Annotated in this window: 103 protein-coding genes, 2 tRNA genes, 1 other RNA gene and 1 riboswitch (1 of these 107 only partly in view); of the genes, 57 read left to right on the top strand and 49 right to left on the bottom strand. The window is 68.4% G+C overall.

The genetic code is table 11. The features are described 5' to 3' along the window. Window positions 1-132 precede the first annotated feature (132 nt). Complete coding sequence (locus H0X95_RS09850; RefSeq protein ID WP_006483766.1) at window positions 133-1,593, bottom strand: aminotransferase-like domain-containing protein; 1,461 nt, start codon at window positions 1,591-1,593, stop codon at window positions 133-135. Between the two features lie 230 nt (window positions 1,594-1,823). On the opposite strand from H0X95_RS09850, the gene H0X95_RS09845 reads away from it, so the two are divergent. The 7 genes from H0X95_RS09845 (at window position 1,824) to H0X95_RS09815 (ending at window position 10,180) form a co-directional block, all read left to right on the top strand. After that, window positions 1,824-2,516 carry a VOC family protein gene (locus H0X95_RS09845; RefSeq protein WP_059721359.1) on the top strand — a complete coding sequence of 231 codons (693 nt, stop codon included), beginning with the start codon at window positions 1,824-1,826 and terminating at the stop codon, window positions 2,514-2,516. A gap of 54 nt (window positions 2,517-2,570) precedes the next feature. Next, window positions 2,571-3,479, top strand: coding sequence for a DMT family transporter (locus tag H0X95_RS09840; protein ID WP_059721360.1), 909 nt, complete (start codon window positions 2,571-2,573; stop codon window positions 3,477-3,479). A 151-nt stretch (window positions 3,480-3,630) separates the two neighbouring features. Continuing rightward, the gene (locus tag H0X95_RS09835) at window positions 3,631-4,812 is read left to right on the top strand and encodes an aminotransferase-like domain-containing protein (protein WP_006497073.1); all 1,182 of its coding nucleotides are present in this window, start codon (window positions 3,631-3,633) and stop codon (window positions 4,810-4,812) included. Between the two features lie 42 nt (window positions 4,813-4,854). Further along, window positions 4,855-5,313, top strand: coding sequence for a RidA family protein (locus H0X95_RS09830; RefSeq protein ID WP_006478174.1), 459 nt, complete (start codon window positions 4,855-4,857; stop codon window positions 5,311-5,313). Between the two features lie 13 nt (window positions 5,314-5,326). After that, window positions 5,327-6,211: a PhzF family phenazine biosynthesis protein gene (locus H0X95_RS09825; protein ID WP_048984612.1), complete on the top strand. Its 885-nt coding sequence runs from the start codon at window positions 5,327-5,329 to the stop codon at window positions 6,209-6,211. 216 nt (window positions 6,212-6,427) lie between these two features. After that, on the top strand, window positions 6,428-8,767 hold the full coding sequence (locus H0X95_RS09820; RefSeq protein WP_006487653.1) for a bifunctional diguanylate cyclase/phosphodiesterase: 2,340 nt from the start codon (window positions 6,428-6,430) through the stop codon (window positions 8,765-8,767). A gap of 204 nt (window positions 8,768-8,971) precedes the next feature. Then, window positions 8,972-10,180: a chromate transporter gene (locus H0X95_RS09815; protein WP_006487623.1), complete on the top strand. Its 1,209-nt coding sequence runs from the start codon at window positions 8,972-8,974 to the stop codon at window positions 10,178-10,180. Between the two features lie 45 nt (window positions 10,181-10,225). On the opposite strand, the gene H0X95_RS09810 is transcribed toward H0X95_RS09815, so the two are convergent. Beyond that, complete coding sequence (locus H0X95_RS09810) at window positions 10,226-10,672, bottom strand: multidrug/biocide efflux PACE transporter (RefSeq protein ID WP_034201481.1); 447 nt, start codon at window positions 10,670-10,672, stop codon at window positions 10,226-10,228. 112 nt (window positions 10,673-10,784) lie between these two features. On the opposite strand from H0X95_RS09810, the gene H0X95_RS09805 reads away from it, so the two are divergent. After that, window positions 10,785-11,669: a LysR family transcriptional regulator gene (locus tag H0X95_RS09805; protein WP_059721361.1), complete on the top strand. Its 885-nt coding sequence runs from the start codon at window positions 10,785-10,787 to the stop codon at window positions 11,667-11,669. Window positions 11,670-11,722: 53 nt separating this feature from the next. Here the strand turns inward: H0X95_RS09805 and H0X95_RS09800 are convergent, their stop codons facing one another. From H0X95_RS09800 to H0X95_RS09780, 5 genes are all read right to left on the bottom strand, one after another. Then, window positions 11,723-12,181, bottom strand: coding sequence for a CopD family protein (locus tag H0X95_RS09800; protein ID WP_006487629.1), 459 nt, complete (start codon window positions 12,179-12,181; stop codon window positions 11,723-11,725). A gap of 264 nt (window positions 12,182-12,445) precedes the next feature. Next, window positions 12,446-14,767, bottom strand: coding sequence for a DNA topoisomerase IV subunit A (gene parC / locus H0X95_RS09795; protein ID WP_006487625.1), 2,322 nt, complete (start codon window positions 14,765-14,767; stop codon window positions 12,446-12,448). A 69-nt stretch (window positions 14,768-14,836) separates the two neighbouring features. Beyond that, window positions 14,837-16,819 (bottom strand): DNA topoisomerase IV subunit B, encoded by a 1,983-nt coding sequence (gene parE / locus H0X95_RS09790; protein WP_006497076.1) that lies wholly within the window; start codon window positions 16,817-16,819, stop codon window positions 14,837-14,839. 220 nt (window positions 16,820-17,039) lie between these two features. Next, the gene (locus H0X95_RS09785) at window positions 17,040-18,989 is read right to left on the bottom strand and encodes an ATP-binding cassette domain-containing protein (protein WP_006487664.1); all 1,950 of its coding nucleotides are present in this window, start codon (window positions 18,987-18,989) and stop codon (window positions 17,040-17,042) included. A gap of 266 nt (window positions 18,990-19,255) precedes the next feature. Beyond that, window positions 19,256-19,660, bottom strand: a complete 405-nt coding sequence (locus H0X95_RS09780) for a DUF4399 domain-containing protein (protein WP_012328968.1) — start codon at window positions 19,658-19,660, stop codon at window positions 19,256-19,258. Between the two features lie 198 nt (window positions 19,661-19,858). On the opposite strand from H0X95_RS09780, the gene H0X95_RS09775 reads away from it, so the two are divergent. Both H0X95_RS09775 and H0X95_RS09770 read left to right on the top strand, forming a co-directional pair. Then, entirely contained in the window at window positions 19,859-20,041 is a 183-nt protein-coding gene (locus H0X95_RS09775) for a rubredoxin (RefSeq protein ID WP_006478164.1), read from the top strand. A 148-nt stretch (window positions 20,042-20,189) separates the two neighbouring features. Next, window positions 20,190-20,264: transfer RNA gene (locus H0X95_RS09770), tRNA-Arg, on the top strand. A gap of 41 nt (window positions 20,265-20,305) precedes the next feature. Here the strand turns inward: H0X95_RS09770 and H0X95_RS09765 are convergent. From H0X95_RS09765 to H0X95_RS09750, 4 genes are read right to left on the bottom strand one after another with little or no spacing between them, the layout of a single operon-like run. Further along, window positions 20,306-21,082 (bottom strand): O-methyltransferase, encoded by a 777-nt coding sequence (locus H0X95_RS09765; RefSeq protein ID WP_369718848.1) that lies wholly within the window; start codon window positions 21,080-21,082, stop codon window positions 20,306-20,308. Window positions 21,083-21,128: 46 nt separating this feature from the next. Then, entirely contained in the window at window positions 21,129-21,425 is a 297-nt protein-coding gene (locus tag H0X95_RS09760) for a 4Fe-4S dicluster domain-containing protein (protein ID WP_006487655.1), read from the bottom strand. A gap of 2 nt (window positions 21,426-21,427) precedes the next feature. Then, complete coding sequence (locus H0X95_RS09755; protein ID WP_006487637.1) at window positions 21,428-21,736, bottom strand: hypothetical protein; 309 nt, start codon at window positions 21,734-21,736, stop codon at window positions 21,428-21,430. Window positions 21,737-21,748: 12 nt separating this feature from the next. Next, window positions 21,749-22,330 carry an RNA polymerase sigma factor gene (locus H0X95_RS09750; RefSeq protein ID WP_006487651.1) on the bottom strand — a complete coding sequence of 194 codons (582 nt, stop codon included), beginning with the start codon at window positions 22,328-22,330 and terminating at the stop codon, window positions 21,749-21,751. A gap of 174 nt (window positions 22,331-22,504) precedes the next feature. Between H0X95_RS09750 and H0X95_RS09745 the strand changes: the two genes are divergently transcribed. Continuing rightward, a tRNA-Met gene (locus tag H0X95_RS09745) sits at window positions 22,505-22,581 on the top strand. A gap of 224 nt (window positions 22,582-22,805) precedes the next feature. After that, entirely contained in the window at window positions 22,806-23,138 is a 333-nt protein-coding gene (locus tag H0X95_RS09740) for a hypothetical protein (RefSeq protein WP_006487649.1), read from the top strand. A gap of 52 nt (window positions 23,139-23,190) precedes the next feature. Here H0X95_RS09740 and H0X95_RS09735 read toward each other — a convergent pair whose 3' ends face one another. Next, window positions 23,191-23,931: an SDR family NAD(P)-dependent oxidoreductase gene (locus H0X95_RS09735; protein WP_006487647.1), complete on the bottom strand. Its 741-nt coding sequence runs from the start codon at window positions 23,929-23,931 to the stop codon at window positions 23,191-23,193. Between the two features lie 115 nt (window positions 23,932-24,046). Here H0X95_RS09735 and H0X95_RS09730 point away from each other — a divergent pair, with 115 nt between their 5' ends. Continuing rightward, window positions 24,047-24,670, top strand: a complete 624-nt coding sequence (locus tag H0X95_RS09730; RefSeq protein WP_059721374.1) for a TetR/AcrR family transcriptional regulator — start codon at window positions 24,047-24,049, stop codon at window positions 24,668-24,670. 21 nt (window positions 24,671-24,691) lie between these two features. Here H0X95_RS09730 and eco read toward each other — a convergent pair whose 3' ends face one another. Beyond that, the gene (gene eco / locus H0X95_RS09725; protein ID WP_006497142.1) at window positions 24,692-25,192 is read right to left on the bottom strand and encodes a serine protease inhibitor ecotin; all 501 of its coding nucleotides are present in this window, start codon (window positions 25,190-25,192) and stop codon (window positions 24,692-24,694) included. Between the two features lie 143 nt (window positions 25,193-25,335). On the opposite strand from eco, the gene H0X95_RS09720 reads away from it, so the two are divergent. Next, window positions 25,336-25,662 (top strand): hypothetical protein, encoded by a 327-nt coding sequence (locus tag H0X95_RS09720; protein WP_006478153.1) that lies wholly within the window; start codon window positions 25,336-25,338, stop codon window positions 25,660-25,662. Between the two features lie 198 nt (window positions 25,663-25,860). Here H0X95_RS09720 and H0X95_RS09715 read toward each other — a convergent pair whose 3' ends face one another. Beyond that, on the bottom strand, window positions 25,861-26,265 hold the full coding sequence (locus H0X95_RS09715) for a hypothetical protein (protein ID WP_059721375.1): 405 nt from the start codon (window positions 26,263-26,265) through the stop codon (window positions 25,861-25,863). 117 nt (window positions 26,266-26,382) lie between these two features. On the opposite strand from H0X95_RS09715, the gene H0X95_RS09710 reads away from it, so the two are divergent. Continuing rightward, the gene (locus H0X95_RS09710) at window positions 26,383-26,763 is read left to right on the top strand and encodes a DUF5594 family protein (RefSeq protein ID WP_006487642.1); all 381 of its coding nucleotides are present in this window, start codon (window positions 26,383-26,385) and stop codon (window positions 26,761-26,763) included. Window positions 26,764-26,948: 185 nt separating this feature from the next. Continuing rightward, entirely contained in the window at window positions 26,949-28,316 is a 1,368-nt protein-coding gene (locus tag H0X95_RS09705) for an MFS transporter (protein ID WP_006497144.1), read from the top strand. A gap of 30 nt (window positions 28,317-28,346) precedes the next feature. On the opposite strand, the gene H0X95_RS09700 is transcribed toward H0X95_RS09705, so the two are convergent. The 3 genes from H0X95_RS09700 to H0X95_RS09690 form a co-directional block, all read right to left on the bottom strand. Further along, the gene (locus tag H0X95_RS09700; RefSeq protein ID WP_034201913.1) at window positions 28,347-28,940 is read right to left on the bottom strand and encodes an AAA family ATPase; all 594 of its coding nucleotides are present in this window, start codon (window positions 28,938-28,940) and stop codon (window positions 28,347-28,349) included. Further along, a complete protein-coding gene (gene otsA / locus H0X95_RS09695) occupies window positions 28,933-30,354 on the bottom strand; it encodes an alpha,alpha-trehalose-phosphate synthase (UDP-forming) (RefSeq protein ID WP_006497145.1) in 1,422 nt (473 codons plus the stop codon). The genes H0X95_RS09700 and otsA overlap by 8 nt, the downstream gene beginning before the upstream one ends. A gap of 138 nt (window positions 30,355-30,492) precedes the next feature. Further along, on the bottom strand, window positions 30,493-30,702 hold the full coding sequence (locus H0X95_RS09690; protein WP_006487640.1) for a hypothetical protein: 210 nt from the start codon (window positions 30,700-30,702) through the stop codon (window positions 30,493-30,495). Between the two features lie 288 nt (window positions 30,703-30,990). Between H0X95_RS09690 and H0X95_RS09685 the strand changes: the two genes are divergently transcribed. Both H0X95_RS09685 and H0X95_RS09680 read left to right on the top strand, forming a co-directional pair. Then, the gene (locus H0X95_RS09685) at window positions 30,991-31,542 is read left to right on the top strand and encodes a hypothetical protein (protein WP_006497146.1); all 552 of its coding nucleotides are present in this window, start codon (window positions 30,991-30,993) and stop codon (window positions 31,540-31,542) included. After that, a complete protein-coding gene (locus tag H0X95_RS09680) occupies window positions 31,539-32,033 on the top strand; it encodes a hypothetical protein (protein ID WP_006497148.1) in 495 nt (164 codons plus the stop codon). The genes H0X95_RS09685 and H0X95_RS09680 overlap by 4 nt, the downstream gene beginning before the upstream one ends. A 64-nt stretch (window positions 32,034-32,097) precedes the next feature. Here the strand turns inward: H0X95_RS09680 and H0X95_RS09675 are convergent, their stop codons facing one another. Continuing rightward, complete coding sequence (locus H0X95_RS09675; protein WP_006497149.1) at window positions 32,098-33,435, bottom strand: ABC transporter ATP-binding protein; 1,338 nt, start codon at window positions 33,433-33,435, stop codon at window positions 32,098-32,100. A 22-nt stretch (window positions 33,436-33,457) separates the two neighbouring features. Then, window positions 33,458-35,215: an ABC transporter permease gene (locus tag H0X95_RS09670; protein WP_006497150.1), complete on the bottom strand. Its 1,758-nt coding sequence runs from the start codon at window positions 35,213-35,215 to the stop codon at window positions 33,458-33,460. Between the two features lie 502 nt (window positions 35,216-35,717). Between H0X95_RS09670 and H0X95_RS09665 the strand changes: the two genes are divergently transcribed. After that, window positions 35,718-35,984 carry a double-stranded DNA-specific endonuclease gene (locus H0X95_RS09665; protein ID WP_011545926.1) on the top strand — a complete coding sequence of 89 codons (267 nt, stop codon included), beginning with the start codon at window positions 35,718-35,720 and terminating at the stop codon, window positions 35,982-35,984. 42 nt (window positions 35,985-36,026) lie between these two features. Here the strand turns inward: H0X95_RS09665 and H0X95_RS09660 are convergent, their stop codons facing one another. Both H0X95_RS09660 and H0X95_RS09655 read right to left on the bottom strand, forming a co-directional pair. After that, window positions 36,027-37,343: an ATP-binding protein gene (locus tag H0X95_RS09660; protein WP_058901692.1), complete on the bottom strand. Its 1,317-nt coding sequence runs from the start codon at window positions 37,341-37,343 to the stop codon at window positions 36,027-36,029. Continuing rightward, window positions 37,327-38,052, bottom strand: a complete 726-nt coding sequence (locus H0X95_RS09655) for a response regulator (protein ID WP_006493394.1) — start codon at window positions 38,050-38,052, stop codon at window positions 37,327-37,329. The genes H0X95_RS09660 and H0X95_RS09655 overlap by 17 nt, the downstream gene beginning before the upstream one ends. A 224-nt stretch (window positions 38,053-38,276) precedes the next feature. Here H0X95_RS09655 and H0X95_RS09650 point away from each other — a divergent pair, with 224 nt between their 5' ends. Continuing rightward, window positions 38,277-38,831 carry a periplasmic heavy metal sensor gene (locus H0X95_RS09650; RefSeq protein WP_006497152.1) on the top strand — a complete coding sequence of 185 codons (555 nt, stop codon included), beginning with the start codon at window positions 38,277-38,279 and terminating at the stop codon, window positions 38,829-38,831. A 69-nt stretch (window positions 38,832-38,900) separates the two neighbouring features. On the opposite strand, the gene H0X95_RS09645 is transcribed toward H0X95_RS09650, so the two are convergent. Then, window positions 38,901-39,605: a pirin family protein gene (locus H0X95_RS09645; RefSeq protein ID WP_006497153.1), complete on the bottom strand. Its 705-nt coding sequence runs from the start codon at window positions 39,603-39,605 to the stop codon at window positions 38,901-38,903. 366 nt (window positions 39,606-39,971) lie between these two features. Here H0X95_RS09645 and H0X95_RS09640 point away from each other — a divergent pair, with 366 nt between their 5' ends. The 4 genes from H0X95_RS09640 to H0X95_RS09625 all read left to right on the top strand — a co-directional run bounded on the left by H0X95_RS09640 (window position 39,972) and on the right by H0X95_RS09625 (window position 43,181). Next, window positions 39,972-40,754, top strand: coding sequence for an ABC transporter substrate-binding protein (locus H0X95_RS09640; RefSeq protein ID WP_059721420.1), 783 nt, complete (start codon window positions 39,972-39,974; stop codon window positions 40,752-40,754). A 229-nt stretch (window positions 40,755-40,983) separates the two neighbouring features. Continuing rightward, window positions 40,984-41,673 carry an ABC transporter permease gene (locus H0X95_RS09635; protein ID WP_034201477.1) on the top strand — a complete coding sequence of 230 codons (690 nt, stop codon included), beginning with the start codon at window positions 40,984-40,986 and terminating at the stop codon, window positions 41,671-41,673. After that, the gene (locus tag H0X95_RS09630) at window positions 41,670-42,383 is read left to right on the top strand and encodes an ABC transporter permease (RefSeq protein WP_006489646.1); all 714 of its coding nucleotides are present in this window, start codon (window positions 41,670-41,672) and stop codon (window positions 42,381-42,383) included. The genes H0X95_RS09635 and H0X95_RS09630 overlap by 4 nt, the downstream gene beginning before the upstream one ends. An 18-nt stretch (window positions 42,384-42,401) precedes the next feature. Then, window positions 42,402-43,181, top strand: coding sequence for an ABC transporter ATP-binding protein (locus H0X95_RS09625; protein WP_006489654.1), 780 nt, complete (start codon window positions 42,402-42,404; stop codon window positions 43,179-43,181). Between the two features lie 66 nt (window positions 43,182-43,247). On the opposite strand, the gene H0X95_RS09620 is transcribed toward H0X95_RS09625, so the two are convergent. Next, window positions 43,248-43,745 (bottom strand): GNAT family N-acetyltransferase, encoded by a 498-nt coding sequence (locus H0X95_RS09620; RefSeq protein ID WP_006489651.1) that lies wholly within the window; start codon window positions 43,743-43,745, stop codon window positions 43,248-43,250. A gap of 134 nt (window positions 43,746-43,879) precedes the next feature. Here H0X95_RS09620 and H0X95_RS09615 point away from each other — a divergent pair, with 134 nt between their 5' ends. Next, window positions 43,880-44,806: a LysR family transcriptional regulator gene (locus H0X95_RS09615; RefSeq protein WP_012492810.1), complete on the top strand. Its 927-nt coding sequence runs from the start codon at window positions 43,880-43,882 to the stop codon at window positions 44,804-44,806. 547 nt (window positions 44,807-45,353) lie between these two features. Continuing rightward, window positions 45,354-46,430: a porin gene (locus H0X95_RS09610; protein ID WP_059721421.1), complete on the top strand. Its 1,077-nt coding sequence runs from the start codon at window positions 45,354-45,356 to the stop codon at window positions 46,428-46,430. 145 nt (window positions 46,431-46,575) lie between these two features. Here the strand turns inward: H0X95_RS09610 and H0X95_RS09605 are convergent, their stop codons facing one another. Together H0X95_RS09605 and H0X95_RS09600 are read right to left on the bottom strand one after the other, a co-directional pair. Then, a complete protein-coding gene (locus tag H0X95_RS09605; RefSeq protein WP_006398637.1) occupies window positions 46,576-46,914 on the bottom strand; it encodes a P-II family nitrogen regulator in 339 nt (112 codons plus the stop codon). Window positions 46,915-46,997: 83 nt separating this feature from the next. Then, complete coding sequence (locus H0X95_RS09600) at window positions 46,998-48,716, bottom strand: NAD+ synthase (RefSeq protein WP_006489649.1); 1,719 nt, start codon at window positions 48,714-48,716, stop codon at window positions 46,998-47,000. Between the two features lie 109 nt (window positions 48,717-48,825). Between H0X95_RS09600 and H0X95_RS09595 the strand changes: the two genes are divergently transcribed. After that, entirely contained in the window at window positions 48,826-50,004 is a 1,179-nt protein-coding gene (locus tag H0X95_RS09595) for a GNAT family N-acetyltransferase (protein WP_006489664.1), read from the top strand. A 71-nt stretch (window positions 50,005-50,075) separates the two neighbouring features. On the opposite strand, the gene H0X95_RS09590 is transcribed toward H0X95_RS09595, so the two are convergent. Next, on the bottom strand, window positions 50,076-52,322 hold the full coding sequence (locus tag H0X95_RS09590; RefSeq protein WP_048985781.1) for a glycoside hydrolase family 3 C-terminal domain-containing protein: 2,247 nt from the start codon (window positions 52,320-52,322) through the stop codon (window positions 50,076-50,078). A 151-nt stretch (window positions 52,323-52,473) separates the two neighbouring features. On the opposite strand from H0X95_RS09590, the gene H0X95_RS09585 reads away from it, so the two are divergent. Both H0X95_RS09585 and H0X95_RS09580 read left to right on the top strand, forming a co-directional pair. Next, a complete protein-coding gene (locus H0X95_RS09585) occupies window positions 52,474-53,508 on the top strand; it encodes a helix-turn-helix transcriptional regulator (RefSeq protein WP_006497160.1) in 1,035 nt (344 codons plus the stop codon). A gap of 49 nt (window positions 53,509-53,557) precedes the next feature. Next, window positions 53,558-54,415, top strand: coding sequence for a GIY-YIG nuclease family protein (locus tag H0X95_RS09580; RefSeq protein ID WP_059721377.1), 858 nt, complete (start codon window positions 53,558-53,560; stop codon window positions 54,413-54,415). A gap of 54 nt (window positions 54,416-54,469) precedes the next feature. Here the strand turns inward: H0X95_RS09580 and ppa are convergent, their stop codons facing one another. Further along, the gene (gene ppa / locus H0X95_RS09575) at window positions 54,470-54,997 is read right to left on the bottom strand and encodes an inorganic diphosphatase (RefSeq protein WP_006489643.1); all 528 of its coding nucleotides are present in this window, start codon (window positions 54,995-54,997) and stop codon (window positions 54,470-54,472) included. A gap of 384 nt (window positions 54,998-55,381) precedes the next feature. On the opposite strand from ppa, the gene H0X95_RS09570 reads away from it, so the two are divergent. From H0X95_RS09570 to H0X95_RS09550, 5 genes are all read left to right on the top strand, one after another. Beyond that, window positions 55,382-56,821, top strand: a complete 1,440-nt coding sequence (locus H0X95_RS09570; RefSeq protein ID WP_006497163.1) for an aldehyde dehydrogenase family protein — start codon at window positions 55,382-55,384, stop codon at window positions 56,819-56,821. Between the two features lie 85 nt (window positions 56,822-56,906). Further along, on the top strand, window positions 56,907-57,665 hold the full coding sequence (locus H0X95_RS09565; RefSeq protein ID WP_058901699.1) for an SDR family oxidoreductase: 759 nt from the start codon (window positions 56,907-56,909) through the stop codon (window positions 57,663-57,665). Window positions 57,666-57,810: 145 nt separating this feature from the next. Next, on the top strand, window positions 57,811-59,115 hold the full coding sequence (locus tag H0X95_RS09560) for an MFS transporter (protein ID WP_006489648.1): 1,305 nt from the start codon (window positions 57,811-57,813) through the stop codon (window positions 59,113-59,115). Between the two features lie 255 nt (window positions 59,116-59,370). Beyond that, window positions 59,371-59,784 carry a helix-turn-helix domain-containing protein gene (locus H0X95_RS09555; RefSeq protein ID WP_006489657.1) on the top strand — a complete coding sequence of 138 codons (414 nt, stop codon included), beginning with the start codon at window positions 59,371-59,373 and terminating at the stop codon, window positions 59,782-59,784. Further along, complete coding sequence (locus H0X95_RS09550) at window positions 59,781-61,007, top strand: alpha/beta fold hydrolase (RefSeq protein ID WP_006497166.1); 1,227 nt, start codon at window positions 59,781-59,783, stop codon at window positions 61,005-61,007. Before H0X95_RS09555 ends, H0X95_RS09550 begins: the two co-directional genes overlap by 4 nt. Window positions 61,008-61,103: 96 nt before the next feature. Here H0X95_RS09550 and H0X95_RS09545 read toward each other — a convergent pair whose 3' ends face one another. The 3 genes from H0X95_RS09545 to hemC are packed head-to-tail and all read right to left on the bottom strand — an operon-like array spanning window position 61,104 to window position 65,268. Continuing rightward, window positions 61,104-62,291, bottom strand: coding sequence for a heme biosynthesis protein HemY (locus H0X95_RS09545; protein ID WP_058901701.1), 1,188 nt, complete (start codon window positions 62,289-62,291; stop codon window positions 61,104-61,106). A gap of 2 nt (window positions 62,292-62,293) precedes the next feature. Then, entirely contained in the window at window positions 62,294-64,264 is a 1,971-nt protein-coding gene (hemDX, locus tag H0X95_RS09540; protein WP_012492812.1) for a fused uroporphyrinogen-III synthase HemD/membrane protein HemX, read from the bottom strand. After that, complete coding sequence (hemC, locus tag H0X95_RS09535) at window positions 64,264-65,268, bottom strand: hydroxymethylbilane synthase (RefSeq protein ID WP_012492813.1); 1,005 nt, start codon at window positions 65,266-65,268, stop codon at window positions 64,264-64,266. The genes hemDX and hemC overlap by 1 nt, the downstream gene beginning before the upstream one ends. Before the next feature lie 208 nt (window positions 65,269-65,476). Here hemC and ppc point away from each other — a divergent pair, with 208 nt between their 5' ends. Beyond that, the gene (ppc, locus tag H0X95_RS09530; RefSeq protein ID WP_059721378.1) at window positions 65,477-68,491 is read left to right on the top strand and encodes a phosphoenolpyruvate carboxylase; all 3,015 of its coding nucleotides are present in this window, start codon (window positions 65,477-65,479) and stop codon (window positions 68,489-68,491) included. 123 nt (window positions 68,492-68,614) lie between these two features. On the opposite strand, the gene H0X95_RS09525 is transcribed toward ppc, so the two are convergent. Beyond that, window positions 68,615-69,367 (bottom strand): class I SAM-dependent methyltransferase, encoded by a 753-nt coding sequence (locus H0X95_RS09525; protein WP_006497169.1) that lies wholly within the window; start codon window positions 69,365-69,367, stop codon window positions 68,615-68,617. Window positions 69,368-69,585: 218 nt separating this feature from the next. Here H0X95_RS09525 and H0X95_RS09520 point away from each other — a divergent pair, with 218 nt between their 5' ends. Then, window positions 69,586-70,395, top strand: coding sequence for a helix-turn-helix transcriptional regulator (locus tag H0X95_RS09520; protein WP_006492931.1), 810 nt, complete (start codon window positions 69,586-69,588; stop codon window positions 70,393-70,395). A gap of 7 nt (window positions 70,396-70,402) precedes the next feature. Here H0X95_RS09520 and H0X95_RS09515 read toward each other — a convergent pair whose 3' ends face one another. Next, window positions 70,403-71,398, bottom strand: coding sequence for a Csu type fimbrial protein (locus H0X95_RS09515; RefSeq protein ID WP_012492815.1), 996 nt, complete (start codon window positions 71,396-71,398; stop codon window positions 70,403-70,405). Between the two features lie 296 nt (window positions 71,399-71,694). On the opposite strand from H0X95_RS09515, the gene H0X95_RS09510 reads away from it, so the two are divergent. The 5 genes from H0X95_RS09510 (at window position 71,695) to H0X95_RS09490 (ending at window position 77,634) form a co-directional block, all read left to right on the top strand. After that, the gene (locus H0X95_RS09510) at window positions 71,695-72,231 is read left to right on the top strand and encodes a Csu type fimbrial protein (RefSeq protein ID WP_006484009.1); all 537 of its coding nucleotides are present in this window, start codon (window positions 71,695-71,697) and stop codon (window positions 72,229-72,231) included. Between the two features lie 6 nt (window positions 72,232-72,237). Next, window positions 72,238-72,948, top strand: a complete 711-nt coding sequence (locus H0X95_RS09505) for a fimbrial biogenesis chaperone (RefSeq protein WP_006484014.1) — start codon at window positions 72,238-72,240, stop codon at window positions 72,946-72,948. Window positions 72,949-73,018: 70 nt separating this feature from the next. Next, window positions 73,019-75,355, top strand: coding sequence for a fimbria/pilus outer membrane usher protein (locus H0X95_RS09500; RefSeq protein ID WP_059721422.1), 2,337 nt, complete (start codon window positions 73,019-73,021; stop codon window positions 75,353-75,355). A gap of 89 nt (window positions 75,356-75,444) precedes the next feature. Next, window positions 75,445-76,854 (top strand): argininosuccinate lyase, encoded by a 1,410-nt coding sequence (gene argH / locus H0X95_RS09495; protein WP_006484010.1) that lies wholly within the window; start codon window positions 75,445-75,447, stop codon window positions 76,852-76,854. 96 nt (window positions 76,855-76,950) lie between these two features. Continuing rightward, on the top strand, window positions 76,951-77,634 hold the full coding sequence (locus H0X95_RS09490; RefSeq protein ID WP_006484015.1) for an HAD family hydrolase: 684 nt from the start codon (window positions 76,951-76,953) through the stop codon (window positions 77,632-77,634). Between the two features lie 78 nt (window positions 77,635-77,712). Here H0X95_RS09490 and H0X95_RS09485 read toward each other — a convergent pair whose 3' ends face one another. The 5 genes from H0X95_RS09485 to apbC form a co-directional block, all read right to left on the bottom strand. Beyond that, a complete protein-coding gene (locus H0X95_RS09485) occupies window positions 77,713-78,534 on the bottom strand; it encodes a lysozyme inhibitor LprI family protein (RefSeq protein ID WP_012492816.1) in 822 nt (273 codons plus the stop codon). Next, a complete protein-coding gene (locus H0X95_RS09480; RefSeq protein ID WP_006497175.1) occupies window positions 78,534-80,813 on the bottom strand; it encodes an arginine/lysine/ornithine decarboxylase in 2,280 nt (759 codons plus the stop codon). Before H0X95_RS09480 ends, H0X95_RS09485 begins: the two co-directional genes overlap by 1 nt. Before the next feature lie 81 nt (window positions 80,814-80,894). After that, window positions 80,895-81,464: a dCTP deaminase gene (dcd, locus tag H0X95_RS09475; protein WP_006398615.1), complete on the bottom strand. Its 570-nt coding sequence runs from the start codon at window positions 81,462-81,464 to the stop codon at window positions 80,895-80,897. Between the two features lie 195 nt (window positions 81,465-81,659). Further along, complete coding sequence (gene sodC / locus H0X95_RS09470) at window positions 81,660-82,196, bottom strand: superoxide dismutase [Cu-Zn] (RefSeq protein ID WP_006493653.1); 537 nt, start codon at window positions 82,194-82,196, stop codon at window positions 81,660-81,662. Window positions 82,197-82,329: 133 nt separating this feature from the next. Next, the gene (gene apbC / locus H0X95_RS09465; RefSeq protein ID WP_058901705.1) at window positions 82,330-83,421 is read right to left on the bottom strand and encodes an iron-sulfur cluster carrier protein ApbC; all 1,092 of its coding nucleotides are present in this window, start codon (window positions 83,419-83,421) and stop codon (window positions 82,330-82,332) included. Between the two features lie 352 nt (window positions 83,422-83,773). Between apbC and H0X95_RS09460 the strand changes: the two genes are divergently transcribed. Both H0X95_RS09460 and metG read left to right on the top strand, forming a co-directional pair. After that, window positions 83,774-84,421: an OmpA family protein gene (locus H0X95_RS09460; protein WP_006485420.1), complete on the top strand. Its 648-nt coding sequence runs from the start codon at window positions 83,774-83,776 to the stop codon at window positions 84,419-84,421. 380 nt (window positions 84,422-84,801) lie between these two features. After that, complete coding sequence (metG, locus tag H0X95_RS09455) at window positions 84,802-86,958, top strand: methionine--tRNA ligase (protein ID WP_059721379.1); 2,157 nt, start codon at window positions 84,802-84,804, stop codon at window positions 86,956-86,958. 92 nt (window positions 86,959-87,050) lie between these two features. Here the strand turns inward: metG and H0X95_RS09450 are convergent, their stop codons facing one another. Beyond that, window positions 87,051-91,094: a translocation/assembly module TamB domain-containing protein gene (locus tag H0X95_RS09450; RefSeq protein ID WP_059721380.1), complete on the bottom strand. Its 4,044-nt coding sequence runs from the start codon at window positions 91,092-91,094 to the stop codon at window positions 87,051-87,053. Between the two features lie 28 nt (window positions 91,095-91,122). Further along, complete coding sequence (locus tag H0X95_RS09445; protein WP_059721381.1) at window positions 91,123-92,937, bottom strand: autotransporter assembly complex protein TamA; 1,815 nt, start codon at window positions 92,935-92,937, stop codon at window positions 91,123-91,125. Between the two features lie 216 nt (window positions 92,938-93,153). On the opposite strand from H0X95_RS09445, the gene H0X95_RS09440 reads away from it, so the two are divergent. The 4 genes from H0X95_RS09440 to panD all read left to right on the top strand — a co-directional run bounded on the left by H0X95_RS09440 (window position 93,154) and on the right by panD (window position 95,759). Continuing rightward, on the top strand, window positions 93,154-93,342 hold the full coding sequence (locus H0X95_RS09440) for a DUF3460 family protein (RefSeq protein WP_006484044.1): 189 nt from the start codon (window positions 93,154-93,156) through the stop codon (window positions 93,340-93,342). Window positions 93,343-93,346: 4 nt separating this feature from the next. Continuing rightward, complete coding sequence (locus H0X95_RS09435; protein WP_006478106.1) at window positions 93,347-94,219, top strand: segregation and condensation protein A; 873 nt, start codon at window positions 93,347-93,349, stop codon at window positions 94,217-94,219. 269 nt (window positions 94,220-94,488) lie between these two features. Next, window positions 94,489-95,328 (top strand): pantoate--beta-alanine ligase, encoded by an 840-nt coding sequence (panC, locus tag H0X95_RS09430; protein ID WP_058901708.1) that lies wholly within the window; start codon window positions 94,489-94,491, stop codon window positions 95,326-95,328. Window positions 95,329-95,372: 44 nt separating this feature from the next. Continuing rightward, window positions 95,373-95,759 (top strand): aspartate 1-decarboxylase, encoded by a 387-nt coding sequence (panD, locus tag H0X95_RS09425; RefSeq protein WP_006484038.1) that lies wholly within the window; start codon window positions 95,373-95,375, stop codon window positions 95,757-95,759. 131 nt (window positions 95,760-95,890) lie between these two features. On the opposite strand, the gene H0X95_RS09420 is transcribed toward panD, so the two are convergent. From H0X95_RS09420 to H0X95_RS09410, 3 genes are all read right to left on the bottom strand, one after another. Continuing rightward, window positions 95,891-96,553, bottom strand: coding sequence for a ParA family protein (locus H0X95_RS09420; RefSeq protein WP_006484037.1), 663 nt, complete (start codon window positions 96,551-96,553; stop codon window positions 95,891-95,893). A 147-nt stretch (window positions 96,554-96,700) separates the two neighbouring features. Then, the gene (locus H0X95_RS09415) at window positions 96,701-97,114 is read right to left on the bottom strand and encodes a DoxX family protein (RefSeq protein ID WP_058901710.1); all 414 of its coding nucleotides are present in this window, start codon (window positions 97,112-97,114) and stop codon (window positions 96,701-96,703) included. A 359-nt stretch (window positions 97,115-97,473) separates the two neighbouring features. Then, the gene (locus tag H0X95_RS09410) at window positions 97,474-98,988 is read right to left on the bottom strand and encodes a cobyric acid synthase (protein WP_058901711.1); all 1,515 of its coding nucleotides are present in this window, start codon (window positions 98,986-98,988) and stop codon (window positions 97,474-97,476) included. Window positions 98,989-99,063: 75 nt separating this feature from the next. Here H0X95_RS09410 and cobU point away from each other — a divergent pair, with 75 nt between their 5' ends. The 4 genes from cobU to H0X95_RS09390 are packed head-to-tail and all read left to right on the top strand — an operon-like array spanning window position 99,064 to window position 102,485. Beyond that, window positions 99,064-99,624 (top strand): bifunctional adenosylcobinamide kinase/adenosylcobinamide-phosphate guanylyltransferase, encoded by a 561-nt coding sequence (cobU, locus tag H0X95_RS09405; RefSeq protein WP_059721382.1) that lies wholly within the window; start codon window positions 99,064-99,066, stop codon window positions 99,622-99,624. Further along, a complete protein-coding gene (cbiB, locus tag H0X95_RS09400; RefSeq protein WP_006496108.1) occupies window positions 99,618-100,562 on the top strand; it encodes an adenosylcobinamide-phosphate synthase CbiB in 945 nt (314 codons plus the stop codon). The genes cobU and cbiB overlap by 7 nt, the downstream gene beginning before the upstream one ends. Next, entirely contained in the window at window positions 100,555-101,571 is a 1,017-nt protein-coding gene (gene cobD, locus H0X95_RS09395; RefSeq protein ID WP_059721383.1) for a threonine-phosphate decarboxylase CobD, read from the top strand. Before cbiB ends, cobD begins: the two co-directional genes overlap by 8 nt. Further along, window positions 101,568-102,485 (top strand): cobalamin-binding protein, encoded by a 918-nt coding sequence (locus H0X95_RS09390; protein WP_059721384.1) that lies wholly within the window; start codon window positions 101,568-101,570, stop codon window positions 102,483-102,485. Before cobD ends, H0X95_RS09390 begins: the two co-directional genes overlap by 4 nt. A 104-nt stretch (window positions 102,486-102,589) precedes the next feature. Here H0X95_RS09390 and cobC read toward each other — a convergent pair whose 3' ends face one another. The 5 genes from cobC to H0X95_RS09365 all read right to left on the bottom strand — a co-directional run bounded on the left by cobC (window position 102,590) and on the right by H0X95_RS09365 (window position 106,969). Further along, entirely contained in the window at window positions 102,590-103,174 is a 585-nt protein-coding gene (gene cobC / locus H0X95_RS09385; protein ID WP_048989042.1) for an alpha-ribazole phosphatase, read from the bottom strand. Next, window positions 103,159-103,911 carry an adenosylcobinamide-GDP ribazoletransferase gene (locus H0X95_RS09380; protein ID WP_048989057.1) on the bottom strand — a complete coding sequence of 251 codons (753 nt, stop codon included), beginning with the start codon at window positions 103,909-103,911 and terminating at the stop codon, window positions 103,159-103,161. The genes cobC and H0X95_RS09380 overlap by 16 nt, the downstream gene beginning before the upstream one ends. Before the next feature lie 13 nt (window positions 103,912-103,924). Next, complete coding sequence (gene cobT, locus H0X95_RS09375; protein ID WP_006496112.1) at window positions 103,925-104,980, bottom strand: nicotinate-nucleotide--dimethylbenzimidazole phosphoribosyltransferase; 1,056 nt, start codon at window positions 104,978-104,980, stop codon at window positions 103,925-103,927. Window positions 104,981-105,041: 61 nt separating this feature from the next. After that, window positions 105,042-105,857, bottom strand: coding sequence for an ABC transporter ATP-binding protein (locus tag H0X95_RS09370; RefSeq protein ID WP_006484439.1), 816 nt, complete (start codon window positions 105,855-105,857; stop codon window positions 105,042-105,044). After that, entirely contained in the window at window positions 105,854-106,969 is a 1,116-nt protein-coding gene (locus H0X95_RS09365) for a FecCD family ABC transporter permease (RefSeq protein WP_048989041.1), read from the bottom strand. Before H0X95_RS09365 ends, H0X95_RS09370 begins: the two co-directional genes overlap by 4 nt. A gap of 42 nt (window positions 106,970-107,011) precedes the next feature. Beyond that, window positions 107,012-107,260, bottom strand: a riboswitch (cobalamin riboswitch). Window positions 107,261-107,414: 154 nt separating this feature from the next. On the opposite strand from H0X95_RS09365, the gene H0X95_RS09360 reads away from it, so the two are divergent. The 5 genes from H0X95_RS09360 (at window position 107,415) to H0X95_RS09340 (ending at window position 110,035) form a co-directional block, all read left to right on the top strand. Next, window positions 107,415-107,765: an ATPase gene (locus tag H0X95_RS09360; RefSeq protein ID WP_006478092.1), complete on the top strand. Its 351-nt coding sequence runs from the start codon at window positions 107,415-107,417 to the stop codon at window positions 107,763-107,765. Next, window positions 107,762-108,076, top strand: coding sequence for a cell division protein ZapA (locus H0X95_RS09355; protein ID WP_006478091.1), 315 nt, complete (start codon window positions 107,762-107,764; stop codon window positions 108,074-108,076). Before H0X95_RS09360 ends, H0X95_RS09355 begins: the two co-directional genes overlap by 4 nt. 81 nt (window positions 108,077-108,157) lie before the next feature. Beyond that, window positions 108,158-108,339, top strand: a non-coding RNA gene (gene ssrS, locus H0X95_RS09350) — 6S RNA. Between the two features lie 311 nt (window positions 108,340-108,650). After that, on the top strand, window positions 108,651-109,112 hold the full coding sequence (locus H0X95_RS09345; protein WP_006478090.1) for an EVE domain-containing protein: 462 nt from the start codon (window positions 108,651-108,653) through the stop codon (window positions 109,110-109,112). Between the two features lie 182 nt (window positions 109,113-109,294). Then, window positions 109,295-110,035, top strand: a complete 741-nt coding sequence (locus H0X95_RS09340; protein ID WP_006484449.1) for an SIMPL domain-containing protein — start codon at window positions 109,295-109,297, stop codon at window positions 110,033-110,035. A 123-nt stretch (window positions 110,036-110,158) separates the two neighbouring features. Here H0X95_RS09340 and lgt read toward each other — a convergent pair whose 3' ends face one another. Beyond that, the gene (gene lgt / locus H0X95_RS09335; RefSeq protein ID WP_006484447.1) at window positions 110,159-111,055 is read right to left on the bottom strand and encodes a prolipoprotein diacylglyceryl transferase; all 897 of its coding nucleotides are present in this window, start codon (window positions 111,053-111,055) and stop codon (window positions 110,159-110,161) included. An 87-nt stretch (window positions 111,056-111,142) separates the two neighbouring features. Continuing rightward, a complete protein-coding gene (locus H0X95_RS09330) occupies window positions 111,143-112,057 on the bottom strand; it encodes a LysR substrate-binding domain-containing protein (protein ID WP_006484440.1) in 915 nt (304 codons plus the stop codon). Window positions 112,058-112,191: 134 nt separating this feature from the next. On the opposite strand from H0X95_RS09330, the gene ilvD reads away from it, so the two are divergent. After that, window positions 112,192-113,266: the 5' portion of a dihydroxy-acid dehydratase gene (gene ilvD, locus H0X95_RS09325; RefSeq protein ID WP_059721385.1), read on the top strand. It continues 599 nt past the right edge of the window; the window shows 1,075 of its 1,674 coding nt (coding positions 1-1,075); its start codon is at window positions 112,192-112,194; its stop codon lies off the right edge, out of view.

Below are 113,266 nucleotides of genomic sequence, written 5' to 3'. Positions count from 1 at the left end.
AAAGACGGCGCGTCCGGGACGGCCCGTGTGGGACGGCCCGTGTGGGACGACCGCCTGGCGCCGGCGGTTTGCGCGCGTATCTGGGGACGGCTCGGACAATTTCAAGAGCCGGCCTTGCCGCGCCGCGCCGCGTCACGACGCGCGCCGCACCGCCGAGTCGATATAGCTCGCCAGCAGCCCCGGCAGCGCCGGATCGCCGCAGTTCGCGACGTTGAAGCGCATCCACGTGGACGGCGACTGCTGCGGCGAGAACAGGCTGCCCGGCGTCAGCAGGAAGCCGGCTTCGTGCGCGACCGCCGCGAGCGCGTCCGAATCGACGCCCGTGTCGGCCCACAGGAACATCCCGGCCGCGGGCATCGTGAAGAGCCCGAGCCCGGTGCGCTCGAGCATCCGCGCGGTCTTGTCGCGCACGCCGTCGAGCCGGGCGCGCAGCCGCTCGACGTGGCGCCGGTAATGCCCTTCGGTCAGGATCTTGTACAACACGCGCTCGTTGAGCTCGGGCGTGGTCATCCCGACCAGCATCTTCTGGTCGGTGATCGCTTTCGCGATCTCCGGCGCGCACGCGACGTAGCCGACCCGCAGGTTCGCCGCGAGCGTCTTCGAATAGCTGCCGAGATAGATCACGCGCTTCAGCTGGTCGAGGCTCGCGAGCCGCGTGGCCGGATAGCTGGGCGGGCACAGGTCGCCGTATATGTCGTCCTCGACGACCAGGAAATCGTAGGCCTCCGCGAGCTTGAGGATCCGGAACGCCTGCGCGGCCGACAGCGACGTGCCGGTCGGGTTCTGCAGCACCGAATTGATCACGAGCATCTTCGGCCGCCACATCTGCACCAGGGTTTCGAGCGCGTCGAGGTCGGGGCCGTCGGGCGTATACGGCATCCCGACGAGCTGCGCGCCCTGCGCCGCGAAACGGCCGAACATCTGGAACCACGCGGGATCGCCGACGATCACCGCATCGCCCGGGCGCATGTAGATCCGCGAGATCAGGTCGATCGCCTGCGTGATGCCCGACACCAGCACGATCTGTTCGGGCTTCGCGCCGATCTCGACTTCGGCGAGACGCGTCTGCAGTTGCTGGCGCAGCGGCAGGAAGCCCTGCGCGGTGCCGAAACCGAGCATCTGCGCGCCCGACTGGCGCCCGAGCGCGCGCAGCGCGCCGGTGATCAGCTCGCCGTCGAGCCAGCGCCCCGGCAGGTAGCCGAGGCCGGGACCCTTCTCCGGGCTGACGGTATGCAGCATGTTGCGCAGCAGCCAGACGACGTCGATCGTGTTGTGCACGGGCGCGGCCTCGGCCACCCGCGCGACGCTGTCGGCCGGCTGCGGGCCGGCGCCCGTGCGCTCGCGCACGTAGAAGCCGGAGCCGCGCCGCGAGTCGAGGTAACCCTGCGCGACGAGGCGCTCGTAGGCCTCGACGACGGTGAAGCGCGACACGCTCTTGTCGAGCGCGAGCTTGCGGATCGACGGCATGCGCATGCCGGGACGGAACACGCGTTCGTCGATACGCCGCCGCGCCCACTGGACCAACTGGTCGACGAGCGTGAGCGTGGCCGTGTCGTGCGGCGCGGGAATCTGGGCGAGTGGGACGGTGGACATGGGCGGCGGCTCCAACTGTACCGAAGGCTATCGCGCCGATTGTACCGTTACTGTGCCGGTAGCGACGATTACAGTTGACCGGAATGGCGATCGTGCGGCCGCCGTTGCGGCCCCGCCGCACCCGGCGCTGCGCCCGCCGGCCCGCTTCGCGGCCGGTGCGCCGGCCGGTCCGGCCCGCACCCGGCCCGCCGTCCGCCTACCATGACACTTTCGCTTCCCGACCGACGCTCATGCCAGCCCGCCCCCTGACACTCGACCATCTCGTGATTGCCGCGCGCACCCTCGACGAAGGCGTGCGCCATGTCGCCGACGCACTCGGCATCGAGCCGGCCGGCGGCGGCCGCCATCCGCTGATGCGGACCCACAATGCGCTGTTCGGCGCGTGGGGCGGGCTCTACCTCGAAGTAATCGCGATCGACCCCGATGCGCCCGCGCCGGACGACGGCACGAAGCCGCCGCGCGCGCGGCTGTTCGGGCTCGACGATCCGGCGCTCCAGGCGCGGCTCGCGCAGGGCCCGTTTCTCGCGCACTGGGTGGCGCGCGTCGACCGCCCGCGCCAGCTTGCGTTGTGGCAGCGCCAGTACCCGGCGCGCATCGCGCCCGTCGTCGCGATGCGGCGCGGCGACCTGAGCTGGGGCCTCACGGTGCCCGACGACGGCAGCTTCCCCGCATGGCAAGGCGCCGGCGACGGCCTCGTGCCGTCGCTGATCCAGTGGGACAGCCCGCGTCATCCGGCCGAATCGCTGCCGGCCGACGGCGTCGCGCTGAAGGCGCTCAAGGGCGTCCACCCGCACGCGGATACGGTCCGCGAGCAACTCGACTGGCTCGGCGCCGCGCACCTGCTCGACCTCGAATCGACCGACGGTCCGCCGGCGCTGGCCGCCGAATTCGACACGCCGCACGGCGCACGCACGCTGCGCTGACCGCCCCGCCGCTTTCCCGACGACAACGACCTGCACGACGGAGACACCCACGACATGAATTCGCGCGAAACCCGGGGCATGCTGCTCGGCCTCATCGGCGTGATGATCTTCAGCCTGACGCTGCCGATGACGCGCATCGTCGTATCCGAGCTCAATCCGCTGCTCAACGGGCTCGGCCGCGCGCTCGCCGCCGCCGTGCCGGCCGGCCTGCTGCTGTGGTGGCGCCGCGAGCCGCTGCCGAGCCGCGCGCAACTGAAAAGCCTCGCGATCACGTCGGCCGGCGTGATCATCGCGTATCCGGTGTTCTCGGCCTGGGCGATGAAATCGGTGCCCGCCTCGCACGGCGCGGTGGTCAACGGCTTGCAGCCGCTGTTCGTCGCGCTGTATGCGGCCTGGCTGTCGCACGAACGGCCGTCGAAGGCGTTCTGGGCCAGCGCGGTGGCCGGCAGCGGGCTCGTGATCGCGTTCGCGCTGCGCGACGGCGGCGGCACCGTGCAGGCCGGCGACGCGCTGATGCTCGTCGCGGTCGGCATCGGCGCGCTCGGCTATGCGGAAGGCGCGCGCCTCGCGCGCCAGATCGGCGGCTGGCAGGTGATCTGCTGGGCGCTCGTCGTGTCGGCACCGCTCCTCGTGCTGCCGGTCGGCTGGCTCGCGTGGATGCAGCACGCCGCGCATCCGGGCCCGCTCGCGCTGCGCACGTGGCTCGCGTTCGGCTACGTGACCCTCTTTTCGCAATTCATCGGCTTTTTCGCGTGGTATGCGGGGCTCGCGATGGGCGGCATCGCGCGGGTCGGCCAGGTGCAACTGCTGCAGATTTTCTTCACGATCGCCTTTTCCGCGCTGCTGTTCGGCGAAACGGTCACGTCGTCGACGTGGCTGTTCGCGGCCGCCGTGATCGCGACCGTGGTGCTCGGGCGCCGCTCGGCGGTCGCCACGGCCCCGCGTCCCGCTCGCGCCGGCTGAACAGCTGCGCCATAATGGACGTTTTGCCTGATCGGTTTGCCCACCCGGCCGCGAAGGCTTCATCGCGTTCGCGCTCGCCCACCCGGCGGCGTCGAAGCGATTCGCCCGAACGACCTTTCTTGACTGACCACGATATCCGAACGAGGAGACTATGAATCCGAGCGACCTGCATCCGCCGCACTGGCAGCTTTCCGAACGCGCCCGCAAGCTGACGAGCTCTGCGATCCGCGAGATCCTGAAGGTCACGGAACGCCCCGAGGTCATCTCGTTCGCCGGCGGCCTGCCCGCCCCCGCGACGTTCCCGGCGGAACGCATGCGCGCCGCCGCCGACCGCGTGCTGCGCGACGCGCCGGCCGCCGCGCTCCAGTACAGCGCGACCGAAGGCTACCTGCCGCTGCGCGAATGGATCGCCGAGCGCTACAGCGTGCGCGTGTCGCAGGTGCTGATCACGACCGGCTCGCAGCAGGCGCTCGACCTGCTCGGCAAGGCGCTGATCGACCCGAACAGCCCGATCCTCGTCGAAACGCCGACCTACCTCGGCGCGCTGCAATCGTTCTCGCTGTACGAGCCGCGCTACGTGCAGGTGCCGACCGACGAGCAGGGCCTGCTGCCGGAAGGCCTCACGCCCGGACTCACGCAAGGCGCGCGCCTGCTGTACGCGCAGCCGAACTTCCAGAACCCGACCGGCCGCCGCCTGCCCGTCGAGCGCCGCCGCGCGCTCGCCGCGTTCGCGCAGACGAGCCCGTTCCCGGTGCTGGAGGACGATCCGTACGGCGCGCTGAACTACCAGGGCGAGCCGCTGCCGACGATGCTGTCGATGGCGCCCGACCACGTCGTGCACCTCGGCACGTTCTCGAAAGTGCTCGCGCCGGGCCTGCGGATCGGCTACATCATCGCGCCCGAGGAACTCCACTTCAAGCTCGTGCAGGCCAAGCAGGCCACCGACCTGCACACGCCGACGCTCACGCAGCGCATCGCGCACGAAGTGATCAAGGACGGCTTCCTCGACGAGCACATCCCGACGATCCGCGCGCTCTACAGCGCGCAGTGCGACGCGATGCTCGGCGCGCTCGCGCGCCACATGCCGGAAGGCGTCACGTGGAACCGCCCGGAAGGCGGGATGTTCATCTGGGTGAACCTGCCCGCGCAGATCGACAGCATGAAGCTGCTCGCCGCGGCCGTCGACAACCACGTCGCCTTCGTGCCGGGCGCGCCGTTCTTCGCGGAGAACGCGCAGCAGAACACGCTGCGCCTGTCGTTCGTGACGGTGCCGCCCGAGAAGATCGAGGAAGGCGTCGCGCGCCTCGGCAAGCTGCTGCGCGAGCGCCTCTGATCCCCTTTTTCCTGTCACGACTCTCTACGAGGAATCGAACACATGGCTAACGTCTACGACAAACTGAAATCGCTCGGCATCGAACTCCCGACCGCCGGCGCCCCGGCTGCCGCCTACGTGATGAGCGCGCAAAGCGGCAATACGGTCTACCTGTCGGGCCACATCGCGAAGAAGGACGGCAAGGTCTGGGCCGGCAAGCTCGGCGCGGATCTGCAAACGGAAGACGGCAAGGCCGCCGCCCGCTCGATCGCGATCGACCTGCTCGCGACGCTGCACGCGCACACCGGCGACCTGAACAAGGTCACGCGCATCGTCAAGCTGATGAGCCTCGTCAACTCGACGCTCGACTTCACCGAACAGCACGTCGTGACGAACGGCGCGTCGGAGCTGATCGCGGAAGTGTTCGGCGACGCGGGCAAGCATGCGCGCTCGGCATTCGGCGTCGCGCAGATCCCGCTCGGCGCGTGCGTCGAGATCGAACTGATCGCCGAAGTCGCGTAACGGGCGCATCGCGATGTCCGGCCGTCTCGTTCGTTTCAAGCAGGTCGACGTGTTCACGTCGGCGCCGTTCAAGGGCAATCCGCTTGCCGTGGTGTTCGACGCCGATTCGCTCGGCGACGACGCCATGCTCGAGATCGCCCGCTGGACGAACCTGTCGGAAACGACGTTTCTCTGCACGCCCACCGATCCGGAAGCCGACTATCGCGTGCGGATCTTCACGACGGGCGGCGAACTGCCGTTCGCCGGCCACCCGACGCTCGGCACCGCGCATGCGTTCCTCGAAAGCGGCGCGCGGCCGCGCACGCCGGGCCGGCTGATCCAGCAGTGCGGAGTCGGCCGGGTCGCGCTGCGCGAGCAGGCCGACGGCTGGGCGTTCGCCGCGCCGCCAGCACGCGTCACGCCGCTCGACCGTTCGGACTACGCGGTACTGGCCGCCGCGCTGCGCAGCGACGCGCTCGACCTCGATGCCGAGCCGTGCGCGGTCGACAACGGCGCGCCGTGGCTGGTCGTGCGGCTGAAGTCGGCCGATGCGTGCATCGGCCTGTCGCCCGATCCGGCCGCGCTGGCCGCGCTCACCCGGCGTTACGGCGTGGACGGCCTCGCCGCCTACGCGCCGCATGCCGAAGGTGGCCCCGCGACGTTCGAGATCCGCTGCCTGATGACGGGCGGCCAGTTCGGCACGCCCGGCGAGGACCCCGTCACCGGCAGCGCGAACGCCGCGCTGGCCGGACTGCTGACGCGCCAGGCACGCCGCCCCGGCCCGTCGTATACGGCCCGCCAGGGCACCGCGATCGGCCGCGACGGCCGCATCTTCGTCAGCTACGACGAAGACGGCACGACCTGGATCGGCGGCCGCGTCGTCACGGTCGTCGACGGCACGTTTCGGTCACCCGACTGACATTTCGCGATGTGCGATGGCGCCGGCTCGTCCGGCGCCCTACGCTTCACCCAACTATCGCAAAAACGTTCCAGCCAGTAATATCGGGCCTAATCCGTTGTTTCGGAGGTCTGTCCATGGTTGCGCGTCCCGCGAACGAACAGACGTCGGGACAATCCGAACCATAGCCGGCCATCCAGACGGATGGCGCACGCGAGCAGGACGCCGCCCTCTTCGATGAGCTCCGCCCGGTCCAACCACACGCCGCCGAACCGGCCGCTGCGCGCGCCGCGCAAATCGCGCCGGCGTGCGCTGTTTGCCATCCCGCTGCTCGGGATGCTGGCGCTCGCGCTGCTGTGGGCCGTGATCATCGCGCGTCTGTCCGTCGAAAAGGACAGCGCGTACAAGGAAGCGGCGGCCTCCGCGGCGATCCTGTCGTCCGCGCTCGAGCAGCATACGGTCAAGGCGATCCACCAGGTCGACCAGATCACCCGCTTCGTCAAGTTCGAATTCGAGAAATCGCCGGCGCGCTTCAATCTCGCGAGCGCCGTCGAGAAAGGCGTCGTGCCGAGCGACACGCTGATCCAGGTGTCGCTCGTCAACGCGAAGGGCATCCTGTTCGCGAACACCGCCGAACTCCATCCGCAGCCGATCAACCTGTCCGACCGCGAGCACTTCAAGGTCCACCTCGCGCACAACGATGATCGCCTGTTCATCAGCAAGCCGGTGCTCGGCCGCGTGTCGAGCCACTGGACGCTGCAGATGACGCGGCGCCTGAACAACCCGGACGGCAGCTTCGCGGGCATCGTCGTGGTGTCGGAAGACCCGAGCTACTTCACGAACGATTTCTACAACAACGCGGCCATCGGCAAGGAAGGCGTGATCGCGGTCGTGTCCGACACGGGCGCGGTGCTCGCGCGGCGCACGGGGTCGGTCAACAACGCGCCGGGCGCGTTTTCGGCCTCGGGCGTCTACCCGATCGCGGAGCGGGTGACCGGCACGATCATCGATCCGATCGACGGCGTGACGCGCATCGTGTCGTACCGCCACCTCGACGGCTACCCGCTCGCCGTGATGGTCGGGCTGTCGCAGACGGAAGAGTTCGCGGACTACACGCACACGCGCAACGTCTACCTGCTGATGACGAGCTTCATCACGCTCGCGATGCTCGCGTTCTTCGGCGTCGCGACGGGCCTGATCGGCAAGCTGCTCGGCCGCGAGCGCGAAATGACGCAGCTCGCCGAATACGACCTGCTCACCGGCCTCGCGAACCGCTATGCGACGCTGCGCGGGCTGCGCAACGACGTGTCGATGCCCGCGAGCCTGTCGCGGCTCGGCCTGCTGTTCATCGATCTCGACAACTTCAAGACCGTCAACGACACGCTCGGCCACAACGCCGGCGACATCGTGCTGCAGATGACCGCATCGCGCCTCGCCGACGCGGTCGACGACGAAGGCTCGCTCGCGCGCATCGGCGGCGACGAGTTCGTGGTCGTGATGAAGGGCGACGACGTCGAGCGGCGCGCGGTGCGGCTCGCGGAAGCGATCATCCGGATGTTCAGCGAGCCGTTCGACGTACGCGGCAGCTCGTTCGTGCTGCATGCGAGCATCGGCATCGCGCTGCACACCGTCGCGAACGAAAGCGAGATCGACCTGCTGAAAAAGGCCGACCTCGCGATGTACAGCGCGAAGGACGCCGGCAAGAACTGCTACCAGTTCTATGCGCCGCACCTGTCGCACCGCGCCGACCACCTGATGCGCTGGGAGCAGCAGTTGCGCGTCGCGCTCGCCGAGGGGCAGCTGTTCCTCGCGTACCAGCCGAAGATCGACCTCACGCACCGTACGATCACCGGCTTCGAGGCGCTGGCACGCTGGGATCACCCCGAGCACGGCGTCATCTCCGCGAACGAATTCATTTCGATCGCCGAATCGACCGGCCTGATCGTGCCGATCGGCGACTTCGTGATCCGCACCGCGTGCGAGCAGATCGCGCGCTGGCGCGACGAAGGCCACGACACGCTGACGCTCGCGGTCAACATCTCGCCCGTGCAGTTCTGGCGCGGCGACCTGATCGAGACGATCTCGCAGGCGCTGCAGGACACCGGCATCGACGCGAACCGGCTCGAGATCGAGATCACCGAAACCGCGATGATGGAATATCCGGAGCTCGTGTCCGAAAAGATCGTCGCGCTGAAAAAGCTCGGCATCCGGATCGCGCTGGACGATTTCGGCACCGGCTATTCGTCGCTGTCGTACCTGCACCGCTTCTCCGTCGACACGCTGAAGGTCGACCGCTCGTTCGTGCAGGCGATCCCGAACGATCGCAGCGTGTGCGTGATGGTGTCGTCGATCGTGCATCTCGCGCGCTCGCTCGGGCTGACCGTCGTCGTCGAGGGCACGGAGACCGAGGAGCAGATCACGTGGCTGTCCGCGCTCGGCGAAATCGAGGCGCAGGGCTTCCTGTTCTCGCGCCCGGTGCCGGCCGACGCGATTCCCGCGCTGATCGCACGCTTCGGCGTGCGCGGCGATCGTCCGAACGTCGTCGCGCATCGCGCGACCGGCAGCACCGGCGCCTGAACAGCCGCACCGCTGCTGCCGCGGCGCGCGTTGCGCACCGCCGCAATTGTTTCGTGTTCCGATCCGATCGTTTAGTTCATTAACTGGTGTTTTCGCGCATGGCAGTGTCATGATGCGCGGCGGACAATCGGGAGGGCCGACGTGTCGGCGGGCCGCCGGCACGGCCCTACGCGAGAGATCCGGCCCTGCGCCAACCACACAATCATGACAACCGTCGAAGTCGAAGCGACCACGCGTGTCGAAGAGGCACCCGCCTCCCTGTGGGCCTTGTTCAAGGTCGTCGCCGGCATTTCGGCCGTCTCGTGGGGCGGGCTTTCGATGATGGCGCAACTCGAACGCCATTACGTGGAGCGGCTGCAGCGCATCGAGCCGCACGTTTTCGGCGATCTCGTCGCGCTCGCGTGGCTCGTACCGGGCCCCGTCGGCTGCAACGTTGCCGTGCAGGTCGGGCAGACGCTGCACGGCCGTGCCGGCGCATGGGTCGCCGGCATGGCGAGCGTGCTGCCGTTCTCGATCCTGATGACGCTGTTCGCGATCTTCTATCAGACGCCGCTCGTGCGCTCGCTTGCCGCGCCGATGCTGATCAATCACTTCGGGATGGTGCTCGCCGCGCTGATCGGCGTCACGTGGGTCAAGCAGTTGCGCTCGCTCGCGCGCACGCGGCTCGAACAGGCGATCGCCGCGCTCTCGACGATTCTGCTCGCTTTCGCGCATAGTCCGGCCGCTTTCGTCGGGATTCTGTTCGCCGCGTTTGCAGCGGGCTGGCTGACGGGGCCGCCGCAACGCGACGCGGTCGATTTCACGCTGTCGAAGCGCGACCGCAGCCTGCTCGTGCTGCTCGGCGTGCTGGTGCTGCTGTTCGCGGTGCCGTTGCCCGGCGATTACCAGGCGCAATTGCTGTGGCCGCGGCTCGCGGGCGCCGGCATGACGCTGTTCGGCGGCGGCTTCTCCGCGCTGCCGGTGCTCAAGACGCTGTTCGTCTCGCCGGCGACCGGCATCTCCGATCACGACTTCACGCTGGCGTTCGCGCTGTCGCCGGTCGCGCCGGGGCCGTTGCTGAACGTGGTGCCGTTTCTCGGCTACCTGACCGACGGCTGGGTCGGCGCGCTGCTCGCCACCGCCGCGCTGTTCATTCCGTCGGGATGCCTCGTCGTGTTCGCGCAGAACCACCTGCTCCGGCTCAAGCGCCATTCGCGCTTCGAGCACGGGATGCGCCTGCTGCGCGCGGCGACGACGGGCTTTCTCGTGGTCGCCGTCGTCAAGATCCTGCATCGCGAACCGGCCGACCCGGTTTACTGGCTGACGGGCGCCTTCGCGACGCTGTGCTTCACGCGCTTCAAGGTGCCCGTTTATGCCGTATACGGCGCGGTCGCCGTGGCCTGCAGCGTGTGGCTGTGGGCCGCCGCGCACTGACGGGCGGCGGCCGTCGCGCTGCCCGGCCGGGTTCGCCTCACCGGCTCAACCGGCCCGCATCGCGACCCGGCGTGCCATCCAGCGGGCGCGCAGCGCGTCGTACGCGAGGTTGAAGCAGAACGTGTAAGGCAGGAAGAACAGCACGATGCCCAGGTCGAGCAGCAGCGCCTCGACGAGGCTCACGTTCAGCCACCATGCGGCCACCGGCACCACCATCGCGACGAGGCCGAGTTCGAACATCACCGCATGCGCGATCCGCATGCCGAGCGTGCGCGACAACCCAGCCCGCCGCTCGAAGCGGTCGAACAGCGCGTTGAAGGTCATGTTCCACGCCATCGCGATCAGCGACACCATCACCGTCAGCACGCCGACGTGCGACACCGGCATGTCGAGCAGCCACGCGCCGATCGGCGCGCACAGCGCGATCGCCACCAGTTCGAACGTCAGCGCGTGCAGCAGGCGCTCCGTCACCGTTTTGTTGATCTGTTTCATGATTCGCTCCAATGCGTTACCTGATCCATGGCGGCCATTTTGATCGGCAATACCGTATGAATCCAGTTTGATATCATCGGCTTTACCGATATATCACCGCCTGGAGCACTGCATGCACCACGCCCCCGAAGCCCTGCTCGCATTCGCCGAAGCGGCGCTGCTCGGCTCGTTCACGGCCGCCGCGCGCAAGCTCGGCAAGCGCCAGTCGACCGTGTCGGAAGCGATTGCGAACCTCGAAATCGATCTGGGCGTGCAGTTGTTCGATCGCTCGACGCGCACGCCGACGCTCACCGACGCCGGCCGCGCGCTGCTGCCGCAGGTACAGCGCGCGCTCGAGGCCAGCGCGGCGATCGACCGCACGGCCGCCCGGCTCGCGCACGGCGAGGAAGCGCGGCTCACGCTCGTCGTCTCCGATACGTACCAGTCGAAGCGCTACGAAGAGACGCTGATGGCGCTCGAACGGCGCTTTCCGGCGCTCGAGCTCGAATGCCAGATCGCCGAGCACGACGACGTGCTCGACCTGATCCAGCAAGGCCGTGCGCAACTCGGGCTGATGGCCGCGCGCGCGGCCTACCCGGCCGATATCGGCGCGGCGACGGTGGCGGAGGAATCGGAGATCGGACTGTTCGTCGGCCGCACGCACGCGCTTGCCGAATACGGCGACGCCGAGGTGCCGCACGCGGCGCTGCGCGACGTGCGCGAACTGCGCCTCAATACCTACGTGAAGACGGAAGGTCGCGGCACCGACGACCGGATCGTCGTCGGCACGCAGCACTGGCTGGCGCCGAGCTACCTGATGCTGCTGGAAATGGCGGTGCTGGGGTTCGGCTGGGCGGAACTGCCGCGCTGGATGGTCGAGCACTTCGCGCGCGACCGCCTGTGCGAGCTGCGCTCGCGCGGCTGGCCGCGCCGCGTGCGGGTGGATGCGGTGTGGTCGCGCAACCGGCCGCTGGGGCCGGCCGGTTCATGGCTGCTCGACGCGATGCTGGCCGCGTAGCGACGCGTGCCGCCAGGCCTGTGGCTACCCGGCAGCGGCCGGACGCCGGCCGGTCAGAAACCGCGCGACAGCACGGCCGCGCCGATCGTGACGACGCCGAGCACGAGATTCACGACGACGAGCAGGCGCACCGCGTTCACCGCGCGCGCGCCGTCCGGCCAGTTCTGCGCCTGCACCGCACGGCGAATGCGCGGGAACAGCGCGAAGCGGATGTGCCCGAAGATCAGCATCATCACGACGCCGAGCCCGGCCATCGCATGCAGCGACCACGTCGCGTGTGCGCCGCCGAAGCTCGTCAGCAGGAAACCGCCGGACAGCAGGATCACGATCACGGCCCCCGACACCCAGTTGAAGAAGCGGCCGAACACGCCTTCGATCAGCGGCAACCGCAACTGCGGCGACAGGTCGGACAGCGCCGGGCGCAGGCAGAAGTGCGCGAAGACCATCCCGCCCACCCACACGGCGACGGCCAGCAGGTGAAGAAACAGCGCGACGGCAACGGCGTGGGACATGGCGACGATCCTGTATGAGGGGGGGGCAGCGAACGGCCGCGTCGCGCGCGGCATCAAGCGACGTTCGACCAGCCAGTCGCGTCGCGGTTCAGACCCTCGGCGCGATTTCACACTATTTTGCAAATTCCGCGTGACAGCGCCACGCTTGCTTACCCGAATCCCCGCGTCAAAAAAAGAAAAAGCCGCACGGCCGCCGAAGCGGACGTGCGGCCTTCGATCGCGGCCGAACCGTCGAACCGGACGATCCGGACGCCCCGCGCGGCGTCAGCCGAGCAGCGGGCGCAGCTCGTTGACGACCTTGAGCTTCGTCTCCGGCGTGCGGCCCTTGCGTGCGCGCTTGCCGATGTGCGGCGCGAGCCCGGCGTACGACAGCGTGTCGTCCTGCGCCTTGCCGCCGCGGCCGGTGCCGATCAGCACGACGCCGGCCGGATCGATCGCCAGCGCCTGCACGAGCGTTTCCTTGTCGTCGAGCGCCATCAGGATCACGCCGCGCCCGCCGCCGGACAGCGTCTTCATCTCGTCCATCCCGAACACCAGCAAGCGCCCGCCGCTCGACAGGCACGCGACCTGCGTCGCGTTCGGCAGTACCGGCATCGGCGCGAGCGGCACCGCGCCCGCATCGATCGTCATGAAGGACTTGCCGGCCTTCACGCGGCTCACCATGTCGCCGACCTTCGCGAGGAAGCCGAAGCCGTTGCTCGACGCGAGCAGCAACTGCTGGTCGGCCGGCGCCGCGTAGTAGTGCATCAGGTGCGAGCCCGATTCGAGCTCGATCAGCGACGTGACCGGCACGCCGTCGCCGCGCCCGCCCGGCAGCACCGACACGTCGACCGAATACACGCGGCCGCTGCTGCCCCATGCGATCAGGCGATCCGGCGTGCGGCACTGGAACGCCGCGTACAGGTGGTCGCCTGCCTTGAACGTGAAGCCGGCCGGGTCGAGCCCGTGGCCCTTCAGCGCGCGCACCCAGCCCTTCTGCGACACGACGACCGTCACCGGCTCGTCGACCACCTTCGCCTCGAACGTCGCGCGCTTTTCCTGCTGGATCAGCGTGCGGCGATCGTCGCCGTACTGCTTCGCGTCGGCCTCGATCTCCTTGATCATCAGCCGCTTCATCGCGCTGTCGTTGGCGAGCAGCTCCTCGAGCTTCGCCTTCTCGTCGCGCAGCGCTTCGAGTTCCTTCTCGATCTTGATCTTCTCGAGCCGCGCGAGCTGGCGCAGGCGGATTTCGAGAATGTCCTCGGCCTGCCGCTCGCTGAGGCCGAACGCGCTCATCAGCGCGGCCTTCGGCTCGTCCGACTCGCGGATGATGCGGATCACCTCGTCGATGTTCAGGAAGACGATCATCCGCCCTTCGAGGATGTGGATGCGGTCGTCGACCTTCGCGAGACGATGGCGGCAACGGCGCGTCATCGTCAGCTGGCGGAACTTCACCCATTCGTCGAGGATCGTCAGCAGGCCCTTCTGGCCCGGCCGGCCATCCGCGCCGATCATCACGAGGTTCAGCGTCGCGTTCGATTCGAGGCTCGTGTACGCGAGCAGCGTGTTCACGAATTCCGTCTGGTCGATCGTGCGCGACTTCGGCTCGAACACGAGCCGCACCGCCGCTTCCTTGCCCGACTCGTCGCGCACCGCGTCGAGCAGGTCGAGCATCGCCTTCTTCGTGTTGAGCTGCTCGGGCGTCAGCGTCTTCTTGCCGAGCTTGAGCTTCGGGTTGGTCAGTTCCTCGATTTCCTCGAGCACCTTCTGGCCCGACGTGTTCGGCGGCAGTTCGGTCACGACGAGCTGCCACTGGCCGCGCGCGAGATCCTCGATCTTCCACTTCGCGCGCACCTTCAGGCTGCCGCGCCCCGTTTCGTACGCCGCCGAGATTTCGGTGTCGCTCGAGATGATCTGGCCGCCGCCGGGGAAATCCGGGCCGGGAATCAAGCTCATCAGCTCCGCGTGCGTGAGCTTCGGATTGCGGATCAGCGCGACCGCCGCGGCCGCGACTTCGCGCAGGTTGTGCGACGGGATTTCGGTCGCGAGGCCGACCGCGATGCCCGACGCGCCGTTCAGCAGCACGAACGGCATGCGGCTCGGCAGCGTCTTCGGCTCCTCGAACGAGCCGTCGTAGTTCGGCATGAAGTCGACCGTGCCCTGGTCGATCTCGTCGAGCAGCAGTTTCGCGATCGGCGTGAGGCGCGCTTCCGTGTAACGCATCGCCGCCGCGCCGTCGCCGTCGCGCGAGCCGAAGTTGCCCTGCCCGTCGATCAGCGGGTAGCGCAGCGAGAAATCCTGCGCGAGCCGCACGAGCGCGTCGTACGCCGACTGGTCGCCGTGCGGGTGGTATTTACCGAGCACGTCGCCGACCACGCGCGCCGACTTCACCGGCTTCGCGTCCGGGCCAAGACCCATTTCGTTCATCGCGAACAGGATCCGGCGCTGCACCGGCTTCTGGCCGTCGCACACGTCGGGCAGCGCGCGACTCTTCACGACGCTGACCGCGTAGCTGAGATACGCCTGCTCCGCGTAATTGCCGAGCGTCAGCGCTTCGGCATCCGGTGCATCGGACCCGGCAAAGAGATCGGAAGTATTGTCGTCCATCTGAATTCCGTATTCGTAAGTGGCGTGAGGCCGGGCCGGGCGTCATGCCCGGCCGCGCGGATGCTCCGCTTAAATGTCCGCTTCGACGTCGTTGCCCTTTTCCTCGAGCCAGCCGCGCCGCGCGGCTGCCTCGCCCTTGCCCATCAGCATCGTCATCCGCGCGACGGTCGCCTCGTAGTCGAGCTCGCCGAGCTTCACCGGCATCAGGCGGCGCGTGTCGGGGTTCATCGTCGTGTCCCACAACTGCTCGGCGCTCATTTCGCCAAGACCCTTGAAGCGGCTGATGCTCCACTGCGTGTCGCGCACGCCGTCCTTGCGCAGCTTGTCGAGGATCGCCTCGAGCTCGCCGTCGTCGAGCGCATAGAGCTTCTGTGCGGGCTTCTTGCCGCGCGCGGGCGCATCGACGCGGAACAGCGGCGGGCGCGCGACGTACACGTGGCCGCGCTCGATCAGCTGCGGGAAATGCTTGAAGAACAGCGTGAGCAGCAGCACCTGGATGTGCGAGCCGTCGACGTCCGCGTCCGACAGGATGCAGATCTTGCCGTAGCGCAGGTTCGACAGGTCGACGCCGTCGTCCGGGCTGTGCGGATCGACGCCGATCGCGACCGAGATGTCGTGCACCTCGTTGTTCGCGAACAGACGGTCGCGCTCGGTTTCCCACGTGTTCAGCACCTTGCCGCGCAGCGGCAGGATCGCCTGGTATTCCTTGTCGCGGCCCATCTTCGCGGAGCCGCCCGCCGAGTCGCCCTCGACGAGGAACAGTTCGTTGCGCGCGATATCTTCGGTCTCGCAGTCGGTCAGCTTGCCGGGCAGCACCGCGACGCCCGAGCTCTTGCGCTTCTCGACCTTCTGGCCCGCGCGCGTGCGCGCCTGCGCCTGCTTGATCACGAGTTCGGCGAGCTTCTTGCCGTGCTCGACGTGCTGGTTCAGCCACAGTTCGAGCGCCGGACGCGAGAACGACGACACGAGCTTCACCGCGTCGCGGCTGTTCAGCCGCTCCTTGATCTGCCCCTGGAACTGCGGATCGAGCACCTTCGCGGACAGCACGAACGACACGCGCGCGAACACGTCTTCCGCGAGCAGCTTCACGCCCTTCGGCTGCAGGTTGTGCAGCTCGACGAAGCTCTTCACCGCCTGGTAGAGACCGTCGCGCAGGCCCGACTCGTGCGTGCCGCCGGCCGGCGTCGGAATCAGGTTCACGTACGACTCGCGCACGAGCGAACCTTCCTCGCTCCATGCGACGACCCACGACGCGCCTTCGCCCTCGGCGAAGGTTTCGTCGGTCGAACGCGAATCGGCGAAACGCTCGCCTTCGAACAGCGGAATCAGCAGCTCGCTGCCGTTCATTTCGTCGAGCAGGTAGCCGCGCAGGCCGTCTTCGTACTTCCACGTCTGGCGCTCGCCCGTCTTTTCGTTGACGAGCACGACCTCGACGCCCGGCAACAGCACCGCCTTCGAGCGCAACAGACGCTGCAGCTCGCCGAGCGGCAGGTTCGGCGAATCGAAGTATTTCGGATTCGGCCACACCTGCACGCGCGTGCCGGATTTCTTCTCGCCGCGCCCCGCCGCCTGCGTCGCGAGCGGCTTGACCACGTCGCCTTCCGCGAAGCCGAGCTCGGCCATCTTGCCGTCGCGCCACACCGTCACGTCGAGTCGCGTCGCGAGTGCGTTCGTCACCGATACGCCGACGCCGTGCAGGCCGCCCGAGAACGTATACGCGCCGCCCGCGGCCTTGTCGAACTTGCCGCCCGCATGCAGGCGCGTGAACACGATCTCGACGACCGGCACGCCTTCTTCGGGGTGCATGCCGAACGGGATGCCGCGGCCGTCGTCCTCGACCGAGACCGACTGGTCGGCGTGCAGCGTGACCGTGATCTGCTTGCCGTAGCCGCCGAGCGCCTCGTCGGACGCGTTGTCGATGACTTCCTGGATGATGTGCAGCGGATTCTCGGTACGGGTGTACATGCCGGGCCGCTGCTTGACCGGCTCGAGACCCTTGAGCACCTTGATCGATGCTTCGCTATAGGCCGCGCTGGGTTTCTTCGTTGACATAGGCGCTGAATTTCGTCATTCATCGGGACGTTGTCCACACCTCGTGTGGATAACGTCGTGGACAAAACGTTGAGTTCCGTAAAAAAGCGAATCGAAACAACGGTGTGCTTGGACTGCTCCGAAAGCGGGCGCGCGGCGTGCGCTGCGCGCCCCTGAACGCGCGGTATTTTACTGGTTCCGCGTGGCGCGCCAATCGCGGGATCGGCGCGCGCCGCACGCGTCACACCGGCTTGCGCTTCGCCTCGAGCGTTTCCCACCGTTCGAGCGCGGCAAGCAATTCGTCGTCGATCGCCGCGAACCGCTCGGTCAGGCGCGTGCCTTCCTGCGGGTCCTTCGCGAAAATGGAGCCGTCCTCGAGTTGTGCATTGATCGTCTTCTGCTCGGCTTCGAGCGCGGCGATCTTCTCCGGAAGGGAATCGAGCTCGCGCTGCTCGTTGAACGACAGCTTCACCGTGCGCTGCGCGTTGCGGCCGGCCGCGCTCTTCGCCGGCTCGTCCTTCGCGGGCGCCGCTTCCTTGACCGCGCGCTTCGCCGCTTCCTGCTGCGCGAGCTGCTCCGAGCGCTCGCTCTGGATCTGCCAGTCGGTGAAGCCGCCGACATATTCGCGCCACTTGCCGTCGCCCTCCGCCGCGATCACCGACGTCACGACGTTGTCGAGGAACGCGCGATCGTGGCTGACGAGCAGCACCGTGCCGTCGTAGTCGGCCAGCAGCTCTTCGAGCAGTTCGAGCGTCGGGATGTCGAGGTCGTTGGTCGGTTCGTCGAGCACCAGCACGTTGGCCGGGCGCGCGAACAGGCGCGCGAGCAGCAGCCGGTTGCGCTCGCCGCCGGACAGCGACTTCACCGGCGAACGCGCGCGTTCCGGCGCGAACAGGAAATCGCCGAGATAGCTCATCACGTGCTTGCGCACGCCGCCGATCTCGACCCATTCGCTGCCGGGGCTGATCGTATCCGCGAGGCTCTTCTCCTGGTCGAGCTGCGCGCGCATCTGGTCGAAATACGCGACCTGCAGGTTCGTGCCGGTGCGCACCGTGCCTTCATCGGGCTTCAGGTCGCCGAGGATCAGTTTCAGCAACGTGGTCTTGCCGGCGCCGTTCGGGCCGACGAAGCCGATCTTGTCGCCGCGCATGACCGTCGTCGAGAAGCGGTCGACCACCGTGCGGCCGCCGTAACGCTTCGTCACGTCGGTCAGCTCCGCGACGATCTTGCCGGACTTCTCGCCCTGCGCGACGTCCAGCTTCACGTTGCCCTGCGCATTGCGGCGCTCTGCGCGCTCGTTGCGCATCTGCACGAGCCGCGCGATGCGGCCCACGCTGCGCGTACGGCGCGCTTCGACGCCCTTGCGGATCCACACTTCTTCCTGCGCGAGCAGCTTGTCGAACTTCTCGTTCTCCACGCGCTCGACTTCGAGCTGCTGCGCCTTGCGCGTCTGGTACGCGGAAAAATTGCCCGGGTACGACAGCAACCGGCCGCGATCGAGCTCGACGATGCGCGTCGCGACGCGGTCGAGGAATGCGCGATCGTGGGTGATGAACAGCAGGCCCGCGCGCTGCGCGACGAGCAGCTCTTCCAGCCAGCGGATGCCGTCGAAGTCGAGGTGGTTGGTCGGCTCGTCGAGCAGCAGCACGTCGGGCTGCAGCACCAGCGCGCGCGCCAGCGCGACGCGCTTCTGCATCCCGCCCGACAGCGCGTCGACGCTTGCGTCGACGTCCTGCAGGCCGATCTGCGCGAGCGTCATCGACACGCGGGTGCGCCAGTTCCACGCGTCGTGCGCGTCCAGCGACGACTGCAGCGCGTTCATCCGCGCGAGCAGCGCATCGTGTTCGGCGCCTTCCGGGATCTCCGCGAGGCGGTGCGCGATCGAATCGTATTCTTCGAGCAGTTCGCGCGTATGCGCGAGCCCTGACGCGACCGCGTCGAACACCGTCGCGCCCGGCTCGAATTCGGGCTCCTGCGGCACGTAGACCGTCACGAGCTCCTGCTGGCGCGTGACCAGCCCGTCGTCGGGCTTCGCGAGATCGGCGACGATCTTCAGCAGCGACGACTTGCCCGCGCCGTTGCGGCCGATCAGGCCGACCCGCTCGCCGGCTTCCAGCGAGAAATCCGCGTGATCGAGCAACGCGACGTGACCGAACGCGAGCTGCGCGCCGGTAATGGAATAGAGCGACATGGGGAGACGGCGAAGAGAGAAATCGGAAGCGCCCATTGTACCGGGCGCGCGGGCCGGGATCGGCTTGGCTGGACGGACGAGCGCCGCGGGATGCGCTTGAAGCGCGTCGGCGCGATGCCGGGAGCGGGTTGCGGACGGTTTTTCGCGTGGATGCCGGCCGTCGTTTACGTGCCCGCGTAAACGGCCGAACGCCGGCCGGATGCCCGCGGCCGGCCGATCGACCGATCCCGTGCGCGGCGCGGCGAGCGCCGGCGCGGGACGTGCGATTATTTCACGTTGACCGTGATCGTCGAGCTCAGTTCGGGACCGTACGAACGGTGCGCGCCGTCACCGAGCTGCAGCGTCAGCGTATGCTGGCCAGGCGGCAGCTTCACGTCGGTTTCGGTCTGGGCCTTGCCGAAATGCAGCGAATGGTCGGTCGCCGGGATCACGTCGCCCTTCGGCACCGGCTTGCCGTCGATCAGCAGATGATGATGACCGGTATCCGGGGTCATGTCGCCGGCCGGCTTGAGCGCCATGCCTTCGAGACCGAACTTCACGTGCACGGGGCTCGACACCGTCGCGCCGTCCTGCGGCTCGACGAAGAACACACGCGCTTCGGCGCGCGCGAGCGTCGATACGGCCAGCGCCGCGACACAGACTGCACCCGCGATCCACTTTCTGTTGAGCATCGTTTCCTCCTTCAGATTGACAGGCTCACGAAGCATACACTGCATGCCCGACCGACGCGACGGCGCCGGTTGTTCGCGATGCGTACGTTTAAAACGACGTTGCGCAGGCGTTCGGCGAAATTCCGGTACCATTGCGCCTTTCGTCCGCCGGCCAGGCTGCGGACGGCATCGCCGAATTTTCATTATCCCGAGCGCAACATGAGCGAAGTAACCGAATACCAGAGCTGGGTCTGCCTGATTTGCGGGTGGGTCTACAACGAAGCGGAAGGGCTCCCCGACGAAGGCATTCCGGCCGGCACGCGTTTCGCCGACATTCCGGCGGACTGGCGCTGCCCGCTGTGCGACGTGGGCAAGGAAGATTTCGTCGTCGTCGATTTCTGATTTTCCGTTTCGATCGCGGTTGATTACGCGATACGCGTGTCGCGGGGGCATTCCGCCCCGCCGACGCGCCGCGCGTTTGCTATACTCTGCGCGCTGTCCACACCGCCGTCCGGTTCGCCTTCTTTTGCGCGAATGCCCGGATATGGCTCTCCCCGTAGTTCAATGGATAGAACAAGCGCCTCCTAAGCGCTAGATACAGGTTCGATTCCTGTCGGGGGGGCCAGTCAAGCTCCATGCCTCCCCGGATTCACAAGAACTCCCCGCTCAAGCAACGACAACCGTAAACTCGACCCCCGACTCAAAATCCAGCGTCGTGGTCGAAAACCGCGGCTCCTCGTCGAGGTATTGCTTGTACGGTCGAACGGCGTCCTCGGCCGTGTACATGTTGTCGGCCAGCACGACCGATCCCGGCCGCAGCAGGCGCTCGATCTGCTTGAACAGCTTCAGATAGGCGTCGGCCCAGACGTCGATAAACACCATGTCGACAGTCCCGTCCAGCCCGGCAACCGTGTCGAACACATCGCCCTCCCGCACGTCGACATAGGCCTCCAGGCCCGCAGTTTCGACGTGGTCGCGCAAACGCGCGCACTTGAGCGCATCGCCTTCGGTCGCGATGACCACGCCACGGCCCAACGTCCGCAGCGCGTCGGCGAAATACAGGGTCGACACACCGCAGGAACTGCCGAGTTCGAGAATTCTGGTCGGCCGTTGCGCGAGCACCATGTTGCGCAAGAACCTTCCCGTTTCCGCCGACACGGCCAACGATAGCGCACTGCCCGCCGACGACTCGAAATCTTCGGTGAACAGGCCGAACGTTTCGAGAAACCGCCCTCGCAACCTCGGGGCGAGTGCTTCGTATTCGTCGACGAGCGTCGGAAACGCCTCGTTCGGCCCCTGGAACTGCGCGCGGGCGCGGGCGATGATTTCGCGCTGGCTCTCTTCATGAAGCCGTTGCAAAAGAGCGTGGGTGGTAGAAACCAAGTGCGTTCCTTGATGAGTTTGATCACGTAGACGGCGTATCCAGCGACTGCTATCCGCCATCAGGCCTGCGGCGCTGCCGCTCCATCATCGGCGAGCACGGGCGACGCTATGCCCTTCTCGCGAGCGTGATCGCGCGCTCGGGACACGCCGTCACGCAAAGCCCGCATGACCGACAGGCTTGCGCATTCGGCGTGTACGCGACTTTCATTCCATGCACGCGCAGCTTCAAGCGATGCATCAGACCGAGGTCGAGATAATCGGCCTCGTCGATGCGCCGGACCTCGAACACGTTTTCGGGGCAAACGGTGACGCAATCGCCCTTGCCTTCGCAACGCTTCAGATCGACGACCGGCGCAATCACGCCCGCCTTCTGCTTGCAGTCGGCCGCTGATTTCTCGCGCATGGTCACTCCTCCGTGGGCCGCTTGCCGCGCGATCGCCATGCGGCCCGGAACTGCTCGCGTTCTTCCGGCGTCATGGCTTCCCACTTGCGCCAGTGGCGCCGGCCGTGCCAGCCGCGGTGTCCGCGGAATCCGCCGAACAGGATGCGGCTCAACACGAGCAGGCCCAGCGCGTGAGCGAAGTCGATCGTCCGGGCGCCAACGAATAGCGCCGGCATCACCCAGTTCCACAACATCATCACGACCCCACCGAGCACCCCGATGGCCACCACCACGAGCAGCGCCTTGCCCGCACATCTGATTCGAAAATTCATCCGTCGACTCCTCTAGATATCCAGTTCGTCGTAAATGGGTTGCAGTCGAGCACGCAGATGCAGGACCGCGTAGCGTTTGCGCGCGAGCAGCGTATTGAGCGTGACACCGCTTTGCGCGGCCATCTCCTTGAAGGACTGTCCTTCCAGCTCGTGCGCGATGAAAACCTCGCGCTGATTCGCCGGCAACTCGTCGAGCGCATCCTGCAACGCCTTAAGCAACAGCGTGCGAGCGTAGAGCGCCTCGGGGCCGGCATCGTGCGCCGGCAGCGCCAGATCCAGGCGATACTCGCTGTCCGCTTCGTCGTCGGCATCGAGCAGATCGGTCAGCGGTTGCTCCTTCTTCTTGCGAAAACGATCGATGATGCGGTTGCGCGCGGTACGGAACAGCCACGCGCTCGCCTGTTCGATTGGCGCGGGAAGTCGATAGGCCTGTACGAATTCGTGAAGCACATCCTGCAGAACGTCCTCGGCATCGTCCGGGTCGCGGATCCGGCGCCGAATGAAATTCCCTAGCCTCGTTCGTTCACGCATCACCGTCGCAGTGATGTCGCGGTCTGGGTCGGTCATCGTTTGCGAAGTGGGTGGCGGTTCCATGCGTCTGAAGACGTTTCAGGCGCGTGAATATTGTGGCGAGCGTGAAAAATTTTCGGTTGTACGCGTCGGCTTCACTGCGCTGCAGTCGTTTCAAGGAACAGGCCCGATATGGCATCAGCCCGTCGTCGCAGGAATCGATTGACTCCCCGCATCAACCCGAAGTACACTTCGCGCCGCGGGGTGGAGCAGTCTGGCAGCTCGTCGGGCTCATAACCCGAAGGTCGTAGGTTCAAATCCTACCCCCGCAACCAAATGCCGAAGCCCGCTTTGCGAAAGCAAGCGGGCTTTTTGCTGTCCGGCGGTCCGGGGATGTGGCTTGCGCGTGCAGCGCAACTAAGGTATGCGAACGGCGATGCAATCGCGCGTTCCCCACGACGTGCGACACGTAATCGCAGCTCGTCCACTCGCCGCCGACATGCAGCGAACATTGCGTAGAATTCCGAACCTTCTTCGGTTCAGCACACGGACTTCTCGAATGATTCGAACGATCGCGGCACTCGTCGTGCTTTCGGCGATGACCGCCGTGGCCAACGCCGCCGACACCGGCACGGCCCCCACCAAGCAACGCTACGTCAGCCCGGGCATCGCCAACGTCACTGCCTCGGCAGCCCCGCGCCCGGAAAGCACCGCCTCCAACGCCCGCTGCCGGGAACTGGCCGCCGGCATCGACGCGGTCACGCACTCACCGGACCGCGGCCAGAAGGTCGTGCGCGGGATGGGCCCGGACGGCAAGCCACGCAACGAACTGCGCGCCTACGACAAACGGGCCGATCTGGAAGCCGAGCACCAGCGCCTCGGCTGCCAGTAACGAACAACGCCGCACACGCCCCCACCCGGCCAATCCGCGCCGGGCAGCGGCCTTACGCGTTCGCGCCGCCGTCGATCGTCAATCCGGTCCCGTTGATCGACCGCCCTTCCGGTCCGACGACGAACGCCACGAGCGCGGCCACGTCGTCGGCCTTGCCGTACTGCTGAATCGCCATCCGCGAACGCTGCGCATCGGCATGCGCGCCATCGGCCGGGTTCATGTCGGTATCGGTCGACCCCGGATGCACGATGTTGACCGTGATGCCGCGCGGGCCGAGATCGCGCGCGAGCCCCTGCGTCCAGCCGATCAGCGCGGCCTTGCTCGCCGCATAGAGGCTCATCCCCGCATCGGGCACGCGCGTCGCGAGGCAACTGCCGGTCGACACGATGCGCCCGCCCTCGCCGAGATGCCGCGCCGCCGCCTGCGACGCGACGATCACCGCGCGCACGTTCACGTTCAGCGTCGCGTCGATGTCGTCGAGCGTGAGGTCGTCGAGCGATCCGGCCCGGAAAATCCCCGCGTTGTTGACGAGGATGTCGAGTCCGCCGAATGCCTCCGCGACACGATCGACCGCGTTCCGCACGGCGACCGGATCGGCGCTGTCGGCCTGGATCGCGATGGCGCGCCGGCCCAGCGCCTCGATGCCGGCAACCACGGCCTGCGCCCGCTCGGCCGATTTTTCATACGTGATCGCCACGTCCGCGCCATCGGCCGCCAGCCGTTTCGCGATCGCCGCGCCGATGCCGCGGCTGCCGCCCGTGACGAGTGCACGCTTGCCCTGAAGTCGGTTCATGTCGATTCCTTTCCTCATTTATGTAACGACCGACACAGAATGTGGCAAGTTGCGTCGCACAGTCAATTGATTTATTTTATCGATCGATACAGATATCGACGAAGGAACGGACGCAATGGCTGAACGAGGCCGACCGAGAAGCTTCGACAAGGAAGCCGCGCTGGATCGCGCGATGGAGGTGTTCTGGCGTCTCGGCTACGAAGGAGCGTCGATGACGGACCTGACGACCGCGATGGGCATCGCGTCGCCGAGCCTGTATGCGGCCTTCGGCAGCAAGGAAGCGTTGTTCCGGCAAGCGCTCGAGCATTACGGCGCAACCGAGGGGCGGGAAATCTGGGGGGGCGTCGAACGGGCAGCCAGTGCGCACGACGCCGTGCAGCGCTACCTGATGGATACCGCGCGCGTGTTCACGCGGCGCTCGAAGCCGGCCGGCTGCCTGATCGTGCTGTCGGCGCTGCATCCGGCCGAACGTTCCGATACGGTCCGGCAAACGTTGATCGCGATGCGCGAGCACACGGTCGACGCGCTGCGGGAGCGGCTCGCGCAAGGCGTCGCGACCGGCGAAATATCCGCGCACGCGAATCTCGACGCGATCGCCCGCTACTACGTGACGGTTCAGCAGGGCATGTCGATTCAGGCGCGCGACGGCGCGAGCCGCCGCGATCTGGAGGCCATCGCGCAGGCCGCGCTGGCCGCCTGGCCGGCGCTCGTCGGCACGCGCGGCGCGGCCGGTGCGTAGCGGCAGGACGCCGCCGAAAGGTTACTGCTTCGCAGCTTGCTGCACGTCCTTCGACGCATGCCACACGCGATAGCGCACGTCGAAGCCGTCCGGCACATAGACGACGAGCGGCAGGCGGCTGTTGTAGCGCAGCAGTTGGCCGTCACCGCGCACCTGCACGAAGCGTTGCTGCGGCGCCTGGCCCGGGCATGCCATCAGCGTCGATGCCGGCCCTTTCACGTCGGTGAGCCGGTAATACGTGTAGCCCCAGCCCTTCACGTCCTCGGCGGTCAGCTCGCCGCCGAACCACTGCTGGTTGCAGTCGGTCTGCAGCGTCTTGCCGATCATCAGCTCGACGCGCGCATCGCCCTCGTTCTCGAGCGCGGGCAGCGCGATCACGACGCGCTGCTGGCCGGCCGCGGCCTGCGGGAACATCTTGATCGACTCCGCCGGCACGGCGGGCGCGGAGGCCGGCGCGGCCACGCAGGCGGCGGCCGTCGTCACGCAGAAAGCGGCCAGCGCGGCCCGGATCGCGAATTTCATCGATGTGCTCCTGAAAAACAAATGAGCCCCGGATGCTAACACTTTCGTCGCAAGACCTTACGAGCCTGTAATTTGGCGACACAATTGCAAACAGCCGGCAATCCCCGGGCGCGGTACTTATAGCGCAACCAACGGAGAACATCATGCTGAAGCTCATTGCTGCCGCCGGCGTCGCCACCCTGCTGGCCGGCTGCGTCGTCGCCCCGGACGCCGGATACGGCTACGGGCAGCCCTACTATTCCGATCCCGGCTACGCGTACGCGCCGTCCCCCGTGTACGGCACGGTCAATATCTGGGGCGGTGGCGGCGGACGCGACTGGGATCGCGGCCGACGCGACTACCATCACTGGGACGGCGATCGCGGCAACCGTGGCAACGGCTGGTGGCGCGGCGGCGGACGCCGCGGCGACTGGAACGAAGGCGGGGGTGGCGGACACGGTCGCGGCGACGGCGGCGGGCATCGCCACTGACGCGCAATTGCAACCGTTTGTATCCACGCACGGCCCGCCGATGGCCGGCGGCGCGCCATGCAGGGGTACGGACGACCACACAAAAGACGAAGGCCCTCGCATCGAGCGAGGGCCTTTCGTCGTTCGGCGCGGCGAAACGATCGTCGGTGGGTGCCGGCCGACCGGCACCCACCCCGCGCGCACGCCGCGCGCCGGCGCTTACCAGCCGGCCGGCTGCACGTAGCCACCCTGCCGCACCGGCGCCCCGCAGACGTACGCACGCTGGTAGCGGTCGTAGCAATAGTTCGGACCGTCGTCCTGGTACTGCGCCTGCTGATAGGTGGGGTAGGCCGGCTGCTGGTACGCGGGCGCCTGGTAGTACGTCGGCGGCTGATAGGCCGGCGCCTGGTACACGGGTGCCTGATAGGCGACGGGCGGATTCATCGCCGACGTCACGATCGCGCCCAGCACCGCGCCGCCGATCAATGCGCCGATGACGGCGCCGCCGTCGCGGCCATGCGCGGACGCCGGCCCCGCCACCGCGAGCGAACCGGCAAGGACACACACTGCGGCAATCTTTTTCATGATGGACTCCCACGCGAAGTGGTACTGGATGCGAAGCATTGTGGCGGTGCGCGGCCGTAATAGATGCAGCAAGTGGTAACGCGCGATTACCGGTATCGCATCCGCCGAAACGCGGCGTCGCCGTGCTACGATTTTCGGCATACAGGAGACGCCTTCATGCAGCCCGAAACCGCCCGCCGTTTCGATACCGAATTCGCGCCGCGCATCGCGCAGGCGATCGCCGCGTTCTTCGCCGATCACGTGCAGACCGACGTCGTCCCCTACGGCGGGCACGGGCACCCGACGCGCGTGCAGATCCGCAGCGCGCCGCACGAGCACGTGAGCGGCTTCGTGCATCCGTTGAATCTCGAACTGACGTGGGACTCCGACGAGATCGAGCGGCTGATGGAACCCGACGGCCCGCAGCGCTTCGAGCACTACCTGGCCGCACTGCCGAGAAAGCTGGGCGCGTGGCAGGGCGCGCGCGACATCGATCTCGCGTCGCGCACGCAGGCCGACCCGCTCGTGCGGCTCGGCGGTCTCGACTTCGAAGGCTGAATGCGCGCGCCAATCGGCGGGCGCGCGGCTCGGCGTCGCGCGATGCGGCCCGGTGATACACTCGACCGGCCCCGTTCCGGTGCCGCCATGCCGGCCGGGCCGTTCATCGCCGCCTCCGCCCCCGCACATGGTTGCGCACGCAACCGGCAAGCGGGCACGCGGACAACCACGCTCTCGCTCCCGTCATGAACGCCGATACCGGCCTGCCGCTTCCGCAACGCTACTGGGCGATCGTCTGCGTCGCCCTGGGCATCACGCTCGCCGTGCTCGACGGCGCCATCGCGAACGTCGCATTGCCGACCATCGCGCGCGACCTGCACGCATCCGACGCCGCGTCGATCTGGATCGTCAACGCATACCAGCTCGCGGTCACGATCACGCTGCTGCCGCTCGCGTCGCTCGGCGAGCGCATCGGCTACCGCCGCATCTACATCGCCGGGCTCGCGCTGTTCACCGCGGCGTCGCTCGGCTGCGCACTGGCCGGCTCGCTGCCGATGCTGGCCGTGATGCGCGTGATCCAGGGGTTCGGCGCGGCCGGCATCATGAGCGTCAACGCGGCGCTCGTGCGGATGATCTACCCGTCGTCGTTGCTCGGGCGCGGGCTGTCGATCAACGCGATGGTGGTCGCGCTGTCGTCGGCGATCGGGCCGACGGTCGCGTCCGCGATCCTGTCGTTCGCGTCATGGCCGTGGCTCTTCGCAGTCAACGTGCCGATCGGCATCGCGGCCGTGCTCGGCAGCCTGCGCGCGCTGCCGGCCAATCCGCTGCACGACGCGCCGTACGACTTCCCGAGCGCGCTGATGAACGCGTGCGTGTTCGGCCTGCTGATCACGGCCGTCGACGGGCTCGGTCACGGCGAAGGTCATGCGTACGTCGCGGCCGAACTGGCCGTCGCATTCGTGGTCGGCTACTTCTTCGTGAAGCGTCAGTTGTCGCAGCCGGCGCCGCTCCTGCCGGTCGACCTGATGCGCATCCCGATGTTCGCGCTGTCGGTCTACACGTCGACGGCGTCGTTCACGTCGCAGATGCTCGCGTTCGTCGCGCTGCCGTTCTGGCTGCAGCATTCGCTCGGTTTCTCGCAGGTCGAAACCGGCCTTTACATGACGCCGTGGCCGCTCGTGATCGTGTTCGCCGCGCCGCTCGCAGGCGTGCTGTCGGACCGCTATTCGGCCGGCATTCTCGGCGGGATCGGGCTTGCACTGTTCGCCGCCGGCCTGCTGTCGCTCGCGACGATCGGCGCGCACCCGGGCACGGTCGACATCGTGTGGCGGATGGCGCTGTGCGGCGCGGGCTTCGGGCTGTTCCAGTCGCCGAACAACCGCGCGATGCTGTCGTCGGCGCCGCGCGAGCGCAGTGGCGGCGCCGGCGGCATGCTGAGCACCGCGCGCCTGACGGGCCAGACGCTCGGCGCGGCGCTCGTCGCGCTGATTTTCGGGCTCGCGCCCGACCGCGGGCCGACGATCGCGCTCTATGTCGCCACGGTGTTCGCGGCGGTGGCCGCGGTCGTCAGCCTGCTGCGCATCGCATCGCCGCGGCCGGACACGGCGGCCTGACACCATCGCGCGCCGTACGCGCAGCGGGCGTCAGGCGGCGTCGAGCGCGTCCATCACGAAGCGCACGCGCGCCTTCACGCTCACACGCGGCAATTCGATCAGCCGATAGCCATACGACGTATAGCAATCGACCATCGCGTCATAGGTCCGCACCGCTTCCGCGAAATCCTGCCGGCGCTCGGTGTCCTGCGCATAGATGTCGGGCCATGGCGGCGCGATGAACACGCGCCGGTGGTAGCGGAACCGCCGCGCCGCGGCTTCCGCGTGCGCGGGCACCGTCAACCCGGTCAGCTTCAGGTAACCGATCACGTCCGGCACGCCGCGATCGAAGAACACCGGTCCGCGCGCCTGCCGCGCGAGATGGTAGGACCGCATCTCCCAGCTCAGCATCAGCTCCGCGAACGCTGCCGGGTCGCGCCACGGCAGCGCTTGGCCATCGACGGCCATCTGGTCGCGGATCACGCCGCGCCCGGCTTCCTGCGAACGTGCGTAGCCGGCACGTTCGAGCGCATCGAGCAGCGTGCTCTTGCCCGAACCCGGCCCGCCCGTCACGACGAAGAAACGGCCGGCGGGATCGTCGGCCACTTCGTCGTCGCTATCGGCGCCGGGCGCGCCCTCACGCATGCGCCACCCGCCGGCCCGCGCGCCGCGTGACCGACGCCGCCGCCGCGACACTGCGCAAATCGGCGACGAACGTGTCGCGCCAGACCGACAGGTCGTTCTCGCGCAGCCGCGCGAGGTTCTCCTCGTGACGCGCCTGCCGCTCCGCGAGCGGCATCGACAGCGCGCGTTCGAGCGCCTCGGCCATCTGCGACAGGTCGTACGGATTGACGAGCAGCGCGCCGGTCAGCTCGGCCGCCGCGCCCGCGAACTCCGACAGCACGAGCACGCCCGGATCGGCCGGATCCTGCGACGCGACGTATTCCTTCGCGACGAGATTCATCCCGTCGCGCAACGGCGTCACGTAGCCGACCTGCGACATCCGGAAGAACGCCATCAGCAGGTTGCGCTCGTACTTGCGGTTCAGGTACTGGATCGGCGTCCAGTCGAGTTGCGAGAAGCGGCCGTTGATGCGGCCGGCCTCGCCTTCGAGCGTTTCGCGGATGTGCTGATAGGTCTGCACGTCGGAACGTGTCGGCGGCGCGATCTGCAGGAGCGACACGCGCCCCTGCCAGCCCGGCGCATTCGCGAGCATCCGCTCGAACGACTGGAAGCGTTCGACGAGCCCCTTCGAGTAATCGAGGCGATCGACGCTCATCACCAGCTTGCGGTCGCCCAGCGCCTCGCGCAGCATCTTCACCGGCTTGCGCGTGCCGTACTGAACGGCCGCCTGCGCGATCGCGTCGGGATGCACGCCGATCGGATAGGCGGCGACCTTCACGACACGGCCATGCGCATGCAGCATCCCGTCGTCGCTCGCCGCGCCGATGCCGCGCCGCTCGATGTAGTCGGTGAAGGCCTGCTTGTCGGCTTCGGTCTGGAAGCCCGCGACGTCGTACGCGCACATGAACTTCACGAGTTCCTCGTGCGGCGGCACGAGGCGCAGCATGTCGGGCGACGGAAACGGGATGTGCAGGAAGAAGCCGATCGGGTTCTTCACGCCGAGCTCGCGCAGGCAGTGCGCGAACGGCAGCAGGTGATAGTCGTGCACCCAGATCAGGTCGTCCGGACGCAGCAGCGCGGCGAGCTGCTTCGCGAGCATCGCGTTCACGCGCAGATAACCGGCGTACTCCTGCCGATCGAAGCGCGCGAGATCGCCGCGGTAGTGGAACACCGGCCACAGCGTCGCGTTCGAGAAGCCGCGGTAGTACTGGTCGTAGTCGCGCCGGGTCAACCCGACCGTCGCATACGTCACGTTGCCGTCCCGCTGGATCGCGGGCTCGGCATCGGGCGCGCCGACGATCTCGCCGTTCCAGCCGAACCAGACGCCGCCCGTTTCCCGCAGCGCGTCCATCACGCCGACAGCCAGGCCGCCCGCGCTCGGGCGCGTATCCTCGCCGGCGGCGACACGATTCGATACCACGATCAATCTGCTCATGCGACTTCCCCTCCTCGATTCGATTGGCTGGCGCGCGACGCACGCCAAAGCAGACGCGGCGGCCCGAAGGCGGCCGCGCGGCGACTCAGTTCCGAGAATTGCAATGAAATACGGCGGTGGAATGCGGCGACGACCGTATCAAGCGTCCTGCTCCTGACCGAGGTCGCGTTGATAGTCGAGCCCTTCCGGGCGAGCACCACCCTGGTTGTGATCGCCGTCCGACGGCGTCTCGTCCGGCGCGCCCGCGGGCGGTGCCGATGGCGCGTCGGTCTGCGGACGCGAGCGGTCTTCCGGATGGCTGGCCGCCGCGTCAGGCGGCCGGTGTGACAACCGTTTCGAACGGCGCATGGCTGGGTGTCTCATGTGCGGCGCGGCTCGAAGCCGTCGTAGAAACATTCCATAGCAAAACAGTCTAGGTCGCTTCGTCGCACCCAAAGGTAACAATTACCTTCAATTTGTAACGTTTCGACCCTGCTCCGATCATCTATCCGACAATAACGCCGCCCGCGCGCACGCGGCCTGCCGCGCGGCGATTTGTCAAAGCTTTGCAGTTTTCCTATGACAATTGCGAAACAATGACGCGGCATCAGGGCGTGCATGCGTCGCCGCTCACCCAGACAGGACTTGCACTCAGGGATGAACATTCGTTTCGAATCGCCGCGCCGGGCCACGCCGGCGCGCGTCGTGCTGGCCGTGATCGCCACGGCCGCACTGCTGTCCGGCTGCAATTCGTTGTACAGCGAAGGCGCGACAGCCGGCGCCGGTATCGCGGGCGCCGCGATCGCTTCCAAGGTCACCAACAACGCCGCCGTCGCGACCGGCATCGGTCTCGGCGCCGTTGCCGGCGCGCGGGCTGGCGTCCAGTACACGCAACGCGTCGCGCACCGCTACACGCAGGAGCAGATCGCGAAGGCAGCCGGCCCGCTCGACGTCGGCGGCGTCGCGCCGTGGTCGACGCACCATTCGTTCCCGATCGAGGACGACGAGCAGGGCCGCGTGACGGTCAGCCGGATGATCAGCATCGGTCCGCTCGACTGCAAGGAAATCGTGTTCGCGGTCGACACGCCGGCGAAGGCCGACAAGGCCGCGCAATCGGCGTTCTACGTCGCCACCATCTGCCGCGACGGGCCCGTATGGAAATGGGCATCGGCCGAACCGGCGACCGAACGCTGGGGCGCGCTGCAATGAGCGTCGCGATCCGTATCGCGGCGATCGGCGCGCTGTGCGCGGCGACGGTCGCGCTGTCGGGCTGCGGGTCGGTCGGCGCGGCGAGCGGCGCGCTGGCCGGCGCGGCGACGGGCCTCGTCACCGCGAACCCGGCAGTGGGCGTCGGCGTCGGGATTGCCGTGCAGGCGGCGACCGACGAAGCCGTCAACCGCACGATGAAGCAGCTCCATCAGAACCAGCAGGACGCGATCGCGAAGACGGCCGGCAGTCTCGCCGTCGGCGAAGTGAAGCCGTGGAAGGTGAAGAACACGTTGCCGCTGGAGAACGGCGAAGGCGAAGTGCGCGTCACGCGCGCGTACGCGTCGGCGCTCGCGCTGTGCAAGGAATTCGCGTTCTCGGTGAAGGACGGCGACAAGGCCGACTGGTATTTCGCGAATGCGTGCCAGCAAGGCACGCACTGGAAGTGGGCGTCGGCGGAACCGGCCGTTGATCGGTGGGGGAGTTTGCAGTAACGGTGCGGTGCGCGGCGCCCGTGGCGTTCTGCGCCGCGCGGTTATACCGAGCGCCCCACCCGCATCAGGACTCGACGTCCTCGAGGCTGAAGATTTCGGTCTGGTCGTTGTACGAGAAGATCTCGCCGTAACGGCCCCAGTCGATCACCGCGTCGAGCGTTTCCTCGGCCGCGCCGTCCGACAGGAAGTCCTCGAGCTCCTGCTCGAAGCGCACGCGCGGCGCGCGGTGCCCCGGACGCTCGTTCAGCACCTTCTTGATCCGCGCGGCGAGCGGCACGTGCTTCAGCAGGTGATCCGCGAACATCAGCTTGCGCTCCTGCGTACCGAATTCCGCGAACACGCGCCCCGGCGGCGTCAGGAACACGTCGCCTTCGCGCACGTCCGCGAAGCCGAGGTACTGCAGCACTTCCGCGATCGGGAACAGGTCGTCGACCTCGAGGTGCAGCGTGCGGGCGATTTCCGGCATGTCGGCGCGACCATGGTACGGCGCCATCGCGAGCGTCTCGATCAGGCCGGCCATCAGGTTGGTCGACACCTGCGGCAGCCAGCTGCCGAGCTCGAGTCCCTTCTTCGTCGCTTCGCCGGTCTGGCGTGCGGTCATCTTCGCGTAGATGTCGTCGACGAGCTTGCGGAACGCGGGGTCCAGACGATTGCGCGGATGCTTGAACGGCACCTTGATTTCGGCGATCACGCGCCCCGGATTCGACGACAGCACGAGAATCCGGTCGCACATGAACACCGCTTCCTCGATGTTGTGCGTGACGATCAGCACCGACTTGATCGGCATCCGGCCTTGCGTCCACAGATCGAGCAGATCGGTACGCAGCGTTTCGGCCGTCAGCACGTCGAGTGCGGAGAACGGCTCGTCCATCAGCAGGATCGTCGGGTCGACGACGAGCGCGCGCGCAAAACCGACGCGCTGGCGCATCCCGCCCGACAGCTCGCGCGGATACGCGTTCTCGAAACCGTCGAGACCGATCAGGTCGATCGCGGCGAGCGCACGCTCGCGCCGCTCGCGCGCGCCGACGCCGAGCGCTTCCAGCCCGGCTTCCACGTTCTGCAACACGGTCAGCCACGGGAACAGCGCGAAGGTCTGGAACACCATCGCGACGCCTTCGGCCGGGCCGCGCAGCGGCTGGCCGAGGTAGGTCACTTCGCCGCCGGTCGGCTCGATCAGGCCGGCGATGATGCGCAACAGCGTCGATTTGCCCGAGCCCGAGCGGCCGAGCAGGCCGACGATCTCGCCTTCGCGCAGCGACAGGTTCGCGTCGTCGAGCACGAGCAGTTCGCCCTGCGTCTTATTGAAGCCGCGGCAGACATGATCGACGCGCAGGATTTCTTCACCGAGGCGCGGGGGCTGGGACGTCTGGACGGGGGCGTTTACAGCATTCGGATTGTGCATCGCGTTTCGCTCTCAATCGGTCTCAGTCGAGCCGCAGCTTCGCTTCGGCGAAGGCATACAGCGGGCGCCACAGCAGGCGGTTGAACAGGGTGACGAACAGGGACATCACGGCGATGCCCAGGATGATCTTCGGAAAATCGCCGGCGGCGGTGGTCTGCGCGATGTAGGCGCCGAGGCCGTGCGCCTCGATCTTGGTGCTGCCCCACTGCACGGCTTCCGACACGATGCTCGCGTTCCACGCGCCGCCCGAGGCGGTGATCGCGCCCGTCACGTAGTACGGGAAGATGCCGGGCAGGATCGCCTGGCGCCACCACTGCCAGCCGCGGATGCGGAAGTTGGTCGCCGCTTCGCGATAGTCGTTCGGGTAGGACGTTGCACCGGCGATCACGTTGAACAGGATATACCACTGCGTGCCGAGCACGATCAGCGGCGACAGCCAGATGTCCGCGTTCAGGTGGAAGCGCGCGATCACGATCACGAACACCGGGAACAGCAGGTTGGCCGGGAACGCGGCGAGGAACTGCGCGAGCGGTTGCAGCTTCTCGGCCAGCTTCGGGCGCAGCCCGACCCACACGCCGATCGGCACCCAGATCACCGACGCGATCGAGATCAGCACGACCACGCGCAACAGCGTGATGAGGCCGAGCACCAGCACGTGGCCCACCTCGGCCATCGTCACGCCGGTCGCGACGAAGCTGACGACGCGCCACACGATGTAGGCCGTGCCGATCAGCACGAGCCCGGCCCATGCGATGTCGACCGTGCGCGACGCCTTCTTCTCGACTTTCGGCAGCGTGAAACGCATCGCGCCCGACAGCGGCAGGCGCAGCGGGATCCGCGCGGCCTTCGCGAAGAACCAGCCGGCCGGCACGAGCAACTGATGGATCAGCCGCGTGCGGCGCACGAGGTCGAGCAGCCACGACTGCGGCGCATCGCCCGACGCGGTGTTCTCCATCCGGAACTTGTCGGCCCACGCGATGAGCGGGCGGAACAGGAACTGGTCATACGCGAGGATCACGACCGTCATCGTCAGGATCACCCAGCCGATCGCGCCGAAGTTCTTGTCGGAGATGGCCTGCGCGAGATACGCGCCGATGCCCGGCAGCGTGATCGTCTGGTTGCCGACGGTGATCGCCTCCGACGCGACGACGAAGAACCAGCCGCCCGACATCGACATCATCATGTTCCAGATCAGGCCCGGCATCGAAAACGGCACTTCGAGCTTCCAGAAGCGCTGCCAGGACGTCAGGTGGAAGCCGCGCGACACTTCGTCCAGGTCGCGCGGCACCGTGCGCAGCGACTGGTAGAAGCTGAACGTCATGTTCCACGCCTGGCTCGTGAAGATCGCGAAGATCGCGGCCAGCTCGGCGCCGAGCACGCGGCTCGGGAACAGCGCGAGGAAGAACGTGACCGTAAACGAGATGAAGCCGAGCACCGGCACCGACTGCAGGATGTCGAGGATCGGGATCAGCACCATGCCCGCGCGGCGGCTCTTGGCCGCGAGCGTGCCGTAGACGAGCGTGAACGCGAGCGATGCGACCATCGCGGCGAGCATCCGCAGCGTGGTGCGCAGCGCGTATTCGGGCAGGTTCGACGGATCGAGCGAGATCTTCTGCGTCTGCAGCACGCCGATCGGCGCCATCGTTTCGTGAAAGCCGACCACCGCCATCGCGATCAGGCAGATGATCAGCGGAAATGCGATGAAGTCCCACCGGTTCGGCAACACGCGCCACGCGGATGCGTTGGCGGTCCGGTTCGGATTGAAGAATCCGACGTTCATCAGGCGCCCTCCCCGGTAAGGCCGAACGAAGCCGGCAGTCGATGTTGATTCATGGCAAAGCGCACGGGCGCGGTAATTCGATTGACTGGCGATCTCGCGCACGCGGCGCGCCGTGCGCGCATGCGCTGCCGCGGCCGGGCGAGTCGGGCCGCGACGGCACGACACTACACCAACCTGTATTTCAGGTACAACCGTCCGGGGACGGCGCAGGCAGCGCATGGATCGTGCCCGGCGCGTGGGCGGATGGCGGGCGCGCGGTACGGAACAGCCCGGCCGCAGTCCTGCGGCCGGCACGCAGGCCCGAATTATGCCGTGATCCGGCCCGGCCGTGAACCCGCCCGCCGCACGCGGGCACAAACCGTGTCCGGCATCAGCAGCCGGATACGACGAAGCAGGTATGATCGGGGCTAGCCCCCGGGTTCGTGTCGGCGGTGCCGCGACCATGCGCACGCGCCCTCTGTATACAGGCCCCGGGGATCGACCGACGAGCGGGAGGAAGGGAATGGCAGGAAACTTGGTGATCGTCTGTCGCGATCAGGATGCCGACGCGTTCTATGAACTCATGCAGGAGTACGGGTCGTTCCAGACGCGGCTGTCGTCTACGGCGTGGTACCTGAACATGAACGTCGTGCCGGAATCGCTGCAGGAGGAAATCCTGGAGCGCCTCGGCCGGTATACGACCGTCTATATCTTCGAGGCCACCACGGTGACCTACAACACGATCGACAGCAACGCGGCCGAGACGCTCGGCACGCTGTTCGGCGAATGACGCCGCGCGGCGTCTGCCCGGCCGGGCGGGCGCCGCGGCCGCTCAGGCGGCCTCGGCGTGGGGTTCGTCCTTCGGCACGGCCTCGAACGGAAACGTCATCGATACCCGCAGGCCACCTTCGGGGCGATTGCCGATGTCGCACGCGCCCCCCAGCCTGAGCACCAGCCGCTCGACGATCGCGAGCCCGAGCCCGCTGTGGCCGTTCCCGCCGCGTGCCGGGTCGAGCCGCACGAACGGCCGCGTGGCGGCCGCGAGGTCGCGCGGTGCGATGCCGCCACCGCTGTCGCTGACCGACAACACGTAGCCCGTCGGCGTGCGGGCCGTCTCGACGACCACCGGCGGCGCGCCGTACGCATGCGCGTTGTCCAGCAGGTTCGACAGGATCCGGTCGAGCGTCGCCGTCGGCAGCCGGAAGCCGGGATCGGCCTCCAGCCGCGTCTGGACCGCCGGCGCGTTCGGCGCGACCGCACGATAGCTGCGCGCGATCCGCTCGCACGCCTGGTCGACCGGCACCGGCTCGCTGCGGTCGGCGCCGCCATGCGCAAACACCAGGAACTGGTCGACGATGTGCGACATCGAGTCGACGTCGCGCACGACGCCGTCGCGCAGCCGTGCGTCGTCCATCATTTCCGCGCGCAGGCGCATCCGCGCAAGCGGCGTGCGCAGGTCGTGCGCGACGCCGGCCAGCATCACCGCGCGATCGCTTTCGGCCTGCGACACCTGTTCCACCATCTGGTTGAAGCCGTGCGTGAGCTGGCGCAGCTCGCGCGGGCCGCGTTCGCGCAGCGGCGGCACCGGCTGCCCGCGGCCGAAACGCGCGACCGCACGTGCGAGCGAGCGCAGCGGTTGCTGCAACTGCCAGGCCGCGAACAGCGCGGCGATCACGCCGGCCGAGAAGATCGTGCCGAGCCACAGCAGCATCCGGTCGAGCGAGCGCGGCGGCCGCAGCGGCTGCACCGGCACCACGATCCAGTTGCGGTCGGCCGGCTCCTTCACCCACAGCACCGGCGGATGGCCGGGCGTACCGATCTCGACCTGCGTGCCGGGCGGCATGCGCTCGCTCACGTCGTCGCGGAACCGCTTCAGCGGCGGCGGCAGTCCCGAATCGCCACCCTTCGGCACATCGGGGCTGTCGGGCGCCACGAGCCGCACGCGCGACGGCAACGGCTGGTCAGGCGTGCGCTCGACGTGCTGGCGCACCGCATCGACGAGGAACGCGGCCTCCTCGACCGCGTAACGCGTCTGCATCTGGTTGCGCTCGAGCCGCATCGCGAAGAACCACGCGAAGTGCGACAGGAGCAGGACACCGACGACGAGCAGCGCCAGCCGCCCGAACAGCGAATCAATGGGTTTGCGCATGAGCCTCGCCGTCGGGCACGAACACGTAGCCGCGCCCGCGGACCGTCTGGATGAAGCGCGGCGTCGACGGATCCGTTTCGAGGATGCGGCGCAGGCGCCACACCTGGACGTCGATGCCGCGGTCGGTGCCGTCGTACTCGGGCCCGTGCAGCAGCTCGAGCAGCCGCTCGCGCGTGAGCGTGCGCAGCGCATGGTTCACGAAGATCTTCAGCAGCGCGAATTCGCTGCTCGACAGCGTGGCCGGCTTGCCGTCGACCGACAGCGTGCGCGCCTGGAAGTCGAGCAGGAAGCGGCCGAACGCGAACGGCTCGCGCTGCTCGGGCGCGGCCGCCGACGGCGTCGCGCGGCGGCGGCGCAGCACGGCCTGCACGCGTGCGAGCAACTCGCGCGGGTTGAACGGCTTGCCGAGGTAGTCGTCCGCACCGAGCTCGAGCCCGACGATGCGGTCGACGTCGTCCGCCCGCGCGGTCAGCATGATCACGGGGATGTCGTCGCCGGCCGCGCGCAACTGGCGCAGCGCGGTCAGGCCGTCCACGCCCGGCATCATCAGGTCCAGCACGATCAGGTCGGGCCGCTCGCGCTCGAGGCGCTTCTCGAGCGTCGCCGCGTCGTGCAGCACGGACACTTCCATCCCCTGGCGCACGAGATAGTCGCGCAGCAGGTCTCGGAGTTCTTGGTCGTCGTCGACGATGAGGATCTGGGTAGTCATGGCTCGAAGTTTACCGCGCGAGGGCGGAGTCGAAGAACGAAACAAAGGGACGAAAGGGTTACTGCGGGTTACCGCGCAAGGGAACTGTAATGCTCGGTAACCGGGCCGCCACCCCGCGTAACACCCGCCGGGGCCTGCATCGCTAACCTGCGTCTTACCGGATGCGGCACCCGACTTTCCCGGCGCCGCATCGCCGGACCCTTTGGATACAAGGAGTTTCTGAAATGTATAAGAAGACTTCCCGCGTGGCCATCGCGGCCGCCACCGTGCTCGCTCTCGCATTCGGCACCGCGCATGCCGCGCCGCCCGACGACATGCCGCCGCCGGGCGGCCCCGGCATGCACCGGATGCACGGCGGGCACGAAGGCGGCCCGTTCGGCGCGATCATGAAACTGCACGACCAGCTGAAGCTCAACGCGTCGCAGGAACAGCAGTGGCAGGCGGCCGTCAACACGATGAAGCAGAACCGTGACGCGATGCGCAAGAGCCACGAGCAGATGCGCGAGCAGTTCAAGGCACAGCAGAACCAGCCGATCCTCGACCTGAGCGCGATGCACTCGGCACGCCAGCAGGCGGAGGCGCAGAACGCGCAACTGCGCGAGCAGACGTCCGCCGCGTGGCTCACGTTCTACAACGGGCTGAACGACTCGCAGAAGACGATGGTCAGCACGGCGCTCAAGCAGCAGTTCGCGAAGATGGAACAGCGCCACGAGAAGATGAAGGAGCGCTGGGAACAGCACCGCGCGGCCGCCAAGGGCGCATCGGCGCCGGCGCAGTAAGCCGGCGGGCCGCTCCCGCAGCGGCCTCGAACGGGGACGCAGGCACCGGCCTGCGTCCCCTTTTTCATTTCAGGCGACGTCGAACAGCAGCACCTCGGCGGTCCGGCCGCGCGCGAACGCCACCGCGTCCACGCCGCCGATCCGCGCGCCGTCGCCGGCGGCCAGCGCGCGGCCGTTGACCTCGACCTCGCCGCGCGCCACGTGCACATAGACGCTGCGCCCGGCCGGCACGTCGAACGCCGCCGTCTCGTCGCCGTCGATCAGCCCCGCGAAGATGCGGGCGTCGGCCCGCATCGACAGCGCGCCGTCGCCGCCGTCGGGCGCCGCGACGAGCCTGAGCCGGCCGCGCTTCTCGTCGTCGGCGAAGCGCCGTTCCTCGTAGCCGGGCCGCCCGCCCGGCTCGGCCGGCTGCAGCCAGATCTGCAGCAGATGCAGCGGCCGGTCGCGCGATGCGTTGGTTTCGCTGTGCTGGAGCCCCGTGCCGGCGCTCATCCGCTGGATGCCGCCGGGCCGGACGATCGCGCCGCAGCCGAGGCTGTCGCGATGCGCGAGCGCGCCATCCAGCACGTACGTGACGATCTCCACGTCGCGGCGCGGCTGCATCCCGAAGCCGCGCGTCGGTGCGATCAGGTCCTCGCTCAACACGCACAGCGCGCCAATGGGCGGACGTACCGGCGCATGCTCGGTGTGGCAGGCGGACGAAAAGCTGTGACTCGATTCGAGCCAGCCGTGGCGCGTGCGGCAGCGGTCTTCGGCGCGCAAGATCTGGAACATTGGGGAGGACGCTCGGGGGCGCAGATGTTCTGTTCGGGTTTACCTCCACTGTAGGGGGAGACCGAAAGCGCCACAATCCGCCGCCGGCGCACCGCATCGTTGCACCCGCGCAAACAATTGCCAAAATATTCGTTGTGAATACCACGATTGCCGCAACAGCCGAATCGAGGAATCGGTCGATCGCGCCGGATTGCCGTTTTCCGGATATCGCGTTCGGGTAAAATACCGCCCTTTTGGCGTTCGCCGTTCCGGCGACCGCCAGCGCCAGAGCGCCGATCGGCGATTTTTGGCCGTCTAGAATACGCCGCGGCGCCCGGTCCGACCGGCCGCGAGCGCCCCCGGAAAGTCAGCAACAGAAGGATGGAAATGAAGAAGGCCGCCCTGTGCGCCGCCCTCGCCCTCGTGGCGGGCAGCGCCTTCGCGAAGGAGTGGAAGACCGTGCGGATCGGCGTCGATGCCAGCTACCCGCCGTTCGAGTCGACCGCACCGAGCGGCGAGATCGTCGGTTTCGACGTGGATCTCACCAAGGAAATCTGCAAGCGGATCAACGTGAAATGCGTGTGGGTGGCGCAGGATCTCGACGGGATCATTCCGGCGCTGAAGGCGAAGAAGTACGACGTCATCGTGTCGTCGCTGACCGTCACGGACAAGCGCCGCGAACAGATCGACTTCTCCGACAAGGTGTACGACGCGCCCGCGCGGATGATCGCGAAGACCGGCTCGCCGCTGCTGCCGACGGTCGCGTCGCTGAAAGGCAAGCGCGTCGGCGTCGAGCAGGGCTCGACGCAGGAGACCTTCGCGAAAGCGTACTGGGAACCGCAGGGCGTGACGATCATTCCTTACCAGAACCAGGACCAGGTCTATGCCGATCTCGGCTCGGGGCGCCTCGACGCGACGCTGCAGGACGAGTTGCAGGCCGAATACGGCTTCCTGCGCACGCCGCGCGGCAAGGGTTTCGCGTTCGCCGGCCCGGAAGTGAAGGATCCGAAGACGATCGGCGACGGCACCGCGATCGGCCTGCGCAAGGAAGATACCGATCTGAAGCTCAAGATCAACCGGGCGCTGGCCGACATGCACAAGGACGGCACGTACGACCGGCTGTCGCACAAGTACTTCTCGTTCAGCGTCTATTCGGCGCCGGCCCGCTGAACGCCGACGACGAGAAGCAGCGGATGCGGGGGCGGCCCCGCGGCCGCGCAGTACAGGCAGTCAACCACGCGCCGCCCACCCCCTTGCCCGCCGCTCGCGCGACGGGCAGGCCCGGCACCGTTGCCGGGGCGGACGGTCATGATACGTACGGGGCGTTCCGCGCAGCTTGGCGGGCGCGTCTTTCGCGGCGCACTGCGTGCGCCCTCAGGGACCACACCAGGGACCACATATGTTTCTACAAGGTTACGGCCCGCTGATCCTCGCTGGCACCTGGCAAACCGTCAAGCTGGCGGTGCTTTCGCTTGCGCTGTCGTTCCTGCTGGGGCTGCTCGGCGCCGGCGCGAAACTGTCGCGCAACCGCGTGACGAACGGCGTCGGCACCATCTACACGACGCTGATCCGGGGCGTCCCCGATCTGGTGCTGATGCTGCTGCTGTTCTACAGCCTGCAGATCTGGCTGAACATGGCGACCGATGCACTCGGCTGGGACCAGATCGACATCGACCCGTTCCTCGCCGGCGTGCTCGTGCTCGGCTTCATCTACGGCGCGTACTTCACCGAGACGTTCCGCGGCGCATTCCTGTCCGTGCCGCGCGGCCAGCTCGAGGCCGGCAGCGCGTACGGGATGACGAACTGGCAGGTGTTCACGCGGATCATGTTCCCGCAGATGATGCGCTTCGCGCTGCCGGGCATCGGCAACAACTGGCAGGTGCTCGTGAAGTCGACCGCACTCGTGTCGATCATCGGCCTGGCGGACGTCGTGAAGGCGTCGCAGGACGCCGGCAAGGGCACGCTGCGGTTCTTCTTCTTCACGCTGATCGCGGGAGCGGTCTACCTCGCCATCACGACGATCTCGAACTTCGTGCTGATGTGGCTCGAAAAGCGCTACTCGACCGGTGTCCGCAAGGCTGACCTATGATCGAACTCATCCAAGAATACTGGCGCAACTATCTCTACACCGACGGTTATCGCATCACCGGTGTCGCGATCACGCTGTGGCTGCTGGTCGTGTCGATCGGCCTCGGCTTCTGCCTGTCGGTGCCGCTCGCCGTCGCGCGCGTGTCGAAGCGGAAGTGGCTGTCGGGCGCGGTGTGGCTGTACACGTACGTGTTCCGCGGCACGCCGCTCTACGTGCAATTGCTGCTCTGCTACACAGGCCTCTACAGCCTGCAGGCCGTGCGCGGCACGCCGATGCTCGACGCGTTCTTCCGCGACGGGATGCACTGCACGCTGCTCGCATTCACGCTGAACACCTGCGCGTACACCACCGAAATCTTCGCGGGCGCGATCAAGGCGACGTCGTACGGCGAGATCGAAGCCGCGCGCGCATACGGAATGTCCACGTTCACGATGTATCGCCGCGTGATCCTGCCGTCGGCGCTGCGCCGCGCGCTGCCGCTCTACAGCAACGAAGTGATCCTGATGCTGCACGCGACGACGGTGGCCTTCACCGCGACCGTGCCGGACATCCTGAAGATCGCGCGCGACGTGAACTCGGCGACCTACATGTCGTTCCACGCGTTCGGCATCGCCGCCCTGCTCTACCTCGTGATCTCGTTCACGCTCGTGTGGCTGTTCCGCCAGGCCGAGCGCCGCTGGCTCGCGTATCTGCGCCCGCAAGGCAAGTAAGTTTTCGCAGGACTATTGATGAATTCCCAGACCCAGAAGCTTTTCGTCGACGATCTCCACAAGCGGTACGGCGACAACGAGGTGCTCAAAGGCGTGTCGCTGAAGGCGAACTCGGGCGACGTGATCAGCGTGATCGGCTCGTCCGGCTCCGGCAAGAGCACGATGCTGCGCTGTATCAACTTCCTCGAGCAACCGAACGCGGGCCGCATCTTCGTCGACGGCGAGGAAGTACGCACCGCGCTCGACAAGACGGGCGCGCTGCGCGCGGCCGACTCGAAGCAACTGCAGCGCGTGCGCACCAAGCTGTCGATGGTGTTCCAGCACTTCAATCTCTGGTCGCACATGAACGTGATCGAGAACGTGATGGAAGCCCCGGTGAACGTGCTCGGCATTCCGAAGAAGGAAGCGGAAGACCGCGCGCGCGAGTATCTCGAGAAGGTCGGCCTCGCGCCGCGCGTCGAGAAGCAGTATCCGTCGCATCTGTCGGGCGGCCAGCAGCAGCGCGTGGCGATCGCGCGGGCGCTCGCGATGCATCCGGACGTGATGCTGTTCGACGAACCGACGTCTGCGCTCGATCCGGAGCTCGTCGGCGAAGTGCTGAAGGTGATGCAGAAGCTGGCCGAGGAAGGCCGCACGATGATCGTCGTCACGCACGAGATGGGCTTCGCGCGCAACGTGTCGAATCACGTGATGTTCCTGCACCAGGGTCGCGTCGAGGAAGAAGGCGTGCCGGCCGAGGTGTTCGCCAATCCGAAGAGCGAACGCCTGCGCGGGTTCCTGTCGGGCAGCCTCAAGTAACGCGTCCGTCACGCACGACGCCCGAACGGGCGCCTCGCGGTTCGCCGCGCGGCGCCCGTTTCGCGTTTACGCGGCGCTCACCGGCGTGCCGTCGGCAAACGCGCGCAGTGCGTCGCCCGCCAGCCGGTAACGCACCCATTCGCTCTGCGGCGCCGCGCCGACGCGCTCGTAGAAGCGGATCGCCGGCTCGTTCCAGTCGAGCACGCTCCATTCGAAACGCCCGCAGCCCGACTCGACCGCGATCCGCGCGAGCGCCTTCAGCAGCCGCAGCCCCGCGCCGGCGCCGCGAAAACGGGGCGACACGTACAGGTCCTCCAGATACAACCCCTGCCGCGCGAGCCACGTCGAATACGAGAAGAAATACACGGCGAAGCCGGCCGGCTCCCCATCGACCTCGCACATCAGCGCACGCGCCGGCGAGCCTTCGCCGAACAGGCTGCGTTCGAGCGATGCGGGCGTCGCGACGACTTCGTGCTCGGCCTTCTCGTAGACGGCCAGTTCGGTGATGAAGCGCAGGATCAGCGGCACGTCGGCGACGGTGGCGGAACGGATATCGATTTGCACGGGTTGAGCCCTCCTCCGGCCCGGATATGAAACGGGAAAGCGGCGCCGCGCACCCGCGCTGGCGCCGTTCGAACCAGCATGCTACGTTCACGTCCTGCCTGCAGGAAGTGCAGTTTCTTCATCCAGACCTGAACATGATGCATCCCGATCTGCGCCGCCTCGACCTGAACCTGCTGCTCGTATTCGACGCGCTGTATCGCCACCGGTCGGTCGCGGCGGCCGCGCACGAGCTCGCGTTGAGCCCGTCGGCGTTGAGCCACGCGCTCGCACGGCTGCGCGACGCGATCGGCGATGCGCTGTTCGTGCGCCTCGGCAACGAGATGCAGCCGACCGTGCGCGCCGACGACATCGCCACGTGGGCCGGCGACGCGCTCGACGCGATGTCGAAGGGGCTCGCCCGCGCACGCCGCTTCGATCCCGCGCAAAGCGACCGGACGTTCGTGTTCGCCGCGACCGACTACACCGCGTTCGCGGTACTGCCGGCGTTCCTGGCCCGCATCCAGCACGTCGCGCCGCGCCTGCGGATCCGCGTCGTGCATTCGGACCGCAAGATTTCCGTCGACGCGCTCGCGGCCGGCCGCATCGACTTCGCGCTCGGCTACCACGAGGAAACGGCCGCCGACGCGCCCGGCATCGAGGATTTCGACTGGTTTTCCGACGACTACGTCGTGATCGCGAGCGCCGCGCATCCGGAGATCCGCCGGCGGCTGACGCTCGACCAGTATCTGGCGGCCCGCCACGTCGTCGTCACGCCGTGGAACGAGTCGCGCGGCGTGGTCGACTACGTGCTCGACCGGCTCGGCCTCGCACGGCACGTGGCCGTGCAGTTGCCGACCGTGCTGGCCGCGCCGTTCGTGATCGCGGAGTCGGCACTCCTGATGACCGTGCCGAACCGCGCCGCGCAGGCGCTGCGGCATGCAGCGCCGATCCGCATCTTCCCCGCACCATTCGAGATCCCGCGCTACACGGTGAAAATCTACTCGCACGCGAAGCATGCGCGCACCGATGCGCACCGCTGGATTCGCGCGCAGCTGCTCGACGCGCGGCCGAGCCCCGACTAAGCGCGGCGCGTGGCGGGACGGGCATCGCCAGCGTCGATCGGCGCTGACGGCAATCGCCCGAATCATTACGAAATACTTACCAATTTCGCGACTTTCGCGCTTACGCCGGCGCCTTTGGAACGTCAATAGTGGCAATCCTTGACCCACGCCCGCGGAATCCATGTCTCCCTTGTGGCACAAGGGTTTTCCGGTAATCGGGAACCCTTGGGTCCGCTGTCGCGCACCGTGTTGCATGGCAATTTGGCGACAGCGGTTAGTCAAACAACGATTTCCATCGCCACAAAATTGTATTTTTGCTAAATTAGTAACCAAAGTAGCAAAACGAAGTTCGTGAAATGTAGTTTAGCTTCACGACACTACAAGGAGACCCGCAGGCCGACCCGGCTGCGCGGGACCGCTCAACGGGTTTTCCGTCCGCTTGCCCGCGTGCCGCGCTTACCGGCCCTGCACGAGGTCTCCCTGGTTATCCCGCTTTTGCCCGGTGCGTGCCGCGCCGGGCATCTCGTGCAGTTCTGGGTTGACTTTTTGACAGGGTATGGAGGAGACGATGAAGAAAGCTTTGGTCGCGGCCGCGCTGATGGCTGCTGGGGTGGTGACGGCGCACGCACAGAGCAGCGTCACGCTGTATGGCCGCCTGGACGCAGGCCTTGAGTACCTGAACGGCCTGCAAAACGGCCACCAAGTGCGCGCGGAAAGCGGCGACTGGGGCACGAGCCTGTGGGGCTTGAAGGGCAGCGAAGACATCGGCGGCGGCAATAAGATCCTGTTCCACCTCGAAGGTGCGTTCAACACGATGAACGGCGGCTTCAGCGGCTCGATCTGGGATCGTTTCGCGACCGTCGGTATCTCGAACGACCGCTACGGTACGCTGCTGTTGGGTCGCGAGCTCGCGATCGCCAACGGCGTGTGGGACTTCGACCCGTTCGGCCAGTCGGCCTGGTCGACGGCCTCGCTGGTACGCGGCCGCAACTGGAACAAGACCAGCAACAACGTGTCGTACCAGTCGCCGTCGCTGTACGGCCTCGACTTCTACGGCCAGTTCTCGTTCTCGAACTCGACCAGCTTCAACGGCAACACCGATCCGACCAAGGACGGCCGTGCCGCCGGCGCCCAAATCACTTATACGAACTCGCTGTTCCAACTGCGCGGTATCTATGACGAAGTGCGAGATGCGAACGGCCGGTTCAACGACGTATTCAATCACTCGCGCGAGTACTTCGCGGGCGTGAACGTGTTCCTCGGCCAATTCAAGCTGCAGGCTGCCTATCAGGCTTCTCACGCGGACGGCACTGGCATCGTCCCGCAGAACAACGGCATTACCAGCACCCAGCAGGTTTGGGGCGGTGTGACGTGGCAGGCCACGCCGGCAGCGGCGCTGATCGCGGCCGTGTATCACGTGAACGCGAACCACGGCGGCGGCAACGCGAACATCTATACGGTCGGTGGCTCGTACAACATCTCGAAGCGCACGCTGTTCGACGTCCAGGTCGCGACGGTGCGCAACAGCGCGACGGCCAACTTCGGCCTGAACGCGAACAATGCAGGCACCGCCGTGTCGACCGGCAACCCGCATCCGGGCGGCAGCCAGACCGGCGTCTACGCCGGTATCCAGCACCTGTTCTGATCAGGCGCCGTCAAAGAACGATTCGACAACACTTTCCACGCTGCTGCGAGAGGCGCGTATCGGTGCGGTACCCAGACGGGTATCCGCACCGTTTTTTCTTGGCGGGCCGGCTCGAGCCTGCCGCGCCAATCGACGAATGCGGCGCTCAGACGGCCGCTTCGTTCTCTTCGCCGGTGCGAATGCGGATCACGCGCTCGACGTCCGACACGAAGATCTTGCCGTCGCCGATCTTGCCGGTGCGCGCCGCACCGATCACCGCGTCGATCACCTGATCGACCTGCGCTTCCGCGACGACCACCTCGATCTTCATCTTCGGCAGGAAGTCGACGACGTATTCGGCGCCGCGATACAGCTCGGTATGGCCCTTCTGGCGGCCGAAGCCCTTCACTTCCGTCACGGTCAGGCCCGTGAGACCCACTTCGGCGAGCGCTTCGCGGACTTCGTCCAGCTTGAACGGCTTGATGATGGCGGTGATGCGTTTCATGATGGTTGTCCCTCAATGCTCGTTTGGATGAAAAATCGCGATCCCGATTGTAAGCCGGCGGGCCGCATCCGGCCCAGCACCGCTCAATCGAGCCGTTCGGTGAAGCGTGACGTGATCGGGTAGCGCCAGTCGCGCCCGAATGCGCGATGCGTGACGCGGATGCCGATCGGCGCCTGGCGGCGCTTGTATTCGTTGATCTTGATGAGCCGCGTCACGCGCTCGACGTCGGCCTGCGCGTAACCGGCCGCGACGATCTCGGCGAGCGGCCGGTCTTCTTCCATGTACATCCGCATGATCGCGTCGAGCACGTCGTACGGCGGCAGGCTGTCCTGGTCGGTCTGGTTCTCGCGCAGCTCGGCCGACGGCGCGCGCGTCAGGATCCGCTCGGGAATCACGTCGCGCAGCCCGTAGTCGGCCGTTGCGTTGCGATAGCGGCACAGCCGGTACACGAGCGTCTTCGCGATGTCCTTGATCACCGCGAAACCGCCGGCCATGTCGCCGTACAGCGTGCAGTAGCCGACCGCCATCTCGCTCTTGTTGCCGGTCGTCAGCACGATCGAGCCGAACTTGTTCGACAGCGCCATCAGCAGCGTGCCGCGGATGCGCGCCTGGATGTTCTCCTCCGTCGCGTCTTCCGCGCGGCCCGCGAATTCGCCGGCGAGCGCGGCGCGGAACGCATCGAACATCGGCGCGATCGCGATCTCGTCGTAGCGCACGCCGACGCGCCGCGCCATCTCCGCCGCGTCCGTCGTCGAGATGTCGGCCGTGAAGCGCGACGGCATCATCACCGCGCGCACGCGCTCGGGCCCGAGCGCATCGCACGCGACGGCCAGCACCAGCGCCGAATCGACGCCGCCCGACAGCCCGATCAGCACGCCGGGAAAACCGTTCTTGCCGATGTAGTCGCGCACGCCGGTCACCAGCGCGCGATACACCTGCGCGTCCGTCGACAGCTCGGGCGCGATCGCGCCGGGCAGCGGCCGCGCGCCATCGAATTCGACGATCGCGTGCCCTTCGTCGAACTGCGGCATCTTCGCGACGAGCGCGCCCGCGCCGTCGAGCACGAACGACCCGCCGTCGAACACGAGCTCGTCCTGGCCGCCGACGAGGTTCACGTACACCATCGGCAAGCCGGTCTCGCGAATCCGCGCGCGCAGGATGTCGATGCGCACCGCCTCCTTGTTCAGGTGATACGGCGAGCCGTTCGGGATCAGCAGCACCTGCGCGCCGGCCGCCTTCGCGATCTGCGCGGCCGACGCATGCCACGCGTCCTCGCAGATGATCACGCCGTATTTCACGCCGTTCAGCTCGAACACGAGCGGCTCGGTGTCGGTCGCGAAGTAGCGCTTCTCGTCGAACACCTCGGCGTTCGGCAGGTCCTGCTTGCGGTAGGTGCCGACGATCTCGCCGCCGACGATCAGCGACACCGCGTTGAAGGTGTCGGTGGGCGGCACGCCGCGCTCGATCGGGCGGTTTGCATTACCATCGACGGCTGACGCGCCCGGACCGCTGCCCGCACCGCTGCCCGCACCGCGCAACGGATGGCCGACCAGCACCGCGAGCCCGTCGAACGCCTTCAGCGCGTCGGCGAGCGCGTCGAGCGCGGCGGCGGCGGCCGCGTAGAACGCGGGCCGCAGCAGCAGGTCTTCGGGCGGATAGCCGGACAGCGCGAGTTCGGGGGCGACCATCAGTTGCGCACCATCGTTGTGCGCGGCGCGTGCGGCCGCGACGATCCGCGCGACGTTGCCGGCGAAATCGCCGACGGTGACGTTGATCTGGGCGAGAGCGAGTCGGGTCTTCATGGCGGGAGCGGCGCAACCCGGCGGCGCGCCTTGAACGGCTGACGAAATCGATCCGGGCGCGGGCCACGGCGGCCCGCATCCGGCAACATCCAACGGTACGGATTCACGCTTGAAACACGAACGCATCGATTATCGCACGGGCATCCTGTCGTCCCCCGCCGAGGTGCCGGCCGACGAATGGAACGCACTGCTCGCGCGCGACGCGCAGCCCACGCCGTTCCTGCGCCACGAATTCCTCGACGCGCTGCACGTCGCGCGTTGCGCGGTGGACGACACCGGCTGGTCGCCGCACTTCGTCACGCTGACCGACGCGGGCACCGGCCGCCTCGCGGCCGCCGCGCCCGTCTACGCGAAACAGCATTCGTACGGCGAATACGTGTTCGACTGGGCGTGGGCCGACGCGTACCAGCGCAACGACCTGCCCTATTACCCGAAGCTGCTGTGCGCGGTGCCGTTCACGCCGGTGCAGGGCACGCGGCTGCTCGCGGCCGACGACGACGCGCGCCGCCGGCTCGCGGCCACGCTGCTCGCGTTCGCCGAGCAGAGCGACGTGTCGTCGTTGCACGTGCTGTTCCCGACCGGCGACGAAGCGCGGCTGCTCGAATCGATGGGGATGATGCTGCGCGAGGGCGTGCAGTTCCACTGGCTCAACGACGGCTACCGGCACTTCGATGATTTCCTCGGCACGCTCGAGCAGAAGAAGCGCAAGAACATCCGCGCGGAGCGGCGCAAGGTGCACGACGCGGGCGTGACCTTCCGGCGGCTCACCGGCGACCGCATCACCGACGCCGACTGGCGCTTCTTCTCGCGCTGCTACCGGCAGACCTACCGCGAGCACTATTCGAGCCCGTACCTGAACCTGGACTTCTTCCGCACGATCGGCGCGACGATGCCCGAGAACCTGCTGCTCGTGATCGCGGAAGCCGACGGCCAGCCGATCGCGAGCGCGCTCGCCGTGTACCGGCGCGGCGAACACGGCGGCGGCACGCTGTACGGACGCTACTGGGGCGCCATCGAGCACGTGCCCTGCCTGCATTTCGAAACGGCCTATTACCAGTTGCTCGAATTCTGCATCGAGGCCGGGCTCGACACGTTCGAAGGCGGCGCGCAGGGCGAGCACAAGCTTGCGCGCGGTTTCCTGCCGACCGTCACGCATTCCGCGCACTGGCTCGCGCATCCGGCGTTTTCCGACGCGGTCGCGCGCTTTCTCGAACGCGAGACCGCGCATATCCACGCATACGTCGACGAACTGCGCGAACACGATCCGTTCCGGCGCAGCACCGGCTAGCGCGATCCGGCGCGCCGGCATGCGGCGAAGCCACGCATGGCCTCGCCGCATACGGCACGATCGTCGCCGGTTCAGTGCGCGGCGAGCGTCACCGTCTGCGACAGCGCCTGCGGGTCACGCGACGACGCGGCCGCCGACAGCCCATACGTGCCCGCGCCGATCCGCCATGCGTGCGCGCTCGCATCCCACACCGCGAAGCGCTGCGCCGGCACCGCGATGCTGACCGTGCGCGCCTCGCCCGGCTGCAGCGCGACCTTGGTCCAGCCGACGAGCCGCTTCGGCGGCTCGCCGAGCGACGCGGGCAGCGCCGCGTAGATCTGCACCGTTTGCGTACCGGCGCGCGCGCCCGTGTTCGTCACCGTCACGCCGACCGTCACGTTGCCCGCTGCGTCGGCCTGCGCGGACATCGCCGACAACGCATACGTCGTGTACGACAGCCCGTAGCCGAACGGGAACAGCGGCTCGATCGCCTTCGCGTCGAACCAGCGATAGCCGTACGCGAGCCCTTCCGCATAGACGTTCCGCAGGTTCGATGGATCGATCGTCGGCTGCGGCAGGTCGGCCTCCTGCTTCGGGAACGTCAGCGGCAGCCGGCCCGACGGGTTCGCGTCGCCGAACAGCAGGTCGGCGATCGCCTGGCCGCCCTGCGCGCCCGGATACCACGCGTCCAGCACGCCGTGCACGTTCGCGAGCCACGGCATCAGCACCGGGCTGCCGTTCTCGAGCACGACGATCACGCGCTTGGCCTTCGCGGCGACCGCGGCGATCAGCGCGTTCTGGTCGTATTGCTGGTTGGACGGGTCCGCCTTCGCATCGGGCAGCGACAGGCTCGCGAGGTCGAGCCCCTCCGTCTGCCACTGCGTGGCGAACACGATCGCGACATCGGCCTGCGCGGCCGCGCTGGCCGCGGCGTTCGCGTCGGTGCCGTCGAGATAGCTGACCGATGCATTCGGCGCCTTCGCGCGGATCGCCGCGAGCGGCGCGGACTTGTACCAGGTCGCGCACCCGCCGAACAGCGTGTCGGCCGGTTGCTGGCAGGTCGTCACCGCGTTGCCGTCGATCGCCGGCACCGCACCCGAGCCGCCGCCCGACAGCACGCCCGCGTCCGCATGCCCGCCGATCACGACGACCGACTTGAGCGTGCCGGCGGCCAGCGGCAGCACCGGCTGCGTGTCGCCCGGCGCGGCCGCGTTCTTCAGCAGCACCGCCGCTTGCCGCGCGATCGCGAGCGCGTCGGCATTGCCGGCGGCCTCGTCGATCGCGCCGCCCGGCTTCGGCGGCGCATCCATCACGCCGATGCGGATCAGCGTGCGCAGCTTGCGCTGCACCATGTCGTTCAGCCGCGCGACCGACACGCTGCCGGCCTGCAGCGCCGCGCGCAGCTTCGAATTGAAATACGAGCCGAGCGGCGCGTTGCCGTCGTCGGCCGCGCCCGGCTGCTCCTCGTCGAGCCCGGCCTGCACGGCCGCGACCGTCGAATGCGTCGCGCCCCAGTCCGACTGCACGACGCCCTTGAAGCCCCACTCGTTCTTCAGCACCGTCGTCAGCAAATACGGGTTCTCGCACGCATACACGCCGTTCAGCTTGTTGTACGCGCACATCACGTTGCCCGGCTGGCCGTCCTTCACGCCGATCTCGAATGCGAGCAGCTCGGCCTCGCGCATGGTCCGCTCGTCGACGACCGAATCGACCGTCATCCGGTTGGTTTCCTGGTCGTTGAACGCGAAATGCTTGATCGTCGCGATCACCTTCTGCGCCTGCGTGGCCTGCGTGCGCGCGGCGCTCAGCGTGCCCGCGAGCACCGGGTCCTCGCCCATGTATTCGAAGGTGCGGCCGTTGCGCGGCTCGCGCGCGAGGTTCACGCCGCCGCCGAGCCCTTCCGCGAAACCGAGCGCGCGCAGTTCGAGCGCGATGCGCGTGCCGTAGGTGCCCGCGAGCGCCGGGTCCCACGTCGCCGCGAGCGCGACGGGCGCGGGCAGCGCGGTCACGCGCGCATTCTTCACGTTCACGCCACCTGCCGAATCGGCGCTGCTGACGGCCGGAATGCCGAGCCGCGGCACGCCCGGGATGTAGCTCGCGCCGTTCAGCGCGTCGGCCGGAAACGGGCCGCCCAGGCTGAGCGCGGGCATGCCGGTGCCATGCACGAGCTGCAGTTTCTCGTCGGTCGTCAGTTGCGCGACGAGCGCGGCCGCGCGCTGGTCGGCTGCCGCGTCGGGGTCGGTCGGCGCATGGATGTCGTCGCCACCGCACGACGCGAGCAGGACCGTGAGCGCGCACGCGGACGCAATCGTCGAACACCGGAACAGCGAAGTTTTCATTGATCCTCCAGAATCGTTCTGTTGTACTTGTCGCCTCACTCCAGCGTCCGAGTCTAAAAATCAACCGGTCACCACGCTTGACCGGCAGGAGCATGCGTTGACCTCTCGCAGCGGGGACAAACCCGAACGGCATGACGACAGGGAGACAGACATGGAGTTGCAACAGAAATCGGTATCGGTCCGGATCTACCGCTGGCTGTGCGAAGACGCGCGTGCGAACGGCATCGATCCCGCACCGCTTTACGAGACGCTCGGCATCGGGCCGGCCGAACTCGCCGACGACACGCGCCGCATCGCGGGCGACCGGCACGTGGCCGCGATGCAGTTGACGAGCGGCTGGCCGCTGTCGTGGCATCGCCCGCCGCCGGAGGTCGTGCCGTGGCTCGTGCCGTTTCCCGAGCTCGCCGGCATCACCTGCAACGCGGCGACGCTGCGCGACGCGTTGCACGGCTACCTGCGCTATCGCGAGCTGATCGGCAACGTCGACTGGGTCTTCGCGCACGAGAACGGCGACGCGATCGCGATCGACTACGTGAACGAAGGAGACGGCCGGCACGCGGGCAGCGCGTTCGCGAACCTCGCGATCCTCGCGGCGCTCGCGCGCCTGTACGACCCGCAGGTGCGCATCGACGACGCCGAATTCGCCGGCCGCGCGTTCGCGCCCGTTGCCGCGCTGCGCGACATGCTCGGTGCGCCGGTCTCGTTCGATGCCGCGCACAACCGCATCGTGCTGCGCTCCGCGCACATCGACACGCCGTTCGAGCGCTACAACGCACCGCTGGCCGGCATCCAGCGCCATGCCGCCGATGCCGCGCGCGAGCGCGTGCGCGCCCGCTCGACGTTCGGCTCGTCGGTCGAGCAATGCGTGCGCGACTGGCTGCGCACCGCCGACGACGCCGACGTGCCGACCGATACGCTGATGCAGCACGTGTGCACGCGCTTCGCGATGTCGCGCTGGACGCTGCGCCGGCGGCTGCATCGCGAAGCCGTCGGCTTCCATGCGCTCGTCGCGCAGGCGCGGCTCGGCGAGGCACGCGACCTGCTGCTCAATACGCGGTTGCCGATCGGCGAGATCGGCGTGCGCGTCGGCTTCCGTTCGACGAGCGCGTTCACGCGCTTCTTCACGCGCGAACTCGGCGCGGCGCCAAGCCGCTTTCGCGACGGGCACGGCGACCGGTGGCGTTGACGCCGGTTTTTTCTGAGACACTGGCGGCTTCGCATCCCGCCGCTCCGCCATGTCCTGGTTTCTGTATCTGATCGAATGCGCCGACGACAGCGTCTACACGGGCATCACGACCGATGTCGCCGCGCGCTTCGACGAACACGCGTCCGGCAAGGGCGCGCGCTACACGCGCTCGCGCAAGCCGCGCGCGGTGCTCGCGTCGTTTCCGCTGCCCGACCGGTCGAGCGCGTCGCGCGCCGAATACTGGGTGAAGCGGCTCACGCCCGCGAAAAAGCGCGAGCTGGCGGCGGGTTTGCGTACGCTGGAATCGGTGTTGCCGGCGGCGGTCGCGCTCGACGAGCGCGGAGATACGGCCGGGACGAAGGCCACGGCGCGCGGGCGGAAGAAAGAGCCGACGGAAAACACCGGCGATGCGGCGAAGGCTGCGGCAACGGAACAGGTCGCCGGGAAAAAGCCGAAGGCCGGGAAAGTTGCCGGGTCTGCAACGGCCGCGAAGACGGCGAAGCCCGCAAAGGGCACACCAGCGTCGAAGTCGAAGTCGAAGTCGACGCAATCAAATCAAGCCGCACCGGACGCGAAACGTGCAAAAGCCGACGGCAACGCTGCTGCAAAAAAGACCTCGTCGCGTGGCGCACCGGTAAAGAAAACCGGCTCGCCCTCTTCCGCGTCGTCGAAAAGGAAGGTACCGGCCACTGCCGGCAAGCCGACCGCGAGCGTACGCGACGAGGCCGCTTCCGCACCGGCCCGGCGCCGTCCAGCGGCCAAGAAAGCCGCCGCTGCGACCGCTCCGTCCGTTGCCCCGCCGCGCGCGAAACGCGCGAAGAATGCACCGGTCACCCCGCCCCTGCCTGCGTCCCCGCCGGCCCGCCGGAAAACCGCACGCGCAAAACAAAACCGCGCGGCCTCCTGAGGAGACGCGCGCGGTTTGCGTTCCGTACGAACCGGCCGTCGGCCGGCACGCCGCTTACTTCTTGTAGTTCGCGGCGCCGTCGGTGATTTCCTTGTGCGCGGCTTCGATGCCGGCCCAACCTTCGACCTTCACCCACTTGCCCTTCTCGAGCGCCTTGTATTGCTCGAAGAAGTGCTTGATCTGGTCCTTCAGGTATTCGGGCACGTCGTCGATCGTCTTCAGGTTCGCCGTCATCGGGCAGATCTTGTCGTGCGGCACCGCGACCAGCTTCGCGTCGACGCCCGACTCGTCGGTCATCTGCAGCATGCCGAGCACGCGCGAACGCACGATCGAGCCGGCCAGCAGCGGGAACGGCGTGATCACCAGCACGTCGACCGGATCGCCGTCGCCCGACAGCGTCTGCGGGATGTAGCCGTAGTTCACCGGGTAGCGCATGCCCGTGCCGATGAAGCGGTCGACGACGAGGAGGCCCAGTTCCTTGTCCGCCTCGTACTTCACCGGATCGCTTTGCGCGGGAATCTCGATGATCACGTTGAAATCTTGCGGCAGGTCCTTGCCGGCCGGAACATGATTGAAGCTCATGAGCACTCTCTGTAGGTCGATGGGAATTCGGGACAGGGCGCCGCGGCCGATGCCGCCGCGGGCGTCCCCCAAAAGGAATGCGCCATTATAGCCAATCGACCGGTGGCGTCCGGATGACGATCGGCGCGATAATCGTTCCGGATGTCCGGGCGTCGGGCCGGCTGCGTTGCACGTCAATCACAAGGTATGGAACCCGAGCAAGCGCTGAAGCGCTAACCTGGGTCGACCGCGATGCATGGGACCCGAGTAACCGCTGAAGCGCTAACTCGGGTCGACAGCGATGCATGGGACCCGAGTAACCGCTGAAGCGCTAACTCGGGTCGACAGCGATGCATGGGACCCGAGTAACCGCTGAAGCGCTAACTCGGGTCGACAGGAGGAGACATGGAAGAAGCGAAGCACTTCATCGCGGGCGAATGGACGTTGCCCGCGCAACTGGAAACCATCCCGGTCGTCGATCCGTCCGACGGCCAGCCGTTCGCGACGATCGCGCGCGGCACCGCGCCCGACATCGAGCGCGCGGTCGCCGCGGCCCGCGACGCATTCGCAGGCCCATGGGGCGCCGCGAGCGCCGCCGAGCGCGGCCGCGTGCTGATGCGGCTGTCGGCGCGCGTGACCGATTCGATCGAGGAACTCGCCGCGATCGAGGCGCGCGATACCGGCAAGCCGCTGAAGCAGGCGCGCGCCGATGCAGCCGCGCTCGCACGCTACTTCGAGTTCTACGCGGGCGCGGCCGACAAGCTGCACGGCGAAACCCTCCCCTACCAGGCCGGCTACACGGTGCTGACGGTGCGCGAACCGCACGGCGTCACGGGCCACATCGTGCCGTGGAACTACCCGATGCAGATCTTCGGGCGCAGCGTCGGCGCGGCGCTCGCGGCCGGCAACGCGTGCGTGGTCAAGCCGGCCGAGGACGCGTGCCTGTCCGTGCTGCGCGTCGCCGAACTCGCCGTCGAGGCCGGGCTGCCGGCCGGCGCGCTCAACATCGTCACCGGCTACGGCCATGAAGCGGGCGCCGCGCTCGCCCGCCATCCGGGCATCGACCACATCTCGTTTACGGGTTCGCCGGCCACCGGCAAGCTGGTCACGCAGATGGCCGCCGAGAACCACGTGCCGGTCACGCTCGAACTCGGTGGCAAGTCGCCGCAAATCGTGTTCGCCGATGCCGACCTCGACGCCGCGCTGCCCGTGCTCGTGTCCGCGATCGTGCAGAACGGCGGGCAGACCTGCTCGGCCGGCAGCCGCGTGCTGATCGAGCGCGCGGTGTACGAGCCGCTCGTCGAGCGTCTCGCCACCGCGTTCAACGGGCTGCGCGTCGGCCCGAGCCGCGCCGATCTCGATTGCGGCCCGCTGATCAACGCGAAGCAGCAGCAACGCGTGTGGGATTTCCTGTCCGACGCGCAGCACGACGGCATTCCGATGGCCGCGCACGGGCAGGTCGTCGCCGATGCGCCCGAAAGCGGCTTCTATCAGGCGCCCGCGCTGTTGCGCGACGTGCCGCCGTCGCACCGGCTCGCGCAGGAGGAAGTGTTCGGCCCGGTGCTCGCGGCGATGCGTTTCGTCGACGAGGACGAAGCCGTCGCGCTCGCGAACGGCACGCCGTACGGCCTCGTCGCGGGCATCTGGACGCGCGACGGCGCGCGCCAGATGCGTCTTGCGCGGCGCCTGCGCGCGGGTCAGGTGTTCATCAACAACTATGGCGCGGGCGGCGGCGTCGAGCTGCCGTTCGGCGGCGTCGGCCATTCGGGCCATGGCCGCGAGAAAGGCTTCGAGGCGCTGTACGGCTTCACCGCGCTGAAGACGATCGCGATCCGGCACGGCTGAACGCACGGCACGCGACGGGCGGCCGCTAGCACCCGGCCGCCCGCCGACACACGACGACTCGCACTACCTGCACAGGAGACACACCATGCGGTTGACCGGCAAGACGGCCATCGTCACGGGCGGCGGCTCGGGGTTCGGCGAAGGCATCGCGAAGACATACGCGCGCGAAGGCGCGAACGTCGTCGTCAACGACCTGAACAGCGCGGCGGCCGAGCGCGTCGCGAGCGAGATCGCGCTCGCGGGCGGCAAGGCGATCGCGGTGGCCGGCGACGTGTCGAAAGAGGACGACTGGCGCACGCTGCTGCAGGCCGCGCTCGACGATTTCCACGCGGTGCAGATCGTCGTGAACAACGCCGGTACCACGCACCGCAACAAGCCCGTGCTCGACGTGACGGAAGCCGAATTCGACCGCGTGTACGCGGTCAACATGAAAAGCCTGTTCTGGTGTGTGCAAACCTTCGTCCCGTATTTCCGCGCCCAGGGCGGCGGCGTGTTCGTGAACGTCGCGTCGACGGCCGGCGTGCGGCCGCGCCCGGGCCTCGTCTGGTACAACAGCACGAAGGGTGCGATGATCACCGCGAGCAAATCGCTCGCGGCCGAGCTCGGCGCCGACCGCATCCGCGTGAACTGCATCAACCCGGTGCTCGGCGAAACCGCGCTGATGACCGAGTTCATGGGCTGCGAGGACACCCCGGACAATCGCCGCCGCTTCCTCGCGACGATCCCGCTCGGCCGCTTCTCGACGCCGCAGGACATCGCGAACGCCGCGCTTTACCTGGCATCCGACGAAGCGGAATTCATCACCGGCGTCTGCCTCGAAGTCGACGGCGGACGCTGCATCTAGTCGTACCCGGCCGCACGATCGCCCCGTATTGCTTCGCACGAAACCGGATCGGGCATCACCGCGCCCGATCCGGCCACTACAAGGACAGCGGTGCATCCGATCCAGGCAATCGCGCAAGCGCTCATCCGGATCGACAGGAGACAACATGGCAACATCGACGCAGTCGCTGCCGGGCTCGTCCGGCGCATTCGAGGAAGCAACCTACCGCAAGGTGTCGTGGCGGCTCGTGCCGCTCCTGCTGCTGTGCTACGTGGTCGCGTATCTCGATCGCGTGAACGTCGGGTTCGCGAAGCTGCAGATGGCGAGCGACCTGCACCTGAGCGATACCGTGTACGGGCTCGGCGCGGGGATCTTCTTCTTCGGCTATTTCCTGTTCGAGGTGCCGAGCAACATCATCCTGCACCGGGTGGGCGCCCGCGTGTGGATCGCCCGCATCATGGCGACGTGGGGCGTGATCTCGATCCTGACGATGTTCGTCACGACGCCCGCGATGTTCTACGTGATGCGCTTCCTGCTCGGCGTCGCCGAAGCGGGCTTCTTCCCCGGCGTGATCCTCTATCTCACCTACTGGTATCCCGCGCACCGGCGCGGCCGGATGACGACGTTCTTCATGACGGCCGTCGCGCTGTCCGGCGTGATCGGCGGGCCGATCTCGGGCTTCATCCTGAAGGCGTTCGACGGCGTCAGCGGCTGGCACGGCTGGCAATGGCTGTTCCTGCTCGAAGGCATCCCGTCGGTGCTCGCCGGCGTGCTCGTGTTCTTCACGCTCGACGAGCGGATCGCGAAGGCGACGTGGCTGACCGACGAAGAAAAGGCGCTGCTCGCCCGCAACGTCGACGCGGAGGAAGCCACCAAGGAGGACCTGCCGCTCGGCGCCGTGATGTCGAGCCCGCGCGTGTGGCTGATGGCGTTGATCTATTTCTCGTTCGTGATGGGGCTGTACGGCGTCGGCTTCTGGTTGCCGACGATCATCAAGGCGACGGGCGTGACCGACACGTTCATGATCGGCCTGCTGTCCGCGATTCCGTATGCGGCCGCGGTGGTCGCGATGATCCTGATCGCGCGCAGCGCGGACAAGCACCGCGAACGCCGCTGGCACCTCGCGATTCCGGCCGCGATCGGCGCGATCGGCCTCGTGCTGTCGGTGATCTGGGCGCACCAGACGGCGCTCGCGATGCTCGGCCTCACGCTCGCGACGATCGGCATCCTGACGACGCTACCGCTGTTCTGGAGCCTGCCGACCGCGTTCCTCGGCGGCGCGGCGGCCGCCGCCGGCATCGCGATGATCAACTCGATCGGCAACCTCGCCGGCTTCCTGAGTCCGTACCTGATGGGCTGGCTCAAGCAGGTGACGGGCGCCAACGATGCGGGCATGTACATGCTGGCCGGGTTCCTCGTGCTCGGCGGGCTGCTGGCGCTGTCGGTGCCGAAACGGCTCGTCGACAAGTGACGACGCGCGGCGCGTAAACGCGCGCCCGGATCGATCGAACACGCCGGCCGATTTCCGGCCCGTTTTTCCCCGATACGCCCCGCCGTCCGGCATTGCCGGTCGCCGGGGCGTTTTCGATTCCGGACAGGCACACCCCGGATCGGCTGAACGTCTCGCCCATCCGGCGACATCCCATTAATGACAAAATTGTTCCCTTATAGTCCTTTTTATATGGAACAATAAAGACAGTCAAAGGAATCTCCTACCCTACAATTCATGTTCCACACCGTCGAAGACACCGCCGCCCGCCTGCGCGTCCATCCGAAGACCGTCCTGCGGTTCATTCGCGACGGCAAGCTGCGCGCGACGCGGGTCGGCCGTGCATACCGCATCCTCGACGCGGACCTCGCCGCGTTCGCCCGGACGGAGCCGGCCTCGCCCGCGCCGCGTGCGGTGCGTGTCACCAGCATCGTCGACATTCCCGATGCGTCGCAGTCGCTGCACCAGTACCTGTCGCGGTCGCTGCACGCAATGGCGTCAGGCCGCGCATCGTACGTCGACCCCGTGCGAATCGACGTCACGTTCGATCCCGCCTCGAGCGTGGTCAAGATCATCGTGACCGCGACACCGGCGGACACGGCCGCGCTGATGTCGTCGCTCGACATGCTGCTCCAGCAAAGCGGGACATGAGCGCAATCTTCAAGTCGCCCCGCCATGCCCGTGCGATTCGCGCCGCGTACGCGGCCGCGCTGTCGCACTGGCCGGCCGGGCATCGGCGCGTCACCGTGCAAACGCGTCATGGCGCGACGCACGTCATCGTCTGCGGCCCCGAACACGCGCCGCCGGTCGTGCTGATCCACGGCGCACAGACGACGGCGGCAAGCTGGCAGCATCACGCGGCCGACTGGTCGACGCACTTCCGGCTCTACGCGATCGACGTGATCGGCGAAGCGGGACCGAGCGCGCCCGCGCGGCCGCCGCTCGCAGGCGACGCCTATGCGCAGTGGCTCGACGACGTGCTCGACGGCCTGCAGGTGTCGCGCGCCGCGTTCGTCGGCATCTCGCTCGGTGCGCGAACGGCGCTCGACTTCGCGTTGCGGCGGCCGCCGCGCGTCACCCGGCTCGCGCTGCTCTGCCCGTCCGGCATCGGCAGGCAGAAGCCGTTTCTGTGGTGGGCGCTGCCGCTGTTGCTGCTCGGCGATGCCGGGCGTGCATGCGTGCGGCGGTGCGTGCTGGGTCGCCTGCCACCCGCATCGACGCCGGCCGAACGGGACGCGCTCGCCCTGATGCGCGCCATCGATCGCGGCTTTCGGCCGCGCATCGAGCCGGTTCCGGTATTCGACGACACCATGCTCCGCACGTTGTCGATGCCCGTGCTGGCGATCGTCGGAGGCCGCGACGTGATGCTCGATTCCCGCGACACGCGGGATCGCCTGACGCGCCTCGTGCCGCACGCGCAGGTGCGGTTTCTTCCCGAACAGCCTCACTTCATCCGCGGGCAACGCGACACCCTGCGCACTTTTCTCTCATCGACGGACACGCTCGACATGCCCCATCGAATCGTTCAGGCCGCCGGCAGCCGCGTGCTGGTCCGCGATCCTTCCGCCGGCCTCGTGCAACGGGAAAGCGACGCGCTCGATCTCGTCGCGCTCGCGCACGAGCATGAAGCCGACTGGATCGCGGTCGCCGCGGACATGCTGCACGACGACTTCTACCGGCTCGACAGCGGGCTGGCCGGCGCCGTGCTGCAAAAGCTGACCAACTACGGCGTCCGGCTCGGCGTGGTCGGCGACATCGACCGCCGGCTCGCGCGCAGCGAAGCGCTGCGCGCGCTCGTTCGCGAGTGCAATCGCGGAAAATCGGTCTGGTTCGTCCCGAGCGAGGACGACCTGCTGCGCAGGCTCGGCGCGTAACGCGCCACGGGCCGCCCGCGCCTCGCTACGGGCAAAAAAAGCCCCGAAGGCCGATCGGCGTTCGGGGCTTTTTAGGCTGCGCGGCGCAGCGCCGCGTCACACCACGGTGATCGCGAGCGCGCTTTCGCGGTAGTGCTTCGCGGCCTTGTCGGTTTCGCCGAGATGCTCGAACAGACGGGCGAGCGCACGATGCGCCCGCACCTTCAGCGCCTCGTTGTCGGCCAGCTTCAGCGCCGATTCGAGGAACGACTGCGCCTTGCCCCACAGCTGCTGCTGCTGGCAGAGGCGGCCGAGCGCGAACAGCAGGTCGGCATCTTCCGGATGATCCTTCTTCCAGCCTTCGGCCTTCTGGATCAGCGGCAGCGCATCGGCGCCGGCCGTGTCCGGGTAACGGCGCAGCAGGCGTGCATCCCAGTTGTGCGCGAGCGCGTCCTCGACGATGCGGCGCGCTTCGTTGCGGCGCTCGAGCGGCACGAGCAGTTCGGCCGCGAGATCGGCGAGACGCGGCGACTGGCGCTCGACCGGCGACAGCGACTGCCACACTTCGAGCAGCGCGTCCGGATCGTGCCGGCGTTCGCGCAGCAGGTTTTCCGCCGCCTGCTGGCGCAGCCGCACCGCCGCGGCCGGATGCAGCGCCTCGCGCTTTTCGAGCGCCTTCGCGAGCTTCAGCACCTCGGCCCAGTTCTTCAGTTGCTGCTGCGCCCGCAGCGCGACCTGCTGCGCATGAATGCGCTTGCCGCCGGCCTGCATGTCGGCCAGCGCGGCGAGCGCGCCGTCGGCGTCGCGGGCGTCCGCGCGCATGTCGGCGGCGGCGAGCAGCCGCGCATCCTGCCATTCGGGCGCGTCGATCTTCGACAGCCAGTCGTCGCGGCGCGTGTACTCGTGCATCCGGTGCGCGGCGGTGGCCGCGACGAGACTCGCGGCGCCCAGGTTCGCGTCGACGGTCAGCGCTTCACGCGCGGCCTTCTCCGCACGCGAGAAGCGGCCCGCGTACAGGTTCGCGATCGCATCGCGCAGCGATGCCTGCGCCTTCTCGTTGCGCGCACGCGCCCGATACGCGGCGACCCGCTGCGGCATGCGCCAGATATTGCGCACGATGCGCAGCAGTGCGTACACGACGATGAACAGCACGACGATGGCGATCACGAACAGGTTCAGCGACACGTCGATCCGGTACGGCGGATAGACGAGCAGCACCTGCCCCGCGTCGAAACGGCCGACGGTGGCGAGCGCCGCGGCGATCGCGAACAGGACCGCGAGCCAGACGATTCCTCGAAGCGTCATCGTTACCCCCGGCTCTTGAACTGCTGAACGGCGTTCAGGCTCGTGTTCAGGTTCGGCACCGCGACCGTCAGCGACGCGCCGTCAACCTGCTTGAGCAGATCCTCGACGGTCTGCGTGTCCTTCGATGCCTGATCGAAATACTTGCCGAGCGATGCCTGTGCGGCGTGCAGGTCGGCCTTCATCGCGCTGTCGTTGCGCGCCAGCAGCGACAGCCGTGCGGTGAGCAGGCGCAGCTTCACGTTCTCGCGCACGAAGTAGCCCTGGTCGGGCGACGCGAGCATCGCGTCCGCGTTGTCGATCCGGCGTACCTGCACGAGCCCCTTCAGTTGCTGGCCGAGGCCGGCCGAGAAGTCGTGCCACCACACCTTCCAGCGCGGCTCGCCGGCGGCGACCGACGACGCGGCGTCGGCCGGCGCGGCCTTCGGCGCCGCGTGCGGCACGATCGCCTCGCCCGACAGCGGCAGCGCGTCGATCTTCGCGATCGCGTCGTCGAGCTTGATCGCGAGGCCCGTGAGATCGGCTGCCGGCGCGGCCTTCAGCTTCTCGATGTCCTGCGCGAGCGCCTTGCGCACCGTGACGGCCTGCGCGCTCTGCGACGTCGCGAGACGCGCGTCGGCGTTCTGCAGCGCGATCAGCGCGAGCTGCGTGTTGCCGGTCAGCTGAAGCTGCTGGCTCGCGCTCGACAGCATCTGGTCGACTTCCTCGAGCATCCACGCATCGCGGTTGCGCGACAGGTCCTGGTATTGCTGCTGCAGCGCCTGCTGCGCGCTCTGCGCATCGGCCAGCTTGCCGTCGAGCTGCGCGAGCTGCGTGTCGACCTGGTGCGTGCTGGCGAGCGCCTGCTCGGTCTTCATCCGCGTTTCGGCCGTCTGCGCGTCGAGCGCCTTCTGGCGCGCGACGAACGTACCGTCGAGCCGGTCGATCTTGCGGTTCAGCGCGTAGCCGCCGACCCCTGCCGCGCAGCCGAGCACGACGACGACGAACCACAGCACCGCGCTGCCGCCGCGGCGTGCGGGCGGCTCGGGCGCGAGATAAGGGGGGCTGGTCGGCGGTGCGGATGCAGCGGCCGGCTGGGAAGCGACGCTTTTGGAATCGTTGGTATCTGTCATGCGTTTAGTCACCGGTGCGGCTGTCGCCGGTTGGACGGCCTCGTCGGCCATCGTTCGAAACGCGCGGACGATGCGCTCATCGCCCGCGCCGGTCAGCGTAATCCTATCAAAACCCAATGCGCGCGCGGACTGCTCGATCCGCGGGTGCGGCGTCACGAGCGGCGCATGCTTCAATGCGTCGATCTCGGCATCGTTCAGGTGGGCCCGCGCGAGCTCGTGCAGGTTGCGCACGCCTTCCGAGCTCGTGACGAGCCACGCGTGCGGCTGGCCGTCGAGCAGCGCGTGCACGCGCTCCCACGCGCCGACACGCGGCTCCGGCACGACGCGCCGGTACGCGGCGACGAGCGTGACGTCGGCCCCGGCCTCGCGCAGCCGCTCGGCGAGCCATTCGCGCCCGCCGTCGCCGCGCACGATCAGCACGCGCTTGCCCGCCAGCGCCGGCGCGCCGCCGAACGCGGCCTCGATGCTCGCGAACAGGCTTTCCGAATCGTAATGAGGCACGCCGCCGTCGGCCGGCGCCTGCGGCGCGATCACGCGATGCGCGGGCGCCGCGATGCCGTGACGCTCGAGCGCCGCGACGCTGCCGGGCCCGACCACGCCGACCGGCAGCGCATTCGGCCAGATCGCGCCGTACCGCGCGAGCGCGCGGTCGATCGCGTTCGGCGACACGAAGATCACCAGCGCGTAGTCGGCCAGCGCCGCGAACGCGGCGTCGAGCGGCGCCGGATCGTCGACCGGCGCGATGTCGATCAGCGGGAATTCGAGCACGTCGCAACCGGCATCGGCCAGTTGCGCCGCAAGCGCGTCGGACTGGCCGTCCGGACGCGTCAGGACAGCGGTGAACGCGCGCGCGCCGCCCGCCATCAGGCGTCGCCCTTGCCGGCGGCCTGCGAGCCCGCGAGCAGCGCCTGGACGATGTCGAGCGCGCCTTGCGCCTCGAGCTCGTCGGACACCGCGCGGCCGAGCGCGAGCGCGTCGGCGACGGTCATGACCGCCCCGCATTCCTCGGCCGTCAGCACGCGCTTGCCGTCGGTGGTCGACACACGGCCCGTCAGGTACAACTCGCCTGCGCGCCACACCGCGTGCGCGGCGAGCGGCACCTCGCAGCTGCCGCCGAGCGCGCGCGACACCATCCGCTCGGCCTCGACCGCGAGCGCGGTCCGCGGGTCGTGCAGCGGCGCGAGCCACGCGGCGACGTCGTCGCGGTGCGCGGCGATCTCGATGCCGAGCGCGCCCTGGCCCGCTGCCGGCGGACTGGCTTCGACGTCGAGCAGCGCGCGGATCCGCGCTTCGAGGCCGAGGCGTTTCAGGCCGGCGGCCGCGAGGATGATCGCCGCGTAGTCGCCGCGGTCGAGCTTGGCGAGCCGCGTATCGAGGTTGCCGCGCAGCGGCAGCACCTCGAGATGCGGGTAACGCGAACGCAGCATCGCTTCGCGGCGCAGGCTCGACGTGCCGACGACCGCGCCGGCCGGCAGCGCGTCGAGCGACGCGTAGTCGTTCGACACGAACGCATCGCGCGGGTCTTCGCGCTCCATGATCGCGGCGAGCGCGAAGCCGTCGGGCAGCGCCATCGGCACGTCCTTCAGCGAATGCACGGCGAGATCGGCCCGACCGTCGGCCAGCGCGGCCTCGAGTTCCTTCACGAACAGGCCCTTGCCGCCGACCTTCGACAGCGTGCGATCGAGAATCTGATCGCCGCGCGTCGTCATCCCGAGGATTTTCACGTCACAAGCTGGATATAATTTGCGCAGCGCATCACGCACATGTTCGGCTTGCCACATCGCCAGGCGGCTCTCGCGCGAAGCAATCGTCAACGTCGCGGGCGGCTGTGCCTGTTGCGGCCCGGCCGCGGGGGTCTCGGAATTCATTGCTGGAACATCGAAGGACGGGATTGAAGATCGAACAATGGTAGCACGCACGCCCCAGCCCGCCCGGGCCCGGAGCCTGCGCCCGGCCTGCCTCCGTGCGGGTCGCGGCGCCGTTGTGCGGATGTGCCGCACGTAGCTGGTTGCTTGACCGCAGTTCCCGCAGTTTCCGCAGTTCCTTTTGACTCGAGCTTTCCCAAGGAAACCCATCGTGAAGTCTTCCGGATCGGCGCGTACGGCGCGCCGCAATGCTGCCTTGCCCTCCCCCGACGCCCCGACGGGCACCCTCGCCACCGTCGCGAACGGCCGTGCGAAAACGGCAACGAAACCGAAAGACCCGATACATCAGACAAAACCCGCGACGAAAGCCGCCGGCGCCCCCGCCCGCAAGGCCGTCGCACCGAAGGCCGGCACCCGCACGCGCGACGACAAGGACGGCCCGCTGTTCGAGGACATCCGCTTCCTCGGCCGCCTGCTCGGCGACGTCGTGCGCGAACAGGAAGGCGATACGGTGTTCGACGTGGTCGAGACGATCCGCCAGACCGCGGTCAAGTTCCGCCGCGAGGACGACAGCGAAGCCGCGCAGACGCTCGAGAAGAAGCTGCGCAAGCTGACGCCGGAGCAGACGGTGAGCGTCGTGCGCGCGTTCAGCTATTTCTCGCATCTCGCGAACATCGCGGAAGACCGCCACCACAACCGCCGCCGCCGCATCCACGCGCTGGCCGGGTCCGCGCCGCAGCCCGGCACGGTCGCGTACGCGCTCGACCAGCTGAAAACCACCGGCAACGCGTCGAAGCGCCTGCTGCAGCGCTTCTTCGACGATGCGCTGATCGTGCCGGTGCTGACCGCGCACCCGACCGAAGTGCAGCGCAAGAGCATCCTCGATGCGCAGCACGACATCGCGCGCCTGCTCGCGGAGCGCGACCAGGAGCTGACCGCGCGCGAACGCCAGTACAACGAAGCGATGCTGCGCGCGCGCGTGACCGCGCTGTGGCAGACGCGGATGCTGCGCGACTCGCGCCTGACGGTCGGCGACGAGATCGAGAACGCGCTGTCGTACTACCGCGCGACGTTCCTCGACGAACTGCCCGCGCTGTACGGCGACATCGAGGCCGCGCTCGCCGAGCATGGCCTGTCGGCCCGCGTGCCCGCGTTCTTCCAGATGGGCAGCTGGATCGGCGGCGATCGCGACGGCAACCCGAACGTGACCGCGGCGACGCTCGACGAGGCGATCAACCGCCAGGCCGCGGTGATCCTCGAACATTATCTGGAACAGGTGCACAAGCTGGGCGCCGAGCTGTCGGTGTCGAACCTGCTGGTCGGCGCGAACGACGCGGTGAAGGCGCTCGCGGCCGCATCGCCCGACCAGTCGCCGCACCGCGTCGACGAACCGTATCGCCGCGCGCTGATCGGCATCTACACGCGGCTCGCCGCGAGCGCGCGCGTACGTCTCGGCGAAGGCACGGTGCCGGTGCGCAGCGCGGGCCGCGGCGCGCCGCCCGTGCGTGCGATTCCATACGAGGACTCCGAAGCGTTCGTCGCCGATCTCAAGGTGCTGACCGCGTCGCTCGACGAGCACCACGGCGCGTCGCTCGCCGCGCCGCGCCTCGCGCCGCTCGTGCGCGCGGCCGAAGTGTTCGGCTTCCATCTCGCGAGCATCGACCTGCGCCAGAGTTCCGACATCCACGAGGCGGTGGTCGCCGAACTGTTCGCGCGCGCCGGCGTCGAGGCCGACTATGCGGCGCTCGCCGAGGAAGACAAGCTGCGCGTGCTGCTCGCCGCGCTCGCCGATCCGCGCCCGCTGCGCTCGCCGTACCTCGAATACTCGGCACTCGCGCAGAGCGAGCTGGGCGTGTTCGAGAAGGCGCGCGAGGTCCGCACGCAGTTCGGTGCGCGCGCGGTGCGCAACTACATCATTTCGCATACGGAAACCGTCAGCGACCTCGTCGAGGTGCTGCTGCTGCAGAAGGAGACGGGCCTGCTCGAAGGCACGCTCGGCGTGCCGGGCCGCGACGCGAAGAACAGCCTGATGGTGATCCCGCTGTTCGAGACGATCCCCGACCTGCGCGACGCGTCGCGCATCATGCGCGACTACTTCGCGCTGCCGGGCATCGACGCGTTGATCGCGCATCAGGGCGCCGAACAGGAAGTGATGCTCGGCTACTCGGACAGCAACAAGGACGGCGGATTCCTCACGTCGAACTGGGAGCTGTATCGCGCGGAACTCGCGCTCGTCGACCTGTTCCGCGAGCGCAAGATCACGCTGCGGCTGTTCCATGGCCGCGGCGGCACGGTCGGCCGCGGGGGCGGCCCGACCTACCAGGCGATCCTGTCGCAGCCGCCGGGCACCGTGAACGGCCAGATCCGCCTGACCGAACAGGGCGAGGTGATCGCGAGCAAGTTCTCGAACCCGTCGATCGGCCGGCGCAACCTCGAGACGGTCGTCGCCGCGACGCTCGAGGCGTCGCTGCTGCCGCAGTCGAACGCACCGGCGCAGTTGCCCGCGTTCGAGGCCGCGATGCAGACGCTGTCCGACTCGGCGATGGCCGCGTACCGCGCGCTCGTCTATGAAACCCCGGGCTTCACCGACTACTTCTTCTCGTCGACGCCGATCACCGAGATCGCCGAGCTGAACATCGGCAGCCGGCCGGCGTCGCGCAAGCTGCAGGACCCGAAGCAGCGCAAGATCGAGGATCTGCGCGCGATTCCGTGGGGCTTCTCGTGGGGCCAGTGCCGGCTGCTGCTGACCGGCTGGTACGGCTTCGGCAGCGCGGTGAGCGCGTATCTCGACGGCGCGCCGGACGCCGCCGAACGCACGAAGCGCGTCACGCTGCTGAAGAAGATGAACAAGACCTGGCCGTTCTTCTCGAACCTGCTGTCGAACATGGACATGGTGCTCGCGAAGACCGATCTCGCGGTCGCGTCGCGTTATGCGCAACTCGTGTCCGATCGCAAGCTGCGCAAGCACGTGTTCGAGCGGATCGTCGCGGAATGGGAACGCACGTCGCAGGCGCTCGCGGAAATCACCGGGCACGAAGGCCGCCTCGCGACCAACCCGCTGCTCGCGCGCTCGATCAAGAACCGCTTCCCGTATCTCGATCCGCTGAATCACCTGCAGGTCGAGCTGATCAAGCGTCACCGCGCGGGCGACACGAACGCGCGGCTGCGCCGCGGGATTCACCTGACGATCAACGGGATCGCGGCCGGCCTGCGCAACACCGGCTGATCCGCGGGCGGCGCGGGCACGCTCCGCGCCGGCCGGGATAACGAAAGCCGCGATACGCGTCGATGCGTATCGCGGCTTTTTTCATGCGACGACAAACGGCGCAGCGTGCGCCGCGCCGCACGCTCAGTGCGCGTCGATCAGCAATGCGTCGTGCTCGAACGAGCCGTCGGCCTGCACCGCGTAGTAGCCGCGCACCTCGTCCGGTGCATGCGCCCACAACGCGCGAATGCCGGCGACGCTGTCGGCCGGCGTGCGAATGCGCGCGACCCACGTGTCGAAATCGATCGGCAGCCGCCAGCGGCTGTGCACCTGCGCGTCGAAACCGGCTGCGCGGAACATCGCGAGCCATTCGTCCGCGCGGTAGTCGCGCACGTGCGACGCGTCGCGCAGCACTTCCGCGGCCTGCAGGTACGTATCGAGGAGCGGATGATCGTTGCCCGCGATGTCGATCATCAGCACGCGGCCGCCCGGCTTCAGCACGCGACGCACCTCGGCCAGCGCCGCATGCATGTCGTGCCAGTGGTGCGCGCTCATCCGGCTCACGACCCAGTCGAACGTCGCGGTGTCGAACGGCAGCCGCTCGGCCGGCCCCTGCTGCGTGCGGACGTTCGCGAGCCCGCGCTCGCGCGCGGCCGCGTCGACGGTCGCGAGCATCGGCGCGGCGAGATCGTACGCGACCACGTCGCGCACGTGCGGCGCGACCGCGAAGCTCGCGTGACCGGCGCCGCAGCCCAGATCGAGCACCGCGGCGTCGGGCGTCGCGCTCACCGCGTCGGCGAGCGTCTGCAGGTCGGCGCCCGTCGCATGAACCGTGCTCGTCAGATAGGCGGCGGCCGTCGTGCCGAAGGCGTCGGCGACCTGGTCGTGGTGTTTCATCGTTCGCTCCTTTCCTTGATGCAGTCGGCCGGCCCCGGCGCTTCAACGCCCGATCCGGCCCCGTGCATCGCATTGTGGGGGACGCCCGCTGCCCTGCCAGCGCGCGAGCCGCTACAATAGGCCTGCGTGTGTACCAGTACAAGTTAAGCAGTTATTCTGGTATTTGATCCACCTGTCTGATCGTTGCCGCGTTTTCGCCTTCACTTCGCCGTTTCCGCATGAACCAGCCGTCCTCCGCCTCCGTCCCGCCACTCGACGCCACGCCCGCCCGCGCGCTCGGCGAATTCATCCGCGCCCACCGCGAGCGGCTGTCGCCGCAGGCCGTCGGCCTGCCTCCCGGCCCGCGCCGCCGCACGCCGGGGCTGCGGCGCGAGGAAGTCGCGCAACTGTGCGGCGTCAGCCCGACCTGGTACACGTGGATCGAACAGGGCCGACCCGTGTCGGCGTCGGCCGACGCGCTCGCGCGGATCGCCGTCGCGCTGCAACTGTCGAAGGCCGAGCGCGCATACCTGTTCGAGCTGGCCGCGCAGCGCGACCCGGCCGAGCCCGACGTCGCGGGCGGCGACCTGCCGCCGACGCTCGCCGCGACCGTCGCGGCGATCGCGACGCCCGCCTACGTGCTCGACCGCCAATGGAACGCGCTCGCATGGAATGCGCCGGCCGCCGCGCTCTTTTCCGGCTGGCTCGATGGCGAGCACGACCGCAACCTGCTGCGCTTCACGTTCATGGCGCCGGCCGCCCGCACGCTGATCGTCGACTGGGAAACCCGCGCGCGGCGGCTCGCGGCCGAATTCCGCGCCGATGCGATCCGCCACCTGACCGACGCGCCGACGCGCGCGCTGATCGACGCGCTGACGGCCGGCAGCGACGCGTTCGCGCAGTACTGGGCGTCGCAGGACGTGTTCGAGCGCGAAGGCGGGCTGCGTGAATTCGACCATCCGGCCGACGGCCGTCTCGTGTACCAGCAGATCACGCTGAAGCCCGCGCACCGCGAGGACCTGAAGCTGGTCGTGCTGGTGCGCGACTGAGCGCGGCTCAGAAGCTGATCGTCGCGGTAATCGTGTCGCTGTAGTTGCCGGGCGCCGGCGTCGCTTGCGCGGGCACGCGGCCGTACACGGTGATTGCCTGCGCGAACCCGCTGCCGGTGCCGGTCGCCATCGACGTGCCGGCGGTGCCGTCGCCCCATGGCTGCGTGAAGCCGCTGTCCTGATAGAGCTGATAGCTGACCGACCCGCCGCCCGCGCGCTGCATCGTGCGAGCGGCGACGTTGCCGCTGCCGCCGCCGTTCAACGCGATCCGGAATGCGTCGCCGTTCGTGCAGCGCGCGCTGATCGAGCCGCTCGCGGTCAGCGCCGACGCCAGCACGCCTGCCGCCGGAAACGCCACGCCGGTCGCGCTGATGATGCAGTTGTTGATGACGGTGGCGGTCGTGGTAACCGTCATCGTGCCAGCCGTCGACTGCGACGCACACGGCGTCGGCAGCACGCCGAGCAGCGAAAAACTGTAGCTGTACGCGGCCTGGTTGCCGCTGAAACTCTGCGTGTAGACGGTGCTGCCGTTGTTCACGGTCGGCACGGTCGGCTGGTTCGGCGCGATGCGACCATAGATGGTCACGTTCGCACTCGCGGACGTGCCGAGCACCGGTTTCGTCAACGTCACCGATATCGGCGTCGTGCCGCTGCTCACGGCGCCCCAGGCTTGCGAGTAGCCCGCGTCCTGATACAGGTCGTACTGCATCTGGTTCGTCCCGTTGCTCAGGTAGCGCGGACTGGTGCCGCCGAGGTTCACGCACACGAGCACGCCGGTGTTCAGGCTCAGCGTGTCCCACGTGCAGTTCACGGTCATCGTCGCGGTCGTCGTATAGGCCTGTTGCGTGATCGGACTGACCGAGCCGAAGCTCGGCACCGGCGGCGTCACCGTGCACGTATCCGCACGCGCCGACATCCACGGCATGCCGAGTACCGCTGCCAGCAGCAGGTACGCGAGCGCGCGCATCCAGCGGCGCGCCAGGTCGAAGCGGTCATCCGCCATGCGCCTCCCCGAAAAAAACCGTCCGCCCGATCGGGTTCGCGGATCGGGCCGCGCCATCATCGTATCGGTCTGCGCATCGATCGTTCGCACTGTTACTTGATCCATGTCAAATAGGCCGATGGAATCCGTCCGCTCCCCGGACAATGCACGCCAGGTCGGCGTTTTCTCCATTGCGCGCGACCGAACCCGTGGAGTAGTCTTCCACCAACGACAGAGCGGTAACGGCGACCGGCGACAGACCACGCGGCAGGCACTCCGCGGCCGGGCGACCCCTTGAACGGCAGGAGACAATCATAATGACAGATTCCCGACGTCGTGTTTTTTCAGCCATGCTCGCAGCCACGTTCGCATTCGCGCCGGTGCTGCAGCCCGTCACCGTTGCCGCAGTCTATTCGAACGGCACGGCCACCGCGCAATTCAACGTCACGCTCACGATCCAGGCGAACTGCACGATCGCCGCGAACCCGCTTGCATTCGGCACGACCGGCGTACTCGCATCGACGGTCAACCGGCAGACGACGGTCTCCGTCACCTGCACGAACTCGACACCCTACAACGTCGGGCTCGACGCCGGAGCGGTAACCGGCTCGACCGTCGCCAGCCGGCTGATGGGAGGTACCACGGCCGGCAATACCGGCACGACGGTCGGCTACCAGCTCTACCAGGACTCGGGCCACTCGACGATCTGGGGCAACACGCAAGGCACCGACACGGTCGGCGGCACCGGCACCGGTTCCGCGCAGGTGCTGAACGTGTACGGCCAGGTGCCCGCGCAGGCGACGCCGAAGCCCGACACCTACGAGGCCTCGGTCACCGCCACCGTCTATTTCTGACGGGCCGTGCGATTGTTCCCGCGCGCCTTTGCCGCGCTGTGCGTCGGGTGGGCGGCGGCCGTCTCGCATGCCGCCACGCTGCAGATCACGCCCGTGACGATCGAACTGCCGCCATCGGCGGCCGCCGCGAGCATGACGCTCAGCAACCCGGGCGGCCGGCCGATCTACGGCCAGGTCCGCACCTATCGCTGGACGCAGGAAAACGGTACCGACGTGATGACGCCGACCGACGCGCTCGCCGCGTCGCCGCCGCTGCTGCAGATCGACGCGAACGCCGAGCAGTTGATCCGGCTCGTGCGCACGAGCCGCGGCTCGCCGGCCGCCGAGGAGAGCTATCGCGTGCTGATCGACGAACTGCCCGCGCCGGGCACGCCGGTCGACAACGGCGTGACGATCCGGCTGCGCTATTCCGTGCCCGTATTCATCGAGCCCGATGCCGCGCAAGCGTCCCCGCGCCTCGACTGGCGCGTCGAACCCGACGGGACCGGCATGCAGCTCACGGTCGACAATCGCGGCGGACGGCGGGCGCAGATTTCCGCGGTCCGGTTGGTCGATGCGCGAGGCGGCGTCCACGAGATCACGCGCGGGCTGCTCGGCTATGCGCTCGCGAGCAGTACGCGACGCTGGCCGCTCAAGCTCGACGCCGGCACGCGCTTCGTCAAGATCCAGGCGACCGTCAACGCGCAGCCGGTCGAAGCCCGGTTGACGCCGCCCTGAGCCCCCCGAGCAGGATCGCACGACGTTGCCCGTGCCGCCGCCGAGCAAGACCCTCCGGACCGACTGCCCCGTGCGACACGCCGGCCCGGCCCGGCCCACCGCCGCGCCGCTCGCGCTGGCGTTGATACTGGCGCTGCGCGCACTCGCCGCATGCGCGCAGCCGGTACCGCCCACCGCCGTGTCCGACGCCGCGGCGCAAGCCGACGGGTTGTATCTCGACGTGTCGCTCAATGGCGAACCGACGCACCGGATCGCCCGGTTCCGGCAGATCGACGGGCGACTGTACGCGGCCTCCGCCGACCTGAACGATCTGGGCATCGCGACCGGCGGCCCCGCGAACGCACCGTCGAACACGCTCGTCGCACTCGATACGCTCGCGGGGCTGCGCTACGCTTACGACGCCGGCCGGCAAACGCTCGACCTGCGCGTGCCCGACGCACTGCGCATTCCGCACACGTTCGATACGCGCGCGCTCGCCGCCGCGCCGCCGGCCACGTCCGGCCGCGGCTTCGTGCTGAACTACGATGCCTACGCGCAAACCATCGCGCGCGCACCGCTCGCGGTCTGGAGCGAGGCGCGCTATTTCGATCCGGCCGGCGTACTCAGCAGCACCGGCATCGCGTACCTGTACGACGACCGTCGGCGCTACGTGCGCTACGACACGTCATGGACCCGTTCGAATCCCCGCACGCTCACGACGACCCAGATCGGCGACACGATTTCGTCGTCGCTGTCCTGGACGCGCTCACTGCGCCTGGGCGGCGTGCAGTGGCGCAGCAATTTCGGCCTGCGCCCCGACCTCGTCACGTTTCCGGTGCCCGCGCTGTCCGGCAGCGCGGTCGTGCCGACGTCGGTCGACCTGTACGTGAACAACGTGCGCCAGTTCAGCGGCGACGTGCCGAGCGGGCCGTTCGTGATCAACAGCGTGCCGGGCATCACCGGCGCGGGCAACGCGACGGTCGTCACGCGCGACGCACTCGGCCGCTCGATCGCGACGTCGATTCCGCTGTACGTCGATACGCGCCTGCTGGCCCCCGGCCTCGTCAGCCATTCGCTCGAAGCCGGTTTCCTGCGCCGCGCGTACGGCACCGATTCGTTCGACTACGCGCGCACGCCGGCGGCGAGCGGCTCGCTGCGCTACGGGATCAGCGAGCGGCTGACCGTCGAAGCGCACGGGGAAGCAACGGCCGGCGTCTACAACGCCGGCGCCGGCGTGCTCGCGCGCCTCGGCGAACGCGGCGTGGCGAACGCGTCGCTGGCGCTCAGCGCGCCGGGCAGGACCGGTGTGCAGGCGGGCGTCGGCTACCAGTACGTGACGTCGCGCTTCTCGATCGACGCACAGACGCTGCGCGCATTCGGCGACTACGTCGACCTGGGCAGCCGCGAAGGCGTGCCCGTCTCGCGCGCCACCGATCGCGTGACGGTATCGTTCCCGTTCCTGCGCGCGCAAACGCTGTCGTTCAGCTATCTGGCCCTCAAGTATCCGGGCATCGCCGCGTCGCGGATCGGCTCGATCGCTTATCTCGTCAATCTCGGCGGGCTGACCTCGATCGCGTTCAGCGGCTTCCAGGACTTCCGGCAACGCGACGCGCGCGGCTTCTTCGCGAGCCTGAGCATCGGGCTCGGCGGCAACACGTCCGTCTCCGCGAACGCCGGGCGGCAGAACGGCGAATCGACCTACACGCTCAATGCATCGCGGCCGCCCGACTACGGCGGCGGCTTCGGCTGGAACGTGCAGGCCGGCACCAACGCGGGCACGCGCTACGGGCAGGGCCAGTTGCAGTATCTCGGCCGCGCCGGCCAGGTCACGCTGCTCGCGCAATCGTTCGACGGGCGCAGCAACGCGGCGGTCGACGTCACGGGCGCGTTCGTGCTGATGGACGGCCGGGTGATGACGGCGCGCCGCGTCGACGACGGCTTCGCGCTCGTCTCGACCGACACGGGGCGCGTGCCCGTGCTGCACCAGAACCGGCTGATCGGCGCGACGGACCGGGCCGGCTACCTGCTGGTGCCCGACCTGAATGCGTACCAGAACAATCGCGTCGCGATCGACGGCAGCGCGCTGCCGGCCGACGCGCGGATCGCCGACACGACGCTCGACGTCGTGCCGCAGGCCCGCTCCGGCGTGCTCGCGCACTTCGCCATCACACGCTACAGCGCCGCGTCGATCGCACTGCGCGCGCCGGACGGCACGCCGCTTCCGCCGGGGCTCGAGGTCCGCCACGTCGAAAGCGGCCAGCGCACGATCGTCGGCTACGACGGCCTGACCTTCGTCGACGGCCTCGTCGCGAACAACCACCTGCAGATCTCCGGCGGCGGCCGCGACTGCACCGTCGAATTCGCGTACCGGCGGCCGGACGACGGCACGCTGCCGCGCATCGGCCCGCTGACCTGCGGCCCGCGGTAGCGCGCGCCGGCCGCCCGCGTCGCGAATGTTAGAATCGCGGGATTCCCTCGGCGGCGCCCAGCCGCCCAACTCCCCTTCGAAGAATCGCCATGACGTCCCAACTGCACAAAAAGGGCGAGGCCTGGTCGGCCCGCTTCTCGGAACCGATGTCGGAGCTGGTCAAGCGCTACACGTCGTCGGTGTTTTTCGACAAGCGCCTCGCGCTCGTCGACATCGCCGGCTCGCTCGCGCACGCGAACATGCTCGCCGCGCAGAAGATCATCAGCGCCGACGACCTGGCCGCGATCGAACGCGGGATGGCGCAGATCAAGGGCGAGATCGAGCGTGGCGAATTCGAATGGCAGCTCGACCTGGAAGACGTCCACCTGAACATCGAGGCGCGCCTGACCGCGCTGATCGGCGATGCCGGCAAGCGCCTGCACACGGGCCGCTCGCGCAACGACCAGGTCGCGACCGACATCCGCCTGTGGCTGCGCGGCGAAATCGACCGCATCGGCGGCCTGCTGAACGACCTGCGCGGCGCGCTGATCGATCTCGCGGAACAGAACGCCGACACGATCATGCCGGGCTTCACGCACCTGCAGGTCGCGCAGCCCGTCACGTTCGGCCACCACCTGCTCGCGTACGTCGAGATGTTCACGCGCGACGCGGAACGCATGCGCGACTGCCGCACCCGCGTGAACCGCCTGCCGCTCGGCGCGGCCGCGCTCGCGGGCACGAGCTACCCGATCGACCGTCACGCGGTCGCGAAGACGCTCGGCTTCGACGGCATCTGCGCGAACTCGCTCGACGCGGTGTCCGATCGCGACTTCGCGATCGAATTCACGGCCGCGTCCGCGCTCGTGATGACGCACGTGTCGCGCTTCTCCGAGGAACTCGTGCTGTGGATGAGCCCGCGCGTCGGCTTCATCGACATCGCCGACCGCTTCTGCACCGGCAGCTCGATCATGCCGCAGAAGAAGAACCCGGACGTGCCCGAGCTCGCGCGCGGCAAGACCGGCCGCGTGAACGGCCACCTGATGGCGCTCCTCACGCTGATGAAGGGCCAGCCGCTCGCGTACAACAAAGACAACCAGGAAGACAAGGAACCGCTGTTCGATACGGTCGACACCGTCGCCGACACGCTGCGGATCTTCGCCGAGATGGTCGCCGGCATCACCGTGAAGCCGGACGCGATGCGCGCGGCCGCGCTGCAGGGCTTCTCGACCGCCACCGACCTCGCCGACTACCTCGTGAAGCGCGGCCTGCCGTTCCGCGACGCGCACGAAGCGGTCGCGCACGCGGTGAAGATCTGCGACGACCGCGGCATCGACCTCGCCGACCTGACGCTCGACGAAATGAAGCAGGAACTGCCGAACGTCGCGCACCTGATCGGCGACGACGTGTTCGGCTACCTGACGCTCGAGGGTTCGGTCGCGAGCCGCAACCATCCGGGCGGCACCGCGCCCGACCAGGTGCGTGCGGCCGTCAAGGCGGCCCGCGCCGCGCTCGGCAAGTAACGGCCTGCGGTTCCGGACGGACGCCTTCGGCGTCCGTTTTTCATTCGGGCGGCCAGCGCGCCGCCCGTCGCCTTCCCCGCTTCACGGACGCCCCCGATGACCTTCTCCGCCGCGCTCTTCGACATGGATGGCCTGCTCGTCGATTCCGAGCGGACCATCATGAACACGTGGATCGACGTGTCGAATGCGCACGGCGTCGTGCTGACCGAGATCGATTACCTGCAGATCGTCGGCCGTTCGTTCGCCGAAGGCCAGGTGATCCTGGCACGGCTGATCGGCGACCCCGCTACGTTCGACGCGGTGCGCGTCCGCGTGCGCGAACAGCTCGCGGCGCCCGAGCCGCATCCGAAGTTTCCGCTGAAACCCGGCGCATTCGCGCTGCTCGACGCGCTCGCGCAGGCCGGCATTCCGTGCGCGGTCGCGTCGTCGTCCGCGGGCGACGTGATCCGCGCGCGGCTCGGCGCGGTCGGCGTGCTGCCGTTCTTCCGCGCGATCGCGGGCGGCGACGAAGTCGCGCGCGGCAAGCCCGACCCGGCCGTCTACCGGCTCGCGGCCGAGCGCCTCGGCGTGCCGGCCCACGCGTGCGTCGCGTTCGAGGACAGCGACTTCGGCGCGCAGTCGGCCGCCGGCGCCGGCGCGGCGGTCGTCACCGTGCCCGACCTGAAGGCGCCGACGCCCGAGATCGTCGCGCTGAGCCTGCACGTGCTCGCGTCGCTCGACGACGCGATCGCGCTCGTGCCGTCGTGGTTCGGGTTGCAGGGCACGTCGCAGCCCGCGTAGGCAGCACACCGCGCCATGCAAAACGGGCACCCGAGGGTGCCCGTTCCGTCGTGTCGCCCACTCGAAAGCGGCGCGCCGTTACCGGTTGCCGGCCGTCTCCGACAGCCGCTTCATCGTCGCGATGCGCGCGCCGATCAGGTCGACGCGGCCATCCTCGCCGACGAGCGGCGCCGTCGCATCGCGGAACGCCACCCACGCGCGCTGCGCGCGCACGAGCGTCCCGGCCGAATGCGCGGGCATCTTGCGGCGCAGCTTCTGGTAATAGCGGTTCAGGTCGAACAGCGCATGCTCGCACGCGGCATCCTGCACGCACGGTCGCACGCGGCGCACCGCCGGCTCGCGCGGCGCGTTCGCCGGCTTCGTACCGGCCGGCGCGGCCGCCGCAGCCGCACCACCCTGCGCACCGCTCGTCGCCGCAACCGGCACGGCGGCCGGCGGCGGCGCATAGCGATCGGCCGCCCCGCGCAACGCCAGCGCGCGATCGCGCACCGGCTGCAGCTGCAGGTCGGCGCTCGACATCGCATACGCGGTGCCGCGCGTCGTGTCGTACACGGCCTTCAGCAGCAGCACTTCGTCCTTGCGCCACGTGAGCCAGCGGCGCTGGCTGTCCTGCCAGCCGCGCTTCGCGTCGGCCGGCGCGTCCTTCAACAGGCGCTGGTACGCGCCGTCCATCACTGTCTGCCACTGCTGCTGCGCTTCGCCCATGCACTGGATCTGGCCGGCCGGCGACGACCGGTCGCGCCGCGCGAGACACTGCCGCATCGCGACGTCGATCGGGTCGGCCGCCGCGACTTCCGCATGGGCGACGCCCGCGCCCGCGAGCCCCGCCAATCCTGCCGTCCAGACGACGAGCGCGGCCAGCGCCGCGCGCATCGCCCGGAGTCGTCCGTGCGTCGCCATCAGTCGCGCACGCAGTCGACGAAGTACTCGACGCGGCCGTTCACCTCTTCCGCGACGAGGCCGTGGATGTCGGTGTGGAAGCCCGGGAAGCGCTCGTTGAAGTCGCGCGCGAACCGCAGGTAGTTCACGATCGTCTTGTTGAAACGCTCGCCCGGAATCAGCAGCGGAATACCCGGCGGGTACGGCGTGAGCAGGATGCTCGTCACGCGGCCTTCGAGCTCGTCGAGCGGCACGCGGTCGATCTTGCGGTGCGCGAGCTTCGCGAACGCGTCCGACGGCTTCATCGCCGGCTCCATGTCCGACAGGTACATCTCCGTCGTCAGGCGGGCGATGTCGTTCGCGCGGTACACGTCGTGGATCTGCGTGCACAGGTCGCGCAGGCCGACACGCTCGTAGCGCGGATGCTGCGCGACGAATTCCGGCAGCACGCGCCACAGCGGCTGGTTGTTGTCGTAGTCGTCCTTGAACTGCTGCAGCTCGGTCACCATCGAGTTCCAGCGGCCCTTCGTGATGCCGATCGTGAACATGATGAAGAACGAGTACAGGCCGGTCTTCTCGACGATGATCCCGTGCTCGGCCAGGTACTTCGTGACGATCGCGGCCGGAATGCCGGTCTCGCCGAACTCGCCGTCGACGTCGAGCCCCGGCGTGATGATCGTCGCCTTGATCGGGTCGAGCATGTTGAAGCCTTCCGCGAGCGGGCCGAAGCCGTGCCAGTGGTCGTTCGGCTTCAGCATCCAGTCCTCGCGCGAACCGATGCCTTCCTCGGACAGGTTGTCCGGGCCCCACACGCTGAAGAACCAGTCGTCGCCGTACTCGGCGTCGACCTTGCGCATCGCGCGACGGAAGTCGATCGCCTCGGCGATCGATTCCTCGACGAGCGCGGTGCCGCCCGGCGGCTCCATCATCGCGGCCGCGACGTCGCACGACGCGATGATCGCGTATTGCGGGCTCGTCGACGTGTGCATCAGGTACGCCTCGTTGAAGCGGTGCTTGTCGAACGTGCGGTTCTCCGAATCCTGCACGACGATCTGCGACGCCTGCGAGATGCCCGCGAGCAGCTTGTGCGTCGAGTGCGTCGCGAACACGAGCGCGCCCGTGCGCGGCCGGCCGTCGCCGATCGCGTGCATGTCGCGGTAGAAATCGTGGAACGTCGCGTGCGGCAGCCACGCTTCGTCGAAGTGCAGCGTGTCGAGCAGGTCGCCGAGCAGGTCCTTGATCATCTCGACGTTGTAGACCACGCCGTCGTACGTGCTTTGCGTGATCGTCAGGATGCGCGGCTTCATGTCCGGGTTCTCGCGCAGCGCCTCGCGCGCGAACGGGTTCGCCTCGATCTTCTTGCGGATGTTCTCCGGCTTGAATTCGTCGCGCGGGATCGGCCCGATGATGCCGAAATGGTTGCGCGTCGGCGTGAGGAACACGGGGATCGCGCCCGTCATCGTGATCGCGTGCAGGATCGACTTGTGGCAGTTGCGGTCGACCAGCACGATGTCGCCGGGCGCGACCGTCGCGTGCCAGACGATCTTGTTCGACGTCGACGTGCCGTTGGTCACGAAGAACAGGTGGTCGGCGCTGAAGATGCGCGCCGCGTTGCGTTCGGACGCCGCCACCGGGCCGGTGTGGTCGAGCAGCTGGCCGAGTTCGTCCACCGCGTTGCAGACGTCCGCGCGCAGCATGTTCTCGCCGAAGAACTGGTGGAACATCTGGCCGAGCGGGTTCTTCAGGAACGCGACGCCGCCCGAGTGGCCCGGGCAGTGCCACGAGTACGAGCCTTCGTCCGCGTACTTGACGAGCTCCTTGAAGAACGGCGGTGCGAGCGAATCGAGATAGACCTTCGCTTCACGGATGATGTGGCGCGCGACGAATTCCGGCGTGTCCTCGAACATGTGGATGAAGCCGTGCAGTTCGCGCAGGATGTCGTTCGGCAGATGGCGCGACGTGCGCGTCTCGCCGTACAGGAAGATCGGGATGTCCGCGTTGCGGCGGCGCACTTCGGTGACGAACGCGCGCAGCTCGATGATCGCGGTCGCGAGCTCGGGCAGCTCGCCGTCCGGGCCGGTTTCGCCGAGCATGAGTTCGTCGTCGTCGATCGACAGGATGAAGCACGACGCGCGGCTCGATTGCTGCGCGAACGACGTCAGATCGCCGTAGCTCGTGAGGCCGAGGACTTCGACGCCCTCCTTCTCGATCGCTTCGGCCAACGCCCGGATGCCGGAGCCCGAGATGTTCTCGGAGCGGAAATCTTCGTCGATGATGACGACGGGGAAACGAAACTTCATGGGCGATTCTCCAAAAAGAACGACCGCGGCGCGTCACGCGCAGCGGTCACCCGGAAACTGGTGAGACGTTATGCAACCAGATCAGGTTTTCGGCAGCGTGACACCGCGCTGCCCCTGATACTTGCCGCCGCGATCGGCGTACGACACGTCGCACACCTCGTCGCTTTCGAAGAAGAGCACCTGCGCGACGCCTTCGTTCGCGTAGATCTTCGCGGGCAACGGCGTGGTGTTCGAGAATTCCAGCGTGACGTAGCCTTCCCACTCGGGTTCGAACGGCGTCACGTTGACGATGATCCCGCAGCGCGCGTAGGTCGACTTGCCGAGGCAGACGGTGAGCACGGTGCGCGGGATGCGGAAATATTCGACGGTGCGGGCCAGCGCGAACGAGTTCGGCGGGATGATGCACACGTCGCCCTTGAAATCGACAAACGAACCCTCGTCGAAGTTCTTCGGATCGACGATCGTCGAGTTGATGTTGGTGAAGATCTTGAATTCGTCCGCGCAGCGGATGTCGTAGCCGTAGCTCGACGTGCCGTAGCTGACGATCCGGCGGCCGTCCTCGGACGCGCGGACCTGATCGGGCACGAACGGCTCGATCATCTTGTGCTCTTCGGCCATGCGCCGAATCCATTTGTCGGACTTGATGCTCATGCCAGCCTCCGCAGGGCCGTCCCGAGGAGGCTGGCCGTCCCCTCGGGGGACAGCGAACGAAGTGAGCGTTGGGGTCGTTTCATATCAGGGCGCCTGGAAACGCTGCGTGACGGTCAGGGAGGGCCGCTCGCGCAAGGCGGCGGCCGGGAAAGGCGGACATTTTACGCGATCATCGGCTCGCGCACGCGGCGGCCGTCAACGGATCACGCCGCAGGCCAGCGCGGGCCCCGCGCCATGCTGCGCAAACGCCGGGTCGCTCGCGTCGCGATGCACCAGCGCCGCACGGTTCATCGCCGAGCGCACGCCATCGAGGGCCAGATCGGGGGCGACGATGAAGCCGGCCGCGACGCCGTTCGCATCCGCATGGATGTTGCCGAGATCGCCGGCGACGCGCGCGCCGGCGCGCAGCCGGTCGGCGGCCGGCGCGAACACCTGGCCGGCGCTCGAGCCGTCGCCCGCATTGCAGTCGCCGCGTTCGTGCACCTGCAGCGCGTGATCGCTGTTCGGCGGCAGGCCGACCAGGTTGTAGGTGACCTGCACGCCGTCCGGGCGCTCGACGAACGTCACCGCACCGCGCGCCTGCGAGCCGACCGTCGGCTGCAGCTGGGCGTCGGCCCGTTTTTCGTGCGACGAGGAAAAGGAGGTACAGCCGGCCAGCAGGCCCAGCGCGGCGGCGGCCAGCAGCGCGCGCTGCGCGCGGCCGGCGCGCACGCCGTGATGTCGTTGTTTCATTCGATCCTCATGCCGGCTGACGGCCGTTTGACACGGCGGCCGCGCCGGGCGGGTAAAGGGACCCGGGAAAAGTCGCCATGATACCGCGCCTCGCGGCGCCGTAAACAGCGTGAGGCCCCGCCCCGCAAGGGTTTTACGTATTTTGAACAACGATCGACGGGAACTTCGACGTCATGTCGCGCGATCGCTCGGCAATCGCCAGCGCCACCCCGCGCGCGATGTCGCGGTAACGACGCGCGAGCGCGCCGTCCGGCTCGGCCGCGACCGTCGGCGTGCCGCTGTCGGCGCGCTCGCGGATCGCGATGTCGAGCGGGAGGCTGCCGAGCACGTCCACGCCGTAATCCTGCGCCATCCGCTCCGCCCCGCCCGCGCCGAAGATGTGCTCTTCGTGGCCGCAGTTCGAGCAGATGTGGATGCTCATGTTCTCGACGATGCCGAGGATCGGAATCCCGACCTTCTCGAACATCTTCAGCCCCTTCTTCGCGTCCAGCAGCGCGATGTCCTGCGGCGTCGTGACGATCACCGCGCCGGTGACGGGCACGCGCTGCGCGAGCGTGAGCTGGATGTCGCCCGTGCCGGGCGGCATGTCGACGATCAGGTAGTCGAGCTCGCGCCAGTTGGTCTGGCGCAGCAGCTGCTCGAGGGCCGACGTCGCCATCGGGCCGCGCCACACCATCGGGTTGTCTTCCTCGATCAGGAAGCCGATCGAGTTCGCCTGCAGCCCGTGGCCCACCAGCGGGTTCATCGACTGGTTGTCGGGCGACTCGGGGCGCTGGCCGTGGATGCCCAGCATCGTCGGCAGCGACGGGCCGTAGATGTCGGCGTCGAGAATGCCGACCGACGCGCCTTCCGCGGCCAGCGCCAGCGCGAGGTTCACGGCCGTCGTGCTCTTGCCGACGCCGCCCTTGCCCGACGCGACCGCGACGATGTTCTTCACATTCGGCAACAGCTTCACGCCGCGCTGCACCGTATGCGCGACGATCTCCTGCGACACGGCGACGCGCGCGTCGCGCACGCCCGGCACGGCCTGGAGCGCCGCGGCGACGCGTGCACGCACGTCGTCGTGCTGGCTGCGCGCCGGATAACCGAGCACCACGTCGAGCGCCACGACATCGCCGTCGATCGCGACGTTGCGCACGCCCTTGTTCGCCGCGTACGGGCGGCCGGTATTGGGGTCGACGACTGCCGCCAGCGCGGCGTCGACTTGTGCCCGGTCAATGCTCATCGAAACTCCGTGAAAACGTTTTTCTCGCGCGCAAACGTCAAAAAATATCAAATTACGCTGCGAAAATCGGGAAAAGTGAAAGAATCTGTTGCACGCCATTGCGCGAACGCGCGACCCGGCGCACTCTTCGCGTGCGGCACGCTATAGGGCCAAATCGGCCACTAACCGCCTATATTGTAGAGGCTGACGCGTCGCGCTGTCCGAACAGCCACGCTGACGGACAGGGCATGCGACCGCCTCGGCGGCTGCCGCGAGCGCAGGCCGGCCTTCCTTTTTCGGACGGCCCGCGCAGGGAGCCGTAACTGTTGTTTGTCGTCGTTGTCGACTCGTTCAACCAAGAGAGGAATCCAAGATGAACATGAAAATCGCGACTCGCCTGTCCGTATTCGCACTCGCCGGCGCACTGCTGGCAGGCTGCGCCACGCAGCAAGGCAACAATACGGCCGTCGGCACCGGCACGGGTGCGGCGCTGGGCGCAGGGATCGGCGCGCTGGCCGGTGGCGGCAAGGGCGCGGCGATCGGCGCGGGCGTCGGCGCACTGGTCGGTGGCGTGACGGGTTACAACTGGCAAGCGATCAAGAACAAGCTCGCACCGTCGGCAGCGCAGACGGGCACGCAGGTGACCGAGCAGCCGGACGGCTCGCTGAAGCTGAACGTGCCGAGCTCGGTCACGTTCGCGACGAACCAGTACGCGATCACGCCGGCGTTCACGCCGCTGCTGAACGACCTCGCGACGACGCTGAACCAGAACCCGCAAGTGACGGCATCGATCGTCGGCTACACGGACAGCACGGGCTCGGCCCAGCTGAACCAGACGCTGTCGCAGAATCGCGCGCAAAGCGTCGTGAACGCGCTCGTGCAGCGCGGCGTGAACGGCGGCCGCCTGTCGGCGCAAGGCATGGGCGCATCGAACCCGATCGCGGACAACGCGACCGAAGCCGGCCGCGCACAGAACCGCCGCGTCGAGATCTACCTGCGCGCACCGCAACAGCATCAGTAAGCGCGACCACGAGAGGAATCGTGCGGGCAGCCTGCCCGCACAGCCCCGCCTGGCAAGGCTTTGGGCGGGGCCGGTAACAAATCGAAAAAATTTTCGAACTTCTGTCGCAGGCCGTGGTCAGTATTTACGGTACGCGGCTGGTGTTGCCGGCGCGTCACCATTCTCCTCTTGTCGTTGTTGCTCCGGGGCCGTATCCGCCCCGGTTTTTTTTTGCCCGGAGAATTCGTGCTGCGCTGCAGCACAACGTCGCCGGGCATGCCGCGTGTGCGGCCTCGCCCCTTCCGCCGCCCGGTCCGCGGCGCCGGCCCGCCGCGCTGGCCCGCGCCCCTGCTAGAATCGCAGTTTCCCGTCGTTTTTCCCGCTGTTCTTCTCCAGACCCTATGTCCGCATCCGACCTCACTTCCGTGCAGGCTGCGGCGCCGCAAGGCAGCCGCCAGATCCTCGTTACGTCCGCACTGCCCTATGCCAACGGGCAGATCCACATCGGCCACCTGGTCGAGTACATCCAGACCGACATCTGGGTGCGGGCGCTGCGAATGCATGGCCATGAGGTCTACTACATCGGCGCCGACGATACGCACGGCACGCCGATCATGCTGCGCGCGGAGAAGGAAGGCCTGACCCCGAAGCAGCTGATCGACCGCGTGTGGACCGAGCACAAGCGCGACTTCGACAGCTTCGGCGTGTCGTTCGACAACTTCTACTCGACCGATTCGGACGAGAACCGCGTGCTGAGCGAGAAGATCTATCTCGCGCTGCAGGAAGCCGGCCTGATCGCCGAGCGCGAAATCGAGCAGGCGTACGATCCGGTCAAGGAAATGTTCCTGCCGGACCGCTTCATCAAGGGCGAGTGTCCGAAGTGCCACGCGAAGGACCAGTACGGCGACAACTGCGAAGTGTGCGGCTCGACCTACCTGCCGACCGAACTGCTGAACCCGTATTCGGTCGTGTCCGGCGCGACGCCGGTGCGCAAGACCTCGAAGCACTACTTCTTCCGCCTGTCCGACCCGCGCTGCGAATCGTTCCTGCGCGAATGGGTGAGCGGCCTCGCGCAGCCCGAAGCGACCAACAAGATGCGCGAATGGCTCGGCGACGCGGGCGAAGCCAAGCTCGCCGACTGGGACATCTCGCGTGACGCGCCGTACTTCGGCTTCGAGATTCCGGGCGCGCCCGGCAAGTATTTCTACGTGTGGCTCGATGCGCCGGTCGGCTACTACGCGAGCTTCAAGAACCTGTGCGACCGCAACGGCATCGATTTCGATGCGTGGATCCGTCCCGGCTCGAAGGCCGAGCAGTACCACTTCATCGGCAAGGACATCCTGTACTTCCACACGCTGTTCTGGCCCGCGATGCTCGAGTTCTCGGGCCACCGCACGCCGACCAACGTGTTCGCGCACGGCTTCCTGACCGTCGACGGCGCGAAGATGTCGAAATCGCGCGGCACGTTCATCACCGCGCAGAGCTACATCGACACCGGCCTGAACCCGGAGTGGCTGCGCTACTACTTCGCCGCGAAGCTGAACGCGACGATGGAAGACATCGACCTGAACCTCGACGACTTCCAGGCGCGCGTGAACAGCGATCTCGTCGGCAAGTATGTGAACATCGCGAGCCGCGCGGCCGGCTTCCTGATCAAGCGTTTCGACGGCCGCGTGCAGGACAGCGCGATGAATCATCCGCTCGTCGCGAAGCTGCGCGATGCGATTCCACAGATCGCCGCGAGCTACGAAGCGCGCGAATACGGCCGCGCGCTGCGCCACACGATGGAGCTCGCGGACGAAGTGAACGCATACGTCGACGGCGCGAAGCCGTGGGATCTCGCGAAGGATCCGGCCAACGCGGTCGCGCTGCACGAAACCTGCAGCGTGAGCCTCGAGGCCTTCCGCCTGCTGTCGCTCGCGCTGAAGCCGGTGATGCCGCGCGTCGCCGCAGCGGTCGAGGCGTTCTTCGGGATCGCGCCGCTCGCGTGGGCCGATGCCGCGAAGCCGCTGTCGTCGGCGCAGCCGATCAAGGCGTACCAGCACCTGATGACGCGCGTCGATGCGAAGCAGATCGAAGCGCTGCTCGCCGCGAACCGCGATTCGCTGCAGGCCGATGCAGCCGGCGCGGCCGCCGGCGGCGCCAATGCTGCGAAGGACGCGAAGAGCAACGCCAAGGCGAACGCGAAGCCGGCCGTCGTGAACGGCGCCGACGACGCGCCGATCTCGATCGACGATTTCGCGAAGATCGACCTGCGCATCGCGAAGATCGTCGCGTGCCAGGCGGTCGAAGGGTCGGACAAGCTGCTGCAGCTCACGCTCGACGTCGGCGAGGAAAAGACCCGCAACGTGTTCTCGGGCATCAAGTCCGCGTACCAGCCCGAGCAGCTCGTCGGCAAGCTGACCGTGATGGTCGCGAATCTCGCGCCGCGCAAGATGAAGTTCGGCCTGTCCGAAGGGATGGTGCTCGCCGCGTCGGCCACCGACGAGAAGGCGGAACCGGGCCTCTACATCCTCGAACCGCACAGCGGCGCGAAGCCCGGCATGCGCGTGAAGTAAGCAGAACGCACTGCTGCCGCCGCAAAAAAGCCCCGCACGATGTCGAATCGTGCGGGGCTTTTTTATCGCTGCCCGGTAAGCCGCATCCGCCGTCACCGCTGCCCGAACCAGCGATCGAAGCGCCGCGTGTAGTTCAGGTCGACGCCCTGGAACGTGCCGCCGTACGCGGACACCGACCAGAAGCGCGTCAGGTTGATCGTCGCCTTGAACGCGTTGCTCGCCGATTGCAGCCCCTGCTCGAAGCCGAGCACGAACCGCTCGTTGATCGCCTTCGACACCAGCACGACCTGCGGATCGGTCAGGCCGACTTCGCTACGGCCGACCGACACCTCGTCGAGGCCGAAGGTCTGCGCGACGCGCTTGCCGGTCACGCTGCCGAGCAGCCCGAGCGCCGCCGTCATCGCGCCCTGCTGGCCGACGTTGTTGCCCTGGTCGGTGCCGTGCCCGAACAGCAGCCACGACAGCTTTTCGTTGTCGGTGACGTTCGGCTCCGACACGAGCTTGACGGTCGGCGACTGGATCGTGCCCGTCACCTGCACGCCGGCCTCGACCTCCTGGTTGCGCCGCATCGCGAGGATGTTGACGCCCGGGTTCGATACCGGGCCGTTGAACGTGAAGAAGCCGTTCTCGATCGCGAGCTTGCGGCCGAACGTCGTGTACGTCGAACCTTCGGTCACACGCACGTTGCCGACCGCGCGCAGCGGCACGCCCGGCGCGCTCATCACGGTGATCGTGCCGCGCAGCCCCAGATCCGCGCCGTGCCCCTTGAAGCGGAAATTGTTGCCGAGCCCGACGTCGATGTTCGCGCGCGGCGCGAGCGATGGCGCCGGCTTGTCCTCGACCGCCTTCGGCTTCGCGACCGCGGTGCCGGTCGGCGTCTCGCCGCGCACCGTGCCGTCCGGCTGCACGATCACGACGTCGTCCGACAGGTGCGGCGCCGATTGCTCGGGCAGGTCGAACAGCGCGCGGTCGACCACGAACTTGCCGTCGATCGACAGCGCGCCGCGCGGCCCGTCGTTCGCGACGGTGGCCTTGCCCGACAGCGACAGCTTGCGATCGGGCGCCGCGAACAGTTCGAGCTTGTCCGCGACGATGCTCGCGGTCAGGTCCGGCGCCTCGCCGTCGAGGCGCACGCGGCCGAGCGCGCGCAGCGTGCCGTCGCCGCCGTGAAATTCGACCTGCTGGAATTCGACGAGGTTGTCCGACAGCTTCACGCGCACGATGCCGTCCTTCAGCTGCACGCCCTGGTCGATCAGCGTCGCGGACAGCTCGTCGCCCGTCAGCGTTCCCGACAGGTTCGGTTTCACCGGCGTGCCGGAAACTGTCAGCTTCAGCGCCGCGCGCCCGCCGAGCAGGTAGCTCGGCCCGAACAGGTTGCCGGTGGTCTTCAGCGCCGGGATGTCGGCATCGATGCGGCCCGACAGCGGACCGTCGTCGACGATGCCGAACACGCCGTCGCGCAACGCGAACGGCACCGTGACGTTCGCGTCGAGCGTGCCGATCCGGCTCGCCTTCGCGAGCGCCGTCACGTTGAGCCGGTTGCCTGGCGCGAAGCTCGCCCGGGCGGACAGATCGGTCAGGCCGAGCGACGCGATGCCGCGCCCGCTCTCGATCGTCACGTCGCCGCCGCGGCGCTTCACCTGCACGTGGCCCGTCGCGTTCGCACCGAGCGAGAAATCCCAATCGGCATCGAGCACGACGTCGGTCCGCACCGGCGGCCGCTGGCCAGTCAGCGCCTGGCGCACCTCGAGGAAACGCGCGACCGATGCACCGGTCACGGTGCCCGCCGAGCGCATCTGGCCGCGATCGAACACGAACGATTTCAGGTCGATCGCCGCGCCTTCGAGCGTGAGCCGCGTCGCGCCGAGCGTCACGCGACCGGCGCCGGCCGATATCGTCAACGGCGCCTGCAGCGCGAGCGCCGGCGTGCCGCGATTCGCGAGACGCGTGACGGTGCCGTCCCAGCGCATGCCGTCGCGGTTCTCGACCACGCCGCCGTTCGCCGCGAGCGTCAGGTCGATCACGCGGCCGCTGGCCATCCCGAGCGCCGATACGTCGAGCGTGTGCTTCGCGCGCGTGCCGTCGAGGTTCGCGCGCAACGACTTCAGCTTGAACGAGCCGAGCGCGATGTCGGCCGCGTCGGCCGTGAACACGAGCGCGCCGTGCGCGCCGTCGCGGATGTCCGCGCGGCCCTGGGCGGTGCCGATCCGGTTCGAGCCGACGACGACGTGCTCGGCCTTGTAGGTCGCCGTCACGTTCGGATGCGCGAAGCTGCCGGTCAGGTCGCCCTGCGCCTGCACGAGCCCTTCGATGCCGAAGCCGAGGCGGTCGAGCTGCGGCGCGTCGACGACGAAGCGCAGCCGGTCGCCGGGTGCGCCGAAGCTGCCGCGCAGGTCGACGTGGTTGCCGGCGATCGACAGGTTCGCGTTGCTCGGCAGGATGCGCGAGCCGGCGAGCTGCACGACGCCGGCGCCGGTCAGCGGCACGCCGTCGTACAGGCTGTCGGCGAGCTTGAAGGTCGCCTTCGTCGAGACCTGCGGCGCGAACGCGCCCGACGCGGTCAGCGTGCCCGACACGCGCGTTTCGCCGCGCTTGGCCGGGGCCCTGGCGGCCTTCGCCGGCGCCTTGCCGCCGCCCGCCTTCGGCGCGCTCATCGCGGCGAGCAGCAGCGGATCGAACGCGGTCAGCGTCGCCTTCGCGTCATAGCTCGAGTGCGCGTCGTGGCGGAACACGCCCGTCAGGTCGATGCGCCCCTTGGCCGCAGTCACGCGCGTATCGGTCAGCACGGTCTGCTGCCGCGTCAGCGCAACCTTGGCGCGCGCGCCCAGCGCGAGCTTCGGATCGTTCAGGTTGAAATCGACGGTCGTCACGTCGCCCGCGAGCGTCACGCCGAGCGGGCCGCCGAGGCGCATCGGCCGCAGTTCGGCGACGAACGCGTTCAGGTCGAGGTTCGCGACCTTCAGGTCGAAGCGGCCCTTGCCGCCCGTGAGCGTGCCGCCGCCCGTCACGCTGCCGTCCCGGATCAGCTTCAGCGCGAGGCCGTCGATCCGCTGCGCGTGCGCGTCGAGATGCACGGTCGCATGCGCGTCGATCACCGGCAGCAGATGGTCGCCGAGCGTACCGGGTTTCGCGTTGACGATCGACACCGGGCCCGTCACCGCGAAGCCCTTCGCGGGCGCCGAGCCTGCCGGCGCGGTCACTGGTGCGAGTTCGGCGCGCACCGCGAGATCGGCTGCCGGCGCGCCGGGCGACAGTGCCTGCGGATTCACGTGGTCGAACGCGAGCGACGCACGCGTGAGCGGCACCGTGCCGAATGGCGCAGCCTCGACGTGCGCGCGCCCGTTCAGCTTCATCCCGCTCGCGTCGACCTCGGCGACGAGCGCCTCCAGCGAGCCCGACACACGGGCCCGCGCGTCGACCGCTTCGTCGGACAGCTTGCCTGCGTAGGTGGCTTCGCCCGTCAGCGCGAACGGCTTCACCCCGTCGAGCTTCGCGCGCGCGGTCAGCGCGCCGTACGGCGTATCGACGCCGTCGAGCACGAGTTCATGGTGACGGCCGTCGCTGCGGCCGTTCAGCGCGAGATGGTCGAGCTGCGTCGTCGAGCCGCCTTCGTGAATCGCGAGGCGATCGACGCGCAGGTCGTCGATCCGCACCTGCAGCGGCAGGCTCAGGTCCTGCGGCGTCGTGCTCGGCGTCGACGGCCCCGGCGCGATCCGCACGTCGATCGTGCCCGCGCGCAGATAGGCGATGGACAGCCGCCACGGCGCGCGGGTCAATGCCCAGCGGCCGTCGAGCCGGTCGATGCGCACCTCGGTGCCGGTGCCGTCGGGGCTCGTCCATGCGAACCCGCGCAAGCGCACGCCGGTCGCGAGCGAACCGCCTTCGAGGGTGCCCGCGAGCCGCGGGCCGAGCACCTTGCCGGCCACCTGCCACGCGAGCCGCGTCCCGCGCTCGGTCGTCACCGCGCCCAGCACGAGCGCCGCCGCCAGCACGACGAGCAGCACGACCGTCGCGAGCGTCCACGCGACGACACGCCACGCGCGGCCGCGACGCGACGCGCGCGGCGGCGTGTCGGGTGCGCCGTCGGGCGAATCCGGATCGTGAGGCGGCGGCGTGTCGTTCGGGTCCTTCGTCATGCGGGTCGTCGTCAATAGGGCGGCGGGTTCAGAAAGCGATGCCGAGCGTCAGGTACGGGCGCACGCTGTGGTTGCGCAAGCCGTACGCGACGTCGACGTTGATCGGGCCGACCGGGCTGCGCCAGCGTGCACCGACGCCCACGCCCGGGTAAAACACGCGCTCGCCCCATGCATCGGTCGCGGTGCCGATGTCGAAGAACGTCGCGGCGCCCCAGTCGCGGTTGAACCAGTGCTGGTATTCGGCCGTCCCGGTCATCAGGTACTTGGTCGGCAAAACGGAGCCGTCGACGCTGTTGCCGATGCTCTGGTAGCCGTAGCCGCGCACCGAGTTCGAGCCGCCGGCGCGGAACAGCAGCGACGCCGGCACACCGGTCGAGCTGCCGCTCGTGAACACGCCGCCGAGTTCCGCGCGGAACACGAACAGGTCGCGCTTGCCGATCGGCAAATACTGCTGCCCGCGCGCGTAGCCGCGAATGAAGCTCTCGTCGGCCAGCACGTGCTTGACCGCGAAGCCGGCCTCCGCATGAATCAGGTTGCCCGAGCGCGGAAACAGCGGATCGTCGACGTTGCGGCGGGTCCACGCCCATTGCGGCACGAGCGCGCGGCTCGTGGTCGGCCCCGCGCCGTTCTGGTCGAGCCGATCCTGGTAGTACATCAGCGAATACGAATAGTCGATGAACTGCCCGGTGCGCGTACGCTGCACGCCGACCCGCGCGCTGTAGATGCGGGTGTCCGACACGTTGGTGTTCGTGTACGACGCGAGCACGCTGTTGGTCCAGCCCTTCTCGCCCGGCGGCATCGACAGCTGGACCTGCCCGTACTGCTGGATCTGGTCGAGCCGGCCCGAGACGGTCAGCGGCCACGCGGCGCCGAACGTGTCGAGATACGTATAGGAGCCTTGTACGTGCGGCCCCGTATCGGTGGCGAAGCCGACGCCGCCGCGGATGTTGTTGTACGGGAATTCGCTGACCTTCACGTGCACGGGCGTGCGCTCGGGCTTCGACGTATCGTCGCCGACGTCGATCGCGACGCTCGCGTAGTACGGCGTGTTCTGCAGCTGCCGCTGCAATTCCGCGATCCGCTGCACGTCGTAGATCTCGCCTTCCGACAACGGATTGACGTTCGTGACGATCTTTTCCGGATAACGACGCACGCCGTCGACATCAACCTTGCCGATCGTGAACGTCGGGCCGCTGTCGAACGTGACCGCGAGCGTCGCACGCTGCGTGCGCGGATCGATGCGCGCCTCGGACGACGCGATCTTCGCGCCGAGATAGCGGCGCGCCTGCAACTGCCGCAGCGCCGCGTCCTTCGCGCTGTCCCAGTCGGACTGCGTGAACGGGTCGCCCGGCTTCATCGAGAACGCGAAACGGGTGGCGGTCTCCTGCTTCGGATCCTCGGTCTCGACCGGCCCCTTGAACGTCAGGTCGACCGTCGACACGACGGTCTGCTTGCCCGGGTCGACGGCGATGCGCACGTCGCGCTTGCCGTCGCGCGTGCGCACGTCGGTGCGCACGACCGGCGAGAAATAGCCGGCCGTCGCGGCCAGGTCGCGCACCTGCTGCGGCGTGGCGGTCACGAGGAAGTCGAACTGGTCGTCGCTGATGTCGTCGCGCTTCGCGAAGCGCGCGATGTCGAGATGGGTCTTGAGGAGCTTGCGGATCGAGCGCGGCGCGTCGATGTCGACGTCGTACTTCGCGTGGGCCGGCACCGCGAAGCACGCGGCCAGGCAACCCGCGAGGGCCGCCCGCGCGACGCGGGCCGCGGCGCCGGCGCGAGCGCGTGCCGCGCGCGGGCCCGCGTCATGCGCCGTGTGTGCTTGCTGGTTCGACTGCCCCGCCAAATATGACCTCGCCGTCCTGGATTGTCACGGTTTCGTGGAAAACCCTGTATTTGACCACAGGGCGCGGGCGTCACAGCCAAACGATTGTGAAAGAGTGCTAGGCGCCGGCCCGCGGTTTCGACGCGCGATTGGCGCCGGCTGTTCCCCGTGATGCGGTAAAATCCCGCCATCGCGAATCCGGCGCGTCGTGCGCCGCCCGAAACGGAAGATCCAGCCATGCCGTACCAGTCCGACGTCACGCAGTTCCTGAACCAGCTCAAGCAGCAGAAGCCGACGCTCGAAGAAGAGCAGCGCAAGGGCCGTTCCCTGCTGTGGGACAAGCAGCCGATCGATCTCGAAGAGCGCGCCGAGCAGCAGGAATCGCGCGTGAAGCAAACGCCGTACGTCTACTACCAGAACTTCTGACGACGTGAGCGCCGCCGACGAGGCCAGCGCCGCCCGGCAGGACGACGCGATCGCCGCGCCCGCGGGCGCCGATTCGACGCCCGACACGGTCGACGGTGTCGCGGCGTTCGCACGCCTGTACGGCGAGCCGCTCTTCAAGCTGCCGCAGGACCTCTACATCCCGCCCGATGCGCTCGAGGTGTTCCTCGAGACGTTCGAAGGCCCGCTCGACCTGCTGCTGTACCTGATCCGCAAGCAGAACTTCAACGTGCTCGACATCCCGATGGCGCAGGTCACCGCGCAATACCTCGGCTACGTCGACCAGATCCGCGCGTCGAACCTCGAGCTCGCGGCCGAGTACCTGCTGATGGCCGCGATGCTGATCGAGATCAAGTCGCGGATGCTGCTGCCGGTCAAGAAGGCCGACACCGGCGAGGAAGCCGAGGATCCGCGCGCCGAACTCGTGCGCCGGCTGCTGGAGTACGAGCAGATGAAGCTCGCCGCGCAGCGGCTCGACCAGCTGCCGCAGCTCGGCCGCGATTTCCTGCGCGCCGAGGTGTACATCGAGCAAAGCGTCACGCCGCGCTTTCCCGACGTGAATTCGGACGACCTGCGCGCCGCGTGGGCTGACGTGCTCAAGCGCGCGAAGCTCGTCCAGCACCACAAGATTTCCCGCGAGGAGCTGTCGGTGCGCGAACACATGAGCCTGATCCTGCGCCGGCTGCAGAACGCGCGCTTCATGGAGTTCGCCGACCTGTTCGACACGTCGCGCGGCGTGCCGGTCGTCGTCGTGAACTTCATCGCGATGCTCGAACTCGCGCGCGAATCGCTGCTCGAGATCACGCAGGCCGAGCCGTTCGCGCCGATCTACGTGCGTCTCGCGTACCTGCCCGCATAAGGGCCGCCCCGTCGCCTCCCGTTCCCGGTTCGCTCCGACGCTCGCCGCTTCGCCGCGGCGGGTGGCCGTCCGGCGCGTATCCGACACGTATCCGGCAAGCCTCGACAAAAAGTGAACGATCGTTCTTTTATCGATGCGTGGCGCGGCCAAATCCTCTACAATCCGCCGACGCCCGATGCGCCGCCCGCGCGCCGGCGTTCTCCGCTTCGACCCCGACGCCGCTGCTGCGGCGCCAACGCGCGCCTGCGCGAGGAACCCGCTACCCGATCATGAAAGTCATCAGCTCGATCCAGGAACTGCGCGACCAGCTGCGCGGACAGAACCGCACGGCGTTCGTGCCGACCATGGGCAACCTGCACGAAGGGCACCTGTCGCTGATGCGCCTCGCGCGCCAGCACGGCGACCCGGTCGTGGCGAGCATCTTCGTCAACCGGCTGCAATTCGGCCCGAACGAGGATTTCGACAAGTACCCGCGCACGCTCCAGGACGATATCGAGAAGCTGCAGCAGGAAAACGTATACGTGCTGTTCGCGCCGACCGAGCGCGACATGTACCCTGAGCCGCAGGAATACCGCGTGCTGCCGCCGGACGATCTCGGCGGGATTCTCGAAGGCGAGTTCCGGCCCGGCTTCTTCGCCGGCGTGTGCACGGTCGTCACGAAACTGATGTCGTGCGTGCAGCCGCGCGTCGCCGTGTTCGGCAAGAAGGATTACCAGCAGTTGATGATCGTGCGCCGCATGTGCCAGCAGCTCGCGCTGCCGGTCGAGATCATCGCGGCCGAGACCGTGCGGGACGAGGACGGCCTCGCGCTGTCGTCGCGCAACCGCTACCTGACGCCCGACGAGCGCAGGGAAGCGCCCGAGCTGGCGAAAACGCTGCAGCGCGTGCGCGACAGCGTGCTCGGCGGCGAGCGCGACCTCGGCAAGCTCGAGCAGCACGCGCACACGCACCTGGCCGAACGCGGCTGGGCGCCCGACTACATCGCGATCCGCCGCCGCGCGAACCTGGTTGCACCGAGCGCCGCCGAACTCGAAGCCGGCGAGCCGCTCGTCGTGCTCGCGGCCGCGAAACTCGGCGCGACGCGCCTCATCGACAACCTGGAAATCTGACGGGCGGCCCGCCCGCGCCTCTCACGACGCATCACGGAGACACCATGCAGCGCCACATGCTCAAATCGAAGATCCACCGCGCGGCGGTCACGCACTGCGAACTGCACTACGAAGGTTCGTGCGCGATCGACGAAGACCTGCTCGAAGCGGCGGGCCTCATCGAAAACGAACGGATCGACATCTGGAACATCAACAACGGCGAGCGTTTCTCGACGTACGCGATCAAGGGCGAGCGCGGCAGCGGGATGATCTCGCTGAACGGCTCGGCCGCGCGCCGCGCGCAGCTCGGCGACCTCGTGATCATCGCGGCGTTCGCGATGGTCGACGAGGCCGAACTGCAGGCCGGCTGGAAGCCGAAGCTCGTGTTCATCGACGAAGGCAACAAGATCAAGGGCCACCGCGATCATGTGCCGACGCAGAACTGGACGTGACCTGAGCGGCATGCCCGCGTGCCGTGGCGCGCGGTGCAGCGATGCCGCTGGCGACCGAAGGGCCGGATACCGCACGCGACGGGATCCGGCCCTTTCTCATTGGAGGTCGCGCCGGCCGGACGGCCGGGCGTTCAGGACGCTGCCTTGGCGGCTTTCTCGGCCTTCGGCGCGCGGCGTTCGGCCCATTCGACGATCGGCCGCCACTGTTCGAGATCCTTCTCGACGCGGCTTTTCGCGACGTCCCACAGCGTCAGGCCGTGCGCGGCGATCTGCACGTAGTTCTGCGTGTCGCGCACGTAGCCGAGCACCGGCAGGCCGAGCCCCTCGACGAACCGGTGCAACTGGTCGGACGAGCGCGTGCGCGCGTCGACCCGCATCCCGACGATCCCGACCTCGACGCTGCCCTTGCGCACGGCCTTCTCGCCGGCGAGGCGCTCCAGAAACTGCTGGGTCGCAAGAATATCGAACATCGACGGCTGCAGCGGCACGATCACCTTGTCGGCCAGTTGCAGCGCGACGTTGAGCCGCGTGCCGTGCAGGCCGGCCGGCGTATCGATCACCGCGTATTCGAGGCCGCGCGGCGGCTTCGATGGCGCCTCCGGATCGAGATCCCACGCCTCGATCGCCGGCAACCCGGCCGGCCGCAGGTCGAGCCACGCATGCGCGGACTGCTGCCGGTCCAGGTCGGCCAGCGCGACCCACGCGCCCTGCGCCGCGAAATAGCCGGCTAGATTGGTGGACAGCGTGCTCTTCCCCACGCCGCCCTTCGGATTCGCCACCACGATGACCGTCATGAATTCCCCCGAAAAAGCCGCGCGGCGCCGGCCGTATGGCAGGCGCCGCTCGATTGCGGATACAGGGAGCGATGATATCGGCAAACGGGGTGTCACCGGAACCGGTCACGCCGAACCGCGTGCCGGTTTCGTCGGCTTTCCGTCAGGTCATGCGCGCTGGAGCGCGGCCTCCCGCGTGCCGAGCGCGAACGCGCCGCCGCCCAGCAGGGCCTGCACGGCCAGCGTGACGGCCCAGAACGCCGGATATTCCCAGCCGCCGTGCGGCGATGCGAAGCTCCAGCCGTTCGGCAGATGCGCGGCGACCGCGCCGAGCATGAACGGCAGCAGCACCAGCGCGGCGATGCGCACGCGGACCCCCGCGAGCAGCGCCAGGCCGCCCGCCAGTTCGACGAACGTGGTCAGGTAGGCGAGCCAGCCCGGCAGGCCGATCGACGCGAAAAACTGCACGGTGCCGGGCAACGTGAAAACAAAGACCTTCTGTGCGACGTGCGCGAGGTACAGCACGCCGAGGGCGACGCGCAGCAGCGTCGCGGCGAAATCGTTCAGGCGGTTGGCGTTCATGACGGATTCCTTCGTGAGTGGATGGGAGTGAATCGCACTCTATTCGAATCGATTCAGCCGATAAACACGCAATCTCGCTTAAATTGATTCCATTTAAGAACGAATTGAATCGCAAAAAAGAGCATGACCGATCATGCCCCGCATCCCGCTCAGTAACCGCTCTTGCCTTGCGTGGCGTCGCCGCCGGACTGGCCACCGCCCGGCGCATACGAATCGCACGCCTGCGCCACCGCCGACACGCCCAGCAGCACCGCGAGCAGGACGCCCCACCACCGTCGAGCCCTCTCGTCGCCCTCCTTCGGGCGGACCTCCGCCCTCCTCTGTTGTACGCGATCGAGCGGAAAAAGCGAGGGCCGGCCTCAACGAAACTCGGCGTACAGCGCGTCGAGGTCGAGGTGCGCGGCGAACGTGTCGGCCAGCCGTTCCAGCGAAGCCTCGCGCAGCGCCGGGTAGTCGATGCGGGCCGCGCCGTCGAGCCCCGCCCACGCGAGCAGCGCCGCGCAGGCGTCGGGCGCGTCGAACAGCCCGTGCACGTAGGTCGCGAGAATCTGGCCGTCGGCCGACAGCGCGCCGTCGGGACGCACGCCCTCCCGCACGCCGTCCCGCGCGGCATCGGCGGCCAGCATCAGCGCGGGCGTCTCGAGCGCCGGCCCGCGCGTGTCGCCCATGTGAATCTCGTAGCCGCGCACGGCGGCCGCGCCCGGCAGCGCGAGTTGCCCGGTCACGTTCTTCAGCGTCTTGTCGGGTTGCAGCGTCGTGTCGAAATCGAGCAGCCCGAGCCCCGGCACGCTGCCGGGTGCGCCTTCGAGGCCGAGCGGATCGTCGAGCGTGCGGCCGAGCATCTGCATGCCGCCGCAGATGCCGATCACCTTGCCGCCGTAGCGCAGATGGCGCCGGATCAGCGCGTCCCAGCCCGCGTCGCGCAGCCACGCGAGGTCGCGCTGCACGCTCTTCGAACCGGGCAGGATCAGCAGGTCGGCGTCGGGCACGGGGCCGCTCTTCCAGTACGTGAATTCGACCTGCGGATGCGCGCGTAGCGGATCGAAATCGGTGTGGTTGCTGATGCGCGGCAGCGCGGGCACCACCACGCGCAGCACGCCGGCATCGCCCCGTGCGGCGGCGCTGCGCGCCTGCGCGGGCAGCATGTCCTCCGCGTCGAGCAGCAGCCCGTGCAGATACGGCAGCACGCCGAACACCGGCTTGCCCGTCCGCGCGCGCAGCCAGTCGAGCCCTGGTTCGAGCAGCTTGAGGTCGCCGCGGAAGCGGTTGATCACGAAGCCGCGCACACGTGCGCGCTCGCTGTCCGACAGACATGCGAGCGTGCCGACCAGATGCGCGAACACGCCGCCGCGATCGATGTCGGCGACGAGCACGACCGGGCAGTCGACCCGCTCGGCAAACCCCATGTTCGCGATGTCGCCATCGCGCAGGTTGATCTCGGCCGGACTGCCGGCGCCTTCGACGATCACCGTGTCGTAACCGGCGCGCAGGCGCGCGTACGATTCGAGCACCGCATCGAACGCGACCGGCTTGTAGTCGTGATACGCCCGCGCGTCGAGGTTCATGCGCGCCTTGCCGTGAATGATCACCTGCGCGCCGCGGTCGCTCGTCGGTTTCAGCAGCACCGGATTGAAATCCGTATGCGGCGCAACGCCGGCGGCCAGCGCCTGCAGCGCCTGCGCACGGCCGATCTCGCCGCCATCGGCCGTCACCGCGCTGTTGAGCGCCATGTTCTGCGGCTTGAACGGGGCCACGCGCGCGCCGCCGCGGCGCGCGAGGCGGCACAGGCCCGCGACGAGCGTGCTCTTGCCCGCGTCGGACGTCGTGCCCTGGATCATCAGCGTGCCGCGCGGCCGCGGCTCGGGTGCATTCATCGTGTCAAAGGTCGTCGCGAAGCAAAGGCGGCATTATCGCCCGCGCCGGGTCGTGCGCGCCGTTACAATCACGCGATGATTCCGCACGACCTCACCTTCGTCCTCGGCGGCGCGCGCTCGGGCAAGAGCGCGCATGCCGAGCGGCTCGCCGCCGACAGCGGCCGCCCCGTTACCTACATCGCGACCGCCACCGCCGCCGATGCCGATGCCGAATTCGCGCAGCGCATCGCGCATCACCGCGCGCGCCGGCCGGCCGAATGGGGGTTCGCCGACGCGCCCATCGATCTCGCGGGCACGCTCGCGCGGCTCGACGATCCGCACGCGTGCCTGCTCGTCGACTGCCTGACGCTGTGGCTCACGAACCTGCTGTGCCCCGCCGACGGCGAACCGCTCGACGATGCGCACTACGCGGCGCAGGTCGAGCGGCTCGAGCACACGTTGCGCGGCGCACGCGCGAAGGTGATCGTCGTCAGCAACGAGATCGGGCTCGGCGTCGTGCCGCTCGGGTCGGTCACGCGCCGCTACGTCGACGAGCTCGGGCGCCTGAACCAGCGCGTCGCCGCGCTCGCGACGCGCGTCACGCTGCTGGTTGCCGGGCTGCCGCTCGACCTCAAGGCGGGAGCGCGGTCATGCTGATGCTGTCGCTGCCGGTCGTCGCGATGCTCGCGGTCGCGGCCGCGATCGTCGACCGCGCCATCGGCGAGCCGGCCGGCTGGCATCCGCTCGTCGCGTTCGGCCGCCTCGCCGCGCGCATCGAAGCCGCGTTGAACACGGGCCGGCGCGGCCGTGTGATCGGCGTCGCCGCGTGGCTCGCGGCGGTCGTGCCGCCGGTGGCCGTCGCGGCATGGCTCGTCGCCGTGCTGCCCTGGCCGTTCGCCGCTGCGCTGCACGTCGCGCTGCTGTGGTTCGCGCTCGGCGCGAAGAGCCTCGCCGAGCACGTCGCGCCGATCGCTGCCGCGCTGCTGCGGCGCGACCTCGACGCGGCACGCGCGCTGACCGCGCGCATCGTGTCGCGCGACACCAGCAACGCGGACGAAGGTGCGCTGTCGCGCGCGGCCGTCGAATCGGCGCTCGAAAACGGCAACGACGCGATCTTCGGCGCGCTCTTCTGGTTCGTCGTCGCGGGCGGCCCCGGCGCATTGCTGTTCCGGCTCGCGAACACGCTCGACGCAATGTGGGGCTACCGCACGCCGCGCTTCCTGACCTTCGGCTGGGCCGCCGCGCGCCTCGACGACGCGCTGAACTGGATGCCCGCGCGGCTCACCGCCGCGAGCTACGCGCTGCTCGGCGACACGGCCGCCGCATGGCGCTGCTGGCGCACGCAGGCGCGCCACTGGGACAGCCCGAACGCGGGCCCCGTGATGGCCGCGGGCGCCGGCAGCCTGAACGTGCAGCTCGGCGGCCCGGCCGTCTATCACGGCGAAATCGAGGATCGCCCGGTGCTCGGCACCGGGGCCACGGCCACCGCCCTTCACATCGTCGCCGCGCTGTCGCTCGTCACGCGCACGCTCGCGCTGTGGCTCGCGCTGCTGGTCGCGAGCGGCGCACTCGTCATGGCCACCCATCATGTCTGATTCATCCATCGCGCACGGCGGCAACCTGCATGAAGCCGCCCGCCGCCACGGCATTCCGTACGACGCGTGGCTCGATCTGTCGACCGGCATCAATCCGATCGGCTACCCGGTGCCCCCCGTGCCGGCCGACGCCTGGCGCCGGCTGCCCGACGACGGCGACGGTCTCGCGGCCTGCGCCGCGCAGTACTACCACGCGCCCGATCCCGCGCACGTGCTGCCGGTCGCCGGCAGCCAGGCCGCGATCCGCGCGTTGCCGGCGTTGCTGCCGGCCGGCGACGCCGGCGTCGCGGCGCTCGCGTACGGCGAATACGCACCCGCGTTCGCGCGCCACGGCCATCGCGTCGTCGCGCTCGACATCCACGCGGATACGCTGCCCGCGACGCTGCGTCACGTCATCGTCGGGAATCCGAACAATCCGACCGCCGAATTCGTGCCGACCGCGCGCCTGCTCGGCTGGCATGCGCAACTGGCGGCACGCGGCGGTACGCTGATCGTCGACGAAGCGTTCGCCGACACGGGCGCCGCGCCATCGCTCGCGCCGCGGGTCGATCGTCCGGGGCTCGTCGTGCTGCGCTCGGTCGGCAAGTTCTTCGGGCTTGCCGGCATTCGCGCGGGCTTCGTGCTCACGCATCCCGCGCTGATCGCCGCGCTGCGCGACACGCTAGGCGCGTGGACGGTCGGCGGCCCCGCGCGCCACGCGGTCGCCGCGGCATTCGCCGATCGCGCGTGGCAAGCTGCCGCCCGCGAGCGGCTCGCGGCCGACGGCGAACGTTTGGCCGCGCTGCTGCGCGCGCACGGCTTCGCGGTCCGCGCGACGCCGCTCTTCAGTTGGACCGACGACCCGCGCGCCGCGGCGCTGCATGCGGCGCTTGCGACGCACGGGATCTGGACGCGGCACTTCCCGGCCCCGTCGAGCGTGCGCGTCGGCTTGCCGGGCAGCGAAGCCGAATGGCAGCGCCTCGGTGACGCGCTCGCGCAATGCGTACCCCTGCTGCAGGCGTCCGCATGAGTCCGCGCATGTTCCGTCGGCTCGCGCCGGCCGCGCTGCTGGCCGCGCTCGTTCATGCGCCGCTCGTCCACGCCGACGTCTCGACGCGCGACGACGCCGGCAATACGGTCACGTTGCCCGCGCCTGCCCAACGCGTGATCAGCCTCGCGCCGCACGCGACCGAACTCGTCTACGCGGCCGGCGGCGGTGCGAAGCTCGTCGGCACCGTCACGTACAGCGACTATCCGCCCGCCGCGCAAGCGGTGCCGCGCGTCGGCGACAACAAGGCGCTCGACCTCGAACGCATCGCCGCGCTAAAGCCCGACCTGATCGTCGTCTGGCGGCACGGCAACGCCGAGCGGCAGACCGACGCGCTGCGCGCGCTGCACATTCCGCTGTTCTTCAGTGAACCGAAGCATCTCGACGACGTATCGTCGTCGCTGCGCCGGCTCGGCACGCTGCTCGGCACCCAATCGACCGCCGATGCCGCCGCGGCCGCCTTCATGCGCGACATCGCGGCCCTGCGCGCACGCTACGCGGCACGCCCGCCCGTCTCGATGTTCTTCCAGGCGTGGGACCGCCCGCTGACGACGCTCAACGGCACGCACCTGATCAACGAAGTGTTCGAACTCTGCGGCGGCCGCAACGTATTTGCGTCGCTCAAGCCGCTCGCGCCGACCGTGACCGACGAAGCCGTGCTCGTGGCGAATCCGGAAGCGATCGTGACAACGAGCGCCGGGGCGACCCGTTCGAACGAACCGCTGCCGAGCCTCGCGCGCTGGCGTGCGTGGCCCGCGCTGACGGCCGTGGCGCGCAACAACCTGTTCGCGATCGACGGCGATCTGCTGACGCGGCCGTCGCCGCGCATCGCGCAGGGCGCGGCCGCGCTGTGCGAGGACCTGGATGCCGCGCGTGCGCGGCGGCCGGCGCGCTGATGTCCGGCGGCGGGCGGGTGCATCGCGCATCGATATCGGATGCGCCGGGCGAGCGCGACGGATCGGTCCTGCGCGGCGTCGGTCATCTGCAGACGCAACCGCGCCTACGCGTCCCAGTGCACGACTTCCGCTGCATGTGCGTCGTCGTCCGCGCGCAGCCAGACGGCCCCGCCCGTCGGCACCGGCCGCGACAGCAGCGTATCGAGCGGCACACGCAATAGATGCGACGCGAACGCGCGGATCACGCCCGCATGCGTGACGACCCATTGCGGGCCGTCGAGCTTCGCCATCGCATCGGCCTGCCGCGCAATCCGCGCGACGAATCGCGCCACGCTTTCGCCGCCGTGCGCGCACGCATGCATCAGGTCGGCCGCCCATGCATCGAGTGCCGCGCGGTCGATATCGTCCCAGCGCTGCATTTCCCACGCGCCGAAATCCATTTCCTGCCAGTCGGCATCGCGCCGCAGCGGCACGTCGAGTGCCCGCGCGAGCCGTTCGGCAATCGACGCGCAACGCGTCAGCGGGCTCGTCCAGACCTGTTCGGGCAACGGCGCACCGAGTGTCGACAGATGCGCACGCACGGCCTGCGCGCCGCCATCGGCCGATTCGGCGAGCGGCACGTCGCTGCGCCCGTAGCAGATGCCCGGCTCGATGCCGACGGCCGGATGGCGGATCAGGACGATGTCCATCCGAGCACCACGAGATAGATCGCCAATTCGCCCAATTGCTGCGCGAAACCGAGACAGTCGCCCGTATAACCGCCGATCCGCTTCACGAAGTAGCGGGCCAGCCACGCGCGCACCAGGACGAGCGCCACGCATGCGGCAACGCCCATGCGCCAGTCCGGCCAGAACAGCCACGGCAGTCCGAACACCGCCGCGACGCACGCCGCGCGTGCGTCCATCCGTTGCGCGACCGGCTTCGCCTTGCCTTCGGGCCGCACGTAGTCGAGCGTCATCAGCAGGCTCACGGCCATCGCGCGGCTCGCCGCATGCGCGGCGATCATCGTCCATGCGGCGCGCAGCGGCAGCATCGACGTCAGCGCCTGCCATTTCAGCCCGAGCGCGATCACGAGCGCGACCGCACCGAACGTGCCGATCCGCGAATCGTGCATGATGCGCAGCACGTCGTCGCGCGTGTAGCCGCCGCCGAACGCGTCGCAACTGTCGGCGAGACCGTCTTCGTGGAAGGCGCCGGTCGCGAGCAGCGTCGCGGCCATCGACAGCCCGACCGCGATCGACGGTGGCAGCGCGCGCAGCGCGACGAGATAGACCAGCGCGCCCCATGCGCCGACGCAAGCGCCGACGAGCGGGAAATAGCGCGCGGCCTGGTCGAGATCGCCGGCCGCATAGCCGATCGAGCGCGGCACGGGCACGCGCGTGAAATAGCCGAGCGCGACGAAGAAGTAGCGCAGTTCGGCTCGCATGCCGCGCGCGCGCTCAGGCGTCACGATTGTCGACACCGGCGGATTCGAAACTCGCCATCTCGCTCAGGAACGCGGCCGCCGCGCGCACCAGCGGCAGCGCGAGCGCGGCGCCCGTGCCTTCGCCGAGCCGCAGGTCGAGCGCGAGCAGCGGCTTCGCGCCGAAATGCTCGAGCATGCGCCGATGGCCGGCCTCGTGCGACGTATGCGAGAACACGCAGTAGTCGCGCACGCCGGGCGCGATGCGCTCGGCGACGAGCAGCGCGGCGGTCGCGATGAAGCCGTCGACGAGGATCGTCATCCGCTCGCTCGCGGCCGCGAGGTACGCGCCCGTCATCATCGCGATCTCGAAGCCGCCGAACGTCGCGAGCACGTCGAGCGGCGCGATCGCATGCGAATGCTTGACGAGCGCGCGGCCGAGCACCGCGCGCTTGTGCGCGAGGCCCTGATCGTCGAGCCCCGTGCCGCGGCCGACGCATGCGTCGATCGGCACGTCGAGCAGACGGCTCATCAGGCACGCGGCCGACGACGTGTTCGCGATCCCCATCTCGCCGAAGCCGATCACGTTCGTGCCGAGCGACGCGTGCAGGCGAACGCGCGCCGCGCCGGCGGCCAGCGCGGCCATCGCCTCGTCGCGCGTCATCGCCGGCTGCGCCGCGAAGTTGCGCGTGCCGCGCGCGACCGGCAGCGACACCAGCCGGTCCGACAGCGGCAGCGGCGACGCGACGCCCGCATCGACGATCTCGAGCGTGCTCTGCGCGACACCCGAAAACGCGTTGATCGCCGCACCGCCGGCCAGGAAGTTCGCGACCATCTGCGCGGTCACCGCCTGCGGATAAGGACTGACGCCCTCGGCCGCGATCCCGTGGTCGCCCGCGAACACGATCGTCGCGGGCCGCTGCACGACCGGCCGTTCGGTATGCTGGATCAGGCCGATCTGCAGCGCGACCGCCTCGAGCTGACCGAGGCTGCCGGGCGGCTTGGTCTTGTGGTCGATCACATGTTGGAGACGCTTGCGCAGTGCGTCGTCGAGCGGCGCGATCGCGGGCGGGAATTGGGTCGGAGTCGTCATCGAGAAGCCGTGTCGTGCGCGCGGCATGCGCCGCGCATCGGAAAAATCGGAACGGGAAACGTCATTGTCGCGCAGGCCATGCGGGCAGCAGCGCATCGCGGCCGTTCTCGCGGATCAGCACGAGCGGATAGCCGAACGCGTCGCTCGCGCGCTCGGGCGTCAGCACGTCGTGCACGCGGCCGGCCCACGCTTGGCCGCGGCCGTCGAGCAGCAGCGCATGCGTCGCGAAACGCCGCGCGAGATTCAGGTCGTGACACGAAAACACCACCGTGCGCGGGCCTGCCGCGAGCCACGCGGCGAGCGCGGTCAGGCAGTCGATCTGGTGATGCAGGTCGAGATGCGCGAGCGGTTCGTCGAGCAGCATCAGCGGCGCATCCTGGCACAGCGTCGCGGCCAGCGCGACCCGCTGCCGCTCGCCGCCCGACAGCGACATCACGTCGCGCGCCGCGAGCGGGCTCAGGTCGAACGTCGCCAGCGCATCGCGCGCGGCCGCGCGGTCGTCGTCGCGCTCCCAGCCCCAGCCGCCGAGATACGGAAAGCGGTTGAGCAGCACCGTGTCGAACACCGTCGCGCTGAACGCATCGTGCAATTGCTGCGGCATCAGCGCGCGGCGCTGCGCGAGGTGCTCGGGACGCCACGCGGCAAGCGGCCGGCCGTCGATCTCGACGTGTCCGCCAGCGGGCGGCTGCAATCCCGCGAGCGTGGCGAGCAGCGTCGTCTTGCCCGCGCCGTTCGGGCCGGCGACGCACCAGATCTCGCCGGGGCGGAACGCGTGCGTGAAGCGATCGAGCAGCGTGCGCGCGCCGGCCTTCAATGTCAGGTCGACGGCCCTGTAGTGCATGTCGCCGGCGGCGGCGTACGATGTGGCGCCCGTCATCGCATCGGCCTCCTCAGCAACATCCACAGGAACACCGGCACGCCGATCAACGCGGTCATCACGCCGACCGGCAGTTGCGCGGGCGCGATCGCGGTGCGCGCGAGCAGGTCGGCCGCCATCACGCCGCCACCGCCCGCGAGCATCGCGGCCGGCAGCAGCATCCGCTGGTCGTTGCCGAACGCGAGCCGCAGCGCATGCGGCACGACGAGCCCGACGAAGCCGATCGTGCCGGCCGTCGTCACGGCAGCGGCGGCGGCCAGCGACGCGACGAGATAGATCCGCACGCGCAGCCGCGCGACCGGCACGCCGAGCGCCTGCGCGGTCGCGTCGCCGCGCAGCAGCACGTTCAGTTGCGACGCGGCCGGCAGCGCGACGCACGCGCTCAGCAACAGCGCGCCCCACGCGAACCACGGCGCCGTCGCGCCGTTCAGGTCGCCCGTCAGCCAGAAGATGATGCCGCGCAGCCGCGCATCGGGCGCGAGCGACAGCAACAGCGTGACGAGCGCGCCCCATCCCGCCGCGATCACGACGCCGGTGAGCAGCAGCCGCGGCGATGCGTCGCGCGATTCGCCGCGCCACAGCTCGCGTCTGGCGAGACCGAGCACGAGCGCGACCGAGACGAGCGAACCGGCGAACGCGGATGCGTCGACGAGCCACCACGCGCCGCCCGCGATCATCGCGACGAGCGCGAAGCCGGCCGCGCCGCCGGACACGCCCAGCACGTACGGCTCCGCGAGCGGATTGCGCAGCAGCACTTGCAACAACGCGCCGGCCAGCGCGAGCAGCGCGCCGCACGCGAAACCCGCGAGCGCGCGCGGCAGGCGCAGCGTGCGGACGATATCGGCAAACAGGGTATCGCCGCCGTGCGGCACGAGCGAAGCGAGTGCCTGCCACGGCGACATCGGCACGCTGCCGATCGACAGCGACGCGACGAACAGCAATGCGACCACGGCGGCCAGCGCGGCCCAGATGACAGTGGCACGTGCGGCGCTCATGCGGCGCACGGCCGCGCGCCCGACGCACGGCGCATCCGCTTGCAGGGGCCGGCCGGGCGCGACGGGGGCGCGTGGCGGACGATTGGGGTCGGCATCGAAGAACGTTCCGTGAAGCATTGCGCGCCCCGCTTCCCCGCAGGCCGCGCGTCATGGAGCCCGTGCGGGCTCCCCGTCTCGGCCGGTATCCGGGCTGGCGGCGGTCCGGCTCGCCTTCCCGCGCGATGACGCGCAGTGGCCCGCGCCCGCGTGCGACCTGCACGCGAAACGCGCCCGAGCCGGCCTGCGTCATGCGACGCGGCCGCTTACCGTTGCGGGGGCAGCGCAGGTTGACGCGCTCGCGGAGCCCGCACCCTGCTTCCCGTTTAACCGCGCGTCCTGCGCGCGAGCACCGAGGCGGCGCCAGTTTAGGAGCCGGTCGCGCGAGCGTCAAGGAAGCGTCCGGAGACACGCGGGACGCGCCTATTCGCGGCAAGAAGCAGGGGTGTTACGACTGGAAACGTTACAGATGTCGGATTGCGCGTTATTCCGCGCTAAAATGCTGGGTCTTTAGAGGACGCAGCAAATGCTCAACGAACTCGAAACCCTATCTCAAAATATTGGCCGTCTGATTTCGCTGAACAAGCGCTATCACTCGGAACGGCTCGCGCTCGAGGAGCAGGTCGCGCAATTGCGCGCGGAAGCGGACACGGTCCGCGCGGAACTCGCGCAGCTGCGCGACGAACGCAATGCGCTCGCGGCCGAGCGCGACACGCTGTCGGCGAAGATCGACGACGCCCAGGTGAAACTGAACGCGATTCTCGAAAAGCTGCCGCGCTCGAAGAGCGCGGAGCAAGCCGACAACCAGCTCGACCTGCTGGATGCGCAGGCGCGCACGGATGGCGATGACGCGGCCAGCCACGGAGAACATGCATGAGCACCAAGCAGATCGAAGTCTCGATTCTCGGTCAGCCCTATCGGCTCGCCTGTTCGGCCGAGACCGAAGCGGCGCTGCTCGAAGCGGTCGCGCGCGTCGACGCCGAAATGTCGAAAATCCGCTCGAACAGCTCGGTACGCGGCACCGATCGCATCGCGGTGATGGCGGCGCTGTCGCTCGCATCGGAATTGCTGCGGCTGCAAACGAGCGTGCGGCATGGTGAAGCATTTCCGGCGGAGGAAATCCGTCGTACAATGCACCAGATGAACGAACAACTCGGTGCGGTGCTCGCACAGCACGAGACGCAGTAACGTTTCAAACGATGCGTCGATTCCCCTTGATCTCGACGGTCAACGGTGGTCAAATTGGCGCATCGAATCACAGTTCAGTCAGCTTCCCTGCCTGGTTCGCCAAGGTCATATATTCCTTGAACCAATGCCATGTGCACGGTTGCGGAAATTTGTAGCACGGGCGCGCGCGTCACTCTGTCTGATGTACCCGAAGTGCTGCTAACTGCGACCAATTCTGAACCTCAGGTTCAGGATGCCGGCCTAGCGGCCAAGGCGGGGGCCTATCCAACGGCATCGGGAACTTCCGATGCCGTTTCCTTTTGAGGGTCTGTTTGCATGCGGAACGCGCATGCGAATGCCCGAAATCGCTCGTCCCCCGAGGGGACGTCCTTGCGGGGCGCAGGCAAGAAGCGAGGAGCGCCGTTTGGCCGAGCCAAACAAGTGACGAGCGACGCCGCCATACGGGCGATTTCGGGCATTCCCGTGGATTGAATTTTTAGTTTGGGTTGCCACGAGAACGGCCGTCCTCGTGGCAACGCATGCGCGTTCCGCATGCAAACAGACCCTCATGCCCATTCTGCGTCGATTACGATCCATGCAATACTGGCTGATGAAGTCCGAACCGGACGAAGCAAGCATCGACGATCTCGCCAACGCACCGCAGCGCTCGCTGCCGTGGACCGGCGTGCGCAACTATCAGGCGCGCAATTTCATGCGCGACACGATGAAGATCGGCGACGGCGTGCTGTTCTATCACTCGAGCTGCCCCGAGCCGGGCATCGCGGGCCTCGCCGAAGTATCGTCGACGCCCTACCCCGATCCCACGCAGTTCGATCCGAAAAGCCCCTATTACGATCCGAAATCGACGCAGGAAGCGCCACGCTGGCTGCTCGTCGACGTGCGCTTCGTGAAGAAGTCGCCGCTCGTGCCGCTCGCCGCGCTGCGCGAGCACGACGAGCTGGCCGACATGCGCGTGCTCGCCCGCGGCAACCGGCTGTCGATCACGCCGGTCACGCGGGCGGAATGGCGCTTCATCACCGAAAAGTTGATGAAGTAGGCCGCGCGCCAAAGGTCAAATCTGGTCAGTACACGCCGCCGCGACGGAACTCGCGGCCGGTTCGCACGGCCTAAGCAACCGCTGTCGGCCGATCGGGCCGGCTGTCGTTTTTTTCGTCGCGCGGTACGCCCGCGTCGTGCACGCGTGATCCGCGTGCGCGCCCTCGCACAAGGAGTCCAACAATGACCAAGAAATCCGCACTCGCGCTGTCGCTCGCCCTTGCCGCCGCCGTTCCCGTCGCGCTGACGCTCGCGTCGCCCGCCGCGCACGCCCAGACGGCGAACCCGCACTTTCCGGAGCCGGCGGGCGTGCTGTCGCTTTCGTCGCAGGCCAGTGCCGACGTGCCGCAGGACATCATTCACATCACGCTGTTCTACGAGCAGCAGGCCAAGGATCCGGGCAGCCTCACCGCGCAGCTGAACCAGCGCGCGGACGCGGCGCTGTCGCAGGCGAAGGGCGTGTCGGGCGTCACCGCGCATACGGGTGCGTTCTCCGTGTATCCGAGCACCGATCGCGACGGCAAGATCTCCGCATGGCGCGGCCGCACCGAGGTCGCGCTCGAATCGCGCGATTTCGCCGCGGCGTCGAAGCTGGCAGGCCAGTTGTCGAACCTGATGCAGGTCGCGAACGTAGAGTTCTCGTTGTCGCCGGAAGCGCAGCGCGCGGCCGAGCAAAAGCTCACGACGGAAGCGATCAAGTCGTTCCGCGCCCGCGCGGACGAAGCCGCGAAGGCGTTCGGCTACAGCAGCTACACGATCCGCGACGTGAACGTCGGCAGCGGCCGCAACGTGCAGCCGTACACGCGCATGATGGCGATGGCCGCGGCGCCGATGGACAGCGCGAAGATGAGCGCGCCGATCGCGGTCGAAGGCGGCAAGGCCACCGTGTCGGTCACCGTCAACGGCTCCGTGCAGATGAAGTAACGCGCGTCGCGCAGTTGTCGGAAACGAAAACGCCGGCCCGAGGGCCGGCGTTTTTCATGTACCTCCGTGCAGCCGATGCACGCGCCGATCACGCGTGCATCGATACCGCGTCACGTAATCACTTCATGCAGCCGCATTCGCGTTCGCCGCGCGGCGGCGATACGCCCAGACCATCATCGCGACCCCCGCGACGATCATCGGCAGCGACAGCCACTGCCCCATCGACAGGCCGAGCGCCAGCAGACCGAGGAAGTCGTCGGGTTCGCGCGCGAACTCGACCGTGAAGCGCGCGAGGCCATAACCGATCAGGAACAGTGCCGATATCGCGCCCATCGGCCGCGGCTTGCGCGCGAACAGGAACAGCACGAAGAACAGTGCGATACCTTCGAGCGCGATTTCATAGAGCTGCGAAGGATGGCGCGGCAGCATCTGGTATTGCATGAACACGTCGGCGAGATGCCACTTCTCCACGAGTGCCGGGTGCTTCGGCAGCCATGCCGCATCGTCGCGCATCGCGCCCGGGAACAGCATCGCCCACGGCGCCGTCGGATCGGTCACGCGGCCCCACAGTTCGCCGTTGATGAAGTTGCCGAGCCGCCCCGCCGCGAGCCCGGTCGGCACCATCGGCGCGACGAAATCGGTGACCTGCAGCCAGTGCCGCTTGCGCTGCCACGCGAACAGCATCATCGCGAGCGTCACGCCGAGGAAGCCGCCGTGAAACGACATGCCGCCTTCCCACACCTTGAACACGTCGAGCGGGTGCGAGAAGTAGAAATCGGCCTTGTAGAACAGCACGTAGCCGAGCCGGCCGCCGAGCACGGTGCCCAGCACGCCGTAGAACATCATGTCGTCGATGTCCTTCGCGGTCCAGCCCTGCGCCGCGACGTACGGCAGCTTCAGGCGGATCCGGCCGACGACGATCGCCGCGATGAAGCCGACGAGATACATGAGGCCGTACCAGCGCACGGCCAGCGGCCCGAGATGGATCGCAACGGGGTCGAAATTCGGGTGAATGATCATGGGTTAGCGAAGAAGTTTTCGAATACGGTACGGCCGTCGCACGCGCAGCACCGCGCGTTGGACGGCGCCCGCGCGCCATCGTTCACGTCACGCGGCAAGACCTTGTGCGCGCACGACGTCGATGAAACCGGCGAGCACGGGGCTCACGTCGCCGGTGCGCCACACGAGCCCCGTCTCGACGACCGGCGCAGAGCCGGCGAGCGGCCGGTAGACCACGCCGGTGCGCCGCAGGTTACGCAGCGATTGCGGCACCAGTGCGACGCCCATGCCGGCCGACACGAGGCTGACGATCGTCTGCATCTGGATCGCCTCCTGGCCGATGCGCGGGGTTGCCCCCGCCGCGCCGTAGCAGCCCGTAATGATGTCATAAAAGCCGGGCGCCAAACGGCGCGGAAAGATCACGAGCGGCAACGCGGCGACATCGGCAAGCTGCACGGGCGCGTCCTCGGGCGCATCGGACGCCCCGGCCGGCATCGCGACCACCAGCGGCTCGCGCACGACCGGCAGGTACGACAGCCCGGCCGCGTGACGCGGCGGCACGGGCGGAATGACGAGCCCGGCGTCGATGCGCCCGGCGACGAGTTCGTCGATCTGCACGTCGCTCGTCGCTTCGGCGAGCTGCAACCGCACCTGCGGGTAGCGCGCGCCGAACGCACGCAGCAAAGACGGCAACAGCCCGTAATCGGCGGTCGACACGAATGCGAGCGACAGCGAGCCGGCCTCCCCGCGTGCGAGCCGTCGCGCGAGCGGCGGCAGTGCATCGGCCGACGCCAGCAGCCGGTGCACGTCCGGCAACAACGCCGCGCCGACCGCCGTCAGCGCCACCGAGCGCTTGGTGCGCACGAACAGCGCGACGCCCAACGCGTCCTCGAGCGCGCGGATCGCCTGCGACAGCGGCGGCTGCGTCATCGACAGGCGCTCGGCCGCGCGACCGAAGTGGCGCTCGTCGGCGACGGTCGCGAAATAGCGCCACTGGCGCAGGTCGGGGATCGGATCGGCCATGTTCGACTCATTCGAAAAACGACTTAATAGGCGACAAATAATATATTGGACATCCCAATCGGGAAACTCCATGCTTGTTCGATCCGAACCGGCGCGCCCTTCAGGGTGACGCCCATACAACGATGGAGTCCCCCATGTCGTACAACCGCCGCTCGAAGCACATCACGCAAGGCGTGGCCCGTTCGCCGAACCGCTCGATGTATTACGCCCTCGGCTACCAGAAGGACGATTTCGACAAACCGATGGTCGGCATCGCGAACGGCCATTCGACGATCACGCCGTGCAATTCCGGCCTGCAGCGCCTGTCGGATGCGGCCGTGGCGGCCGTGAAGGCGGCCGGCGCGAATCCGCAGATCTTCGGCACGCCGACGATTTCGGACGGCATGTCGATGGGCACCGAAGGGATGAAGTATTCGCTCGTGTCGCGCGAAGTGATCGCCGACTGCATCGAGACCTGCGTGCAGGGCCAGTGGATGGACGGCGTGGTGGTGGTCGGCGGCTGCGACAAGAACATGCCGGGCGGCATGATCGCGCTCGCGCGCCTGAACGTGCCGGGCATCTACGTGTACGGCGGCACGATCCGCCCGGGCAACTGGAAAGGCCGCGACCTGACGATCGTGTCGTCGTTCGAGGCCGTCGGCGAATTCACCGCGGGCCGGATGTCGCAGGAGGATTTCGAAGGCGTCGAGAAGAACGCGTGCCCGACGTCGGGTTCGTGCGGCGGCATGTACACCGCGAACACGATGAGCTCGTCGTTCGAGGCGCTCGGGATGTCGCTGCTGTATTCGTCGACGATGGCGAACCCCGACCAGGAGAAAGTCGATTCGGCCGCCGAATCGGCGCGCGTGCTGGTCGAGGCGGTGAAGCGCGACCTGAAGCCGCGCGACATCATCACGAAGGAATCGATCGAGAACGCGGTGTCGCTGATCATGGCCACCGGCGGGTCGACCAATGCGGTGCTGCACTATCTCGCGATCGCGCACGCGGCCGAGGTCGACTGGACGATCGACGACTTCGAGCGCATCCGCAAGCGCGTGCCGGTGATCTGCGACCTGAAGCCGTCGGGACAGTACGTCGCGACCGACCTGCACCGGGCCGGCGGGATTCCGCAGGTGCTGAAGATCCTGCTCGATGCGGGGCTGCTGCACGGCGACTGCATGACGATCACCGGCCGCACGATCGCCGACGAGCTGAAGGACGTGCCGAGCG

The sequence above is a fragment of the Burkholderia sp. 9779_493 genome, assembly GCF_015712215.1.
GTDB classification, from domain to species: domain Bacteria; phylum Pseudomonadota; class Gammaproteobacteria; order Burkholderiales; family Burkholderiaceae; genus Burkholderia; species Burkholderia cenocepacia.
This window is presented reverse-complemented; position numbering and strand designations above follow the sequence as displayed.

Coding starts and splice junctions, on each gene's coding strand:
- H0X95_RS09610 (WP_059721421.1), top strand. CDS start 45,354: ATGAAGAAAGCTTTGGTCGCGGCCGCGCTGATGGCTGCTGGGGTGGTG.
- H0X95_RS09450 (WP_059721380.1), bottom strand. CDS start 91,094: ATGACGAAGGACCCGAACGACACGCCGCCGCCTCACGATCCGGATTCG.
- eco (WP_006497142.1), bottom strand. CDS start 25,192: ATGAAATTCGCGATCCGGGCCGCGCTGGCCGCTTTCTGCGTGACGACG.
- H0X95_RS09550 (WP_006497166.1), top strand. CDS start 59,781: ATGAGCGCAATCTTCAAGTCGCCCCGCCATGCCCGTGCGATTCGCGCC.
- H0X95_RS09345 (WP_006478090.1), top strand. CDS start 108,651: ATGCAATACTGGCTGATGAAGTCCGAACCGGACGAAGCAAGCATCGAC.
- H0X95_RS09525 (WP_006497169.1), bottom strand. CDS start 69,367: ATGAAACACCACGACCAGGTCGCCGACGCCTTCGGCACGACGGCCGCC.
- H0X95_RS09605 (WP_006398637.1), bottom strand. CDS start 46,914: ATGAAACGCATCACCGCCATCATCAAGCCGTTCAAGCTGGACGAAGTC.
- H0X95_RS09735 (WP_006487647.1), bottom strand. CDS start 23,931: ATGAACCGACTTCAGGGCAAGCGTGCACTCGTCACGGGCGGCAGCCGC.
- H0X95_RS09680 (WP_006497148.1), top strand. CDS start 31,539: ATGAGCGTCGCGATCCGTATCGCGGCGATCGGCGCGCTGTGCGCGGCG.
- H0X95_RS09645 (WP_006497153.1), bottom strand. CDS start 39,605: ATGTTCCAGATCTTGCGCGCCGAAGACCGCTGCCGCACGCGCCACGGC.
- H0X95_RS09650 (WP_006497152.1), top strand. CDS start 38,277: ATGTATAAGAAGACTTCCCGCGTGGCCATCGCGGCCGCCACCGTGCTC.
- H0X95_RS09460 (WP_006485420.1), top strand. CDS start 83,774: ATGAACATGAAAATCGCGACTCGCCTGTCCGTATTCGCACTCGCCGGC.
- sodC (WP_006493653.1), bottom strand. CDS start 82,196: ATGAAACAACGACATCACGGCGTGCGCGCCGGCCGCGCGCAGCGCGCG.
- H0X95_RS09640 (WP_059721420.1), top strand. CDS start 39,972: ATGAAGAAGGCCGCCCTGTGCGCCGCCCTCGCCCTCGTGGCGGGCAGC.
- H0X95_RS09570 (WP_006497163.1), top strand. CDS start 55,382: ATGGAAGAAGCGAAGCACTTCATCGCGGGCGAATGGACGTTGCCCGCG.
- H0X95_RS09545 (WP_058901701.1), bottom strand. CDS start 62,291: ATGACGCTTCGAGGAATCGTCTGGCTCGCGGTCCTGTTCGCGATCGCC.
- H0X95_RS09675 (WP_006497149.1), bottom strand. CDS start 33,435: ATGCACAATCCGAATGCTGTAAACGCCCCCGTCCAGACGTCCCAGCCC.
- H0X95_RS09515 (WP_012492815.1), bottom strand. CDS start 71,398: ATGGCGGATGACCGCTTCGACCTGGCGCGCCGCTGGATGCGCGCGCTC.
- H0X95_RS09585 (WP_006497160.1), top strand. CDS start 52,474: ATGGAGTTGCAACAGAAATCGGTATCGGTCCGGATCTACCGCTGGCTG.
- H0X95_RS09670 (WP_006497150.1), bottom strand. CDS start 35,215: ATGAACGTCGGATTCTTCAATCCGAACCGGACCGCCAACGCATCCGCG.
- cobU (WP_059721382.1), top strand. CDS start 99,064: ATGATTCCGCACGACCTCACCTTCGTCCTCGGCGGCGCGCGCTCGGGC.
- cbiB (WP_006496108.1), top strand. CDS start 99,618: ATGCTGATGCTGTCGCTGCCGGTCGTCGCGATGCTCGCGGTCGCGGCC.
- H0X95_RS09755 (WP_006487637.1), bottom strand. CDS start 21,736: ATGAATTTTCGAATCAGATGTGCGGGCAAGGCGCTGCTCGTGGTGGTG.
- H0X95_RS09330 (WP_006484440.1), bottom strand. CDS start 112,057: ATGGCCGATCCGATCCCCGACCTGCGCCAGTGGCGCTATTTCGCGACC.
- H0X95_RS09370 (WP_006484439.1), bottom strand. CDS start 105,857: ATGACGGGCGCCACATCGTACGCCGCCGCCGGCGACATGCACTACAGG.
- H0X95_RS09840 (WP_059721360.1), top strand. CDS start 2,571: ATGAATTCGCGCGAAACCCGGGGCATGCTGCTCGGCCTCATCGGCGTG.
- H0X95_RS09590 (WP_048985781.1), bottom strand. CDS start 52,322: ATGAAAACTTCGCTGTTCCGGTGTTCGACGATTGCGTCCGCGTGCGCG.
- H0X95_RS09740 (WP_006487649.1), top strand. CDS start 22,806: ATGATTCGAACGATCGCGGCACTCGTCGTGCTTTCGGCGATGACCGCC.
- H0X95_RS09510 (WP_006484009.1), top strand. CDS start 71,695: ATGACAGATTCCCGACGTCGTGTTTTTTCAGCCATGCTCGCAGCCACG.
- H0X95_RS09615 (WP_012492810.1), top strand. CDS start 43,880: ATGATGCATCCCGATCTGCGCCGCCTCGACCTGAACCTGCTGCTCGTA.
- H0X95_RS09565 (WP_058901699.1), top strand. CDS start 56,907: ATGCGGTTGACCGGCAAGACGGCCATCGTCACGGGCGGCGGCTCGGGG.
- cobT (WP_006496112.1), bottom strand. CDS start 104,980: ATGACGACTCCGACCCAATTCCCGCCCGCGATCGCGCCGCTCGACGAC.
- H0X95_RS09720 (WP_006478153.1), top strand. CDS start 25,336: ATGCTGAAGCTCATTGCTGCCGCCGGCGTCGCCACCCTGCTGGCCGGC.
- H0X95_RS09630 (WP_006489646.1), top strand. CDS start 41,670: ATGATCGAACTCATCCAAGAATACTGGCGCAACTATCTCTACACCGAC.
- H0X95_RS09820 (WP_006487653.1), top strand. CDS start 6,428: ATGAGCTCCGCCCGGTCCAACCACACGCCGCCGAACCGGCCGCTGCGC.
- H0X95_RS09480 (WP_006497175.1), bottom strand. CDS start 80,813: ATGAAGTTTCGTTTCCCCGTCGTCATCATCGACGAAGATTTCCGCTCC.
- hemC (WP_012492813.1), bottom strand. CDS start 65,268: ATGAATTCCGAGACCCCCGCGGCCGGGCCGCAACAGGCACAGCCGCCC.
- H0X95_RS09710 (WP_006487642.1), top strand. CDS start 26,383: ATGCAGCCCGAAACCGCCCGCCGTTTCGATACCGAATTCGCGCCGCGC.
- H0X95_RS09360 (WP_006478092.1), top strand. CDS start 107,415: ATGCTCAACGAACTCGAAACCCTATCTCAAAATATTGGCCGTCTGATT.
- cobC (WP_048989042.1), bottom strand. CDS start 103,174: ATGGACATCGTCCTGATCCGCCATCCGGCCGTCGGCATCGAGCCGGGC.
- H0X95_RS09355 (WP_006478091.1), top strand. CDS start 107,762: ATGAGCACCAAGCAGATCGAAGTCTCGATTCTCGGTCAGCCCTATCGG.
- H0X95_RS09490 (WP_006484015.1), top strand. CDS start 76,951: ATGACCTTCTCCGCCGCGCTCTTCGACATGGATGGCCTGCTCGTCGAT.
- H0X95_RS09705 (WP_006497144.1), top strand. CDS start 26,949: ATGAACGCCGATACCGGCCTGCCGCTTCCGCAACGCTACTGGGCGATC.
- H0X95_RS09765 (WP_369718848.1), bottom strand. CDS start 21,082: ATGGCGGATAGCAGTCGCTGGATACGCCGTCTACGTGATCAAACTCAT.
- H0X95_RS09700 (WP_034201913.1), bottom strand. CDS start 28,940: ATGCGTGAGGGCGCGCCCGGCGCCGATAGCGACGACGAAGTGGCCGAC.
- H0X95_RS09785 (WP_006487664.1), bottom strand. CDS start 18,989: ATGTCGCTCTATTCCATTACCGGCGCGCAGCTCGCGTTCGGTCACGTC.
- metG (WP_059721379.1), top strand. CDS start 84,802: ATGTCCGCATCCGACCTCACTTCCGTGCAGGCTGCGGCGCCGCAAGGC.
- H0X95_RS09485 (WP_012492816.1), bottom strand. CDS start 78,534: ATGGCGACGCACGGACGACTCCGGGCGATGCGCGCGGCGCTGGCCGCG.
- H0X95_RS09365 (WP_048989041.1), bottom strand. CDS start 106,969: ATGCTTCACGGAACGTTCTTCGATGCCGACCCCAATCGTCCGCCACGC.
- ppa (WP_006489643.1), bottom strand. CDS start 54,997: ATGAGCTTCAATCATGTTCCGGCCGGCAAGGACCTGCCGCAAGATTTC.
- H0X95_RS09690 (WP_006487640.1), bottom strand. CDS start 30,702: ATGCGCCGTTCGAAACGGTTGTCACACCGGCCGCCTGACGCGGCGGCC.
- H0X95_RS09730 (WP_059721374.1), top strand. CDS start 24,047: ATGGCTGAACGAGGCCGACCGAGAAGCTTCGACAAGGAAGCCGCGCTG.
- H0X95_RS09805 (WP_059721361.1), top strand. CDS start 10,785: ATGCACCACGCCCCCGAAGCCCTGCTCGCATTCGCCGAAGCGGCGCTG.
- H0X95_RS09625 (WP_006489654.1), top strand. CDS start 42,402: ATGAATTCCCAGACCCAGAAGCTTTTCGTCGACGATCTCCACAAGCGG.
- H0X95_RS09580 (WP_059721377.1), top strand. CDS start 53,558: ATGTCCTGGTTTCTGTATCTGATCGAATGCGCCGACGACAGCGTCTAC.
- H0X95_RS09415 (WP_058901710.1), bottom strand. CDS start 97,114: ATGAACGCCAACCGCCTGAACGATTTCGCCGCGACGCTGCTGCGCGTC.
- parC (WP_006487625.1), bottom strand. CDS start 14,767: ATGGACGACAATACTTCCGATCTCTTTGCCGGGTCCGATGCACCGGAT.
- H0X95_RS09775 (WP_006478164.1), top strand. CDS start 19,859: ATGAGCGAAGTAACCGAATACCAGAGCTGGGTCTGCCTGATTTGCGGG.
- H0X95_RS09780 (WP_012328968.1), bottom strand. CDS start 19,660: ATGCTCAACAGAAAGTGGATCGCGGGTGCAGTCTGTGTCGCGGCGCTG.
- H0X95_RS09800 (WP_006487629.1), bottom strand. CDS start 12,181: ATGTCCCACGCCGTTGCCGTCGCGCTGTTTCTTCACCTGCTGGCCGTC.
- hemDX (WP_012492812.1), bottom strand. CDS start 64,264: ATGGCGGGCGGCGCGCGCGCGTTCACCGCTGTCCTGACGCGTCCGGAC.
- H0X95_RS09380 (WP_048989057.1), bottom strand. CDS start 103,911: ATGCGAGCCGAACTGCGCTACTTCTTCGTCGCGCTCGGCTATTTCACG.
- cobD (WP_059721383.1), top strand. CDS start 100,555: ATGTCTGATTCATCCATCGCGCACGGCGGCAACCTGCATGAAGCCGCC.
- argH (WP_006484010.1), top strand. CDS start 75,445: ATGACGTCCCAACTGCACAAAAAGGGCGAGGCCTGGTCGGCCCGCTTC.
- parE (WP_006497076.1), bottom strand. CDS start 16,819: ATGTCAACGAAGAAACCCAGCGCGGCCTATAGCGAAGCATCGATCAAG.
- H0X95_RS09635 (WP_034201477.1), top strand. CDS start 40,984: ATGTTTCTACAAGGTTACGGCCCGCTGATCCTCGCTGGCACCTGGCAA.
- H0X95_RS09655 (WP_006493394.1), bottom strand. CDS start 38,052: ATGACTACCCAGATCCTCATCGTCGACGACGACCAAGAACTCCGAGAC.
- apbC (WP_058901705.1), bottom strand. CDS start 83,421: ATGAGCATTGACCGGGCACAAGTCGACGCCGCGCTGGCGGCAGTCGTC.
- H0X95_RS09835 (WP_006497073.1), top strand. CDS start 3,631: ATGAATCCGAGCGACCTGCATCCGCCGCACTGGCAGCTTTCCGAACGC.
- H0X95_RS09685 (WP_006497146.1), top strand. CDS start 30,991: ATGAACATTCGTTTCGAATCGCCGCGCCGGGCCACGCCGGCGCGCGTC.
- H0X95_RS09660 (WP_058901692.1), bottom strand. CDS start 37,343: ATGCGCAAACCCATTGATTCGCTGTTCGGGCGGCTGGCGCTGCTCGTC.
- H0X95_RS09815 (WP_006487623.1), top strand. CDS start 8,972: ATGACAACCGTCGAAGTCGAAGCGACCACGCGTGTCGAAGAGGCACCC.
- H0X95_RS09810 (WP_034201481.1), bottom strand. CDS start 10,672: ATGAAACAGATCAACAAAACGGTGACGGAGCGCCTGCTGCACGCGCTG.
- H0X95_RS09340 (WP_006484449.1), top strand. CDS start 109,295: ATGACCAAGAAATCCGCACTCGCGCTGTCGCTCGCCCTTGCCGCCGCC.
- H0X95_RS09750 (WP_006487651.1), bottom strand. CDS start 22,330: ATGGAACCGCCACCCACTTCGCAAACGATGACCGACCCAGACCGCGAC.
- H0X95_RS09665 (WP_011545926.1), top strand. CDS start 35,718: ATGGCAGGAAACTTGGTGATCGTCTGTCGCGATCAGGATGCCGACGCG.
- H0X95_RS09830 (WP_006478174.1), top strand. CDS start 4,855: ATGGCTAACGTCTACGACAAACTGAAATCGCTCGGCATCGAACTCCCG.
- H0X95_RS09845 (WP_059721359.1), top strand. CDS start 1,824: ATGCCAGCCCGCCCCCTGACACTCGACCATCTCGTGATTGCCGCGCGC.
- H0X95_RS09715 (WP_059721375.1), bottom strand. CDS start 26,265: ATGCTTCGCATCCAGTACCACTTCGCGTGGGAGTCCATCATGAAAAAG.
- dcd (WP_006398615.1), bottom strand. CDS start 81,464: ATGAGCATCAAGTCCGACAAATGGATTCGGCGCATGGCCGAAGAGCAC.
- H0X95_RS09760 (WP_006487655.1), bottom strand. CDS start 21,425: ATGCGCGAGAAATCAGCGGCCGACTGCAAGCAGAAGGCGGGCGTGATT.
- H0X95_RS09555 (WP_006489657.1), top strand. CDS start 59,371: ATGTTCCACACCGTCGAAGACACCGCCGCCCGCCTGCGCGTCCATCCG.
- H0X95_RS09560 (WP_006489648.1), top strand. CDS start 57,811: ATGGCAACATCGACGCAGTCGCTGCCGGGCTCGTCCGGCGCATTCGAG.
- otsA (WP_006497145.1), bottom strand. CDS start 30,354: ATGAGCAGATTGATCGTGGTATCGAATCGTGTCGCCGCCGGCGAGGAT.
- H0X95_RS09410 (WP_058901711.1), bottom strand. CDS start 98,988: ATGAATGCACCCGAGCCGCGGCCGCGCGGCACGCTGATGATCCAGGGC.
- lgt (WP_006484447.1), bottom strand. CDS start 111,055: ATGATCATTCACCCGAATTTCGACCCCGTTGCGATCCATCTCGGGCCG.
- panC (WP_058901708.1), top strand. CDS start 94,489: ATGAAAGTCATCAGCTCGATCCAGGAACTGCGCGACCAGCTGCGCGGA.
- H0X95_RS09850 (WP_006483766.1), bottom strand. CDS start 1,593: ATGTCCACCGTCCCACTCGCCCAGATTCCCGCGCCGCACGACACGGCC.
- H0X95_RS09825 (WP_048984612.1), top strand. CDS start 5,327: ATGTCCGGCCGTCTCGTTCGTTTCAAGCAGGTCGACGTGTTCACGTCG.
- panD (WP_006484038.1), top strand. CDS start 95,373: ATGCAGCGCCACATGCTCAAATCGAAGATCCACCGCGCGGCGGTCACG.
- H0X95_RS09390 (WP_059721384.1), top strand. CDS start 101,568: ATGAGTCCGCGCATGTTCCGTCGGCTCGCGCCGGCCGCGCTGCTGGCC.
- H0X95_RS09600 (WP_006489649.1), bottom strand. CDS start 48,716: ATGAAGACCCGACTCGCTCTCGCCCAGATCAACGTCACCGTCGGCGAT.
- H0X95_RS09520 (WP_006492931.1), top strand. CDS start 69,586: ATGAACCAGCCGTCCTCCGCCTCCGTCCCGCCACTCGACGCCACGCCC.
- H0X95_RS09420 (WP_006484037.1), bottom strand. CDS start 96,553: ATGACGGTCATCGTGGTGGCGAATCCGAAGGGCGGCGTGGGGAAGAGC.
- H0X95_RS09440 (WP_006484044.1), top strand. CDS start 93,154: ATGCCGTACCAGTCCGACGTCACGCAGTTCCTGAACCAGCTCAAGCAG.